Annotated in this window: 91 protein-coding genes and 1 CRISPR repeat array; of the genes, 69 read left to right on the top strand and 22 right to left on the bottom strand. The window is 56.0% G+C overall.

Features of this window, described 5'->3' with window-relative positions; genetic code table 11:
* Positions 1-258: 258 nt before the first annotated feature.
* The 4 genes from MWC30_RS22960 to MWC30_RS10915 all read left to right on the top strand — a co-directional run bounded on the left by MWC30_RS22960 (position 259) and on the right by MWC30_RS10915 (position 3965).
* Positions 259-462, top strand: coding sequence for an ATP-binding protein (locus tag MWC30_RS22960; protein ID WP_368860835.1), 204 nt, complete (start codon positions 259-261; stop codon positions 460-462).
* 376 nt (positions 463-838) lie between these two features.
* Positions 839-1201: a response regulator gene (locus MWC30_RS10925; RefSeq protein ID WP_244084211.1), complete on the top strand. Its 363-nt coding sequence runs from the start codon at positions 839-841 to the stop codon at positions 1199-1201.
* Positions 1202-1465: 264 nt separating this feature from the next.
* On the top strand, positions 1466-2647 hold the full coding sequence (locus tag MWC30_RS10920; RefSeq protein WP_244084210.1) for a sensor histidine kinase: 1182 nt from the start codon (positions 1466-1468) through the stop codon (positions 2645-2647).
* A 136-nt stretch (positions 2648-2783) separates the two neighbouring features.
* Positions 2784-3965, top strand: coding sequence for an exo-beta-N-acetylmuramidase NamZ domain-containing protein (locus tag MWC30_RS10915; protein WP_244084209.1), 1182 nt, complete (start codon positions 2784-2786; stop codon positions 3963-3965).
* Between the two features lie 240 nt (positions 3966-4205).
* On the opposite strand, the gene lepB is transcribed toward MWC30_RS10915, so the two are convergent.
* Entirely contained in the window at positions 4206-4823 is a 618-nt protein-coding gene (lepB, locus tag MWC30_RS10910) for a signal peptidase I (protein ID WP_368860838.1), read from the bottom strand.
* Between the two features lie 198 nt (positions 4824-5021).
* Here lepB and pilM point away from each other — a divergent pair, with 198 nt between their 5' ends.
* The 5 genes from pilM (at position 5022) to MWC30_RS10885 (ending at position 10152) form a co-directional block, all read left to right on the top strand.
* Complete coding sequence (gene pilM / locus MWC30_RS10905; protein WP_244084207.1) at positions 5022-6077, top strand: type IV pilus assembly protein PilM; 1056 nt, start codon at positions 5022-5024, stop codon at positions 6075-6077.
* A complete protein-coding gene (locus MWC30_RS10900; RefSeq protein WP_244084206.1) occupies positions 6074-6688 on the top strand; it encodes a PilN domain-containing protein in 615 nt (204 codons plus the stop codon). The genes pilM and MWC30_RS10900 overlap by 4 nt, the downstream gene beginning before the upstream one ends.
* Positions 6685-7308, top strand: a complete 624-nt coding sequence (locus MWC30_RS10895) for a type 4a pilus biogenesis protein PilO (RefSeq protein ID WP_244084205.1) — start codon at positions 6685-6687, stop codon at positions 7306-7308. The genes MWC30_RS10900 and MWC30_RS10895 overlap by 4 nt, the downstream gene beginning before the upstream one ends.
* Positions 7309-7569: 261 nt before the next feature.
* The gene (locus tag MWC30_RS10890; RefSeq protein WP_244084204.1) at positions 7570-9348 is read left to right on the top strand and encodes a type IV pilus secretin PilQ; all 1779 of its coding nucleotides are present in this window, start codon (positions 7570-7572) and stop codon (positions 9346-9348) included.
* A 123-nt stretch (positions 9349-9471) separates the two neighbouring features.
* The gene (locus MWC30_RS10885) at positions 9472-10152 is read left to right on the top strand and encodes a murein L,D-transpeptidase family protein (protein WP_244084203.1); all 681 of its coding nucleotides are present in this window, start codon (positions 9472-9474) and stop codon (positions 10150-10152) included.
* Between the two features lie 10 nt (positions 10153-10162).
* Here MWC30_RS10885 and MWC30_RS10880 read toward each other — a convergent pair whose 3' ends face one another.
* Complete coding sequence (locus MWC30_RS10880; protein WP_244084202.1) at positions 10163-10630, bottom strand: hypothetical protein; 468 nt, start codon at positions 10628-10630, stop codon at positions 10163-10165.
* 273 nt (positions 10631-10903) lie between these two features.
* Between MWC30_RS10880 and MWC30_RS10875 the strand changes: the two genes are divergently transcribed.
* Together MWC30_RS10875 and MWC30_RS10870 are read left to right on the top strand one after the other, a co-directional pair.
* Entirely contained in the window at positions 10904-11497 is a 594-nt protein-coding gene (locus MWC30_RS10875) for a 2-oxoacid:acceptor oxidoreductase family protein (RefSeq protein ID WP_244084201.1), read from the top strand.
* 44 nt (positions 11498-11541) lie between these two features.
* Entirely contained in the window at positions 11542-11838 is a 297-nt protein-coding gene (locus MWC30_RS10870; protein ID WP_244084200.1) for a 4Fe-4S binding protein, read from the top strand.
* Between the two features lie 109 nt (positions 11839-11947).
* On the opposite strand, the gene MWC30_RS10865 is transcribed toward MWC30_RS10870, so the two are convergent.
* The 9 genes from MWC30_RS10865 to MWC30_RS10825 all read right to left on the bottom strand — a co-directional run bounded on the left by MWC30_RS10865 (position 11948) and on the right by MWC30_RS10825 (position 22891).
* Complete coding sequence (locus MWC30_RS10865) at positions 11948-12484, bottom strand: epoxyqueuosine reductase QueH (protein WP_244084199.1); 537 nt, start codon at positions 12482-12484, stop codon at positions 11948-11950.
* Positions 12485-12489: 5 nt separating this feature from the next.
* Positions 12490-13914, bottom strand: a complete 1425-nt coding sequence (gene murC, locus MWC30_RS10860) for a UDP-N-acetylmuramate--L-alanine ligase (protein WP_244084198.1) — start codon at positions 13912-13914, stop codon at positions 12490-12492.
* Positions 13904-15172: a serine hydrolase gene (locus MWC30_RS10855; RefSeq protein ID WP_244084197.1), complete on the bottom strand. Its 1269-nt coding sequence runs from the start codon at positions 15170-15172 to the stop codon at positions 13904-13906. The genes murC and MWC30_RS10855 overlap by 11 nt, the downstream gene beginning before the upstream one ends.
* A gap of 13 nt (positions 15173-15185) precedes the next feature.
* Positions 15186-16112, bottom strand: coding sequence for an LD-carboxypeptidase (locus MWC30_RS10850; RefSeq protein WP_244084196.1), 927 nt, complete (start codon positions 16110-16112; stop codon positions 15186-15188).
* A complete protein-coding gene (locus MWC30_RS10845) occupies positions 16109-16885 on the bottom strand; it encodes a type III pantothenate kinase (RefSeq protein ID WP_244084195.1) in 777 nt (258 codons plus the stop codon). The genes MWC30_RS10850 and MWC30_RS10845 overlap by 4 nt, the downstream gene beginning before the upstream one ends.
* 49 nt (positions 16886-16934) lie before the next feature.
* Entirely contained in the window at positions 16935-18299 is a 1365-nt protein-coding gene (gene glmM, locus MWC30_RS10840) for a phosphoglucosamine mutase (RefSeq protein ID WP_244084194.1), read from the bottom strand.
* 134 nt (positions 18300-18433) lie between these two features.
* The gene (gene folP / locus MWC30_RS10835; RefSeq protein WP_244084193.1) at positions 18434-19294 is read right to left on the bottom strand and encodes a dihydropteroate synthase; all 861 of its coding nucleotides are present in this window, start codon (positions 19292-19294) and stop codon (positions 18434-18436) included.
* Between the two features lie 4 nt (positions 19295-19298).
* A complete protein-coding gene (ftsH, locus tag MWC30_RS10830; protein ID WP_256461244.1) occupies positions 19299-21269 on the bottom strand; it encodes an ATP-dependent zinc metalloprotease FtsH in 1971 nt (656 codons plus the stop codon).
* Between the two features lie 392 nt (positions 21270-21661).
* A complete protein-coding gene (locus tag MWC30_RS10825) occupies positions 21662-22891 on the bottom strand; it encodes an amidohydrolase family protein (protein ID WP_244084192.1) in 1230 nt (409 codons plus the stop codon).
* Positions 22892-23260: 369 nt separating this feature from the next.
* Here MWC30_RS10825 and MWC30_RS10820 point away from each other — a divergent pair, with 369 nt between their 5' ends.
* A complete protein-coding gene (locus MWC30_RS10820) occupies positions 23261-25117 on the top strand; it encodes a J domain-containing protein (protein WP_244084191.1) in 1857 nt (618 codons plus the stop codon).
* Positions 25118-25403: 286 nt separating this feature from the next.
* On the opposite strand, the gene MWC30_RS10815 is transcribed toward MWC30_RS10820, so the two are convergent.
* Positions 25404-25640 (bottom strand): YMGG-like glycine zipper-containing protein, encoded by a 237-nt coding sequence (locus MWC30_RS10815; protein ID WP_244084190.1) that lies wholly within the window; start codon positions 25638-25640, stop codon positions 25404-25406.
* Positions 25641-26255: 615 nt separating this feature from the next.
* On the opposite strand from MWC30_RS10815, the gene MWC30_RS10810 reads away from it, so the two are divergent.
* From MWC30_RS10810 to MWC30_RS10800, 3 genes are all read left to right on the top strand, one after another.
* Positions 26256-27926: an SUMF1/EgtB/PvdO family nonheme iron enzyme gene (locus tag MWC30_RS10810; protein WP_244084189.1), complete on the top strand. Its 1671-nt coding sequence runs from the start codon at positions 26256-26258 to the stop codon at positions 27924-27926.
* A gap of 85 nt (positions 27927-28011) precedes the next feature.
* Positions 28012-28743 (top strand): DUF4384 domain-containing protein, encoded by a 732-nt coding sequence (locus MWC30_RS10805; protein ID WP_244084188.1) that lies wholly within the window; start codon positions 28012-28014, stop codon positions 28741-28743.
* A complete protein-coding gene (locus MWC30_RS10800; RefSeq protein WP_244084187.1) occupies positions 28730-30694 on the top strand; it encodes an adenylate/guanylate cyclase domain-containing protein in 1965 nt (654 codons plus the stop codon). Before MWC30_RS10805 ends, MWC30_RS10800 begins: the two co-directional genes overlap by 14 nt.
* A 175-nt stretch (positions 30695-30869) precedes the next feature.
* Here the strand turns inward: MWC30_RS10800 and qrcD are convergent, their stop codons facing one another.
* From qrcD to qrcA, 4 genes are all read right to left on the bottom strand, one after another.
* A complete protein-coding gene (gene qrcD, locus MWC30_RS10795; RefSeq protein WP_368860837.1) occupies positions 30870-32117 on the bottom strand; it encodes a menaquinone reductase integral membrane subunit QrcD in 1248 nt (415 codons plus the stop codon).
* A 2-nt stretch (positions 32118-32119) separates the two neighbouring features.
* Positions 32120-32899, bottom strand: a complete 780-nt coding sequence (gene qrcC, locus MWC30_RS10790; RefSeq protein WP_244084185.1) for a menaquinone reductase iron-sulfur cluster-binding subunit QrcC — start codon at positions 32897-32899, stop codon at positions 32120-32122.
* Positions 32900-32929: 30 nt separating this feature from the next.
* Positions 32930-35344 (bottom strand): molybdopterin-dependent oxidoreductase, encoded by a 2415-nt coding sequence (locus MWC30_RS10785; RefSeq protein ID WP_244084184.1) that lies wholly within the window; start codon positions 35342-35344, stop codon positions 32930-32932.
* 69 nt (positions 35345-35413) lie between these two features.
* On the bottom strand, positions 35414-35971 hold the full coding sequence (gene qrcA, locus MWC30_RS10780) for a menaquinone reductase multiheme cytochrome c subunit QrcA (protein ID WP_244084183.1): 558 nt from the start codon (positions 35969-35971) through the stop codon (positions 35414-35416).
* Positions 35972-36404: 433 nt separating this feature from the next.
* Between qrcA and MWC30_RS10775 the strand changes: the two genes are divergently transcribed.
* The 30 genes from MWC30_RS10775 to MWC30_RS10630 all read left to right on the top strand — a co-directional run bounded on the left by MWC30_RS10775 (position 36405) and on the right by MWC30_RS10630 (position 68718).
* Positions 36405-37196, top strand: a complete 792-nt coding sequence (locus MWC30_RS10775) for an endonuclease/exonuclease/phosphatase family protein (RefSeq protein WP_244084182.1) — start codon at positions 36405-36407, stop codon at positions 37194-37196.
* 39 nt (positions 37197-37235) lie between these two features.
* A complete protein-coding gene (locus MWC30_RS10770; protein ID WP_244084181.1) occupies positions 37236-38051 on the top strand; it encodes a carbon-nitrogen hydrolase family protein in 816 nt (271 codons plus the stop codon).
* A gap of 138 nt (positions 38052-38189) precedes the next feature.
* Positions 38190-40160, top strand: coding sequence for a molybdopterin biosynthesis protein (locus MWC30_RS10765; protein ID WP_244084180.1), 1971 nt, complete (start codon positions 38190-38192; stop codon positions 40158-40160).
* Positions 40150-41100, top strand: a complete 951-nt coding sequence (locus tag MWC30_RS10760; protein WP_244084179.1) for a radical SAM protein — start codon at positions 40150-40152, stop codon at positions 41098-41100. The genes MWC30_RS10765 and MWC30_RS10760 overlap by 11 nt, the downstream gene beginning before the upstream one ends.
* Positions 41101-41130: 30 nt before the next feature.
* On the top strand, positions 41131-42537 hold the full coding sequence (locus tag MWC30_RS10755) for a sigma-54-dependent Fis family transcriptional regulator (RefSeq protein ID WP_244084178.1): 1407 nt from the start codon (positions 41131-41133) through the stop codon (positions 42535-42537).
* A 52-nt stretch (positions 42538-42589) separates the two neighbouring features.
* Positions 42590-42952, top strand: coding sequence for a NifB/NifX family molybdenum-iron cluster-binding protein (locus MWC30_RS10750; protein ID WP_244084177.1), 363 nt, complete (start codon positions 42590-42592; stop codon positions 42950-42952).
* The gene (locus tag MWC30_RS10745) at positions 42939-44660 is read left to right on the top strand and encodes a PAS domain-containing sensor histidine kinase (protein ID WP_244084176.1); all 1722 of its coding nucleotides are present in this window, start codon (positions 42939-42941) and stop codon (positions 44658-44660) included. Before MWC30_RS10750 ends, MWC30_RS10745 begins: the two co-directional genes overlap by 14 nt.
* Before the next feature lie 4 nt (positions 44661-44664).
* Complete coding sequence (locus MWC30_RS10740; RefSeq protein ID WP_244084175.1) at positions 44665-45042, top strand: response regulator; 378 nt, start codon at positions 44665-44667, stop codon at positions 45040-45042.
* A 150-nt stretch (positions 45043-45192) separates the two neighbouring features.
* Entirely contained in the window at positions 45193-47325 is a 2133-nt protein-coding gene (locus MWC30_RS10735; protein WP_244084174.1) for a SulP family inorganic anion transporter, read from the top strand.
* Between the two features lie 47 nt (positions 47326-47372).
* Complete coding sequence (locus MWC30_RS10730) at positions 47373-48608, top strand: response regulator (RefSeq protein ID WP_244084173.1); 1236 nt, start codon at positions 47373-47375, stop codon at positions 48606-48608.
* 34 nt (positions 48609-48642) lie between these two features.
* Positions 48643-49308, top strand: coding sequence for a hypothetical protein (locus MWC30_RS10725; protein ID WP_244084172.1), 666 nt, complete (start codon positions 48643-48645; stop codon positions 49306-49308).
* Between the two features lie 450 nt (positions 49309-49758).
* A complete protein-coding gene (locus MWC30_RS10720) occupies positions 49759-50268 on the top strand; it encodes a response regulator (RefSeq protein ID WP_244084171.1) in 510 nt (169 codons plus the stop codon).
* Positions 50269-50431: 163 nt separating this feature from the next.
* Positions 50432-50803, top strand: coding sequence for a response regulator (locus MWC30_RS10715; RefSeq protein ID WP_244084170.1), 372 nt, complete (start codon positions 50432-50434; stop codon positions 50801-50803).
* A gap of 116 nt (positions 50804-50919) precedes the next feature.
* Positions 50920-51351, top strand: coding sequence for a response regulator (locus MWC30_RS10710; protein WP_244084169.1), 432 nt, complete (start codon positions 50920-50922; stop codon positions 51349-51351).
* Between the two features lie 64 nt (positions 51352-51415).
* Positions 51416-51970, top strand: coding sequence for a CBS domain-containing protein (locus tag MWC30_RS10705; protein ID WP_244084168.1), 555 nt, complete (start codon positions 51416-51418; stop codon positions 51968-51970).
* 78 nt (positions 51971-52048) lie between these two features.
* Positions 52049-53530: an SLC13 family permease gene (locus tag MWC30_RS10700; RefSeq protein WP_244084167.1), complete on the top strand. Its 1482-nt coding sequence runs from the start codon at positions 52049-52051 to the stop codon at positions 53528-53530.
* A 162-nt stretch (positions 53531-53692) separates the two neighbouring features.
* Positions 53693-55426 carry an SLC13 family permease gene (locus MWC30_RS10695; protein WP_244084166.1) on the top strand — a complete coding sequence of 578 codons (1734 nt, stop codon included), beginning with the start codon at positions 53693-53695 and terminating at the stop codon, positions 55424-55426.
* A 26-nt stretch (positions 55427-55452) separates the two neighbouring features.
* Entirely contained in the window at positions 55453-55896 is a 444-nt protein-coding gene (locus MWC30_RS10690) for a universal stress protein (protein WP_244084165.1), read from the top strand.
* Between the two features lie 23 nt (positions 55897-55919).
* A complete protein-coding gene (locus MWC30_RS10685; RefSeq protein WP_244084164.1) occupies positions 55920-56354 on the top strand; it encodes a response regulator in 435 nt (144 codons plus the stop codon).
* 558 nt (positions 56355-56912) lie between these two features.
* Positions 56913-57374, top strand: a complete 462-nt coding sequence (locus tag MWC30_RS10680; RefSeq protein ID WP_244084163.1) for a response regulator — start codon at positions 56913-56915, stop codon at positions 57372-57374.
* A gap of 60 nt (positions 57375-57434) precedes the next feature.
* The gene (locus tag MWC30_RS10675; RefSeq protein WP_244084162.1) at positions 57435-57866 is read left to right on the top strand and encodes a response regulator; all 432 of its coding nucleotides are present in this window, start codon (positions 57435-57437) and stop codon (positions 57864-57866) included.
* Positions 57867-57930: 64 nt separating this feature from the next.
* Positions 57931-58485, top strand: a complete 555-nt coding sequence (locus tag MWC30_RS10670; RefSeq protein WP_244084161.1) for a CBS domain-containing protein — start codon at positions 57931-57933, stop codon at positions 58483-58485.
* Positions 58486-58568: 83 nt separating this feature from the next.
* Positions 58569-60047: an SLC13 family permease gene (locus MWC30_RS10665; protein ID WP_244084160.1), complete on the top strand. Its 1479-nt coding sequence runs from the start codon at positions 58569-58571 to the stop codon at positions 60045-60047.
* A gap of 176 nt (positions 60048-60223) precedes the next feature.
* Complete coding sequence (locus MWC30_RS10660) at positions 60224-61957, top strand: SLC13 family permease (protein ID WP_244084159.1); 1734 nt, start codon at positions 60224-60226, stop codon at positions 61955-61957.
* 56 nt (positions 61958-62013) lie between these two features.
* The gene (locus MWC30_RS10655; protein ID WP_244084158.1) at positions 62014-62448 is read left to right on the top strand and encodes a response regulator; all 435 of its coding nucleotides are present in this window, start codon (positions 62014-62016) and stop codon (positions 62446-62448) included.
* Positions 62449-63005: 557 nt separating this feature from the next.
* Positions 63006-64811 carry a chloride channel protein gene (locus tag MWC30_RS10650; protein ID WP_244084157.1) on the top strand — a complete coding sequence of 602 codons (1806 nt, stop codon included), beginning with the start codon at positions 63006-63008 and terminating at the stop codon, positions 64809-64811.
* A gap of 242 nt (positions 64812-65053) precedes the next feature.
* On the top strand, positions 65054-66718 hold the full coding sequence (locus tag MWC30_RS10645) for a PAS domain-containing sensor histidine kinase (RefSeq protein WP_244084156.1): 1665 nt from the start codon (positions 65054-65056) through the stop codon (positions 66716-66718).
* A gap of 178 nt (positions 66719-66896) precedes the next feature.
* Positions 66897-67307 (top strand): sigma-54 dependent transcriptional regulator, encoded by a 411-nt coding sequence (locus tag MWC30_RS10640; RefSeq protein ID WP_244084155.1) that lies wholly within the window; start codon positions 66897-66899, stop codon positions 67305-67307.
* Positions 67304-68287: a sensor histidine kinase gene (locus tag MWC30_RS10635; protein ID WP_244084154.1), complete on the top strand. Its 984-nt coding sequence runs from the start codon at positions 67304-67306 to the stop codon at positions 68285-68287. Before MWC30_RS10640 ends, MWC30_RS10635 begins: the two co-directional genes overlap by 4 nt.
* A 2-nt stretch (positions 68288-68289) precedes the next feature.
* Positions 68290-68718, top strand: a complete 429-nt coding sequence (locus MWC30_RS10630) for a response regulator (protein WP_244084153.1) — start codon at positions 68290-68292, stop codon at positions 68716-68718.
* Here MWC30_RS10630 and MWC30_RS10625 read toward each other — a convergent pair.
* Positions 68693-70111, bottom strand: a complete 1419-nt coding sequence (locus tag MWC30_RS10625; RefSeq protein WP_244084152.1) for a sigma-54 dependent transcriptional regulator — start codon at positions 70109-70111, stop codon at positions 68693-68695. The genes MWC30_RS10630 and MWC30_RS10625 overlap by 26 nt on opposite strands.
* 188 nt (positions 70112-70299) lie before the next feature.
* Here MWC30_RS10625 and MWC30_RS10620 point away from each other — a divergent pair, with 188 nt between their 5' ends.
* From MWC30_RS10620 to MWC30_RS10590, 7 genes are all read left to right on the top strand, one after another.
* Positions 70300-72570, top strand: a complete 2271-nt coding sequence (locus tag MWC30_RS10620) for a sensor histidine kinase (RefSeq protein WP_244084151.1) — start codon at positions 70300-70302, stop codon at positions 72568-72570.
* Between the two features lie 299 nt (positions 72571-72869).
* Entirely contained in the window at positions 72870-73256 is a 387-nt protein-coding gene (locus MWC30_RS10615) for a response regulator (protein ID WP_244084150.1), read from the top strand.
* Between the two features lie 289 nt (positions 73257-73545).
* Positions 73546-73845: a DVU0150 family protein gene (locus tag MWC30_RS10610; RefSeq protein ID WP_244084149.1), complete on the top strand. Its 300-nt coding sequence runs from the start codon at positions 73546-73548 to the stop codon at positions 73843-73845.
* Positions 73846-73893: 48 nt separating this feature from the next.
* A complete protein-coding gene (locus MWC30_RS10605; protein ID WP_244084148.1) occupies positions 73894-74964 on the top strand; it encodes a sulfite exporter TauE/SafE family protein in 1071 nt (356 codons plus the stop codon).
* Positions 74965-75134: 170 nt separating this feature from the next.
* On the top strand, positions 75135-75731 hold the full coding sequence (locus MWC30_RS10600; protein WP_244084147.1) for a DUF4881 domain-containing protein: 597 nt from the start codon (positions 75135-75137) through the stop codon (positions 75729-75731).
* A gap of 274 nt (positions 75732-76005) precedes the next feature.
* Entirely contained in the window at positions 76006-76215 is a 210-nt protein-coding gene (locus MWC30_RS10595; protein WP_244084146.1) for a hypothetical protein, read from the top strand.
* A complete protein-coding gene (locus MWC30_RS10590) occupies positions 76203-77000 on the top strand; it encodes a hypothetical protein (RefSeq protein WP_244084145.1) in 798 nt (265 codons plus the stop codon). The genes MWC30_RS10595 and MWC30_RS10590 overlap by 13 nt, the downstream gene beginning before the upstream one ends.
* A gap of 38 nt (positions 77001-77038) precedes the next feature.
* Here MWC30_RS10590 and MWC30_RS10585 read toward each other — a convergent pair whose 3' ends face one another.
* Positions 77039-78205 carry a TraB/GumN family protein gene (locus MWC30_RS10585; RefSeq protein WP_244084144.1) on the bottom strand — a complete coding sequence of 389 codons (1167 nt, stop codon included), beginning with the start codon at positions 78203-78205 and terminating at the stop codon, positions 77039-77041.
* A gap of 344 nt (positions 78206-78549) precedes the next feature.
* On the opposite strand from MWC30_RS10585, the gene MWC30_RS10580 reads away from it, so the two are divergent.
* Both MWC30_RS10580 and MWC30_RS10575 read left to right on the top strand, forming a co-directional pair.
* The gene (locus MWC30_RS10580; protein WP_244084143.1) at positions 78550-79563 is read left to right on the top strand and encodes a hypothetical protein; all 1014 of its coding nucleotides are present in this window, start codon (positions 78550-78552) and stop codon (positions 79561-79563) included.
* Positions 79564-79647: 84 nt separating this feature from the next.
* Positions 79648-80625, top strand: coding sequence for a pre-peptidase C-terminal domain-containing protein (locus MWC30_RS10575; RefSeq protein ID WP_244084142.1), 978 nt, complete (start codon positions 79648-79650; stop codon positions 80623-80625).
* 181 nt (positions 80626-80806) lie between these two features.
* On the opposite strand, the gene MWC30_RS10570 is transcribed toward MWC30_RS10575, so the two are convergent.
* Positions 80807-83176, bottom strand: a complete 2370-nt coding sequence (locus MWC30_RS10570) for a methyl-accepting chemotaxis protein (RefSeq protein WP_244084141.1) — start codon at positions 83174-83176, stop codon at positions 80807-80809.
* A 452-nt stretch (positions 83177-83628) separates the two neighbouring features.
* Positions 83629-84792: a hypothetical protein gene (locus MWC30_RS10565; protein WP_244084140.1), complete on the bottom strand. Its 1164-nt coding sequence runs from the start codon at positions 84790-84792 to the stop codon at positions 83629-83631.
* Positions 84793-85240: 448 nt separating this feature from the next.
* On the opposite strand from MWC30_RS10565, the gene MWC30_RS10560 reads away from it, so the two are divergent.
* Genes MWC30_RS10560 through MWC30_RS10550 form a run of 3 tightly spaced genes read left to right on the top strand, consistent with a single transcriptional unit; the run spans position 85241 to position 90952 of the window.
* A complete protein-coding gene (locus MWC30_RS10560) occupies positions 85241-86566 on the top strand; it encodes a hypothetical protein (protein WP_244084139.1) in 1326 nt (441 codons plus the stop codon).
* A gap of 43 nt (positions 86567-86609) precedes the next feature.
* Positions 86610-87335 (top strand): hypothetical protein, encoded by a 726-nt coding sequence (locus MWC30_RS10555; RefSeq protein ID WP_244084138.1) that lies wholly within the window; start codon positions 86610-86612, stop codon positions 87333-87335.
* Positions 87332-90952 (top strand): ATP-binding protein, encoded by a 3621-nt coding sequence (locus MWC30_RS10550; protein ID WP_244084137.1) that lies wholly within the window; start codon positions 87332-87334, stop codon positions 90950-90952. Before MWC30_RS10555 ends, MWC30_RS10550 begins: the two co-directional genes overlap by 4 nt.
* Before the next feature lie 780 nt (positions 90953-91732).
* Here the strand turns inward: MWC30_RS10550 and MWC30_RS10545 are convergent.
* Positions 91733-92452: a CAAX prenyl protease-related protein gene (locus tag MWC30_RS10545; RefSeq protein ID WP_244084136.1), complete on the bottom strand. Its 720-nt coding sequence runs from the start codon at positions 92450-92452 to the stop codon at positions 91733-91735.
* A gap of 109 nt (positions 92453-92561) precedes the next feature.
* Positions 92562-95195: a PEP/pyruvate-binding domain-containing protein gene (locus MWC30_RS10540; protein ID WP_244084135.1), complete on the bottom strand. Its 2634-nt coding sequence runs from the start codon at positions 95193-95195 to the stop codon at positions 92562-92564.
* A 524-nt stretch (positions 95196-95719) separates the two neighbouring features.
* Here MWC30_RS10540 and MWC30_RS10535 point away from each other — a divergent pair.
* The 12 genes from MWC30_RS10535 (at position 95720) to cas2 (ending at position 108286) form a co-directional block, all read left to right on the top strand.
* Complete coding sequence (locus MWC30_RS10535) at positions 95720-97204, top strand: ATP-binding protein (RefSeq protein WP_244084134.1); 1485 nt, start codon at positions 95720-95722, stop codon at positions 97202-97204.
* The gene (locus MWC30_RS10530; RefSeq protein WP_244084133.1) at positions 97189-98688 is read left to right on the top strand and encodes a sigma-54 dependent transcriptional regulator; all 1500 of its coding nucleotides are present in this window, start codon (positions 97189-97191) and stop codon (positions 98686-98688) included. The genes MWC30_RS10535 and MWC30_RS10530 overlap by 16 nt, the downstream gene beginning before the upstream one ends.
* A 296-nt stretch (positions 98689-98984) precedes the next feature.
* Positions 98985-99458 (top strand): HPP family protein, encoded by a 474-nt coding sequence (locus MWC30_RS10525; protein WP_244084132.1) that lies wholly within the window; start codon positions 98985-98987, stop codon positions 99456-99458.
* A gap of 511 nt (positions 99459-99969) precedes the next feature.
* Complete coding sequence (gene cas3 / locus MWC30_RS10520) at positions 99970-102171, top strand: CRISPR-associated helicase Cas3' (protein ID WP_244084131.1); 2202 nt, start codon at positions 99970-99972, stop codon at positions 102169-102171.
* 21 nt (positions 102172-102192) lie between these two features.
* Positions 102193-102843, top strand: a complete 651-nt coding sequence (gene cas5c, locus MWC30_RS10515) for a type I-C CRISPR-associated protein Cas5c (protein WP_244084130.1) — start codon at positions 102193-102195, stop codon at positions 102841-102843.
* Entirely contained in the window at positions 102840-104576 is a 1737-nt protein-coding gene (cas8c, locus tag MWC30_RS10510) for a type I-C CRISPR-associated protein Cas8c/Csd1 (protein ID WP_244084129.1), read from the top strand. Before cas5c ends, cas8c begins: the two co-directional genes overlap by 4 nt.
* Positions 104577-104596: 20 nt before the next feature.
* On the top strand, positions 104597-105463 hold the full coding sequence (gene cas7c, locus MWC30_RS10505) for a type I-C CRISPR-associated protein Cas7/Csd2 (RefSeq protein WP_244084128.1): 867 nt from the start codon (positions 104597-104599) through the stop codon (positions 105461-105463).
* A 2-nt stretch (positions 105464-105465) separates the two neighbouring features.
* On the top strand, positions 105466-106122 hold the full coding sequence (cas4, locus tag MWC30_RS10500; protein ID WP_244084127.1) for a CRISPR-associated protein Cas4: 657 nt from the start codon (positions 105466-105468) through the stop codon (positions 106120-106122).
* Between the two features lie 31 nt (positions 106123-106153).
* Positions 106154-106423, top strand: coding sequence for a DUF4160 domain-containing protein (locus tag MWC30_RS10495; protein WP_244084126.1), 270 nt, complete (start codon positions 106154-106156; stop codon positions 106421-106423).
* 172 nt (positions 106424-106595) lie between these two features.
* The gene (locus tag MWC30_RS22955) at positions 106596-106838 is read left to right on the top strand and encodes a DUF2442 domain-containing protein (RefSeq protein ID WP_368860836.1); all 243 of its coding nucleotides are present in this window, start codon (positions 106596-106598) and stop codon (positions 106836-106838) included.
* A 119-nt stretch (positions 106839-106957) separates the two neighbouring features.
* Complete coding sequence (gene cas1c, locus MWC30_RS10490; protein WP_244084125.1) at positions 106958-107989, top strand: type I-C CRISPR-associated endonuclease Cas1c; 1032 nt, start codon at positions 106958-106960, stop codon at positions 107987-107989.
* A gap of 6 nt (positions 107990-107995) precedes the next feature.
* Positions 107996-108286, top strand: coding sequence for a CRISPR-associated endonuclease Cas2 (gene cas2, locus MWC30_RS10485; protein ID WP_244084124.1), 291 nt, complete (start codon positions 107996-107998; stop codon positions 108284-108286).
* Between the two features lie 181 nt (positions 108287-108467).
* A CRISPR array of direct repeats spans positions 108468-113114; the repeat unit is 32 nt; unit sequence GTCGCCCCTCACGCGGGGGCGTGGATTGAAAC.
* Positions 113115-113540: the final 426 nt, after the last annotated feature.

Genomic DNA, 113540 nt, shown 5'->3' with positions numbered 1-113540 from the left:
CACCACTGTGGCCACCGCGATAGCCGATCGTCTCGTTTTTCGCTCGGAAATCCTCATCCTCGGGGGAAGTAGCTATAGAAGAAAAGTGAAGTAATCAAAAAAGAAGCTGTAAGCCATTGAGGGCTCTAGATCCCTCAGTGGCCTTTTTTTGTTCTCAAAAAGAGACAACGTCGCTGAGCTACGCCCTTTCATCGCGATGGACGACTTTCCAACCGGCCATTTTGGCAGGTTTGCTGACCGCCGGTAATACCAAAAGACGTGAAAAACATTTTCAATCCATTCTACACGACAAAAGATGCCGGCACGGGGCTTGGACTGGCCATCACGCACAAGGTGATCACGGAGCACGGCGGACATGTAGAGGTTTCCAGCCACCCGGGAGCGGGCACTTGCTTTTCTGTGTGTCTGCCCTGCAGCGAAGAAGTGCTTCTTCCTCCCTCTGGTGACCACGGATCCATGTAATTTGCCCTCAATCCTGTGCACAATCGTCCCGAGCTCTCCCTCCATAAATCCTAGGATCGGTTTTATCCTTCTTAATTCAAAAGCTTAGCCTTAAAGAGGTGTGTGGCACTCTTCTTGTTATGAGGTATTCCCAGCGCGCGACAAGAATCGCAGCATGTTCCAGCACGGTTTTCCCTGTCGAAGAATCAGTGCACTGCCATGTCATGCCGACCGATTTGTCACATTTGTGAAAGGTGCGGCATCCGCTCTGGAGCTTGACAGAGAGAGCCCTCCCTGCAGTGCATGGCTATGGACGACATCAATGGAGTGAAGCCAACTCACCCTATATTGTCTTTTTCGGGAAGGGTGTGGAAAAGGACCTTGAGGAGCATGGACCATGAAAAGCTTAGAAGAGATCTTTGTAGTGGATGACGATCAGGGGATACTCGATTCATTCGATGCCCTTCTGGGGGATGATTACCCCCTGCATATGTTCAGTGACAGCAGGAGAGCGATCCGCGTGCTCGACGAAAAGAACCCCGGCCTCCTCTTTCTGGACATCAAGATGCCCGGCATGAATGGAATCGAAGTTCTCAAGTGGATTCGGGACAGAAGCCTCCCCACGAAGGTGGTGATCGTTACCGCACTGCCCCAGGCTCAATATGAAGAAGATGCCAACAAGTACGGAGTGTATCGCTACTTGAGGAAACCATTGGATATCGATGAAGTGGAAGAAATTACGCGCGCTGTGCTTCACTGAACCCCTTGGATGAGTATGGCATAAAATCATTGAAAAAAATGTTTTGAAGGCATAGAGTATGTCCCTGCTCATCCATGCGACAAAGCGCCTTGAGAACAAAAGCCATGAGGGCCCATTGTGCGGAAAGAATTGAGAGCTCGGTTTCATGCAATGGGATTTGGCGTCTTGGCATTTCTGAGGGGTGCTTGCAGGGAAGGCTGATTTTCCGGCCAGTCTCTGAAAGCTCACTGGGACAGTCGTCTAGAAGAGAGAAGGATACTTGAAATGGCAGGTGGAGATACTCCTATTTTGATCGTAGACGATGAGCCATCCGTCATTGAAGGTCTTACAGAATTTCTGGACGACGAAGGTTATGACGTCCATCAGGCGATGGAAGGTCAAACGGGGCTTGATATTTTCCGAGCGGTTCAGCCGGAGCTCGTCATGACCGATTTGCGTATGCCGGGCATGTCGGGTATTGAACTGATTGGGGAAATACGAAAAATCAATGCGCGCACCCCCATCATTGTCGTCACCGGATACGGAACGCTCGAATCCGCAATCGATGGGATAAGGATGAACATATTTGATTTTATCACGAAACCCATAGACCTCATTTCCCTCAAGGCAACCCTGGACAGGGCGCGTGCGTCACTGCAATCGGCTCAGGAAGTTCAAAAGGAAATTCTCGATCTCAGGGAGCAGCTCCGTGTCTTTCAGGAACAGTGGAAAGAACAGGTGGGAAGGTTTTCCGAGGTCGAGCCCCTCATTCATACCGGACGACTCGTTGCGGGGATTCTCCACAACTTGAACAACCCTCTGACCTACATCATGGGGCAGGCGGAGCTGCTGCAGCTGGTTCACCCTGAGGTGGAGAATATCAACAGTATCAAGAACCAAGCCATCCGTATGCGAAAAATCATGGCAACCATTGTGAAACGTGTGAAGGAATCTCAGACACGCCAGACAGAATGGCTGCCCCTGAACGAGCTTCTGGAAGAAGAGATCTTTTTCCTGGAATCTCACCCCTATTTTCAATCGGACATCAAGAAGGTATGGGATCTTGCTTCCGATTTGCCCCTCTTCAGAGGGGTATCGGCCGACTTCAGCCAGGTTTTTGGAAATATTCTGCGGAATGCTGCCGAGGCGATGCAGGACGAGTCATCCACCAGAGAGATCAGGCTGAAAACCTGGCACGACAGTTCAGGAATCCATGTGTACATTCAGGACAGTGGACCGGGTATTCCCGACTCCTTGAAAGAGAAGGTGTTCCAGCCCTTTTTCAGCACCAAATCCTCCAGCAATGGCGTTACCGGCAGCATGGGGATGGGGATTGGCCTGTACCATTGCCAGGAGATTGTACGTCAATACGGGGGATGGATTGAATTGGAGAACAAGATCGGACAAGGCGCCAAATTCATCATTCACCTGCCGCTCAGTGCTGCCGAACCTTCCCCGCAAGCCTGACAGAGTCCTTCCCGCAGAACATTCGTTCTTCTCTGCTTTGCAATACAATCCATATCGTCAGACCACGCATGGATGATCCCCACATGGGCGATACGCCCTTTTTCTGTTCAAAATCCCAACAGCGAGGCATGTACAGATGAAATCCTCAGAGCTCCGTTTAGGCTGCGAAGTCCTTGCGCAAAAACCTCCCTCCTGGCTCCGCTCCGCTCGATTGGGCCTTCTGGCGAACCAGGCCTCGGTCAGCCAGTCTCTTCTGGGTGTGCCGGATCTCCTGATGGATGCAGGGGGGGCATTGAAGGTGCTCTTTTCTCCTCAACATGGATTTTATGGCGAAAAACAGGCCAACATGAAGGAATCGGATGATGGATGGGATGCCACTCACGGCATCCGTGTCTGGAGCCTGTACGGGAATGTCCGTCAGCCGACCTCTGAAATGCTGGAGGGGATTGATGTGCTGCTCATTGATTTGCAGGATGTGGGGACGAGAGTTTACACATATGGAGTCACCATGGGACTCTGCATGGAGGCTGCCGCACGCTCCGGAGTCAAGGTGGTGGTGCTCGACAGGCCAAACCCCATAGGGGGGATGCACCAGGAGGGCAACCTGTTGCGGGACGATCACCGTTCGTTTGTGGGGCGCTATCCCCTTCCCATGCGGCATGGCCTGACCCTGGGGGAGCTGGCGCGCTATATCGTCTCCCGGTGCGGGATCCCCTGTGACCTGGATGTCATTCCCCTCCAGGGATGGAACCGGAGAGATTTTTTCCCTGAAACGGGGATGCAGTGGGTCTATCCTTCCCCCAATATGCCATCCTGGGAGACAGCTCTGGTCTATCCCGGCATGGTGCTCCTGGAGGGTACCAATGTCAGCGAAGGCCGCGGAACGACACTTCCTTTTCATCTCTTCGGCGCTCCCTTCCTGGACCCCAAAAAAATCGGCCAGTGCTTGAAGAAAACCGAGCTGGAGGGTGTCGTTCTTCGTCCCGTTTGTTTTGAACCGGTTTTTGACAAATGGCAGGGAGAAATCTGTTACGGTTTTCAGATTCACGTGACAGATCGGGATCGGTTTCGGCCCTACCGCCTGGGATTGGCTCTGCTCCAGGCGTTCGTGCAGGTTCATGGCGAGCAATTTCTCTGGCTGCCTCCTCCTTATGAATACGAGTGGGAAAAACTGCCCATAGACATCCTTCTGGGTGACGGTATCCTGCGGCAGCAGCTGGAAGCCGGGAAGGCTATCCTGGAGCTGGAAGCAGACTGGAGCGACGAGCTCGATACCTACTGGACCGACTGCCAGGATTGTCTGCTTTACGCTCCATAACAATTCAACTCGCAAGCACACTCCATCCCCCTGGGCTGGAAGCGCAAAGGATTCCCTGGGGAAATGGCCGGCACTCTGTTGGGGATGGAAGCAGCGGCAATTGAATTCAGGCGGGCGAAAAAAACTTTCCGAAAGAGAAAATCAGGTGCAGCCCCGAGGGACCGCACCTGGTGAGAAAGATTGTGGGCGACGGGACAGCACCATGAAGGGGCAGGGATGGTGCTGCCGGCCTCAAAAGCTTCAATGCAGCAGGTTGCCGATGCGATTCCATCGAATAAAGCTCTCCGACGGCTTCCAGGTCAGTTTCCCCTCACCGTTCCAGGACCAGTAAATGATGAAGGCTTCGCCCTTCAGTTCATTCATGTCCACGAACTTCCAAAACCGACTGTCGTAGCTCTCATCCCGGTTGTCGCCCATAACAAAAAGGCTGTGGGGGGGAACTAAAATCGGTTCCATGTTGTCTCTTGGACTGACACTTGCAGGCAGTATTTTCGACTCACTGTGGACGACATAAGGTTCGACCAGGAGCTTGTCATTGACATACACCCTCTTGTCCTGAATGCGAACCGTGTCTCCCGGAAGGCCGATGACCCTTTTGATGAAATCCTTGGACGGATCGACAGGGTAGCGGAACACGACAATGTCTCCGCGTTTGGGGTCGCTGAAATGGATCAGCTCCTTTTCCAGGAGAGGCAGCTTGATTCCGTAGACGAACTTATTGACGAGGATATGGTCTCCGATGAGCAGGGTATCTTTCATGGAACCTGATGGAATCTTGAAGGCCTGTACAACGAAAGCGCGAATGAACAATGCGAGGAGTACGGCTATGAGGATCGCTTCCGTATATTCCCGCAGCATGCTTTTTGAACGTTTTTTCTCTATTCCATTCTCGTTTGTGCGTTGCAACTTAAAAACCCTCCTTTGGAAGTCTGAAGTCGATTCGGTCCATCCTGAATCTGGTCCATTCGTTGTGAGGCCGTAAGCCGTGATGATAAAGTAGAAAAGTGGTTAAAAGTCAATCAAAACCTTCGAGTGCTTTTGGAGCGAAACCTCTCTATGTTTGGGAAAAAACAGAATGTAATCGGTTTGGATATCGGCTCGCACACCATCAAAATCCTGCAGGTTGAGGAAAAGGATTCCAGGCTGAAGCTGCTGAACCTCGGTGTGATTCCCATCCCCAGGGAGGCGTTTGGCGAAGGCCGGATGACCCAGCCTGAACTGCTGTCCCATTGCATTCAAAGGCTTGTGTCCCATCTGAAGATTAAGGACAAGGATGTCTCCTGTGCCGTCTCGGGATACGAAGTCATGATCAAAAAGCTGGAGCTCCCGACCATGACGGACGAAGAACTGCGGGCGCGTATGCAATCCGAGCTCAGGCAGTACATTCCCTATAATGTCGAGGAAGTCGACGTGGATTACCAGATCCTGGGGCTGACCAAGGATCGTCTCAACTTCATGGATGTGTTGCTTGTGGCTTCCAAAAAGGATTCCATCAGGGATTATGTACGGCTGATACAATCCTCCCAGTTGCAGACGGCCGTGCTCGATGTCGACTTTTTTGCTCTGTGCAATGCCTTTGAAGTCACCCATGGATTTCCGGAGAAGGAGACCCTCGTGCTCCTCGACATTGGTGCGACGAAGGCGCTCATGAGCATCGTAGACCGGGGGGTGCCCGTCTTCACTCGAGGGTTATCCATCGGGGGCGCTCAAATCACGGAGAAGATCCGCCAGGCTTTTAGAAATTCCTATGATGAAGCAGAGCGGATCAAGCTGGGAGAAGTATCTGAAAATGTCTCCCGGAACGAGCTGAAGGATATTTTTACCTCCACGGTGCGAAACTGGGTGGGAGAGTGTAAACGGGCCATTGATTTTTATTACAGCAATTATCCCGAAACAAAAATCGAAAAGGTCTTTCTGAGCGGTGGATCTTGCAACATTCCAGGTCTGGATCAGGTGTTCCAGGAAAATATGGATATGATGGTGAAGATCTTCAATCCTCTTGCCGACATTACATACGATTCGAAAGTCTTTGATCCGGATTATCTCAACCATCTTGGCCCTCAGATGGCTATTGTGCTGGGCCTTGCCCTGAGAAAGGCCAATGAGAAATGATACAGGTCAATTTACTTCCGGCCCGAACGAAGCAGAAAAGGGAAACAGTCCGACAATTCGTTTCTTTCTATGTGCTCGGTATAATTGTTGCTTCAGCCGTCATGGGGTATCTCTGGCATACGGAGGCAAACAAGATTGAAAGTCTCACTCAGCGCCAGGCACAACTTCAGGGAGAAGTGAAGAAGTACGCCAAGTTTGAACAGATGCTGAAGGAACTGACCCAAAGGAAGGCACTGGTGGATAAGAAGCGCACTGTCATCGAGGGACTTCGGAAAGACAGGGATACGGCCGTGCGCATGCTGGCTCTCCTGAGTGTCGAACTGCCGGCGGACAAGATGTGGTTTGAAAAGTTGAGCCAGAACGGAGCGGGTATCACTCTGGACGGTGTGGCTTTGAGCAATGAGGCTATCGTGGAGTTCATGAGGAACATGCAGGCCTCACCCTATGTGGGAAAGGCCAGCGTAAATTTGACGCACTCACGTCAAACATTGATCAGCAATATGAAATTGAGAGAATTTCAGATCAGCTACCAGTTCATGCCTTACTCTCAAGTTTCGACGCCATCGGCGCAGTCAGCACCCCCAGCACAACCTGAGGCAAAGCAGCCATGATGATGCAATTCTTTGAAAATTCAGCACTGAACGAAAAAATTTCCTCCCTCACCCTCGTTCAGAGGCTCCTGCTGTTTGTCGGGACTTTTGCCGTGCTGGTGGGAGGGTTCTACTTCTTCGTCTACAAAGATCAGCTGGAGGCGGTGCAAGGACTTGAGAGCAGCATTTCCGGGCTCGAAAATCGATTGGCCTCCCTGAAGAGGGCGTCCGCACAGGTGGAAATTCTTCAAAAGCAGGTGGCTGAATCGGAGGAGGAGCTTTCACAGCTCCTGACACTCCTTCCCGATCAGAAGGAAATTCCCGGTCTCCTGGAAAGTGTATCGGAACTGGGGGCAAAAGTTGGCCTCGAGAATATTCTCTTTCAGCCACAAGCGGAGCAGCCTCATGAGTTTTACGCAACGATACCGGTACGCCTGGATCTTGTGGGAACGTACCATGAGGTAGGCAGCTTTTTTGACAAAGTCAGTAAATTGAATCGCATTCTCAAAGTGCAGAGTCTGGGTATGGTTCGACAGAAACCCTCCTCTCTCCTCAAGGTCGACTGTACGATAGAGACCTATCGCTTTTTGGAGATGCCCGCCCAGACGGAGGGTGTTGCAAAACAGGCAGCGAAAAAATAGTCCTTCAATCCCTATTTAAAGATACAAGGGGAGCCGGGGGCTGAGCTTTTGAGTGGAAGTCAGAGAGGGGAAAGAGGGGAGACCATGGGTAGATTCGCTCGCAGCACAAAAAGCTCAATGATTGTTGCCGTCTTTGTTTTGTTCATGGGAGGATGTGCGGCAACAGGCAATGTGGGGACCGGTCATAAAACTGACACTTTGTCCGAAAATACAACAGGGGATGACACCAGCTTCCAGGTGCCCCCGGCTCCGGAACCTTCCATGAGTCTCCTCCGGGTGGACGTGCTGGATGAAGCCGCTGCCACCGTGGTGCGTATGGGTGCCACGGGTCCTCTGCGTGACTATCACCTCGAAAAACTGGGAAGCGAGGGGTTCTCCCTCAATCTGGGAGACATCGACGACCGAGCCAATCTACCCGTTCTGCCGAGCAATTCCAGCCGATTGAGTCTCAGCTACCCGGAGGCCGGCTCGACCCGGGGACTCGAGATTGTGGGGAATTGCCGACAACCGCTGGAAAATTACATATTGGACAGCATCGGCGATGAGCTGATACTGACCTTACACTTCGTGAAAGATGAGCCGCTCCCGCCTCCAGTGAACGAATCCCCCAGGCAGCCCGTTCCCGAGGATGTCCCGAAGGAACAATACCAAGCGTCCATGGTGCCTTTGAAGAAAGCCTCATCATACCATGAGGTGGAGCCGGTGAGGCGGTCGGTCCGGCCGGCTGTTTCCACCGTGTCGGAAGAGGCTCCCGCTTTCCGTTTGGAAAATGTCTCCTTGACCGAGTCCCAACCTGCCCACCAAGCATTGGTGAAGCAGTATACCGGAAAGCCCATCAGCCTCGATCTGCTGGAAGCGGATGTGCGAAATGTTTTGAGGCTCCTTTCCGATATCACCGGCAAGAACATTGTCATCGAACCTGACGTGGCGGGTAAAGTGACCCTCAAAGTGGAGCAGGTTCCCTGGGACCAGATCCTGGATATGGTGCTGGCCATGAACGACCTGGGAAAAGAGCAGGTAGGGAATGTCATTCGCATCGCCAGGCAGGATAAGCTCAAAGGAGAATGGACCCAGAAAGCCGAAGAAATACGGGCAAGGCAGGACCTCCAGGAAGTGGCCAAAGACTTGGGAGAGATCAATACGGTCTATTTCACGGTCAATTATGCGCAGCCCCAGGATATCGCCGCTAAAATGACGGAAAATAAGAGTGAGCGGGGGAGGGTCGCCATTGACGAGCGCACGAGCCTCATCATTTACTCAGACTATCCCGCTCGCATAGAGAGTGCCCGTCAACTTCTGGCAAGACTTGACAAAGCGACCCCGCAGGTCCTCATAGAGGCAAGGATCGTGACATTGCGTTCTCAGGCATCCAGGAGTCTTGGGATCAACTGGAGTTTCTCCACCGATCACACCACCGTCGATCCCGGACTCACCCAGCAGTTTCAAATCAATGTTCCCCCACCGGGCCCGTCCACCTTTGGGTTCAACATGGGGCAGCTCATCGGAAAGACTTTTCTGCAGGTGGAGGCCACCATCTCCGCCCTGGAGACTTCTCAGGACCTGAAAATCATCGCATCTCCAAAGGTGCTTACCCTCAACAACGTCGAGGCTCAAATCAAGCAGGGAACTCAAATTCCCTATCAAAACATAGGACTGGGGAATGCAAACGCGACTTCTACCGAGTTCAAGGATGCGACGGTGGAGCTCAAGGTGACGCCCCATATCACTCCGGATCAGAAGGTGAGATTGAAGATCTTCGCCAAGCAGGATGAACCGGGAACTGAGTTCAACGGGCAGACGTCCATCGATAAACGGGAGATTACGACCGAGCTCCTGGTGGATGACGGTAATGTTATCGTCATCGGCGGCGTGATTCGGGACAGATCTGAAACCGGCGATTCGGGAACCCCCGGACTGAACAAGATCCCCCTGCTGGGAAGGCTGTTCCGCAGGGATACTTCCAGCCAGGAGCAGGCTGAATTGCTCATCTTCATCAGTCCGAAAATCGTTGAAGTGCAGAAGCGTGCTCTCGGCGCATGAATCGTGCGTATAGGAGCCCCCCTTTCCATGAAAAATATTTTGGATTGGGATAGATTCTATGATAGTAAACAACCTTATAGGAAGAGGATGGCAAAGGGTATGGACTGAGGGGGATGAATATCGATGGAAATTTCCAGGTGGGGTGGCACGTACCGTATTCCAGTCACAATGCTCGTCTTGACAGTGCTTTTTTCCGGCTGCTCCATGCAAAATTCCGGGACCAAGCTCGATGCTTCCGGAAAGGATCGGACCCGCAAGGCCGAGAGCAAGCTGTTGCAGCAGAATACGTCCCAGGAAAAGGGAACCCTCAAGGTAGACTACCTCACTCCTCTGGCCAGTATCCAGTCGCCTGAAATTTATATCTACAAGGAAAAGCGCCGCCTCTATGTCATTCAATCCAATGTGCTGGTGAGGGACTATCCCGTTGCCCTGGGCTCGACCCCCCAGGGCGATAAAGAGAAGGATGGAGACGGGCGGACGCCCGAGGGTGAGTTCAAGATCTGCACACGGGATTCGGCCGGTCGTTTTGGTAAATCTCTCGTTTTGAACTACCCCGACAAAAAGCATCTGGAGCGCGCTTTCTTCGCCGGTATTTTGAGTCCCTCGGAATTCAGGGAGACCCAGGTGGCCAACGGATCGAAAGATCCATCCCAGAAGAGCAATGCCCTGGGGGGACAGATTTCCATTCATGCAGGAGGGGCCCATCAAGACTGGACGAATGGATGTATCGCACTCTATGCCAGCGATATGGATGAGCTTTTCAACATCGCCGGCATCGGCACTCCTGTTACCATTCGCCCTTAGCTCCTGGGGATCAAAAGGCGGTTCCGCCTCGTTCGCCGGGTGCGACACCCTGATCTGAAGCCTGCAGTGCCAGTTCGCGAGCTTTGCGAATGGCCTCGCCTTCCTTCCATTCCATGAATTTTCTGAGCACGGACTTTTTTTCAAAGTCCGCCTTTGAAAGGTAACTCCGGCTGGCCCTCAGAAAATCGTCGCACATGGTCCCCAGGACATTTTCCACCTCGCTTTCTTCGGTGAAATTGCGCACCTTTTCCTGCCTGAAGCATAATCCTTCCGGGGGGCCGGCTTTCCGAAATGCCTCGATGGCGGTACCGTCGCTTTCACACCCCTGGAAGTAGCCTTCTTTGATCTCCAGGGGAATGGTAATAAGAAGGTGAAGTTGACAGCGCCCTCCCGGAAGATTCTTGGAAACGGAGTGAAAAAAAACAGTCAGGCCGTTTTCCAATGGAACAGATTTCACCAGTTGTCCAACCGCTTCCATGTCCTATCGTTCCTCCTCTCTCGCTTTTACTGCAATTTTAGAAGGAATTAGCCCAAAGAAGTTTTCAGATCAAGAATAAAGCATCCGGTCCTGTTGACTCCGAAAGAGCAACACGCTATTAAGCATGGGGAGCAGAATCTGTCCCCCATGTCATATCCGGCTGTCTTTTCGCGCCTGATTTTTGAATGCAGCGGGAGGATTTCCATCACGAAAAACGAGTGTATTGATATCAATATTCCAGAACTCCTGAAAATCAGATGAGGTCATTGCCAGATGGAGAGAAAGTGTATTGAAGTTAGGTGGCATGGGCGTGGAGGGCAGGGTGCTGTCACCGCGGCCATGATTTTGGCGCAGGCAGCATATTATGACGGGTATAAAGGGGTGACAGCCGCTCCTTTCTTTGGCGCTGAACGTCGGGGAGCGCCCGTCATCGCCACGAACCGGTTTGCTCGGGAGCCCATACGCACGTTCTCTTTGGTGGAGCACCCGGATGTCGTAGTGGTGCTTGATGAGACTCTCTTGCGCGTTGTGGACGTATCCTTCGGTGTCCGTCCGGATGGAATCGTGTTGATCAACTCCTCCAAGGCGCCCGAAGAGTTTGTCCTCAAGAATCCCGTCAATGTTGCCACCACCAATGCTGAAAAATGGGCAAGGGAATCCGGCCTCATCGTCGCAGGATCAGTCCTCTTCAATACAACCATTCTTGGAGGCTTTGCCAAGGCGACAGGGCTGATCTGTCAGGAGAGCATCGAGAAGGCGCTGCGAAATCATTTCTCCGGTGAAGCCGGAGAAAAAAATGTGCACGGAGCGCGCCAGGCCTATGCGGGAACGGCAGTCATACACGAATGCACCCTGGCCTGCGCTTGATCATTGCGGTGCGGGAGACCAGCGAACTTTGGAAGGAAGATTTGATGAGCAGCGAGAACATTGACAAGTTTACTTATGCCCATTCGACATTGTGCAAGGGGGAAGCCGGAAAGACCGGCGACTGGCGGTCGTCGCGGCCGGAAATCGATCACACGAAATGCACTCCCACCAAGAACCAACGCCCCTCATGTTTTATCTGCTGGTTGTATTGTCCCGAGGGAGTGGTCAAACGCTCCATTCCGGTGGAAATTGACCTGGATTACTGCAAAGGGTGCGGCATCTGCGCTGAAGAGTGCCCCACCAAAGCCATTCAGATGATCGAAGAGATAAAAGAAGTCTGAAGCTCCAGGAATAAGACGTTATATATTTTTTGGGTGCTCTGCGGAGGGATCGGGCGAGGTGTGAAGTCGGGATTGCTTCTTCAGGACTCGCCTGATTCAAACCCAAAAATCATTTCGCTTTACAAAAACGCTCCTTTTCGCTGTAGATACACCCACAGTATTGCTGCCGATAGATTCCAAGGGATTGAGCCCTTTCCTGTCCCTCTCGCCACCCCTCCCGAAAATCCTCATAGTAAAAGGGAATCCCGAATGTGCGTGATGCCTGCTCTGCGATGGAACGGATCAGATCGTGCTTTTGTCTGCGGCTGTAAAGAAGCGTTGTCGTGAAGGCATCGAAGCCGCTCTTTCTGGCCAGGCGGGCAGCCGCTTCCAAGCGAACCGAATAGCAGTAGATACAGCGCTGTTGCTCCCTGAAGACAACCGCACGCAGAAATCCTTCCAGGTCGTAATCCGGGCGGACAATGACCTGCAGTTGCACGCTCTGTGCGTAGGTTTCCAGGGTATTGAGCCTTCTCTCGAATTCCTGGTAGGGATGAATGTTGGGGTTGTAAAAAAACGCATGCACGGCCCAGTCCTGGCGGCGGAGCTGCTGCAACGGGTAAATGGAACAGGGTGCACAGCATGTGTGCAACAGTATGCGCGGCATGGCTTTTACTTTTCCTGCACGGTCAAACGTTCCAGCAGCTTTGTGGGCAGGCCGTCAAAACTTCCATTGCTCATGCACACCACCAAGTCCCCGGAGCGGCAGTAGCGGTTAAGAAACGCAACAAGCTCGTCGGTTGCTTCAAAGAAAATCGCTTCTTTCCCCCTCCGGAGAATATCCCCGGCCAATCCCCTGGCGTTGAGCCGTTCTTCCTGGGAAATCGCCTCCAGGCCGGGTGGCTGCTTGATGCAGATGCAATCGGCCGCATCGAATGCCTCCGTGTAGGCGTCGTGAAAAACCGATCGCCGACTCGTGTTGGTCCTGGGCTCGAAAGCGGCGATGAGGCGTCGGTCGGGATAAAAGAGCTTCAATGCCTCCAGGGTCTCTCTGACAGCTGTGGGATGATGGGCGAAATCATCCATGACCAGGATTCCCTTCACTTCTCCCAGAATGTCCTGGCGTCTCTTGACTCCCCGAAATGCCAGGAGCGCCTCCTGCACCTCCTCCATTCTCAGGCCTGCAAGGTCGGAGGCCGCCATAACAGCGAGGATATTGCTCAGATTGTGTCGTCCGGGCAGCTTGGAAATCATCCGGTGCGGGTGGTCGGAATGCGGAGACCGGCAGGTGAAAGCGACCTCTTGGGGGCCAAATTCGACCTGGAGGATGCGCCAATCGGCTGTGTCACTCATTCCATATGAAATGACCTTTCCCCGGCATTGGCGTGCCACCTTCATGCAGTGCGGATCATCCGCGTTGACGATGAGAAAATCTTCCGGCTGAATCAGCCCGGTAAAACGCTGAAATGCGTTTACTACCGAATCGAAAGTGGGAAAGATGTCTGCATGATCGTACTCGATGCTGGTGATGATTCCAATATGCGGTCGGTAATGGAGGAACTTGGATCCCTTGTCGAAGAAAGCGGTGTCATATTCATCCCCCTCCAACACCATGTAGCGACCTTTTCCGACTCTGTAGCTGCGCTCCCAGTTGTTGAGAAAGGCCCCGATGAAGGCAGACGGGTCCAGCCCTGCATGACTGAACACCCAGGCCAGGAGTGAAGAGGTGGTGCTTTTGCCATGCGTGCCGGCCACCACGACGCTTCGATGCTTGGAGAGAAAAAACTGCGCAATGGCCTCGGGCATGGAAAGGTAAGGAATATTGCCCTCGAGGACTTTCTGCGCTTCGGGGTTTTCCCGCCGGATGACATTGCCGATGATCACCAGATCCACTGGATACGCCGAGAGATTGGCGCCGTCATAGCCCTGAAAGACGGGAATTTTCAGGGCCTCCAGGTGATTGCTCATGGGAGGGTAGAGGTTCACATCCGATCCCACGACAAAATAGCCCTTTTCTTTCAGCATGGTGGCCAGTGTACCCATGGCGATGCCGCCGATACCCATCATATAAACCGTTGTGATTTTTTCATTTTCCATTGAAGGATTCCATGATCAGGTTGTGAAGCAACGGACGAAACACCCTCAGCTTGTCATTTTGCCGACTGGGGTAGACACGGTTGGTGAGAAGGATCACGACAATCTCCTTCTCGAGATCCAACCAGAAGGATGTCCCTGTGAAGCCCAGGTGGCCGACGCTGCCGGGTGAAAAGAGATCCCCTGCACTGGACTGTGCGGCGCTGGGGGTATCGAATCCCAGTGCCCACGTGCCGTGGGAAGGCGGGTCGGAACGAGTCCAAAAGGTTTGGACAGTCTCCCGGGAACAAGGACCGTCGGAGATCCTCCCGAGATAGATCCTCCAGAGGAGTGAGAGCTGGTGAAAAACCTGGCGGGCTGTTCCAAAAAGCCCCGCATGGCCTGTAATCCCCCCCAAGGTATAAGCATTTTCATCGTGGACCTCACCACGCAGGAGCCGCCTCCGCCAGGGGCAATATTCCGTCGCTGCAAAGGCCTTGAAATCCTGGCCCTTTGTGGGCTCTCCCTGGGAGGAGGGATAGAATGACGCTGCCTCTCTGCCGTCCTTCCAAGTCCCTGAGTGACAAGTGGTTTTTGGTCGGGACATGGGGTCGCCCGAAACTCTCAATGGCCGAAAATGAGGGAACCCCGACGGGGCGAAGCCGGGAAGAGGGTGGTGCGCGGAAGTCCGGACCATCGCCTGGATCCACCGGGAATACAGTTCCAGGAGGGGGGCGTCGAAAATTTCCTCCAGGACCATTCCCAGGAGGATAAAGCCCAGGTCACTGTAACAAGGTGTCTTTCCTGGCTCCGACTGGAGTGGGGTGCTCAGTATGCAGGCCCGGAGTGCCGCAGGCCTTTCGCGGGAGGGAAGGGTAATGAGGTCCTTGAAGAAGGGGATATAAGCTGGAAAGCCGGAAGAATGGCTCAGGAGGTGTCTCAGGGTGATCCGGCGCTTTTCGGGAGACAGTCCGGCCGAAGGAAGAAACCGGGTCAGTGTATCGTCCAACTCTGCCTTCTTCTCCTGTACTGCCGTCATGGAAAGAACCGTTGTGCAAAGGGGCTTTGTCAGGGAGGCCAGATCGAATTGGGTCTGAAAATCTATGAGAGAGCCTCCCCACTGTGTATAACCCCATGTTTTTTCATAAAGGATGGCGCTCGGTGCTCCAATGAGGAGGCTCGCTCCCGAGAAGACGCGCCGGCTCAGGGCCTCGTTGAAAAGACGGTCCAGGGCTGTGTGCCTGATCCACATGCTGTCCGGGGGAAGGAGCTGCTCTTTCATGGCCGACTTTCCCTCACTGCTCTCCCGCAGGGTTGTTTTTGGGCAATGCTCTGGAAAAGGGGAGCCGCAATGGATGGAAGGAGCCGGCGTGTGTGTCGAGGGTGAAAGCCAGACCGAAAGGAATCACCTGATTTTCCAGGGTGTGCCCGAACGGGAGATTGGCGATGACAGGAAACCCGAAGGGTTTCGTGGCTTCCATGACCATTTCCCAAATCTTGTCGGAATCGCCGCATCCCTGGAAACGTCCGAGAATCAATCCTCCCAGACGCTCCAGTATTCCGGCCAGTCTCAGGTGAAGCAGGAGACGGTCCAGGCGGTAGAGGGCTTCATTGCAGTCCTCCACGAGGAGCAAAGCTCCCGTCAGGTCGGGTAAATAGGGGGTGCCGATGAGATGGGTGAGGCACGTGAGGTTTCCTCCCGTGAGGGGACCACTGGCCCGACCGCATCGGAGGACCTGGAATTGGTTGATGTCCCATGAAAAATCATTTTCTCCTGTGAGGGACCGCAGGACATTCTCCCAGCGTTCCGGTACCGTGTCGAGATCCACGAGATTGGGGCCATGGAAGGTCACCCACTGCATCTGGGACTGAAAGGCCAGGTGAAGGAAAGTGATATCGCTGTGGCCCAGAAATATTTTGGGGCATTTCTTGAGGGTCGAAAAAGGCAGCCAGGGAAGCAGCCGACCACTCCCGTATCCTCCGCGGATGCCGATGATGGCGGCTACCGTCGGATCGGTGACGGCTCCTATGAGGTCCTCCGCACGGTCCGCCTCAGTCCCCACGAGGTAGCCGCGTTTGTGGTAAACATGCTTCCCAGGGATGACGTGAAAGCCTGATTCCTCGATCAAACGGCATGCCCGATGGAATTTGTCTGTGTCAAAGGGGCTCGAAGGCGCCACGAGGGCGATGCGATCACCGGGTTCGAGGGGGCGAAAAATCATTGGTCCTTGCGGTTCCGTTCGAAAATGATCCGGAGGCCCCTCAGAGTCAGATGATCATCCACTTCGTCAATGGCGGGGCATTCGCTGGCGATCAGCAGGGCCAATCCTCCCGTGGCCACCACTTTGATGTCGGCATTGACTTCGCGCTTCATCCTGTTGATGATGCCTTCCACGAGGCCTGCATATCCATACACAATTCCTGCGTTCATGGAGGTGATGGTGGTCTTCCCCAGTACGGAGCGGGGCCTGGCGAATATTTCCACGCGGGGCAGCTTGGAGGTTTTGAAGAAGAGGGCTTCGCAAGAGATCATGATCCCCGGACTGATGACTCCCCCCATATATTCCCCGCGATCCGAAACGTAATCAAAAGTTGTGGCCGTTCCGAAGTCTACGACAATGAGGGCTTTCTTGTAGAGCTCATAGGCCGCAATCGCATTGACGATGCGGTCGGCCCCCACTTCCTTGGGGTTGTCGTAAAATATGGGCATTCCCGTGCGAATTCCCGGCCCCACGATGATGGGGGCGATGTTGAAGTACTTGCTGCAAAACCGTTCCAGGGCATTGAGCACCGGGGGGACGACGCAGGAGATGATCACATGGCGAACCTCTTCGATGGGATGCGCATGGGCTGCGAAGAGACTGCGGATGGCGATGCCGTATTCATCCACCGTTGTGTTGACATCCGTCCGGATGCGCCACTCGTCGATGAGCTGATCATCCTTGAAGAGTCCCAAAACCGTGTTGGTGTTGCCGATGTCCATGGCCAGAAGCATGCGTTTTTCCTCACTGTGGATTTCAGGGGGGTGGATACTGCGTGCCGGCTTAAAGTGGATCGCCGCTCATGTGCTTTTTGATGCTCTCGGCCATCTCCTCGGCAATTTCCCGTATGAGCTTGGAATCGGACCCTTCCACCATGATGCGAATCACGGGCTCCGTACCTGAAGGGCGAATCACCAACCGTCCTTCCTCTCCCAGGCGCTGCTCCAAGCCTTCCTGCAGGCGCACCAGTTCGGGGATTTCCTCGATGGATCGTCTTCGGCTGACAGAGACATTGACAAGCGTTTGGGGATAACGCTGCATAATCCTTTTGAGCTCCGAAAGGGGGCGTCCTTCGCGGAGCATGACGGCCAGGATCTGAAGCGCCGAGAGAATGCCGTCACCTGTCGTACTGCAGTCGAGGAAAACCAGGTGTCCCGATTGCTCTCCACCCAGGTTGCAATCGAGCTGCCTCATGCGCTCTACAACATATCGATCGCCCACCGGCGTTCTGAGCAGGCATCCACCCTGGCGGCGCAGGGCGACCTCCAGCCCCAGATTGCTCATGACGGTGGCCACCAGGGTCTTTCCCTTGAGGGCATCCGTTTTCAGATAGTGGCTGGCGCAAATGGCCATGAGCTGATCCCCGTCCAGGATTTCGCCTTTTTCATCGGCTACGATGACCCGGTCTGCATCTCCATCGAAGGCCAGTCCGGCGTTGGCCCCATGCTCACGAACGAGAGCCGCCATGTACTCCGGATGCAGAGATCCCCTGTCCTGATTGATGTTCACGCCGTTGGGATTGCTTCCCACGACGATCACTTCCGCACCCAGCTCCTCGAACACCGTAGGGGCTACGCGGTAGGATGCTCCATGGGCGCAGTCGATGACCAGTTTCAACCCATCCATGGAGAGATCTCTGGGGAAGGTGGATTTGAGGTAAACGATGTAGCGTCCCTGTGCGTCATCGATCCTTCGGGCACGACCGATTTCCGATGCCGAGGGGCGGGGAAGCCGTTCTATTTCTCCACTCAGGATCAATTCCTCGATGTGGCTTTCCGTTTCGTCGGGGAGTTTAAAACCATCGGCGGCGAAAATCTTAATGCCGTTGTATTCGAATGGATTGTGCGATGCGGATATGACGATACCCGCATCCGCTCGCATACTGGTGGTGATGAAGGCGATTCCGGGTGTGGGGAGGGGTCCCACCAAAAGCACATCCACCCCCATGGAACAAATGCCTGCCGTTATGGCGTTTTCAATCATGTAGCCCGAAAGACGCGTGTCTTTGCCAATGATGATCTTGGGACGCTTTCGGGTGCTCTTGAATACATGAGCCGTGCTGAAACCGACCTTCATGGCGAGATCTGTCGTCATGGGCCATTCGTTTGCCACACCCCTGATGCCGTCCGTCCCAAAAAGCTTCCCCATCAATATGCTCCTCAAAAACGATAGATAAAAACCCGTCCCACAGATCCACAGCCTGAATCAGGGAATCTCTGACTTCCTGATTCTCCTCCTGACCGGAGCCGGGGCCATCACCTGTACAGCCGAAGAAAATGTCGTCAGACAGCCTCTCGAAGGGCGTCACTCATGACGGCTACCTGCTTGTGGATCTCCACGTCATGGGCACGAATGATGTGAGCCCCTGCGGCAATCCCAAAACTGTTGACGACAGCTGTGCCTACCTCCCGGTCCTCTTCCGAACGGTCCAGGATCGTTCCGATAAACCGTTTGCGGGATGCGGCCAGAAGAATGGGACGGTCAAGGCAGCGAAGCAGTTCCAAATCCCGGATGAGCAGAAGGTTGTGATGGATGTTTTTTCCGAAGCCGATCCCGGGGTCGACGATGATCTGGGTACGCTGAATGCCGTTGCGGGTGGCAAAGGCGATGCGCTCCTCGAGAAATGCAATGACTTCCGAGAAAAGAGAGGCATAAGTCGGAGAGACCTGCATGGTCTTGGGCTTGCCCTGCATATGCATGAGGATGAGGGGTACGCCGGAATCGGCCGCAACTCCGGCCATTTCCTCATCGAACTGCAGTGAGCTGACATCGTTGATGATGTTGGCCCCCGCGTCGAGGGCCTTCCGGGCCACCTCACCGGAGGTGGTGTCGATGGAGATGGGAATATCGCTGCTTTCGCGTACAGCCTCGATGACTGGAAGGACACGTTCCAACTGCTCATCCGGAGCGACAGGATCGGAATTGGGCCGCGTGGACTCCCCCCCGATGTCGAGGATGTCGGCCCCTGCCACGACCAGGTCGAGAGCCCGCTGGACGGCTGCCTGGCGGCTGAGGTACCTGCCTCCGTCGGAAAACGAATCCGGGGTCACATTGAGGATTCCCATGACCAGCGTGCGGCGCCCCAGTTCCAGACCTCCCGATTGCATTCGGAGTGTGTAATGCCTGCGCGGAAAGACGCTCATGGACTTATTTCTCCGAAGTCTGTGGCGGCTCGCCACCGGCATTGGAGGCATCCTCTTTTTCGGTGCTTTCTCCCGTCTCTGGAGACCTCCGCAATGCGGGCTCGGATGGAGCCACGGAATCGTCGGACGGGAGCTGGGGCTCGGAAGGCTCGGGTTTCGCCGGAAATTGCACCAGCAGTTCCGGTTTGGTTTCCTCGATGATCTTATCCATATCCCGAAGATCCAGCGTTTCCCTCTCCAGGAGCGCTTCAGCAATTGCTACCAGAACATCCATGTTGCCGTTGAGAATGTCCCTGGCCCGCTGGTAGTTTGTTTCGACGATGCCTCGGACTTCCTTGTCGATCTGGACTGCGGTGGTCTCACTGTAATCCCGGTGCTGGGCGATGTCCCGTCCCAGGAAAACCTGTTCCTCCCGCTTGCCGAAGCTCAAGGGGCCCAGGACTTCGCTCATACCCCATTCGCACACCATGCGCCGCGCCATCTGGGTCGCACGCTCGATATCGTTGGACGCCCCGGTGGTGCGCTGGTTCAAAACCACCTCTTCGGCCACGCGCCCTCCCATGAGAATGGCGATGGTATCCAGCAGGTAGTCTCGGGAGTAAGTGTGTCGATCGTCCTGGGGCAATTGCTGCGTCAACCCGAGCGCCCTTCCCCGGGGAATGATGGTGACCTTGTGCAGGGGATCGGCATTGGGCAGGAGCCTCGCCACCAAAGCATGACCCGCCTCATGAAATGCCGTTGTGCGCTTTTCTTCTTCACTCAGGATCATGCTCTTGCGCTCAAGTCCCATCATGACCTTGTCCTTGGCAGACTCGAAATCCGACATGTCGATCTGGTCCTTGTTCTTCCGAGCCGCAAGCAGCGCTGCCTCATTGACGAGATTCTCCAGGTCTGCACCGGAGAACCCGGGCGTCCCCTTGGCAAGGGTTTTGGTGTCGACGTCGGGAGCGAGAGGCTTCTTTTGCATGTGGACTTTCAAGATCCCAATTCGGCCGCGAATGTCCGGTACGGGAACCACGACCTGCCGGTCGAAGCGTCCCGGCCTCAAGAGGGCTGGGTCCAGAACGTCGGGGCGGTTCGTGGCAGCAATGAGAATAACTCCCTCGTTGGATTCGAAGCCGTCCATTTCCACCAGGAGCTGGTTGAGGGTCTGTTCCCGTTCGTCGTGACCTCCACCGAGTCCCGCACCGCGATGACGACCCACTGCGTCGATTTCATCGATGAAAATGATACAGGGAGCATTCTTCTTGCCCTGCATGAAAAGATCCCGCACGCGGGATGCTCCAACGCCCACAAACATCTCGACAAAATCCGAGCCGCTGATGGTGAAGAAAGGAACGCCCGCTTCACCCGCGATGGCCCGGGCCAGGAGAGTTTTTCCCGTTCCGGGCGCTCCCACCAGGAGGACTCCCTTGGGGATTCGACCTCCCAGGCGGGTGAACTTCTTGGGGTCTTTCAAAAACTCCACGATCTCCTGGAGCTCCTCCTTGGCCTCGTCCACGCCGGCCACATCGTCAAACATGATCTTCTTAGCGGTTTCATTGAGCAATCTTGCACGGCTTTTCCCGAAGCTCATGGCTTTCCCCCCGCCCATTTGCATTTGGCGCATGAAGAAAATCCACACTCCGATCAGAAGGAGCATGGGAAACCAGCTGATCAGGATCGTCATGTACCAGGGAGATTCTTCTTCCGGTTTGGCCTGGATATCGACGCCGTGCTCTCTCAAGGTGCGAATGAGGTCGGAATCACGGGGCATGAATGTTCTGAAAGTCTTCCCGTCTTTGTTGTATGTCCCAAGGATATGATCTCCCTGAATGATGACCTGAGAGACTTCGCCCTTTTGAACGGCCGCGAGAAACTGACTGTAGGTAGCTTCACTGCTTGCGTGCTGGGGTTGATGAAACAAGTTGAAGAGCAGAACCACCATGAGGCTGATGACCAACCAAAGGGCTAAATTCTTATAAAACGGACTCAAGAGACAAGCCTCCTTAAATAAAATGCGAATTCTCGAGAAACGTTGGTCTGCCATAAAAATACGAGGGGAATTTTCGCCAGCATGAGTCGCGTTCCCTGTCGGAAGCGCTCATGGATGCCGCCGGTACCTTATCCCCTCAAGGCATGAAACAATTTCCAGTTTCAGTCTTTGTGCCAGGGCTCCTGTGGGTGTGCGGGCGTTCGTGCCGTGAATACACAAACGCTGACAATAATCATGGGGATAGCAGTTGAAAAGCCCTGCACGTCTAAACTTAAGTTGAATCTATAGCAGATTCCCTCCCGATGGAAAAGGATCAATATGCAAAAACCGTGATGAGGACAGGGTTCACCCCTTTCCTTCCCGGCGCGCGACAGCGAAGTGCCGATCACCATTCAAACGGTACAATCGCATGGGTCCGGCAGGTTTTCAACCGAAGGCACACCGTCCACATAAACGCCGACAGGATGCTGCAATGTCGTCAGCAGGCTGGACGGGGCGCCTTTGACCACGAGGAAGGTGGCACCGAGCCCCGGGCGCAGGGTCCCGAGAGTCTTGTCGAGTCCCAGAAGCTGAGCTCCATTGGAGCTGGCACACTGAATCGCTCCCTCCAGCGAAAAGCCGGCAGACACGAACAACTTGAGCTCCTCGATGATGGAAGCTCCGTGATGCAGTCCCAACCCTCCACTGTCTGTTCCCACGGTGAGGGGAGCTCCTATCCTGAGAGCGTAAGAGATCTGTTCCATTTGGTGGTCCAGGTTTCGCCGGGAAATGTCGACTTCGACCCCATCTGACGGAAGCTGTTCCCAATAGGCTTTCATGGTGCAGGCCGTAGGCGTCCAGTAAACCCTCAAGTCGCGTATCCTCTCGAGATTGCTCCGTCCCATGAAAAAACCGTGCTCGATGGAATGACAACCCGCATCCAGGGCCTGTGCCACGGGAAGGTCACCGTTGGCGTGGACCATCGTTTTCCATCCGCGCCGGAGGCCGGCAGCGATGGCTGCCTTCAGCTCTGCGCTGCCGAACTGGGGGGGAGTCATCTTTCCAAACTGCTTCAGGCTGTTCAAACCTGAATTGACTATTTTGATGTGATCGGGACCGACAGGCTCCTGCGTGATGGATTCAGCCAATGTCCTTCCCTTTTCAGGGCTCCGCCCGATGAGGCGACCATAGCGCCCAGGGGCATGCCATGCCTTCCCTGCCACCCTGTATCGGACGGGGGCGGGCGAAGGAGATGTCCCCGCAAGCTTGTAGCGCAGGCTATATCCTGAGGCGTCCCCACCGTCTCTCACGGCTACCACTCCATGGGACAAATGCTGAAAAAGGTGTTTAGAAATCGCCTGTTCCGCTTCTTCATAGCTGAAATCGAGCTGGTGCTCCCGCAGCCGTGGATCTACTGTTCCCGACATGGTGAGGTGGACATGCGCATCCACCAGTCCGGGCAAAACGGTGCAGTCGGAAAAGTCGAGGAAAGGGATCTTTCCAAGACCTTCAATATCGCCCGGTCGCAGCTCTTCCAACGACAGAATGGATCCGTCGCGTACCGATAAAAGGACCTGTTTTTTGATGGAACATCCTGTTCCGTCAATGAAGTGACCAGCCAATAGGTGAAAGGTCTTTTCCATGTCTGCAAATTCCCTGCTGCTGTCTCGAGAATACTACCCGTCCTGCCCCGTGTCTTGCGTTGTATAAACGAGGGTATCAATACATGATCTTTCCGGCCCCTTCAACCCGCGAATGGGGAAGCCATGGAGATCCATGCCTGAGGCGGCCGTATCCGGTGAACCTGGACCGCTTGTCCGCCTCTCCTTTTCCTGTCTTCATTCCGCACTTGCCATGAAATGCTGAAACGGGCGGGACAGCGTTTTTACGAGTGGCGATGTTTTTGCATCATCAGGAGGTGGAGAGGAAGTCTATGAGAGATAGTCAAATAGTTGACCCGTCCAGGGGATCCTCCTGGACCGATCCGGGCCGGCAGGCCCCATGAGCACCTTATGAATAATGCCCCAGCACGGAGCACCTACAAACTCATCGAGAATGAACTGGATCATTACGAAGTCCTCCTGGTGGAGAGGAATGCCACGGGACAGGAGATTGAAAAGGCTTATCGGCACTTGAGTCGTTTGCTGGAGCCGCAACTGAAAGCCGGGGTGAAAAGCGCCGAAGAGCATTTCCAGCTCGTCCGCAGGGCTTATGAAGTGTTGAGCCAAGTGGAGTCACGGAGCACCTACGATCTGGAGTCGTTGGAAGGGAAGGGGAAGGCCCCGAAGATCTCCTCCGAGAAAAGAACGGCCTCAACCCTTGCCAACTGGTTTCATGGCGGCATCTGGAGACCTCGGTTGATTGCCGCTGCATTCATGGCGGTGGGTTTCGCTGTCGTTTCCTATTTTGGAGACTTGCTCTTCGAACCAGGGAAGGGGTCCTCATCCTTAAATGCCGTCGGAGCTCATTCTTCCGCCCCGATGCAGTTGGGGGCGGCAGCGCCGACCCCAACTGGAAACGAGAAGCCGCAATCCCTGCTGGCTTCAGCCGAAAAGATCCTCGCCTTCCCATCGCCACAGATGGAAGAGCTCCATCCTCCGACATCGAAAACTCCGGACAGGACGGCGACGGAGAAACCGCAGGGGGGAGCACGCGGGGATGCTCCTCTTGACCTTCTCGAATCGCACCCCAAAGTCGATAGGGAGCTCCTGCAGTCTTCAGCGCCTCAATCGCCGGAAAAGCCTGCCGAAAAACCCCTTCAGCCCACCATGGGCAGGGAAAAAGCAGCGGAAAAAGATCAGGGTCTCAAGGATGCTGGAATGAAAAAGGGTCTCATACAGTCAAAACCTTCTGGAAATGCCCGCATTGCGGAAGCCTGCGGTATAGCTGCTGCCTCCAAAAGTTCCGATCCTCCGGCAGCGGTCCTTCAAGCTCCTCCCGGCGCCCCGGCCTCCTCGGAGGCCGGCCAGCAGACCAAACCAGCTCTTCCCCCCGAGCCCCAAGAAAAAATCGCAGCATTCCTGGATCGCTACACGCGCGCGTACGAAAGTAAGGATCTCGATGCGCTGAAATCTTTCTTTACTGCGGACGCCGAGGAAAATGGTGAACCATTCCTTCAGCAACTGCCGTCCTACCGGGAGAGCTTCAAAAAAGCCAGGAAAATTAAATATGATATTCAAAACATCCAATCGCGGACAACGGATGAAGGGATAGAGGTGTCCGGAAGATTCTCTTTGGAAACAGGTGACTCGGGAAGAGGCAAGAAAGGATTTCAAGGTCCTATTCGGTTTTTTCTGACCCGTTACCATGACGACTATCGCGTGCGAAAGCTCGATTATCATACGGAAACGACTCAAGAGGCGAAGGCAGAGCCTCGCCCGCCTGTCAGTCGTGCAGCCAGGGCGGAGTCCTCCCAGGCTGCCCGAGAGGATACCACGGCCGAAGTGCAGAGCCACGTCGAGCCTGCCCAAAAGGATGTTCCCAATCTCCGGGAAGTCCAGGCATTTCTGAATCGCTACACGAGAGTTTACGAACAAAGAAACCTGAAGGCTTTGGAAGGCTTGTTTGAGGGAGATGCTCTGGAGAATGGTGAGTCCTTTGCCGCACTGCGTTCTGTCTATCAAAGCAATTTTCAGAAAGCTGAAAAATTGAGATACTCCGTCAAGGTTCTGAGTTTGACCCCTGCGGCGGGAGAGAGTGCGGACGTCAAAGGAAGATTTGTGCTGGAATCGGTGCAGGAGGACAAGACTCACACGGAATCCGCGGGAGCTCTCCATCTCGTATTGACCCGACACGGAGAGACCTACCGTATCCGATCACTGGATTACCACGTGGAATCTTCCCGGGAATGGACCGATACCGGCAGCTGACGGAGGGTCATATTTCGGCCGACCAGTTAGCGTTTCCGAAGCAAATTCCTAAAAGAGCCTGGGAGCCGCCATCGTTTTTTCACAAGGGCGACTCCCAGGTTTCATTTCCCCATGGCGGCAGCATCGATGGGTTGCAGATGATTTTCACGGTTGTGACCTCAAACTGTATACCACCTGCAACCAATCTTTTGTTCCTTGGCGCCGGCTCACGTTCCAGTGTGCTCAATGTGCTACCGCTTGAACGAAACGATGAGCCCACCACGTGTCTTGAGGGGGTCCGGATGCTCTATTTTTTGCTCTTATCGTAAAGGTAACCTCCGGCTACGCCTGCAGCGCCACCGATGGCGGCTCCTGTGGCGGCAGATCCCCCTGTAATGGCACCGACAGCCGCTCCTGTCCCTGCTCCAATCGCTCCGCCGCTCAGCATTCGCTGCTGGGTCGAGCTCATGCCCGAGCATGCGGAAAGAAGAAACAATGCGGCTGAAAATATAGCACCGGTTTTAATGGTCGTTATTCTATTCATGGAATACCTCCTTTCTCTTTTTCGATTCCTTTTTCATCTATTTTAACCATTCCCTCTCAAGACTGTCCACCCATGGTAGTTCTCTCAACCCAATGAAGCAAGGCATATCGTCACGGAGCAACTGAATGTCAGCGCATGCAGCCGGATGGGTGATGCTGTGCCGGCACGTGTTCGGATCATCCGAATTGCCTTTTTTTGTAAGGTGTGCAGGAATATAATCCTATTGTTTTCGGAGTTGCCTTTCTTATGGATATGGATCGGGGGTTCCGCAATCCTGGAGCTTACGGGCGCCCGTTCAAAATCTTTTGCCAAAGCCTGGCAAAAATGATATGACCGCTTCCGGCTTAGCAGGGGGAGGGTTTCGTCAGTGATGCTCTCTTGGACAGCATATTTGGAGTCGTTTTTGAAGCGACTTTGGATCTGGTTGCGTAATCCTGGTGTTCAAAGATTTCACATGGCCTCTCAAGAGGTTGGCGTGGGGAATTTTCTGTCTCTCAGGGTTCAGGAGCTGCACCCCCTGCCAACGGAAAATCAGAATGATCCGAGTGGGGGAGTTGAGCCTTTTGGGGGATACTCCCTTTTTTCATTGGATTCCGGAGGTTCACAAGGGAAAATATGCAGCACTCCATCATGAGAAATCTCCTGGTATGTTTCTTTATCATTCTGTGGGGATGGGGGCAGGTTCAGGCTCAAGACCGGGGTATCGTCGTGAAGCAGCGAAGCGTATCCCCTCCTATGAATTCGGAACAACGTGTCGCTCTTGTCATCGGGAACGGTGCTTATGAAACCGCTCCCCTGAGAAATCCCATCAATGATGCCCGTGCGATGGGAAAGGCGTTGAGCGAGCTCGGCTTCGAAGTCATCGAGCGCGAAAATATCAATCAGAAGGATATGAAGCGCGAAATTCAGGCCTTTGGTCAAAAGATTCTCAAAGGCGGGGTGGGGCTCTTCTATTTCGCCGGGCACGGGATGCAGGTGAACGGCCGCAACTACCTGATTCCCGTTGCCGCCAACATCGAGCACGAAAAACAGGTGGAATACGAGGCCGTGGACGTCGGGTCGGTCCTGACGGAAATGGACTACGCCCGCAACCGGCTGAATATCGTGATTCTGGATGCCTGCCGCGACAATCCCTTTTCCAGGAGCTTCCGTTCCCAGGCGCTGGGCCTGGCCTCTGTGAACGCTCCCACGGGGACGCTCATCGCCTATGCCACGGCTCCCGGTTCCGTGGCCAATGACGGTCCGCAGGAACATGGAGTGTATACCGGTGAGCTCATCAGGGTGATGCAGCAGCCCGGCCTCAAGATCGAAGACGTATTCAAGCAGGTGCGCTCTGCCGTTCGAGAATCCACGGAGGGGAAGCAGGTTCCCTGGGAATCGTCGTCCCTGGAGGGTGATTTTTACTTCAAGATGCCCGCCGGGGGAGAAACGCCTGTATACACTGCCGAACGCAATGCACCTGTGCCTCTGCCGCCGGCCCCCCGCAGCGAGACCCCCGTCCGCCCTGCTCTGAAAACCTGGAAGGAGCCGGTCACCGGAATGGAATTTGTCTGGGTGCCCGGTGGCTGCTACCTCATGGGGAGCCCTCAGACGGAGATCGGACGCGAAGCGGATGAAGGCCCGGTGCACGAGGTCTGTGTGGACGGTTTTTGGATGGGTAAGACCGAAGTCACCAACGGGGAATTCAAGAAATTTCAGCCGAAACATGACAGCCGGGATTACCAGGGACATTCCCTCAACGGGGATAAGCAGCCCGCCGTTTTTGTCAGTTGGAAAGACGGGACGGCGTTTGCGCAATGGCTTGCCGAGCAGAATGGCGGGCAGTACAAGTTTCGGCTTCCCACTGAAGCGGAATGGGAATTTGCCTGCAGGGCCGGAACTGACGGCGCCCGTTATTGGGGCAGCGAACCGGGTCGGGCCTGCACCTTTGAAAATGTCGGAGATCAGAGCACCACACGTCAATGGGCCATGGAGAACGCTCATGACTGCGACGACGGTTATGCCGTCGTGGCTCCCGTGGGCAGTTTTCAACCCAATGCGTTCGGATTGTACGACATGCTGGGCAATGTCGCCGAATGGTGCTCCGATGCCTACAGTGCCGACGCCTATACGAAGCACCAAAGGATGAATCCCGCGCTTACCGGGGACAAGCCCGGTGTGGAGCATGTCATTCGCGGCGGTTTCTGGCACGGAGAACCGGCGAGGACGCGATGCGCCCTTCGTGCGGCCGGTTTGCCCGGCGGAATGAACGACGATCTTGGTTTTCGCCTCGTGCGGGAGCCTTAGAAGCTTAACATCTAAGAAGGTCAATTCCATCAAAGTCTCGACTCCGTTTTTGGCGACACTGCCGAAAACCGAAAGGAGAGGGGTTATGTTTTCATCGGGTTGGCACATGATCGACACAAAGCGTAGAAGGCCCATGGCTCTGGGGCTGTCGTTTTTTCTGCTGGGGTTGTGTGCCTTGTTCGTGGAATCGGGAAGCTGCGCAGCTGCCGGCCCCAGCAAGGAAGGCGTAGGGTTCCGCTGGGCTTTTGGCGCTCTCCTTGCCAATGGCGACGACCGCAAGCTCGAGCGCATGGGCGAGGAGATGACATTGAAGACGGGGGATCAGTTCAAGATGATGGTCGAGCTTGAATCCAACTGCTTCGTTTATGTCATCTACCACAATGCCAAGGACGGGGTAAAAATGCTGTTTCCCTATGACCTGGACCAGTTGAACACGGATTATCAGATTGCCAAGCGCTACTACATCCCCCAGGGGGATGCGTGGTTCGAATTGGACCAGCATGTGGGAAGCGAGACCTTTCATGTCTTGGCATCGGCCAAACGCCTGGCCTCCATAGAAGATCTGTTCCGGCAGTATGAGTCTGCCAATGCGGCGCGGAGATCTGAGCTCATCAAGCAGATCCTCGAAGAAATCCAGGAGATCAAGAAAGAGCGCCATGAACTGGTAGCTCCCGCTGAACGGCCTGTGCCCATCGGAGGCGCCATTCGCGGTCTGGAAAAAGTCCAGGGAAACAACCAGCCTGATGTCGCTGCTCTTGCGGAAAGCGTCACCTGCAGCGGCTCCCTTGCCCGGACCTATACCATTGAGCATCAGTAGCCGACGCAATGCCGGGGTCACGATCATACTGATCGTGGCCTCTTTCTTTTCAGCACATCTCTGTTTCTCCATCCTGCCTTCGGTATTCGAGCCCTGGAATGCACAGGCTACCGACCAGCTTTTCGTACTGCGGTCGTCCATCCCTCTCTTTCGACCCCATTACGACAAAACGGTGGTCCATGTGGACCTCAACAATTCGACGATTCTGCGCCTGAACAATTTTTACCTCAATCGGTCCCACTACGCGCGCTTGATGGAGAATCTGGCGGCCATGGGTACGGCCGTGCAGGCTTACGATTTTATCTTCGCCGCGCGATCCAACGCTCAGGATGACGAGGCCTTGATACGTGCCACAAAGGAGGCCGGGAATGTATACTTCGGAGTTGCCTTTGGCCTCGTGACGGACGCTTCGACCCAGGTCCAATCTCTCCTCGACGACGCATCCCTTGATTATCTCCGAGCGACACGATGGCTTGTGCCGTCGGAACCCGCTGCATCAGAGTTCTTTACAGGCTCTCAGCCTCTTCCGACCTTCATCGACCTGGCTCGACACTCCCGGGGACTGGGCTTTATCAGCATTAAGAGCGATGTGGACGGGGTGTTCCGCCGTGTGCCTCTCCTGGTGAAATTTCAGGATGGTTACTACCCCAGCCTTCCTTTCCGTGTGGCCTGTGACTATCTCGGCGTATCTCCGGGAGGGATCCACATCACTCCCGGTCGCGCCATTGTCTTGAGGGACGCCCGCAAACCCGGCGCGGAACCCCATGACATCACCATTCCCATCGATGCCCAGGGCAACATGCGCATCAATATCCTCGGCCCGTGGGAGGCGATGGACCACTACAATTTTGCGGATGTCTATCGAGCCTCCCAGGACTCCTACGAAATGGGGCGATGGAAAAAGGAATTGGCTGGAAAGATCGTCGTGGTATCCGACGTCTCTACGGGCTCGACAGACATCGGCCCCGTTCCGGCTGATGTGAATTTCCCCTTGAGCGGCTTGCATGCCAATGTCATCCATACCCTCTTGACGGAATCCTTCCTGAAGGAGTTTTCCCTCACGGAAATGCTGCCCCTGGAGGCCGCCATTGGCGTCCTCCTGCTGACTCTCGCCCTCCGGTTCTCCTCCCTGTCTTTTCTCCTCTCGAGCTCGGGCCTGGCGCTGGCCTATGCTGCCGGTGTCGCGTTCGCATTCCTGTATGGGAACGTGCTGCTGCATTTGGTGCGGCCGCTCTTTTTCATAGGGTTCTCTCTCATCTCCATCACAGCCTATCGTTATTTCAAAGAGGAGCAGGAGAAGCTCGCTCTGCGTAAATCCTTTGAAGCCTACTTCGCTCCCTCGGTGGTGAAAAAGATCATGAACCACCCGGAAATGATATCCAATCGAGGTGAAAAGAAAGAATTGACGATTCTTTTCAGCGACATAAAGAGCTTCACGACTCATTCCGCACACCTGTCGCCGGACCAGATACGCAAATCCTTGAACGATTACTTCGAGGCGATGGTGGAAATTGTATTCAAGCATGGAGGCACGGTGGACAAGTACATCGGCGATGGACTGATGGTATTTTTCGGAGACCCCGAGCCTCAACCCGACCATGCGCTCCGCTGCGTGCGCGCGGCCATGGAGATGCAGCAAAAGGTCCGGCAGCAGGGGCGGGAATCCGAACAGGAGGGAAGTATCCCCATTCAAATACGGATCGGCATCAACACGGGGGAAGTGGTGGTGGGAAATATGGGATCCACCCGGCGCCTTTCCTATACGGTGCTCGGGGCGGCCGTCAATCTCGCTCAGCGCCTGGAATCCAATGCTCCCGTGGGCGGCATCCTCATCTCGCAGCGAACTTATGAATGGGTGAAAGACGAGATTGCCGTGGAAAATCCCCGGCAAATCCAGGTGAAGGGAATCGACGTTCCCGTCAGCGTTTACGAGGTGTCACCGCCGGCATGACGGGAAAAAGTATGGACATCCCTTTCTGTGAAGTTGCCTTTAGCCTTTAGCTTTTAGCTAACAGCTAAAGGCTAACAGCTGACAGCCCACAAAAAAGAATCCCCCTCTTTCGGGAGGAGGACTCTTTCTTGTTTCTGTCAAAGGTTTTCAAAGGGGGAGGCTGGAAATCCCAAAATCATGAAGTGGGGTTGAGCTCTTTTTCCCTGGGAAACAGCGGCAGATAGCGATACGAGAGGGAGAGTATCAACGCGCAATAGGCGATCATGGCGATGATGGGAGCCCATTCGTAGACGGTGGGTACATAGACCTCCCATTTGTCGAAAGGCATGACCGGTGCCGCAATGGCTTGGATCGTCATGACGAAGCGATTGATGGTAACCCCGACACAGGCCAGAAGGAAGCTCAAAAACATGACAATATTGCTTTGGCGAGTCCGGGGATAGAGCAGCGCAGCGGTGGGGAGCACTCCACAGACGATGATCTCCACAAAGAGCAGCCACATGCCGTAAGGAGCCCTGTAATAATCGCCGAGGTTGAACCCGAACTGCGGGGATTGAAAGAGCGCCCAGTAGACCGTGTCGACTATCTTCAGGACGATGTAGATGGAAAGCAGAGTGCCCACGATCTTGGCGATGAGCTCATAAACGCTTCGGTCAACGAGTTTTTTACGGGTGACGGCCTCCATGGACCGACACACGAGGGCCGTGAATGCGGGGCCCGATGCAATGGCCGAAAGGATGAAAAGGAAAAAGGTCCAGGGCCAGATGAAAAAACCCGTTCGATAGGCGAAAGGACGTGCAAAGAGGACTCCCGCAACCCCTCCGAGAGAGCCCTGGTGGAAGAAGCTCAGGAAGGTGCCTGTGAGGGCGAAGATGGCCATGAGGTCATGCAGGGTGTGGCCGAAGACTCTTGCGGAACGGATGGCCTCCAGCTTGCGGTTGCTGAGGATGATGGGGACATACTCGATCACCAGAACAATGGCATAGCAGGTGATACAAAAAATCACTTCCGTCAGCATGGAATGTACGTTGGCATGCCAGTAGCCGAACCAGGCCCGCAGCGGCTGCCCCACTTCCAGAAGGAGTACGGCCAGCGCACCCGTGTAGCAGACGAATCCCACGATGACGGCGAGATTGATGATCTTATGCAGCTCCTTGAGAGCGGGGAATAATCTGGAAAGTCCATAGTAGAGAAAGCCTGAAAAAAAGGCTCCAGCCCCCAGGGCGATGATGGCCAGGTCCGCGGTAATGTAGAGTCCAAAGCCGAAATAGTCGTTCAAGCCCGTCAGGTGCAATGCCTGTATCAGAACGGCGACTCCGGCGTATACTCCCCAACCGATGAAAGCCAGCAGCACCAGAAGCCAGATCCCAAACACAGGAAGCGGACACCGCTTCACTCCTTCGGGAATCAACGCCTTGTCCATCATCAACCCCTCTTATTCCCATTAGAATTTTGAAAGTGTTTATCGCCCTGCTTCCTCACCCATTCGTGCTTGCTGAGGTAATACACCTTCGGTTCCGTATTCAATTTGCTCAGCAGCCTGAAGGCCCGTGGATCTTTGGCAAGTTTCGCCACCTGGGATTCTGCGTCGTTCAGATTTCCGAAAGAGATGGCTTTGGTGGGACAGGCCTCTCCACAGGCCGGCATGTAAGTGACTTCGTAGAGGTCCTGTTCTTCCAGGAAGGCCTTGGCGCGTGCCTTGAGCAAACGGTGGTGACAGAACGTACACTTTTCGACAACGCCGCGCATGCGGGGGCTTACCTCAGGATTGAGCATGGCTTCCATGGGTTCCGGCCAGGCTGGATCCCACCAGTTGAAATCCCGTGCATGGTAGGGGCAAGCCACGATACAATATCGGCAACCGATGCACCGAGGATAGATGTGCCCGACAATGCCGTTCTCTTCATCCCGCGTTGTGGCATTCACGGGGCATACAAAGGTGCACGGTGCATGATGTGGTGCATCGCAGTGCATGCACGGACGCGGAAGATAGGTGTATTGATAATTGGCGTAGTCCTGATCATTGTCCAGATAGAACACTTCCATCCAGCTGATAGACCGTAGCTTGTTGCTTTCATCTTCTCGAAATGAAATGTTGTTTTCCGCCTGACACGCCACGCTGCATGCCATGCAGCCCGTACATTTGTCCAGGTCGATCACCATTCCAAAGCGTACGGCACCCTGTTTATGCCCTTGTTCACTCACGGTTTACCCCTTCATCACGTTACTCTGCGCCTATCCCAGACGTTTCAACTGAGCCCGGGCGCTCCATGCGATCCCTTGTCCGGACAACGGGTCCCCCTGTACATCCAGCAGGGAATTGACATTGGCTCCCTTGCCGCCGATATAGGCGTCATACCCTTTGCGCCCGAGGCCCAAAGGCATATACACGGCTTCCGGGCGTGCGCCCGGAAAGAGATGAACCCGCACGGTGGCTTCGCCCCCCGGAGTCTTGAGGATGATCCGATCCCCTTCCTTCAAGCCCATGGACTGGGCCGTCCCGGGATGCAGCTCTACGAAGGATTCTTTGCCTTTCAACACGAAATCCCAAACGGTCTTGGTCATGAAAGGGGGATTGGGGTGATATCCATAGGACAGGGAGCTCATTCGGTAGGGAAGGAGAAGCAACGGGTATTCCTTGGGATCTCCCGAAGGCGCCTGGAGGGCGAAGCGGGGCAGGTAAAGCTCGTCCTTTTCCACTGCCCAGCCTTTGGAATCGAGGGTTTGAAACGCCAGTTCGATTTTTCCCGAGGCACTCCGGATCTCCTGGAGCGGATCCCTGGGGGCGTCATACCAGCAGTGCCCCGCTGACAGCTTTTTCCAGAGACCCGCCCCGTCGGTGTAGTTCCGATGGGGAGTGCTCCCAACTTTTACTTTCCCCCAATCTGAGGGGGACTCTTCGAACACGGCACCGCCTTCAGCGGCCGCCAGCCCCTTCACCCGCTCCTGCAGGAATTCTTCATGGCTCTTCCAGGGGAGCGCCTCGCCGACGGAACCGCCCATGGACCTGGCCAGCTGCAAAAGCACATCGCCCGTGTGGCGGGTGTTCAACCGGGGCGGCAAAACGGGAGCAGCCACCGCATAATAGGCGAGAGGCGACCCCGGGAGGCCGATGACATCGTCGAGACGTTCCAGTGCGGCGTGGTTGGGAAGGATGATGTCCGCCAGGAGGGCTGTTTCATCCATGTAGGACGAAAAAGAGACCATCCATCCGACACGCTCCACCGCCTTTTCGAAAGTCTGTTTGCCGGCCAGACCATAGGCAGGGTTCGCTTCGTGGATCATCAGGATTTCAATGGGGTAGGGAGGGGCTTGGGCCACCAGGCTCAAAAATGCGTAAAGATTTCTGCCCGTAAGAGACGGCTTTTCATCGCCGATTTGGTCGGCGCTTTTCTGGGCGAGCCCCTTTCGAGCGGTTTCGTCTCCCCGGATCTGAGGCAGCTCACCCAGTGGGACTGTGGCGGCCAGGGAGAGCATGCCGCCGGGCTTCAGGTTTCCCTTGAGCACGTTGAGAGCGAAAAAGACCAGATCGTGATAGGTATTTTCCGGAAGATTGCCCCCGCTTCCCCCCCATACGGCCACCGCATGGTTTTGGGCGGCGAATTCCCTGGCCAGGTCGACAATGCGGGGGGCTTCGAGCCCCGTCTGTTGCGACGCGGCTTCCAGGGAGTTTTCCGCTGCCATGAGGAAGCTCTTGAAACCCTGGCGGGGCTTTCCCCTTGTATCCGTCCAGTCTTCGAATCCAAAAACGTGGTCCTGCATGAACGAGGCGTCGTACAACTTCTCCTTCACCATGACGTGAGCCATGCCCAAGGCCAGCGCGGCTTCACTGCCGGGACGGACAGGAATCCAGCGGTCCGCCTTGGCAGCTGTCATCGAGCATCGCGATGCCACCTGGACGAGCTTCACGGCAGCACCTTCAGCCTCACTGGCATTCCATTTTCCGAAAAGGGTCTGCATACGGCCCGGGCTTCCCCACCCCTCGACGAGGTCCGCCCCAAAGCTCAGGATAAACGAGGCGTGCTCCAGGTCGAACGCGAAGGGGGCTTCCCTCCCCAGTGCAAGCAGGCCCGCCCCTTGGAGGCTATCACGATGGCTGGGCATGGTAAAAAGGTTCTGTGAGCCGTAGGCCGTGAAAAATTGCTGCCAGAGATCCTGCATACTGTTATGGGCATGGCCGGTGATGGCTGCCACGGTGTGGGGAGTTTCCGCCTTTCGGAGGTTTGAAAGCTTTTTCTGGAGCTCTCCCACCGCTTCATCCCAGCTGATGGGCTTGAACCCGGTGGCGTCGCCCCTCTTCTTGCTCTGCTTCATTGGCTGGGAAATACGATAGGGAGCGTAGAGAAACTGCGCGCCGGCTGCCCCCAGCGGGCAAATCCCACCCTCGTTGACGGGGTGACGGGGATTTCCTTCCACTGAAATCGCCCGGTTTTTGTTGACCAACCGTACCTGAATGCCGCATCCCCCGTCACACAAGGTGCAGACGGAGGCTTTTCGGGTCACCGGACCCCGTTCGGGAGACGGCCGCCAGGACCAGTTCTGGCTCCAGATGGATGCGTCGTCAACCAACTTCCAGGGCAGCGGTGAGAGGAGGGTGCCACCCACCGCTCCAGCAGCAAACTGTAAAAAAGCTCTCCTACCGAATTTCATTCCATTGAACCTCTTGTCAATGCCGTGTTTTGAGCGCTTCCATCCTGTCAGCCGACGTGGAGGGTCGGGCTATTTGTGGCAGACTCCGCAATTGTTGTTGGCCCCCTGTTCAGCATGGCACTTCTCACAAACATCCATTTTCATTGTATTGATGCTGTAACCCGTCAGGCGATTTTCCTTGTAGGGAGGGAGCTTTTCCTCCTTGGAGACATCCCGGTGACAAACAACGCATTCCACTCCCTTGACCTTATGCGGAGCGTGTGAAAAATAGACATTGTCCGGCTGCCAGGAATAGATCCGCCAGGGAATCTCCCGGTCCTGCTGGATAAATTCCTCGACGAGTATCCGCTCGTCTTCCGTCTGCCCCATGGGGGATTCATGACATTCCTTGCACTTTTCAATTCTGGGAATCCCGGAATAGGTCCCGTCGTCCCGGAAGAAATGACAATCTTCACAGGTGCTGTCCTGATGCGCTGCATGGCTGAATTCCATCGGCTGGGGCCGCTGGGAATAGAGGAGGTTGGGAAAGACCACCCAGCCAAATATCAGGGCGATGATGAATCCCGCGACGAAAATGACGCCGCCTACAATGCGTTTACCGGAACCATTGTTTTTTTCGTCATTCATAGATAAGCCTCGGCTGCTCCGCTCCTCAAAATTGGATGTCCGGGTGTAAGGAATCTGCTCGATGTTTCGCGCTGCTCCGTCAATCTCAGGTGAAAGGGAAGCCCCTCACCCGGCAGCAGTGGGATTCTTAGTCCGATTTTTCACGATGATTGCATCTATTAATCTGACACCAATTCGCTTGTCAAGAAAAAAGGAACATATGGATATCATTAGCATATTTCTGAATATTATTGCACAAGAATTTTGAAACCATGTGCCAATCGTCACAGTGATACGCTCCCGGTGCATCGCTGTCCTCCTTGCCTGCCAGACCATGAAAATGAAGATGCGCTCGTTTCGTGTTCGCCATTTTGACCAAAAACGGGTAAAGAATTGAGCGTGCAGCTTGTCGTGATTGCCTGAGCCCTTACTCTGAAGAGGATGAAACGTGTCCATGAAAGTCATGACTTTTAACCTCCGTTTCGAAAACGATCGGGATGGAGAAAACAGCTGGGGGCAGCGCCGTCACATGGTCGTCGATGTCATCCGGAAATACGCTCCCGCCATCCTGGGAACCCAGGAAGGGACACCGCGCCAACTGGAATACCTTCAGGATCGGCTCCCCCAATACAGGATGTATACTCCTCAGCGCACGTGGGATGAGACATGCCAGTACCCGACGTTGTTCTACCGGACCGACAGGTTGAATGCCCTGGCGGGAGGCGAGTTTTGGCTTTCTCTCACCCCGCGGATCCACCGGAGCAAAGACTGGGACAGTGCTTTTCCCCGCATGATGAGTTACGCTTTGCTGCGTGAGGAGGAGACGAGCCGAACCTTTTGGGCCGTGGTCACCCATCTGGACCATTTGGGCAGCCAGGCCCGTCTGGAGCAGACCCGCATGCTCGTCGAGTGGTTGAAGGAACGTTCGGAGCCCCGCCTGCTCATGGGGGACTTCAACGACCGGCCCGGTTCACCCCTGCACGCTCTGCTGACGAACCCGGAGACGCAACTGGAAGACAGCTGGTATGCTCTCGGAAAAGAAGAAAACGAACAAAGCATGACGCACCATAATTTTGGAGGGACCCCGGGAAAGTTCCGCATGGATTGGATCCTCACGAGCCCTGAATTGGAGGTGCTGGAAGCTTTCATTGTCCGGGATCACGAGGCGGGCCGATACCCGTCGGATCATTTTCCTTACCTCGTGGAATTGCGGTGGAAAGACCGAAGCGCACCTCGAAAGCCATGAACTTTGCCAAGGGTCGGTCGTCATGAATCAGGAGGAAAAATGCTGGATACCATTCGCGTGGCATTGATTCAACCCAAACCCTATCCGACTTTCGACGATCCCAGAAACATCGGGCATGCGCTCCAATTGCTCGATCGTTGCAGAGGGGAAAAGGTGGACGTCATCTGCTTCCCGGAATATTTTCCCTACCAGGGGGAGCGGGAGCTTGCAGGAGCGGCCCGTCAGCACAATGCCTATATCATTGCCGGCATGGTGGAAGCGGAAGGGGACCACCTCTATAACACATCGACCCTCTTCGATCGGGCCGGGCGTCTGCTGGGAAGACAGCGCAAACGGAATGTGACGCAAGTGGAACGGGAGCACATGGGAATTACTTCAGGGGACGGCATCTACAGGGCCTTCGCCACCGACTTCGGAAAAATCGGGATCCCCGTCGGCGTCGATTTCTGGGGCCAGCCCGACAGCGCAAGGCAGCTGGCACAGCAAGGGGTGGAAATCGTTTTCAACAGCGGCTTTTTCCCCGTCTTGAAGGGGCATTGGCAAACCGGCGCGTTGGTGAGGGCTTTCGATAATTTCATGGATGTGGTGGGAGTCAACAGCGCAGACTACAACGCCCTTTTCCAGGAGAAGCGCATCCACCATCACGGGGGGGGCAGCTTTGTGATCCAGCCTCCCAAAATGCTCGACAAGCAGGATTTCCGTCGGTGGTTCAAGAGCCTGGATAGCATAGAAGACTGGATCCAGGTGAAGCTGGACGCTCTGGAGCAGGTGAGAATCGCGGAAGTCTATCTGGGCAGTGTCCGGCGCTTTCGAGAGGAATTTCGGAGGCAGTTCGGGCTCGGAGGGAATGCATAAGGCCGTCAACCAGCCTCGGAAGGCTGAAGTCTGTCACCTGCTGAAAAAACACAACAAATTGCAGCGGCAATCAGCGCTTCAGTCAGCGTCGTCAGCGTTCCCAAAAACCTCCAAGGAATAAGCAGCGAGAGGTTCGAAATGGAAAGAGCCCAGAGAAATATCTATCTGAAAATGCGAACCCTGGAGGAAGCCCGGCGCATTTGGGAAGAGAAGGTGGCATCCTGTCGAAGCCCCGTGGAGATCGTGCCGTCGCTGGACGCCCTGCACCGTGTCACGGCCGAGCCCGTCATCGCCCGCCTTTCGGTGCCGCATTATCATGGAGCCGCCATGGACGGTATCGCGGTCAAGGCCGGGAGCACTTTCGGTGCGAGCGACGTGAATCCCATTCGCCTCCTCAGGGGAAAAACGGCGTTTCCGGTGGATACGGGAGATCCGCTCCCCCCGGAAACAGATGCGGTGATCATGATTGAGTACGTGGAGGGCGTTGGGGAAGACGAGCTGGAAATCCGCTCCTCCGCCTTTCCCTGGCAGCATGTCCGAAAAGTCGGAGAGGACATTGTGGCCGGCGAGCTCCTGTTGCCCGTAAATCACAAGCTCCGTCCCGCCGACCTGGGAGTCCTTCTCGCCGCCGGCGTGCTCCATGTTTCCGTCCATGCTGCTCCCAAGGTCTGGATACAACCGACGGGTACCGAGCTGATTTCGGCCCATCGAGCCGCCGAGGCGGCTCCGGGAGAGATCATCGAATTCAATGGGACGGTCCTCTCGGCATTGGTGAAGGAATGCGGAGGAGAGCCCATCCTGAGGGACATCATCCCCGACGACTACGACAGCATCAAAGGGACTCTGGAGGAAGCCGCAGCTTCCCCCGTCGACGTCATCCTCGTCAACGCCGGGTCTTCGGCGGGCTCGGAAGATTATACCGCGTCCATCATCGGCGAGTTGGGCGAGGTATTCGTACACGGCGTGACGATGATGCCGGGCAAGCCCACCATCCTGGGGATGATCGGCGGCAAGCCTGTCGTCGGTGTGCCGGGCTATCCCGTTTCGGCGATCCTGGCCTTCGATCAGTTCGTCACGCCGCTCCTGCATGGTCTGCAGGGCCTGGCGAATCCTTCCCGGCCCCACGTGGAAGCGCAGCTGGGAAGAAAGACTCCGTCCAGGCTCGGGTTGGAAGAGTTCGTCCGCGTCATTCTGGGAAGAGTCCAGGGAGAGCTCATTGCCATGCCGCTGCAGCGGGGAGCGGGAGTCCTCACTTCTCTCACGCGCGCCGACGGGATGATACGCATTCCTCAGGACCTGGAAGGAATGGATGCGGGAGAAAGGGTGCGGGTGCGCCTCCTGCGTCCCGAGGAGCAGCTGGACCACACCCTCATCATGATCGGCAGCCACGACAATACCCTGGATGTGCTGGCCAACGCTCTCAAAGAACGCGACAGCCGGGTGCACCTCTCCTCCAGCAATGTGGGAAGCCTGGGGGGCCTCATGGCGGTGCGCCGGGGGCAGACACATCTGGCCGGGTCACACCTTCTGGACACGGAGACGGGAGAATACAACTTTTCCTACGTCGAGCGCTACCTGAAGGGAATCCCCCTGCGGCTGGTGCAGCTGGCCTACCGTCAGCAGGGATTTCTGCTGCAGCCGGGAAATCCCAGGAACATCCGGGGGATTGCGGACCTGGTGCGCCGGGATGTGACGTTCATCAATCGACAGGGGGGATCGGGGACCCGTATCCTCCTCGACTACACTCTGGCCCAGGCCGGGATGTCCGCTGATGCGGTTTCCGGCTACGATCAGGAAGAATTCACACACATGGCGGTGGCCGTCAGTGTCCTCAGCGGGCGAGCCGACGCGGGCATGGCCATCTATTCCTCCGCCAGGGCCCTGGGGCTGGATTTCATCCCTGTGGCCGAGGAGCGCTATGACCTGGTGATCCCTGAATCGAGCTGGGATGATCCGAAAATCCGCCTCCTCTTGGACATCATAGGGTCCGAATCCTTTCGCGGCACCGTTACGGGGCTCGGCGGCTACGATGTGCGAGCCTCGGGAACGGTCATGGGGCTCTGGGACGGTGAGCACTGGAGCCATACAGCGGGTCGCAATGCTGGGTGAAGACATCCGGAGGCCCGGGTACCTGGAGCTTTTTGAAACAGGGGTGCTGGCTGAACGCGCCCGCATCCTGGATGAATCCCTGCGCTGCTGCACCCTTTGCCCCCGCCGGTGCGGTGTGGACCGCAAAGCCGGGCAGACGGGATTTTGCGGTGTGGGTGCCGAACCCAGGGTGGCGGCCCTGAGCATCCATCCATGGGAAGAGCCTCCCCTCTCAGGCTCCCGGGGCTCCGGGACCGTCTTTTTTTCTGGCTGTACCCTGAAGTGCCGCTTCTGCCAGAACTATCCCATCAGCCAGTTGGGTGTCGGACGGGGCTTCAGTGTTGAAGAACTGGCGGCGGGTCTGATGAAACTGCAGAAAAAGGGCGCTCACAATATCAATCTCGTGACCCCCACCCACCAGGTGGCGGCTTTTGTGGGGGGGCTGCTGCATGCTGTCCCCCTGGGACTGAACATTCCCATCGTCTACAACAGCAGCGGCTATGAGCGTCTGGAAACCCTCGCCCTCCTGGAAGGGATCGTGGACATTTATCTTCCGGATATCAAGTATGCGGACCCACAGGTCGCCGCCTACCTTTCCGCCGCTCCGGACTATGTCTCCGTCAATCGGGCGGCCCTGGTGGAAATGTGGCGCCAGGTGGGGCATCTCAGGACCGACGCCGACGGATTGGCTCGCAGGGGCATGATCGTTCGGCACCTGGTCCTGCCTGAGGACCTCTCGGGAACCGCCGACAATCTGGACTTCTTGGTGCGTACCCTGGGTACCGAAGTGTGGGTGAGCCTCATGTGCCAGTATTTTCCCGCCCACGAGGCCTTCGGGAATCCCCCTCTACACCGCAGGGTGACGGAAGAGGAATACGACAGAGCCTTCCGCACCATGACGGAATTGGGCATTCTTCATGGCTTCACCCAGGAGCATCCCGATGAGGATGCCCTCTGCTGAACCTTCAACAAGAGGTTTCCAATCGGTAAAATGACACCTATATCCGCCGCAAACATTCTTGGCCTCTTCAATCTCCCCGTTCCCCTGCCGTTTCTTCTGGATGAGATTCCCCTCGGTCTGGCCGTTCTCGATGCAGAGCGGCGCATCGTTCTCGTCAACAGGGCCCTGGAAGGGCTGACTGGTTTCGTACAGCAGGAAGCCGAAGGCATTCCCTGTTCCTACATCCTCCGCAACAAGAATTGCTTTGACAACTGCCCGTTTCTACAAATGCGGGCTGCGTCCGAGCCCGTCGTCCAGGAAGGGGACATCATCAATCGGGATCGTCAGAAGATCCCCGTTCGAGTAACGTTTGCCCCCCTTCGAAACGCCGAGGGCAAAGTGGTCGGCTATCTGGAAGCCGTGGAAGACGTCCGCGCCCTGCGTGCCATGGACAGCAGCAATCGCAAGCCCTACAGCTTCGGGCATCTGGTGGGGAAAAGCCCCCAGATGGAGAGGCTCTTCCAGGTCCTGCCCATCATCGCCCAATCCGATTCCTCCGTCCTCATCACGGGGGAGACGGGAACCGGAAAGGACTTCGTGGCCGAGGCCATCCACCAGGCCTCTCCCCGTGCCAGGGATGCCTTCATCAAGGTCAACTGCGGGGCTCTGCCTGAAACCCTCCTGGAATCCGAGCTCTTCGGCCACCAGAAAGGCGCATTTACCGGCGCGGTGGAGAACAAGCCCGGACGATTCCGGCTGGCCCACAATGGGACGCTCTATCTCACGGAGATTGGAGACCTTCCCCTTTCCCTCCAGGTGAAGATCCTCACCTTCCTGGACGACAAAGTGGTCTACCCCCTGGGAAGCACCAAGGGGTTTCAGGTCAATGTGCGCGTCATCGCCGCCACCCATCGGAATCTGGAGCGGATGGTCCATGAAGGGCGGTTCCGGGAGGACCTGCTCTTCCGGTTGAACGTCGTGCGCCTGCAGCTTCCGGCATTGAGGGAAAGAGGGGATGACATCCGTCTCCTGCTGGATCATTTTCTCCATACCTATGTTTCCCAGTTCCAGAAGCCGGTGCAGGGCTTTTCACCCAAAGCCCTGCAGGTGCTCCTGGACTACAGCTACCCCGGAAACGTGCGGGAGCTCAAAAACATCGTGGAATACGCCCTGAACATTTGCCAGGAAGATCTCATCCTGCCCAAGCATTTGCCCGCCTACCTGACGGAATCCAGACCCCCATACGGAGAACCGGCCCGGGAGGAGCCGTCTCCCTCCGTTCTTGCCGTACCCGTGGGGGATCGTGAAGAATCTCTCGACTGGGCGGCCATGGAACGAAAAATGATTCTGGAAGCCATGGTCAAAGCCAAAGGGCGACGCAGCAAGGCCGCCGAGCTGCTGGGATGGGGCAGAAGCACCCTCTGGAGGAAAATGAAACAATATGGAATGGATTCATGAAAATGCTGTACTTGGTTAAGACAATTTGGTACTTCAAGGCAGGGCTGGCATCGTGAAAAAAATCTTGATCTCGCTCTACGGCAATGATGTGGCTCCACGGTTTGATCTGGCAACGGAAGTCCTCATCGCTTCCATGGGAGAGGACGGCCAGGTGGTGGACGAAAAAATCCTGGTGCTCCCCCAGGCTTCGGCGGAGAAGCTATGCCACATGGTTCTCACCGAGGATGTACAGACCGTCATCTGCGGCGGCATCGAGGAGGAGTACTACCAGTATCTGGTTTGGAAGCGCGTCGAGGTTCTGGATTCCGTCATAGGCCCCGCCAACGTGGTGATGGACCACTACCGGCAGGGAACGCTTCAGTCAGGAGACATCCTGCTCAAACGGAGGCAGAGGGAAGGGGATGAAAATTCATGAGTGGTTCAAAAGTTTTCACCTGTTAGAGTTTCCTGAAGAGGGGGAATCCCCCGTCCGCTACCGCTTGCTCCGCCGGAACATGCTCATTTTGATGCTCCTCACAACCATAGTGCCGCTCTTTTTCATGGCAGTCGTCAACTATTATCAGTACCAGAACGCCCTCAAGGACGAAATCGTCAACCCCCTGCGGGTCCTGGTGAACAAAACGAAACATTCCTTTGAGTTATTCCTCGCACAGCGCCTCTCCACCGTCAGCTTCATTGCCTCGGCCTATCCCCTGGAGGAACTGGCCGATGAAAACGCTCTCAATCGCATTTTTCGGGTGATGCGCCAGGAGTTCGGCGGGTTCATCGACATCGGCCTCATCGACGAAAGGGGCATCCAGATCAGCTACGTCGGGCCCTATGACCTCAAGGGAAAGGATTACACGGAACAGAGCTGGTACCACGAAGTGGTGATCCGGGGCACCTATGTCAGCGACGTCTTCATGGGATACCGAAAATTTCCCCACCTGGTCCTCGCCGTGCAGCGGCGGACAGATGCGGGAAAGACCTGGATCCTTCGAGCCACCATCGATACGGAAAAATTCAACGATCTCATTGCTTCCATGCAACTGGACCCCAGGAGCGACGCCTTTTTGCTCAACAAGAGCGGCATCCTCCAAACCCCTTCCCGATGGTATGGGGGCATCCTCGACCAATTTCCCATGCCTCTGCCCCCCTTCAGCACGGAAGCCAATGTCGTGCAGATGAGGGACTCACATGGGCAAGACGTTCTTGTGACCTATACCTATTTTGTGAATTCACCTTACATCCTGGCCGTGGTGAAACACGAGGGGGAAGTATTGAGGGCCTGGTACACCCTCAAAACCGAGATATTTTTTATCTTCGTTTTCAGCGTGGTTGTCATTGTTCTGGTCATCCTCAAGCTCACCGAAGTCATGGTTAGGCGGATGCAGGAAAGCGACGAGAAGCGGGAAGCCGCTTTCCGCCAGATGGAGCACACCCACAAGCTCTCTTCCATCGGGCGACTCGCCGCCGGCGTGGCCCATGAAATCAACAATCCCCTGGCCATCATCAACGAAAAAGCCGGATTGATGATGGATCTCCTGGAATACAGCAAGGATTTTCCGGAGAAGCAAAAATTCACCTCTCTCACCGACGTCATTCTGCAGTCCATCAACCGATGCCGCTCCATCACCCATCGGCTCCTGGGATTCGCCCGCCGCATGGAGGTGCAGATCGAGGTGCTGGACCTCAACGAGGTCCTGCAGGAAACCTTCACTTTCCTGGAAAAAGAGGCTCTCTACCGGAACCTGGACGTGCGGCTTCAACTTGCCCCGGATCTTCCCCGCATCGCTTCCGATCGGGGACAGTTGCAGCAGGTCTTTTTGAATCTTTTGAACAACTCCTATGCTGCCGTGGAAGACGGTGGGGCCGTCACTGTCACTTCCTACGAGAAGGACCTGGATACCGTGGCGGTGTCCATTCAGGACAATGGCTGCGGTATGTCCGAGGAGACCATCAAGCACATCTTCGAACCCTTTTTCACCACAAAAAAGGGGACCGGAACGGGACTTGGGCTTCCCATCACTTACGGCATCATCAAGAAGCTTGGAGGAGAAATCGAGGTGCAGAGTAAAGAAGGCAAAGGGACCACCATGACGGTCTATCTGCCCAAGAAACCCAAGAACGGAGTGGGAGCTTAACACCATGAACGAATGGAAAGTGCTTCTGGTGGACGACGAGAAGGAATTTGTCACGACGCTCTCCGAGCGACTGCATTTGCGGGGCGTGCAAGCCCAAACGGCTTTCGATGGACAAGAGGCTTTGCGCCTGATCGAGGAGGATCCCCCCCAGGTGGTGGTGCTGGACATGATGATGCCGGGCATGGGCGGCCTGGAGGTCCTGGAGCGCATCAGACGGTGGCATCCCGACATCCCGGTCATTTTGCTCACGGGACACAGCTCCACAAAGGACGGGATGAAAGGCATGCGTTTGGGGGCCTTCGATTACCTGGTGAAGCCTCTGAACATTGGGGAGCTCATAGAAAAAATCCGCAAGGCAATGGAGTCGGTGCAAGAAAAATGAAGGGCATTGCTTCCGATTCAGAGAAAGGTGGGATTCCGGGGGGCAGTTGTGAGCGGGCGGTTTTAGGGGCGACTCCGTGCTGACGGATGAGCGCACACTTCGGGAAAAAGTGATTCGGCACAAGCATGAGGGTGGGAGGACATTGGATTTATGATACGGCGAATCTTTCCGTTTATCGACTGGTTCAAGGACGTGAACCTCATGACCCTGCGACTGGACTTCGTGTCCGGCCTCACAGTGGCGTTGATTTTGATTCCCCAGTCCATGGCGTATGCACAGCTTGCTGGAATGCCCGTGCACTACGGCCTTTATGCGTCCCTGCTTCCGCCCTTTCTGGCGGCCCTGTTCGGCTCCAGTCGGCAACTGGCCACGGGTCCCGTGGCCATCGTTTCCCTCATGACCTCGGCAGCCCTGGGTCCCATGGCCACTACCGGAAGCGAGGCCTTCATCGCTTACGCCATTCTCCTGGCCCTGATCGTGGGAATTTTTCAGCTGACTCTCGGGGTCCTGCGCCTGGGCCTGGTGGTGAATTTCCTTTCCCACCCCGTTGTGAACGGCTTCACCAATGCGGGCGCCATCATCATCGCAACATCCCAGCTGGACAAAATGTTCAATGTGTCCGTAGACAGTGCAGAGCATCATTACGAAACCATCTACCGGGTCCTTCGCGCGGCGATGGATTACACCCACTGGCCCACCCTGGGACTGGGAGTCCTGGCGTTTGCCATCATGTACGGCTTGAAACGCCTGGATAAACGGATTCCCTATGTTCTGGCGGCTGTCGTCGTCACCACTGTCATCTCCTGGGCCACCGGCTACGAGCACAATGCCAACGCCCCCGCCCAGGCCATCGTTTCGGAGGATGCGCAGAAGCTGATCGCCGATTTCAATGCGGCGGTGAAGGAAAATGAAAAGCTCGGCGCGGACCGGGCAACCCTTACCGGCAAAATTGCCGAGGCCGAGCACTCCTATGGGCCCCGTTCGACCCCCTACCTGGATCTGCAGCACCAGGCTTTGGTCGTCTCCACCCGCATGGAACAGCTCAAGGAAGACGCCCACGTTTTGAGAACGAAGCTGCGGGAATTTCTCTTTGTAGGTGTGCAGGATCCGGACGGGAAGCTCACGTTCCACATCCGGGGGCAGGAGCCGACGGGAGCTCAGACCGACGGGCGGGTCTGGAGGCTGCGCGTGGGGAATAAGGCCCTGGATCTCAATGCCTTGCCCATGAAGGGCGGAGGAAGCGTCATTGGGGCCATTCCGGCAGGTTTGCCGTCTCTCAGCCTTCCCAAGATTGATTTCAAGGTCGCCCTGCACCTGCTGCCCATCGCGGCCATCATCTCTCTGCTGGGATTTATGGAAGCCATCTCCATCGCCAAGGCCATGGCCGCCAAAACAGGACAGCGCCTCGACCCCAACCAGGAGCTCATCGGGCAGGGACTGGCCAATATTTTGGGGGCTTTTGGAAAAAGCTTCCCGGTGTCCGGCTCCTTTTCACGGTCGGCGGTGAACATCCAGACGGGAGCCGTTACCGGCCTCGCCAGTGTCTTTACGAGCCTTACCGTGGGGATCGTGCTCCTCTTCTTCACCCCTCTTCTTTATCACTTGCCTCAATCTGTTCTGGCGGCGGTCATCATGATGGCGGTCACAGGTCTGCTCAACGTGAGCGGCTTCATCCATGCCTGGAAGGCTCAATGGTATGACGGCCTCTTTTCCATCATCACCTTCATCTGCACCCTCATTTCAGCGCCCCACCTGGACAAGGGAATCATGGTGGGTGTGCTGCTCTCCCTGGGCATGTTCCTCTACAAGAGCATGCGCCCCAAAGTCACCACCCTTTCCATGTCCCCGGATCGATCGTACCGGAGCGCCAAGGAATTCGGCCTCAAGGAATGCAGGCATATCGCCATGATTCGCTTTGAAGGCTCCCTGTTCTACGCCAATGCCGGGTATCTGGAAGACCAGATTTCCGATTTGATGCTGAAAAAAAGGGAGCTCAAGCACATTCTCATCGTGAGCAACGCCATCAACGATCTGGATGCGTCCGGGGAAGAAATGCTCTCCCTCATCGTCGACCGCATTCGGAGCGCCGGCTACGACATCTCTTTTACGGGGGTCAACGAAAAAGTCCTTGCAGTGATGAAACGCACCCACTTATATGAAAAAATAGGTGAGGGAAATATCTTTCCCACCATGCAGCAGGCGGTCGAGATCGTGCACAAGCGGGCGCATACTCAGTGCAACGAGGAGGCATGTCCCCTGCTGTCGGTTTGTTTCATTCGTTGATATCATAATAAAGGCCGTTCCGCCCTTTTTCTGGAGGATAAGATACCATGTCTGTCATCACTCTTTTTAGCGGCTCCTATTGTAACGGCGACGAAGTGGCCCGAAAAGTCGTTGAAATGTCGGGCTATACATTGATGAACGAGGAGGCGCTGATCGCTGAAGCAAGTACTCAGTTCGGGATGGACGAGGGTAAATTGACGAAGGCCCTCATGGGTAAGACCTCAGTCTTCAATAAGTTCACTCATGAAAGAGAACGCTCCCTGGCCTGCATGAAGATGACCCTGGCTCAGATCCTGAAATCCAGGGACAATCTGCTGTTCAGGGGATTTTCAGGCCTCATGATCCCTGCCGACATTTCCCACGTCCTCAAGGTTTGCGTCATCGCGGACCTCAAATATCGAGTCTCCGTGGCTGCAGAAAGGGAATCCCTGTCTGAAAAGGACGCCCTGAAAACAATCCACAAGGAGGATGAAAGCAGGGTCCTCTGGGTGGAACACCTCTTCAATCAGAAGGATCCCTGGAACCCGGCGCTTTACGATATGCTCATTCCCATGGACAAGACCAGTGTGGAAGAAGCGGCCGCTCTCATATTCACCAACGTGAAGAAGGATGTCCTGAAGGTTTCGGATAAGTCCCGCCTGGCGGTGGAGGATTTCAATCTGGCAGCTGAGGTGGAGATGAAGCTCGTCAAGGAGGGGCATTATGTCTCCGTTTCCGCCAAAGAGGGGGAGGTGACGCTGGTCATCAACAAGCACGTGCTCATGCTCTCCTCCCTGGAAGAGGAGTTGAAGCGCATTGTTCAGGGAGTGCCCGGGGTGAAGGGTGTCCAGACCAAGGTGGGCTCCGGCTATTATCAGACGGATATCTACCGGAAGTTCGATTTTGATGTTCCCCTGCCCTCGAAGGTCCTGGTGGTGGACGATGAACGGGAATTCGCTCAGACCCTTTCCGAGAGACTGCAGATGCGCTCCATGGGGGCGGCTGCCGTCTACGACGGTGCCGAGGCCCTTTCGATGGTGGACGAGGAAGAGCCCGAGGTCATGGTTCTCGACCTTAAAATGCCTGGTGTGGACGGTCTGGAAGTCCTGCGCCGGGTCAAGACGGAGCATCCCAACGTGGAGGTCATCGTTCTGACAGGTCATGGCTCCAAAGAAATCGAGAAGGAGTGTCTGGCCATGGGGGCCTGTGCGTACCTGGAAAAACCTGTGGACATGGATACCCTGACCCGGACCATGAAGGAAGCCTATGCCAAGATCCAGGAGCGGGAGAACCGTAAGGATTGATGCCGAGAGACAATCGACCGGTGGGAGGTGGGAAATGGGCGAGAGAGAAGCAGTTTTCCTGGGGAGGGTGACAGCGGGTTTTACTCATGAGCTGAAAAACGTCCTGGCCATCATCAAGGAATCCACTGGCCTCATGGAAGATCTCCTGTCCATGACTCCCGAAGGATCCTTTCCCCACCGGGAGCGTTTCAACCGGGCGCTTTCCACCGTGCTGGAGCAGGTAGGGCGTGGAGTGGAGCTGTCGACCCGCCTCAACCGCCTGGCCCACACTCCCGATGTCGCTCTCGGGTCCGTGGAACTGGATGAAGCCTGCAGACAGATGGTGCTCCTCTGTGAACGGTTTGCCCGCCTGAAGGGAGTGACGCTCAAGGCCCTGCCGCCCGTCGAAGGGCAATCCACCGCCGTGACATCCCCCCTGCAGTTCCACCTGGCCATGTTTTATGCTCTTGAGGCCCTGTGGAGCCAGTTGACCCAGGGAGGCGAAGTGACGCTTCAGGTGAAAACCAGTGGAAATGAAGTTCTGGTGGAAATGACCTGCTCCGGTACCGAGGAGGGGACCGAAATGTTTGCCGGCCGTGTGACCACCTGCGAGCCTTGGTGCCTCAGTGGAGCTGTCATGGAAATTCTCGGAGGCAGGCTCATATGCGGCCCGGCGCAGTACGGGTTTACCCTTGCCCTGCCCGTGGAATCCTCTGCATGAGCGTCTGAGCTCCGGTCATGATCCAGCTTTCCGTGCAGCCTCCTGACCGCCACCCGGGCACGAGCAAAGGCGACGGTCAGGAGGCTGCCGTCGGCCTGCCGGAAGGGAGCTGCACGGCGAAAGCACGTAGCCTCTAACGTCAAAGGGATGCCCTTCCTTTGAAACCCCTACGGCAAATCACCTCGACTGCCTCTTGATGCTGCTCCCTCTCTCGATGCATTACAGTTCATGAATTGTATCTTTATGTTTCATATTGATTTTAATCAAATGTAACAATATGTTTCATTTTAGATCATTCTGCGTGCATCTTTCTCTTGTTCAGCGTTAAGTATTTGTAATAATTATTTTGTTATTAATGGCACAATCCTTGCCATGAGAAGGGAGCCAGTGGGCTGTCAAGAACCACGGTTCCCTTTTTTCTTCATTTAGAAGAATGTTGGGGGACTCTGGATGGATGATCAAGGGCTTCTAGAGGCGTGCGTGCGCTCCCCGACGCATGGGGAGCAGGGTGGAGAGACCGGGTTGCCTGAAAGCAAGGGAGCTAGACTTCTCATCATCGAAATGGATGATCTCTTTCGCCGCAACATCTCCGAGCGCTTGCGCATGGAAAACCATCAGGTGTTCGATGTGAGTGGAGAGAATGAGGCGAAGCGGATCATTCAGCGCATGGATTTGGATGTCGTCCTGCTGGGGTTGGGGGGGCTCAAGAAACGTGGTTTGGCTCTGCTGCGTGAAATCAAACGTTTACGTCCCCACACGGAAGTCATCCTCCTGACTCCGTCGGAAGATCTCTCCCTGTCGCTCTCCATCGAGGGCATGAAGGCAGGGGCCTTCGATGACCTGCTGGTCCCTTTCGACATGGAAACGCTTCTGGAGCGTGTCAGGGAGGCATATGCCGGGAGGATGCGGAAAAAAGAGGAGCGCAAGCCGCTCCATCGCAGACCCGACGGGAAGCGGTAGCATGGAAGGATCGGAGCTTGAGTCGGAGGTCCTCCTCATGGAGGCGACCGGTAAAAATTTGAATCTCCGGGTGTGCGCGAACCTTGGGCGCGCACCCAGGGCCAATGAAGCTCCGTTGCAAAGGTGGAGTGGAGTCTAATGACGAAAAGAAGAGGGATGGACAGTGGCCAGATATAAAGTGTTGCTGGTGGACGATGAAGAAGAACTGGTGCGGGCGCTGGCCGAGCGCCTGGAAATCCGTCAACTGGAATGTGAAGTGGCCTTGAACGGCGAAGAGGCCCTGCGGATGGTGGAAGACAATCCTCCCCACGTGATCCTGCTGGATCTGAAAATGCCCGGTATGGACGGAATGGAAGTCTTGCGGAGGGTCAAAAAGAGCCATCCTGAAATCCAGGTGGTCGTTCTGACTGGGCACGGGTCCGAAAGCGACGAGCAGATCGTGCGCCGTTTGGGCGCCATCGATTACCTTCAAAAACCGGTGGATATCCGGGAGCTGGTGAAGGCCCTGGATTATGCGTATGCCGCGAGGGATTGAAATGGAAGGATGCGCGGGGGAGATGACATGGCCGATGGAAGCCTTGGGAAGTCCCTCGGATGAGGTCGTGATCAACTGGAAAAGACGGATGGTATGGCAGACGAAGGAGGGAAGGGATGAAGATCAGGGTGCTTTTGGTGGATGATGAAAAACAATTTGTGGACGTGCTGGCGGAGCGTCTCGAAACGCGGGATTTCGATGTCACCATCGCCTACAGCGGGGATGAGGCCCTGGAGGCCGTCAAGTCAAAACCTTTGGATGTGGTGGTCCTGGATGTGCTCATGCCCGGGAGGGACGGCATTGAGACGCTGGTGGAAATCAAGAGAATCAAGCCGATCCTGGAAATTATCATGCTGACGGGCAACGCGACGGTGGAATCCGCCGTGGAGGGCATGAAGATCGGCGCCTTCGATTACCTCATGAAGCCAACGGAAACCAAGGACCTGGTGGGAAAGATCGTCACGGCCTACAAACGGAAGGCGGAACACGAAGAGCGGATTCGCAAAGCGGAGATCGACCGCATCATGACAACGAGAGGGTGGGGATGATGGGCAAGAGCCCCCGCTCCAGCGCCCTGACTGCTTTTCCATTTTTATTTTCAAGGAGTTTTGTATGAAGTCCATTCTAGTCAAGCAATTGATGGTTCCCCTGGAGGATTATGCGACGGTCTCGGAGGAGGCCACGCTGTACGAGGCGGTGATGGCGCTGGAAGAGGCCCAGAAGAGCCTCGATCCCAGGCGCCAGAAGCACCGGGCCATTCTCGTCTACAACGCCCAAAAGCAGATTGTCGGCAAGCTCAGCCAGATCGATGTTCTGCGAAGCCTCGAACCCAAGTACGAAGATATCGGGGACATGAAGGCCATTTCCCGGTTTGGGTTCAGCCGGGAATTCGTGACCTCCATGCTGCGCAACTACGGGCTGTGGGAAAAGCCCCTCCAGGACATTTGCAGGAAGGCTGCCCATAAAAAGGTGAAGGACATCATGTACACCCCCGGCAAAGGGGAAATCGTGGCGGAGGATGCCACCCTCAATACGGCCATCCATCAGCTCATCATGGGCCAGCACCAGTCACTCCTGGTGACCCGCGGGGAGGCCATCGTGGGGATCCTGCGGTTGAGCGACGTCTTCGAGGAAGTGTGCAACGCCATGAAGGAATGCGCTTTGTAGAGTCGGCACGGGGAACGTGTGGCGGGGAAGAACCGGGTGGGAAGAAACATCGAGGATGTGAAAGATTAAGGAGTACATATGAGTGCTGCAGTGAATGCTGAGCGTGAGGCGAGCAACATCAACTGGACCCGCATCATCTGCCTGTTGGCGGGTCTCATTCTGTTCTTTGTCGTTTATTATTCCCCTCCCTGGCCGGATGCCGTCGATCCCATGGGCAAGCATTTTGTGTTGTCCAAACAGGGGAAGGGAGCATTGGCGGTCTTTCTGCTGGCCGGCACCTGGTGGGTGTTTGAAGTCTTGCCCATCGGGGTGACGAGCCTTGCCATCGGGGTGTTGCAGGTCCTTTTCATGATCCGCAAGCCCGAGGACGCATTTCGGGATTTCATGGACCCTTCGGTCCTCTTCATCTTCGGCTCTATCGTCATCGGCATGGTCTTCACCAAGACGGGGCTCACCAAGCGCCTGGCGTACAAGATGCTCATCATCGTGGGGGAAAAGACCAGCATGATCCTGCTGGGGGCCTTCGTGGTGACGGCGGCTCTCACGCACATCATGGCGCACACCGCCGTGGCGGCAACGGTCTATCCCCTGTTTCTGGTGATCTACGCCCTCTACGGGGAGGATGACAAGCCATCCAATTTCGGCAAGGCCCTCTTCATCGGCATGGCCTACGTGGCAGGGGCCGCCAGCATCATCACCCTCCTGGGTGCTGCCCGCGGTGCCGTTGCTGTCAGTTTTTTCAAGGAAATCACCGGGAAAGAAGTCTCCTTTTTCAACCTTACTTATTACATGGCACCCATCGGCTGGTCCATGGTGTTTCTGCTCTGGGGATTCTTCATGATCTTCCTGAAGCCCGAGAAAAAAACCATTCCAGGACTCCGTGAGCGTGCCAGGGAACTGTATGCTGATCTGGGCTCGGTCAGCCAGAGAGAAATTCTTGCCGGCCTGATCATTTTCAGCGTCATTCTTATCATGTCTTTGCAATCTTTCGTTCCCGCCCTGAAGCCACTCAACAAATCTGCAATCCTTCTCGTTTCAACACTGCTTTTCTTCATTGTGGGAATCCTTGACATCGAGGACCTGGAAGCCATTCCCTGGAACATCATCCTGCTTTTCAGCGGGGCCATGAGCATCGGCTTCTGCCTGTGGCAGACGGAAGCGGCCAAGTGGCTGGCCGTCAACTGGCTGGTACTCTTCAAAAAGGCCAACTGGTTCATTTTCGTCATGGGTATCGCGTTCTTCGTCATGGTCATGACCAACTTCATCATGAACGTGGCGGCCATCGCCATCTCCCTTCCCGTGGCCCTCGTTCTTGCTCCCTACCTGGGTGTGGCGCCGGAAGTCATCCTGTTTGCCTCCCTCGTGACGGCGGGCATGCCCTTTATGCTCCTGGTGGGGGCGGCGCCCAATGCCATCGCCTATGACTCCAAGCAGTTCACCAGCGGGGAGTTTTTCAAATACGGTGCCCTGGCGAGCCTGATATTGATGGTTGTCGTGGCTGTGGCGGCTCTGGTCATTTGGCCCATCATGGGAATGCCCGTCACCGTAGCCGCCGGTTAGCAGTTGCCATGACGACCGCTTTTGGGAGGTAGACTGAAGGCTGCGACCTTTGGTGCTTTACACGGTTGGGACCTGGCGGGACGAAAAGCCTTATTCTCCAGCCACGTCCGAAGGGCCGGTCTACAGTCCCGCTTTTTACCGAGAGAGGAGAGGAACCCCTAAATGAAACGATTCGCGCTCTTTTGCTTTTTTCTGTCATTATTTTTCATTGCAGCGGCTCCGGTGACGGCAGCCGAAGAAGGCCGGGAGGCCTCAGGGCCACAGGACACCCTCATTGTGGCGGGCACCATCGTCAATTCCCAGGGCAAGCCCATCAAGGAAGTGGCAGTTCATTTTTACGTGAACGGCGTAAAGGTCGAACTGGAGGAAGAGGTCAGCACCTCCAAGGCCGGGCGCTATGAGGCGGAGCTCTTCCTGCCGAGGGGGACGCTCCCGGGTGCGCGGGTGGAGATCGAAGCAGGGAAGCCTGCCTACAAAACAACGGAGCGTGTGGCCCTGGCAAACGTTTTGAAGGAAAAGACCGATGACGCCGGCAATGTCAGCTACCTGGCCCATCACGGTTTTACCCTCCAGCGGGCCATCACCCCGGCCTTCTGGATTGCCACCCTGGTGCTGCTCGTTGTTTACGCCCTCATCGCCTTCGAGCTCATGCACCGGACGCTGGCGGCTTTCCTGGGGGCTTCCGTCCTCCTCTTCATCACCTACCTGGTGGGGACCTTCAATTCGGATTATGTCATCCTCACCTTTGAAGATGCCATGCACGCCATCGACATGAACGTCATCTTCCTCCTCATGGCCATGATGATGATCGTGGGCATCCTCAAGAAAACCGGTGTATTTCAATGGATGGCCTACAAAGCTTACCAGCTGGCCAAAGGCAATGTATACGCTCTTGCAAGCATCCTGATGGTGATCACCGCTGTGGCTTCCGCGTTCCTCGACAATGTCACCACCATGCTGCTCATCATTCCCGTGACCATCGAGATCGCTCTCACCCTCAAAATCGATCCCGTCGCCTTCCTCATGCCCGAAGTGTTCGCCTCCAATGTCGGCGGAACGGCGACCCTCATCGGCGACCCGCCCAATATCATGATCGGCTCCTACGCCAAGCTCTCCTTCGTGGACTTCGTGCAGAACCTGTCCGTCATCTGCGCCATCGGCCTGGTCTTCAGCCTGGTATATTTCATCTTTCTTTATAAAAAGGACTACTTGAAAGCTCAGGTGGGAGATGTGCAAACGATGATCGCTCACCTGCGGGAAGAATACAAGATCACCAACAAGACCCTGCTGATCCAGGGGGGGATCACCATGGGGATTGTCATCGCTCTGTTCATCGCCCACGGTGCCCTTCACATGGAGCCCAGCATCGCGGCCATGGTGGGGGCTGCCGTCCTCATGGCCATCAGCCGTGTGGACATCGTGGAAATGATCGAGCATGAAATCGAATGGCCGACCCTCATCTTCTTCATCATGCTCTTCATCGTGGTGGCCGGGGCTGAAGAATCGGGCCTCATCCAGGTCATCGCCGAATGGGTGAAGGACATGTCCCAGGGCTCCCTCGTGGCGGCCATCCTCATGATCCTCTGGGTTTCAGCCATTGCCTCGGCCTTCATCGACAACATCCCCTTCACGGCCACCATGCTTCCCATCGTGGCCTACCTCAACACGGTCATTCCGGGAGCGGAGCACGGTATCCTGTGGTGGGCATTGGCCCTGGGGGCCTGCCTTGGGGGCAACGGGACCATGATCGGGGCGAGCGCCAATGTCGTGACGGTGGGCATGGCCGAGCGGGCCGGCTATCATATTTCGTTTATGAAATACATCAAGATAGCCGCGATTCCCACCCTCATCACCATCATTCTCTGTACCTTCTGGCTTTTGGTGGTGGAAATCTGAAGATGCAGATCATCCAGGAGCAGCGTATGTCCTATAAAAGTATCGTGTGCGGCGTGACGGGATCCGCTCACGCCCAAAAGGCGGCATTGAAGGCTGCCGTCATGGCCAGGGAGAATGATGCTCAACTGATCTACGTCTACGTCGTGGATACGGATTTTTTCAGAAAAGGCATTGCGGTGGAGCTGTCTTCGCACTCCATCACCGAGAGCCTGCAGCACCTGGGGACGCATATCCTGGGGGTTGCCGAGCAGCTGGCCCTGACCCAGGGGGTCACGCCCAAAAAGATCGTCAAGACCGGGCGTATTTTGGAGGCCCTGCAGGAAGTCGTGAAAGAGGAAAAGGCCGATCTGCTGGTTTTAGGCCATGAAGAGCGAACCTTTTTTGAAAAAGTCCTGTTCAAAGGGGACGTGGAATCCCACGTGGAAGAGCTCAAAAAGAAGACCGGGATCGATGTCTCGGTGGTGAGATAGAAAATGAGAAAGGGGAATAAACGATGGTACAGGTCACAGTGATGTTGGTCGACGATGAAGTTCCTTTTGTGGACGCCATGACCAAGCGCCTCAGCAAGCGGAATCTGCGTATTCTGAGTGCGCACAGTGGTCAGGAAGCCCTGGAGAAGCTGGGGTCCGAAGGGAGTGTGGATGTCGTCATTCTGGATGTCAAGATGCCCGGCATGGATGGAATCGAGACTCTTCGGGAAATCAAAAAGGCCTATCCCCTCGTGGAAGTCATCATGCTCACGGGTCATGCAACGGTGGAAACGGGCATTGAAGGAATGAAGCTGGGGGCCTTCGACTACCTCATGAAGCCCTGCGACATCGATCAGCTCATGATGAAGGTCCAGGAAGCCAAGAGCCGGAAGGACCAGCACCAGCAGAAGATCATCCAGGCGCGGGTCAACAAAATCGCACTGACGCGCGGCGATTGATGGAAAAGAGCTCCATTTCCTCCGCAAAGCCGGTGGATCACTCATTACACTCATTGAGAATGTTGCATTATGTATCGTTTTAAGCTGACTAAATGTACTAAAATGTTTTATATTGTTTCGAACTCTGTTTCGTACGCCACTTTCCTTATGCTAAGTGTTTGGAATCACTGTTAGGTGAAAAATGGAACACTCTTTGCTATCTAAGCGAGGAGGTGAAGGAAAATGGCACGGTGAGGGGCTTTGTGGAGAGGGTGTGGACCTGTACTCGGTATCAGCAGGTTGCCGGTCCCTTTAAGACAGTCCGGTATGACCCATAAGAAACGAAGGAATGGAGCATTGCTGCCGGCGTTTGGCGTTCCTTGATGCCGGCTCAGCCAAATTTTAAATAGGTTACAGGGTTCGGAAGCACCGAGCAGGATTCTTCCGAAGGGTACCAATCTGATAGTCGGGCCGCTATTGCCGCCACAGGTGCGGATAGCGGCCTTTTGTATGAGGGCTGCTGTTCTCACGTACGTGTGGGGAGCGGCCCTTTTTTTATGCCCGATAGACAGGGATAAGATGTTGATTTTTCAGGATGCAGGGGGCTTCGGCTTGCTGGAAGCGGTACAAGTCAAGATTCTCATTGTCGAAGCGGACGAAGTGTTTCGCCGCAACATCTCTCAGCGTTTGAGACTGGAAGGCCATCAGATCCATGAGGCTGGTGGCGAGAACGAGGCGAAGCTGATCATTCAGCGCATCGATGTGGATGTCGTCCTGCTGGGGCTGGGGAAACTCAAAAAACGCGGCATGGTTCTGCTCCGTGAAATCAAACGCATTCGTCCTCTCACCGAAGTCATGCTCCTGACTCCTTCCGAGGAGCATTCCCTCTCCCTTTCCATCGAAGGTATGAAGGCGGGGGCTTTCGATGAACTGCTCGTGCCCTTCGACATGGAAACCCTGTTGGGGCGTTTGGGAGAGGCTTATAGGAAGAGACTGCAGAAAAAAAGAGAGGGAAAGCCGCGTATGCGCGTACGTTCATAATAAGGGGCAGGTGATCCAACTGAAAAAGAGGGAAGGGGTGAAGATGAAGGAGCGAAGACAATGAAGATCAGGGTGCTTTTGGTGGATGATGAAAAACAATTTGTGGACGTGCTGGCGGAGCGTCTCGAAACGCGGGATTTCGACGTCACCATCGCCTACAGCGGGGATGAGGCCCTGGAGGCCGTCAAGTCAAAACCTTTGGATGTGGTGGTTCTGGATGTGCTCATGCCCGGCAGGGACGGCATCGAGACGCTGGTGGAAATCAAGAGAATCAAGCCGATCCTGGAAGTCATTATGCTGACGGGCAACGCGACGGTGGAATCCGCCGTGGAGGGCATGAAGATCGGCGCCTTCGATTACCTCATGAAGCCGACGGAAACCAAGGACCTGGTGGGAAAGATCGTCACGGCCTACAAGCGGAAGGCGGAGCAGGAAGAACGGATTCGCAAGGCCGAGATCGACCGCATCCTGTCGACGAAAGGGTGGGGTTGATGGGCAAGAGCCCCCGCTCCAGCGCCCTGACTGCTTTTCCATATTCTGTTCAAGGAGTGTTTTTATGAAGTCCATTCTGGTCAAGCAATTGATGGTTCCCCTGGAGGATTATGCCACGGTCTCGGAGGAGGCCACGCTGTACGAGGCCGTGGTGGCCCTGGAAGAGGCCCAGAAGAGCCTCGATCCCAAACGCCAGAAGCACCGGGCCATTCTCGTCTACAACGCCCAAAAGCAGATTGTCGGCAAGCTCAGCCAGATCGATGTTCTGCGAAGCCTCGAACCCAAGTACGAAGATATCGGGGACATGAAGGCCATTTCCCGGTTTGGGTTCAGCCGGGAATTCGTGACCTCCATGCTGCGCAACTACGGGCTCTGGGAAAAGCCCCTCCAGGACATTTGCAGGAAGGCGGCGCATAAAAAGGTGAAGGACATCATGAATACCCCCGGCAAGGGGGAATTCGTGGCGGAGGATGCCACCCTCAATACGGCCATCCACCAGCTCATCATGGGGCAGCACCAGTCGCTCCTGGTGACCCGCGGGGAGGCCATCGTGGGGATCCTGCGGTTGAGCGACGTCTTCGAGGAAGTGTGCAACGCCATGAAAGCCTGTGCGCTTTAGAGCCTTGATCTCGGAAATCAACCCGCTGTGACGTATTTGAAACGACGAACCGCACTGAAGGATGCGGAGCATAAGGAGTTTGTATGAGTGCTGAGGTGGGTGCGACACGTGAAGCGAGCAACATCAACTGGACCCGCATCATCTGCCTGTTGGCGGGTCTCATTCTGTTCTTTGTCGTCTATTATTCCCCCCCCTGGCCGGATGCCGTCGATCCCATGGGCAAGCATTTTGTGTTGTCCAAACAGGGGAAGGGAGCATTGGCGGTTTTTCTGCTGGCGGGCACCTGGTGGGTGTTTGAGGTCCTGCCCATCGGGGTGACGAGCCTCGCCATCGGTGTGCTCCAGGTCCTTTTCATGATCCGCAAGCCCGAGGACGCATTTCGGGATTTCATGGACCCTTCGGTCCTCTTCATCTTCGGCTCTATCGTCATCGGCATGGTCTTCACCAAGACGGGGCTCACCAAGCGCCTGGCGTACAAGATGCTCATCATCGTGGGGGAAAAGACCAGCATGATCCTGCTGGGGGCCTTCGTGGTGACGGCGGCTCTCACGCACATCATGGCGCACACCGCCGTGGCGGCAACGGTCTATCCCCTGTTTCTGGTGATCTACGCCCTCTACGGGGAGGATGACAAGCCATCCAATTTCGGCAAGGCCCTCTTCATCGGCATGGCCTACGTGGCAGGGGCCGGCAGCATCATCACCCTTCTCGGCGCCGCCCGCGGCGCTGTCGCTGTCAGCTTCTTTTCGGGAATTACGGGCAAGGAAGTCAGCTTCTTCAACCTCACCTACTACATGGCTCCTATCGGGTGGACCATGGTGTTTCTGCTCTGGGGATTTTTCATGGTTTTTCTGAAGCCGGAAAAGAAAACCATTCCGGGCTTGAGGGCCCGTGCCAAGGAGCTCTACACGGATCTTGGTTCCGTCAGCCGAAGAGAGATTCTGGCCGCTGTCATCATTTTCGGGGTCATCCTCATCATGTCCCTGCAATCTTTCGTCCCGGCCTTGAAGCCACTCAACAAGTCAGCCATCCTACTCATTTCCACCATTCTCTTTTTCATTGTGGGGATACTCGAAATCGAGGATCTGGAAGCCATTCCCTGGAACATCATCCTGCTTTTCAGCGGTGCCATGAGCATCGGCTTCTGCCTCTGGCAGACGGAAGCGGCCAAGTGGCTGGCCGTCAACTGGCTGGTGCTTTTCAAGAAGGCCAACTGGTTCGTTTTTGTCATGGGCATCGCCTTTTTCGTCATGATCATGACCAACTTCATCATGAACGTGGCGGCCATCGCCATTTCCCTTCCCGTGGCCCTCGTGATTGCCCCCTACCTGGGCGTGGCTCCGGAAGTCATTTTGTACGCCTCCCTCGTGACGGCGGGCATGCCCTTCCTGCTCCTGGTGGGAGCGGCGCCCAATGCCATCGCGTACGATTCCAAGCAATTCACGAGCGGCGAATTCTTCATGTACGGACTCCCGGCAAGCCTCATGCTCATGGTAGTTGTCGCTTTGGCAGCTCTCGTCATCTGGCCTGTGATGGGAATGCCCGTTACGGTGGCCGGGTAGACCCGGAGGACAATGCTGCTGCCTGAACCAACTTTCGTCATCCTGGCAAAAGCCGGAATCCAGGAAAATAAAGGCTTTCCGGCCCCCGGTTTTCAGCGGGGCGACCTTGAGTCAACAACGTCGGAGCCGGAGAAAGCCTTCCAGGATCTTCAACCCTTGAAGAAAGGAAACTTTTGATGAAACGATTCCATCGCTGCTATTATTTTCTCCTGTGCTTCATGCTCTTTGCGGCTCCTGCCATTGCTGCCGAAGAAGGCCGGCCGGTCCCAGGCCCTCATGACAGCCTCATCGTGGCGGGCACCATTCTCAACTCTCAGGGCAAGCCCATCAAAGAGGTCACCGTAAATTTTTACGTCAATGGCTCCAAAGTCGAGCTGGAAGAGGAGGTCAGCACCTCCAAGGCCGGCCGCTACGAAGCGGAGCTCTCCCTGCCGTCGGGCACCCTTCCCGGAGCCAGGATCGAGATCGAAGCGGGAAAGCCGTCATTCAAGACGACGGAGCGCGTTGCCCTGACGAATATTTTGAAGGAAAAAACCGATGAGGCCGGCAATGTCAGCTACCTGGCTCACCACGGTTTTACCCTCCAGCGGTCCATCACTCCGGCCTTCTGGATTGCCACCCTGGTATTGCTCGCAGTTTACGCCCTCATCGCCTTCGAGCTCATGCACCGGACGCTGGCGGCTTTCCTGGGGGCTTCCATGCTGCTCTTCATCACCTACCTCGTGGGGACGTTCAATTCGGATTATGTCATCCTCACCTTTGAAGATGCCATGCATGCCATCGACATGAATGTCATTTTTCTCCTCATGGCCATGATGATGATCGTGGGAATCCTCAAGAAAACCGGAGTGTTTCAATGGACGGCCTACAAGGCTTACCAGATGGCCAGGGGGAATGTGTATGCTCTTGCCTCCATTTTGATGGTCATCACGGCCGTGTCATCCGCGTTCCTCGACAATGTCACCACCATGCTGCTCATCATCCCCGTGACCATCGAAATCGCACTGACCCTCAAGATTGATCCCATCGCCTTCCTCATGCCGGAAGTGTTTGCTTCCAACGTGGGGGGAACGGCGACCCTCATCGGCGATCCGCCCAATATCATGATCGGTTCCTACGCCAAGCTCTCCTTCATGGACTTTGTGCAGAATCTGTCCGTCGTGTGTGCCATAGGACTGGTCTTCACCCTGGTTTACTTCATCTTCCTGTACAAAAAGGATTATTTGAAAGCTCAGGTGGGGGATGTCCAAAAGATGATCGAGCAGTTGAAAGAAGAATACAAGATCACCAACAAGACGCTCCTCATCCAGGGCAGTATCACCATGGCGATTGTCATCGCCCTTTTCATAGCCCACGGTGCCCTCCACATGGAACCCAGCATCGCCGCCATGGTGGGGGCTGCCGTCCTCATGGCCATCAGCCGGGTGGACATCGTGGAAATGATCGAGCATGAAATCGAATGGCCGACCCTCATTTTCTTCATCATGCTCTTCATGGTGGTGGCCGGGGCTGAAGAGTCCGGCCTCATCCAGGTCATCGCCGAATGGGTGAAGGACATGTCCCAGGGGTCTCTCGTGCTGGCCATTCTCATGATCCTGTGGGTTTCCGCCATCGCCTCGGCCCTTGTGGACAACATCCCCTTCACCGCCACCATGCTTCCCATCGTAGCCTATCTGACCACGGTGATTCCGGGAGCCGAGCAGGGAATTCTCTGGTGGGCACTGGCTCTCGGAGCGTGCCTCGGAGGCAACGGGACCATGATCGGGGCGAGCGCCAATGTGGTGACGGTGGGCATGGCCGAACGGGCCGGCTATCACATCTCCTTCATGAAATACATCCAGATAGCGGCAATTCCCACCCTCATCACCATCGTCCTCTGTACTTTCTGGCTCCTGGTGGTGGAAGTCTAATAGAGGGGACCCGTGTCTCATCAGTCATACAAATATAGAAAAAGGGGAATAAACCTATGGTACAGCCCACCGTGATGCTAGTCGACGATGAAGCTCCCTTTGTGGACGCTATGACCAAGCGTCTGAGCAAGCGAAATCTGCGCATTCTGAGTGCGCACAGCGGTCATGAGGCCATGGAGAAGCTGCGGTCGGAGGGGAGCGTGGATGTCGTCATTTTGGATGTCAAGATGCCCGGCATGGATGGAATTGAGACCCTCCGGGAAATAAAAAAGACGTATCCCCTCGTGGAAGTTATCATGCTCACGGGGCATGCAACGGTTGAGACGGGCATTGAAGGGATGAAGCTGGGGGCCTTCGACTACCTCATGAAACCCTGCGACATCGATCAGCTCATGATGAAGGTCCAGGAGGCCAAGAACAAGAAGGACCAGCACCAGCAGAAGATCATCCAGGCCCGGGTCAACAAGATCGCATTGACGCGCGGCGACTGATGGAGGGGAATGTAGTGCCATCGTCCGGATCCTGGCACTTGGAGTGACACTTTTTCTCCACACCCCGCATTGACCGCCTGCAAAGGGACTCACCCTGCACAGGAAAATCTCCCTTTGCAGCGTATTTTCCCGGCGCTCCCCCTTGTCTGGGGAGCCCGGGAATTCTCCCCTCCATCATAATCTGCGTGACACCCATCTCAAGGAAGTTTAAAGATAACTGAGGCTTCGCGGATGAACGTGAAAATGCCACAAGAAGGATTCCCCCCTGATGGGGATTGGGGGGTGGTTAGGATTTGCTTCCAACCACTTACACACCCCTGCACCCCTAAAGGGGGAATCGGATCAGCTGCGTCATGTTGGAAAATACAAGTTATCGAAGTTATACTGCGAACGGGTAAAATCTTGACTTTTGTAGGAGCGGCTTCCAGCCGCGATTCTGATGGAGCCAGCTATTTCCATCGCGGCTGGAAGCCGCTCCTACAGGATCATCAATAAGTCACGATCTTATCCGTTTGGAGTATATAAGCTGTGGGGGAGCCGTGAAGGATTTGTTGGATTTGACCTGGCTCAGGAAGCAGTTTCTTGCGCTTCTTCGGCGGCTGCAGGTCAGTGATCAAACTTTTCTCATCATTGTAGCCGTCATCGTGGGAGGAGTCGTTGGGGGAGGAGCTTTCCTCTTTGAACAGATGCTGGAGGCCGCCACCTTCCTGTTCTGGGAAGTGCTCCCTTCAAGACTTGGCTCCAGCACAATGTGGGTGATCCTCACCCCGGCTCTTGGCGCATTGCTGCTGTTCCCTTTCATCTTGCTCTTTCCCAACGACGCCACCCGGGACGGGGTTCCGGCCACCATGGAAGCCGTAGCGTTGAAGAATGGGTTCATGCGCTGGACCAACTCCTTCCTGCGCATGATCATGTCGTCCATCACCCTGGGCTCGGGAGGGTCTGCAGGAAGCGAGGGGCCCATCATTCAGATCGGATCGGCTCTCGCGTCGGGGGTGGGGCAATTCCTCCGTGTTTCCGGGAATCGCCTGCGCGTGATCGTCGCCTGCGGCGCGGCCGCCGGACTGGCCGCCATTTTCAATGCCCCCATCGCGGGAGTCCTGTTTGCCCTGGAGGTGGTGCTGGGTGAATTCAATGTACACTCCTTCAGCCCCATCGTCATCGCCTCGGTGGTGGCCACAGCCTTCTCCCGGGCATTCATGAAGACGGGGAACGTTCTCACGGTGCTTCCCTACACCCTCAACAGCCCCTGGGAAATTCTCTTTTATGCCGTTCTAGGAGGGATGGCGGGGCTTTTTTCCGTCGGATTCATCCGCATCATGCAGGGAACGGAGCGCTTCTTCCACGGACTCCGCATGCCCAGAGCCCTGAAGCCGGCCCTGGGCGGGCTGTTCGTGGGCGTGCTGGGCGTATTCTATCCGCAGATTTTCGGATATTCGTACCTTCCCATCACCCAGGCCATCTATGGGCAGTTCTCATTGACCCTACTGACGGCTCTTCTTGTCCTCAAAATGGTGGCCACGGGATTCACCATCGGGTCGGGAGGCTCCGGGGGAATCCTCTGCCCGTCTCTATTCCTGGGAGCCATGCTGGGAAGCGCCTGCGGAGAGCTTTTTCATCTTTGGCTACCGGGTATTGCCGCAGCCCCCGGTGCCTATGGTGTGGTGGGGATGGGGGCCATGCTGGGCGCGGTGGTCCAGGCGCCTATGACGGCCATCATCATGGTCTTTGAAATGACCAATGCCTACGAGGTCATTCTGCCCATGATGACCTCCTGCATTCTGGCGACCCTCGTACAGAAGAGCATTCTCAAGGGGTCCATCTACACCCTGAGCCTGGCCCGCAAGGGAATCGACATCGAAGCGGGGCGGGAAGTCGGTATTCTCTCGAGCCTGCAGGTGAAGGACGTCATGGAATGGAATGCCGTCACCGTTCCTGCCGCTGCGACCTATGACACCGTCTTGAAGCGGTGCCTCACCCATGCGGGCAATTACCTGTACGTGGTGGATGAGGCCAGCCACCTGGAGGGGGTGATTTCTTTTACGGATCTGAAGGAGTTTCTTTTCGAGGAGGACTTCAAGGGGCTGGTGCTGGCGAGAGATCTGGCAAATTCCAACGTGGTCTATGTGACTCCGGAAGAATCCCTGGCGTCGGCCCTCAACAAGTTCAGTTTCATCGATATGGAGCAACTCCCCGTCGTGGAGTCTCAGGGAGAGTCCCGTCGACTCGTGGCTGTCGTCACCCGGAGCCATCTCATGCGGGCATACCGGCAGGAAATGCTGAAGCGCGCCATGCTTCAGGACCGGAATTCCCCGGCGGGAGGGCCGACGGAGGACAGGGCGGCGCCACCTCATCCCTCATGAAGGAGGACTCCATCGCATTTTTTTGCTGAATTTTGGCATATGCATCGTTATTATGTTGCTTGTCCAATTCTTCTCAAGCAGCGGGGACTCCTCCCTCAATGTCGTTGACTTGACGTCACCCCGGGAAAACCGGGGTCCCAAAAGCATGGATTCCCTTGCATTCCGGCTTTGGTCGGGATGAGGGTTGGAACTTGAGTCAACCACATTGGGCTACTCCCTCACAACCCTTTAAGGTGGCGCAGATGGAAGATAAAGGTTATCGCAAATTACAGTGGAAAATCGTCGGGACTACGCTCGGTTTCTCGTTGATTCCACTCGTGGCTTTGGGCCTGAGCATGTATTACCTTTTCAGCTTCTCCTACACGAGCAAAATCATGGATACTCTCAGGAGTAAGGCTGAAAACCGACGCGTCGCCATGGATCTTTTTTTCGATGAGCGGGTCTCTCAGCTCACGACACTCGCCTATACGCACAGCCTCGATCAACTGAAGGACGAGAACTATTTGAATTCCGTCTTCACCCTCATGCAGGCGCGCAGCAAGTCCTATGTCGATCTGGGGGTCATCGATCGAAGCGGCAACCATGTCGCCTATGTCGGACCTTACGAATTGAAGGGGTTGAACTATCATGATGAAGAATGGTTTCACGAGGTGATGCTGCGGGGGATTTATATCAGCGACGTCTACACGGGTTTCAGAAAACTGCCCCATTTCATCATTGCCGTCATGCGCCGGGAAGGGGATAACACCTGGATCCTGCGTGCCACCATCGATACAGACCTTTTCGATTCCATGGTGAAGGCCGCTCAGTCGGGCAAGAAAGGGGACGCCTATGTCCTCAACGACGACAACGTGCTCCAGACAAAGCCCCGGTATGGTGGAGAATTACTGAGTAAAATTGATGACTTCCAGATGGCGAGGTTTGTGGGGACCCATGTGGAAGACATGATAATCGGGGGCGAGAGAGGGATTTTTGCCACGACCTGGCTCAGGAACAAGGACTGGATGCTGGTCATCAAGGAAGACCCAAGGGAGCAGCTCCTGCCCTTGGAGCACGCCCGGTTTCTGGTGGTGGGCCTGGGACTCCTGGGACTCATCCTCATCATCGTGGGGACGCTGTTTGTCGCCCGTGCCATGGTCGCTCAGCTCATGGAGAGCGAGCGTGAGAAGGCCATCCTGGATTCGAACCTCATGCAGTCCAGCAAAATGGCCGCCCTGGGTAAGCTGGCTGCAGGAATTGCCCACGAAGTCAACAATCCCCTGGCGGTCATCAAGGAGAAGGTGGGATGGATGAAAGACCTGCTGGGGGAGGAGGACATCTCCAAGAGCGAGAATTTTGAGGAATTCGAAGATGCCGTCAAGAAGATCGATCACCACGTGGATCGCGCAAAAAAAGTGACCCATCGCCTGCTGGGCTTTGCGCGGAGAATGGAGCCGGTTCAGGAAAAGGTGGACGTCAACAAGCTCCTGGACGGGACTCTGGATTTTCTCAGGAACGAAGCCCATTACAGGAACATCGAAATCCAGACCAATTACTTCGAAGGGCTTCCCGAAACGGTCAGCGATTCGGCGCAGCTGCAGCAGGTCTTTCTCAACATTTTCAACAATGCCATCGATGCCATCGGGAAGGACGGCGTCATCTCCGTCACCACCAGCTACAATTCCCGCGATAAGGACATGGTCGTCATCGTTGCCGACAACGGTCCGGGCATTCCCAATGATGTTTTGAACCGAATATTCGACCCGTTTTTTACCACCAAGGAGGTGGGAACGGGAACCGGCCTCGGACTCTCCATCAGCTACAGCATCATGGAAAAACTGGGAGGAAGAATCCTGGTGGCCAGCGAAGTGGGCAAAGGAACGACGTTCTCTCTTTATATCCCCATCGTTCACCATGAAAAGGCATAATGGACGTCGATGAGGGGCCAGTGGTCAATGTTGTTGACGTAATGAACTTTCGTCATTCCGGCGAAAGCCGGAATCCAGAAAAACAGAGACTTTCTGGACCCCGGTTTTCACCGGGGTGACGTCAAGCCAACAGCATTGGGGCGAGTGGTGGGCTAAAACTTGGCAGTGAGGGGAAGACATGGATGTTTTTCGAGTGTTGGTGGTCGATGATGAGCTCGATTTCCTTGAGACCATTGTAAAGCGTCTCAAACGACGAAAAGTCGACGCAACTGGGGTCGACAGCGGCAAGAAGGCACTGGAGATTCTGGAGAAGCAGCACTTCGATGTGGTCATACTGGATGTGCGGATGCCTGGAATGGACGGCATAGAGACCTTAAAGGAAATCAAGCGGGTCAGGCCCCTCATGGAAGTCATCATGCTCACGGGGCATGCCTCCGTGGAATCCGGAATGCAGGGAATGCAGCTGGGGGCTTTCGATTACGTCCTGAAGCCCGCGGATATCGACGAATTGCTCGAAAAAGTGCAGCAGGCTTACGAAAGGAAGTCACTACACGAGGAAAAAATCCGCCAGAGCAAGGACATCATTTGAGCCCTTTCCGTACGATCTTGGATGAAATGGGTGCGGTCATGAAGTCTCTGCCCAGCCTGGGGGAATGGGGGCATTCCATTTATCTCCATTTCATTCCGGGAGTTTTTATGGCGATCCTGGCCTTTCCCCTTTGGATGCAAGGTGGCCGGGTGCTTCCCGGACTGTCGGTCCTTGTCGGCTGCCTCTCGATGCTTTCCACTCTGCGCTTGGCGAGCCAGGTGGCCAAAGCCCAGGCTCAAAAGTGCTTCCTCGACGAACAGCTGATTCAATCCCAGAAGCTGGCCTCCATCGGTGAGCTTTCTTCGGGCATCGCCCACGAAATCAACAATCCCCTCGCCATCATCGGTCAGGAAGTGGAATGGATACGCCAGCTCCTGAAGGAAAACGAGAGCGCCGGTGTCAAAGGCATGGAAGACATTGTGGAATCCGTGCAGGAGATTGCAAAGCAGGTGGGGCGATGCAGCGAAATCACCCACAAGCTCCTGGATTTTGCCCGCAAAAAGGACCCTTTGATCCAGGGCACCGAAATCAGCAAGCTCATTGAAGACATGGTGAAGCTGGTGGAAAAGGATGCCTCTCACAAGGATATCCGCATCGTTCGAGCCTACCAGCCAGGCCTGCCTCTCGCTTACACCGATCCCCCTCTGCTCCGCCAGGTCATCTTGAACCTTCTGAACAACGCCGCCTACGCCATCGGGAAAAACGGCGCCATTACCGTCTCTACCGCCCTGTCACCCACCGGAACCCTCGACATCGTCATCAAGGACACCGGCTGCGGCATTCCCAAAGAACATCTCAACAAGATTTTCGACCCTTTTTTCACCACTAAGCCCCCAGGCAAGGGAACGGGGCTGGGGCTTTCCATCTGTCACGGAATCATTGTACGTTTGGGGGGGAAGTTCTCCGTGGAGAGCAATGTCGGTGAAGGAACGACCTTCACGGTGCATCTGCCCCTGCAGCAAAAAAAAGGAGAAAAGTGAACATGTCTTCGAAGCCGAAGCTCTTGATTGTAGACGATGAAGAAAGGTTCAGGATCACCTTGAGCAAGCTGCTCAAGTCCAGGGGATTGGAGGTGACGCACGTGGGCAGCGCCCAGGCGGCCCTGGAAGAACTGAACAACAACAATTACGATGTTGTGCTGCTGGATGTCAAAATGCCTGGAATGAGCGGCATCGAAGCACTGGCCCAAATCAAGAAAACAATGCCCGGCCTGGAAGTCATCATGCTCACGGGGCACGCCTCGGTGGATGTGGCTGTGGAAATCATGAGGTTGGGAGGCTACGAGTATCTTCTCAAACCCTGCCCCACCGAAGAGCTCATGGAAAAGATCGATGCCGCCTACGAAAGAAAGGTGGCCCGCGACGAGCGTCTTCAGAAAGGTTCCGTCAATCCGCCGGCTCAGGCTTCCTGAAGGTTTTCGATTCCACCTTGATGTCCCGGATGAGCCGGTGGAGGTATTGCCTTTTCAACCCCGACTCCCTGGCGGCCTGAGAAACATTGCCGGAATGCCGGGCGAGTACCTTGGTGATGTATTGGGTTTGAAAGTCCTCCATGAGCCTGTCCTTGGCTTCCTTGAAAGGCAGTGAAAAGATATCCTCCCCTGGTCCCGTGAGGCTGGGGGAGGGAGGGGGATTTTCTTCGAGTCCCCAGAGGTCCCCCACCTCCAGCTCATCTCCCAGGGCCATGATGACCCCCCGCTCCATGACATTTTCCAGCTCCCGCACGTTCCCCGGCCATTCCCGCTGCGTGAGGTAATCCAGCGCCTCCCGCCCGATGCCCTTGATGTTCTTGTTGTAAAGAATCGAGTATTTTTCCAGGAAATAGAGAGCCAGGGCAGGGATGTCCTCCATCCTCCGGCGCACGGGAGGAATCTGGAGATTGATGACATTCAGGCGATAGAAGAGGTCTTCACGAAATTCGCCGTTCTTGATTTTTTCCTGCAGGTTCTGATGCGTTGCCGCGATAAAGCGAATATCGACCTTTCGGATGGCGGTGGAGCCGATGACCTTGTATTCGCCTTCCTGGAGGAGCCTCAGGAGCTTCACCTGCATGGTGGGGTTCAGGTCCCCGATTTCATCCAGGAAGAGTGTGCCCTCGTGGGCTTCCTCCACCAGCCCTTTCTTGTCCCTGTGGGCTCCGGTGAAAGAGCCTTTCAAATGGCCGAACAATTCGCTCTCGATGATGGATTCGGGGATGGTGCTGCAGTCGATGGGGATGAAGGGCTTGTCCTTCCGAAGGCTGTGGGAATGGAGGGCTCGGGCCACAAGTTCCTTCCCCGTGCCGCTTTCTCCCGTGATGAGCACGGTGGCGGATGTCTTGGCCACCCGGTCGATCTGGTCCTTCAGCCTCTCCATGGCCGGACTGTTCCCGATGAGGGCGGGAAAGCGGGGCTTCCCTTCCAGTTTTTCCCGGAGGTACAGGTTCTCCATCTGCATGCGCCGCCATTTGACGGCCTGCTCCACCACATGGAGAATCCTTTCTTTGCGAAAGGGCTTGGTGATATAATCAAAAGCTCCCTTGCGGGTGGCCTCGATGGCCGATTCGATAGTGCCGTAAGCCGTCATGACGATAACGGCCGTATTCACATCCCGTTCTTTGGCCATTTCCAGCACCTGGATGCCGTCGCAGTGAGGCATTTTCAGGTCCGTCACAATGACGTCGTAGTCTTTTTGCTTCAGGAGCTCCGGGATGTGGAGGGGACTGTCCGTTGTATCGATTTCAAGGGAAGTTTTACCAGACAGAATGCGCGCGATGAGGAGCAGCATGTCTTTTTCGTCGTCGATGATCAGGATTTTTGCCGGCACGGAACGTCTCCTCACTGCTTTGGAAGTTTTTTTTATTCTCACTCCTGGGCAAAGTCCGAGTCAACAGGAATGTCACCTGAAAGTTTCACCCAGCTGCTTTTGTCCGCCAATGCCGGCCCAGTGAAGGCCGGCGAGGGCATTCCATCTCTTCTTTTCCACTCCGCCTGCCAGAGGGGGCGCTGAACCCAATGCAATCCAGAGAACGTATCAAATTGCACAACGTGTTGAAAATATTTGGGGGAATCACTTTTTTGCTCATGTGTGGGGCCTTGTACCTGGGAATTTCCACGGCACGCTACATGAAAGAGACCATCCGCGATCAGTTCAATGAGCAGCAACTGGTGCTGGCCCGGGCGACGGCCCAGAAGGTGGAGGCCACCATTCAGATGGCCATTGCGGATCTGGCCCTCTTGAACTCTCTGCCCACCATTCAATACTGTGACTCGGATGCCTATGAAATCCTCCTCCTCTCCACGCTTCCCGTCTTGAACCGCGACAACATCATCGAAATCCGGCGCGTGGACCGTCAGGGGAGCACGCTTTTTGTGGCCAATGATCAGGGAATCGGCATGAGGCATTTCGGCCTCGTTCACCAGGAGGCCGGGGTGTACCTCTCCTGGGCGGCCGATCTGAGCAATCGCGGCAAAACCATGGGAACGGGAATCCATCCCAGGGACCCTTCCAAGGACAAAAAGAGCCTGGTCTTTGAGCTCATCACCCCCACCTATGAGGATTCCACCGACAGCGCTCATCCGCGGGCTTCCCACCGCTTCTCGGGCTACCTCAAAGCCACTCTGGATGTCAACCGGCTCCTGCAGCAGATCATCCCTTCCATCCGGTCCGGAAAAACAGGGTATGCATGGGTGCTGGATTCGTCCGGGACATTTCTCTACCATCCCGAGCGTGCTTTTGTGGGGGAGAACGCCTTCGAAGTGCGAAGCAACAGGAACCCGGCCATTTCCTTTTCCAAGATCAATCAAATCCAGCGGGAGGAGATGCTGAAGGGCAAGGAGGGCAAATCCGTCTACATCTCCGGGTGGCATCGGGACGTGGTGGAGCCTATGGAAAAGCTCATCGCCTATGCACCCGTCACCATCAAAGGCCCCTACATCGATTATGTCTGGTCGGTGGCTGTGGCAGCCCCCCTCCATGAAATCGAAGGCACCATCGGCACGGTTTACGATCGGCAGGTTCAGCTCCAGGGGATCGTTCTCCTGGTGATCCTCATCGGAAGCTTCACCGTCGTCATTTACGAATTGCGATGGGCCACGCTTCTGGAGCATGAAGTGACCGTCAAGACGGATGACATACGCCACTATGCCGAGGAGTTGGAGCGTTCGGAAGCCAAGTACCGTTCCCTCATCGAGAGCGCCGAGGACCTCATTTTTACGCTGGACGGGGATGGAATCATCAAGACCGCCAACCAGCACATGTCGAGGCTCTTTGGGGAGGACACCAGCGTTCTGGTGGGCCAGAGCCTCTACCGGTTTCTCCCAAGAGAGCAGGCCGATGAGCAGTTGAAGCTGATTCGAGGGGTGCTGGACGGGGGAAGGGCGCGGCGCACGGAAACGCTCTTCAACATCCAGAATGAGGAATTCTGGTTCAACATCCAATACATACCCGTCAAGGGGCAGGGGCAGGACGAGCAGGACATCCTGGGCATCGGGCGGGACATCACGGACCGCAAGAGCCTGGAAAAGCAGCTCATCAATACGGAAAAGCTGGCTTCCCTGGGGACTCTGGCTGCTGGCGTCGCCCATGAAATCAACAATCCCCTGGGTATTATCCTGGGTTTTTGTGACCTCCTGCTGGAAAGAATCGAGCCCGGTACCATGGAATACAACGATCTCAAGACCATCGAACGGCACGGCCTCCACTGCAAGAGCATCGTGGAGCGCCTGCTCAGCTTCGCCCGCATCAGCGAAGAATCCGAAGAGCACTGTGATATCAACGAAAATGTGGACGCGATCCTTTCCGTGGTGAAACACACCCTCGACATGAACAATATCAGGCTCCTGACGGATCTCAGTGAAAACCTTCCCCAAGTCAGGGGGGACTCGCGGGGCCTGCAGCAGGTCCTGTTGAATCTCATCAGCAATGCCGTTCATGCCATGCATGGCGACGGCACCCTGAGCGTCACCACGCGGCCGGCTGCGAAACCGGGATGGGTGGAGACCATCGTGGCCGATACGGGGGACGGCATCAAGAAGGAATTTCTTCAAAAGATCTTCGACCCCTTCTTCACCACCAAGAAGGTGGGGGAGGGGACGGGCCTCGGGCTTTCCGTGAGCTACGGCATCATTTCCAAGTACGGCGGCACGATCGAGTGCGAGAGCGATGTCCGGGAGAGCCGGTCCGGCCGCCACGGCACAGCGTTTCGCATCGTACTGCCCGTGCATGAGGCATCCTCTCGAGAGCTTCCTCCGGAGGATTCCGAACCGCTCTACTCTACGGTCTAAGAGGCTGTCTGAAAAATGAGTCCGTCACTCTGAGCATGCACATTGTTTCGTCATTCCGGCGGTCTTTAAGCCGGAATCCAGGTTTTTCGCTGGGGTGGATTCCGGCTTAAAGACCGCCGGAATGACGAGCAAACGAATTTTCAGACAGCCTCTAATCTCTGGTATGATTTTTGTAATAGAAGCCTTCTGAAATCCAGGGCCGTTTTCCAAAGCTCCTACCTTCAGCGTTCGGCTTTTGCCCGCTTTTCGGGCCGCAGCCTGGAAATCTCAACGGGTGCTCACCAGGAAGCTTGAAGACCGTGAATGAAATCCATCGAAAGAACATTCTGATACTGGATCCCGAACGAGACATCGGAGAGCTCTTTGCGAGGGCCCTGGAATCCCGGCGGGACTGCAAGTGCTACCTCACGTCGCGGCAGGAAGAGGTCGTGGATCTTCTGAAGGATATTTCTTTCGACCTGCTCCTGCTGGACCTGGGAACCGCGGGCGCCGAGGACTTCAAGCTGTTGAGGAAAATCAAATCCCTCTACCCCAGACTCATCCTGGTGATCGACGCATATCTCCACCAGAAGGAGCTGGTGACGCGCGCTTTGAGCCTGGGGGCTCACGGCTACATCATCAAACCCATTAAAATCGATGCCTTCCGAAAGAAAATCGACGAATTCGCCCTGCAGGTCCACGCCTGAGTCTTGTGAATTTGTACGCTTTCAGATGACACCCCTGTCACCCAAAAGTTTCACTTCTTCAGCAACATCCCATCCAAGTTTTCCCCTTTCTTTGATTTAAACGCACAATATTTATAGATTATTTATGTTGTACATCCTGTGGCACAGCCATTGCTTAATGCTTCACGTGGGAATTGGACGCCTCGGATTCAATCCTCCAGTTTTAGCGGCTGGTGTTTTGGTAACAGGCAGGTATGGGAAAAAGGTTGGTGGTGTAAGTTGGGTAGACTCGAAGCGGAGGTCGAAGACAATGAAGAAACTATGGGTAAAATTCCTGGGATTGATCACCATGGCATTCGTGCTGGCGCCGAAGCTCGTGCTGGCGGCAGGGGGCGGCGATGTGGCACCCCTGGTCATCGTGGCCGACACGCGCAAGCTGAGCGGCATCATGGCCTGGTGGGCCAACATGTACAACGAGAGTCATGTGGAGTTCACCATCCTGACGGTTATACTCATCCCTGCCATCGGACTGCTGTTTGGAGTCTTGGCAGATCTCGTCATGAGCCACATCGGGATCGATCTCAAACATCGTGAGCTTTCGGAGCATTAATAGACCGCTCGACAGAGCATTCTTCTCATGGAAACAGGAGGTAATCTCATGGATTGGTTGTATATCCTTATGCCCATCGCGGGAGTGAAAATATTCTGGCCCGGTTTGATCATCCTGGGAATCGGCGTCGGCATTATCGGTGGCTTCTTTGGAATGGGCGGCGCCTGGATGGTGACCCCCGGCCTCAACATCCTGGGCTTCCCCATGGCCTTCGCCATCGGGACGGACATCGCCCACATGGCTGGAAAGTCCCTCATTTCCACCATGCGGCATGGGAAGTTCGGAAACGTGGACTACAAGCTGGGCATGATCATGCTGGTGGGCACCATCGTCGGCTTCGAAGTCGGCGCCCAGATGGTCATGTGGCTCGAACGCCTGGGGAGCGTTGAAAAGGTCGTTCGTCTCCTTTACCTGGTCCTCCTGGCCTTCATCGCCTGGATGGTTTTCAACGACGTTGCCAAAAAGAAGAGGAAAGACAGGGAAGCCAAAGCCGCAGGCCGTGAAGTGGATCCCCTCTCCACCGGTGTGGAATGGCACAAGACCTTCCATAAGATCAAAATCCCTCCCATGATCCATCTCAATGTTGCAGGCATTTACTGCTCCGCATGGCTCCCCATCGGCGTTAGCTTCCTCACGGGCTGGCTGGCAGGCATCCTGGGAATCGGCGGCGGCTTGATCCGTATGCCGGCCCTCATCTACATCCTCGGCTGCCCCACCCACGTCGCCGTTGGAACCGACCTCTTCGAGGTGATGATCTCCGGTCTTTACGGTGCAGCCACCTATACCTACAAGGGTCGTACGGAATTGGTCGCGGCCATCATCATGCTGGTGGGCGCCTCCATCGGAGCCCAGGTGGGTACGGTTGCCACAAAGTACATCAAGGGCTACGGTATCCGCGTCGCTTTCGGTATCGCCGTCATCGGCTGCGCTCTGTCCATCATTCTGAAGCTGCTTCCCCAATACACCAGTGCGAACAAGGTGGTTTGCGACAACATCTCCACCGTCCTGGTCCTGGGTGTGGTCACCGCTCTTTCCGCCTATATCTTCGTGAAAATGATCCAGGGCGCCAAGGCGGAGGTTGCGGCCAAGAAATCGGCCATGGCCAAACAGCCTGCCTGATGGAGATGTCCGGATCGATCTGACAGCTCTTCTGAAACGAAGCGACGTGCTTTCGAAATCCCCGGGGGGCAGGCGGTCCTCCAGAGAGGCCCCGGCAAAAACCGCCGACCCCGCCGGGGACAAAGCACTCTCAGTGAATCTCTTGTACTCATATGGACAGGGAGATGGATATGTTCAATAAACGGAATCTGATTTTTTGCCTGCTCTTGGTATTCCCTCTGGTGCTCGGTGTCGGTTGCAGCGATTACGGAAAGGTGGAACAGGGCAGGGTGATTAAGTTCGACAAGGATAAAAAGGTGGTGACCCTGATCCACGATAATACGGCTGATCCTCAGAACCCGGATTACAGCCAACTGCCCCCGGTGACCTACACCCTGCCCACCGACCCCATGGACACGGGAGCGGAGCCCAAGGCCGGGCAGCGCATGAAGCTCGACACCAAGAACCGGCAGATCGTGATCTTCGATCCGAGCACGGGAAATTTCAAGAACATCAATTACACCCTCATCGAAGAAAAAGATGGTGTGGATAAGTCGGATCCGCTGGTCAAGGACAAGAAGTTTCCTGCCGTCGACCGGGACAAGAAAACCATCAGCATTTACTCCGGCAGGCAGAAAATCCTCGTGACGTTCTCGCTGCCCGAGGAATATTTCAACCTGCCCGATTCCACCTGGGATGCCGGGGATGAAGTCCGCATCTACTACAAGGAAGCGGGTAAGGCCAAAAGGTTTATGAACATCTCCAAGACGGACATCTTCAAAAAGTAGTTGAAACCGCCGGCTTTAAAGAAGAGAATCGTTTCCGGGGAGTGTCCGGACCTCCTGACCTGACCGGAAGGGATTCTCTTCTTTTCGTCCAGGAGTTCGGCGGGTAGAGATCTGTACACATCAAAGATTGAAAAGCTCTTTTTTGTAGGAGCGGCATCCTGCCGCGACAGCGATCCGGTCGCGGCAGGATGCCGCTCCTACAAAAGCACGGAGCTATCAAATCAAAAATTTGTCCCTCATCGAGTATAATTGAACATAGGGATTGGACGCCGCCATGAATTTTTCGCAGAAAATAGTCATCGCCCTGGTGGATATAGCACTCATCGTGGAGCTTTGTGTCAGCATGTATTTTGCCAATCAGAACCCTGACCGCTTCACTCCCCTGTTCATGAAGTATTTCTTCTCCATGCTCATCCCCACCCTGATCCTCGCCAAGGTCGGCGTCAATCGCCTGCGCTTCAAGAAGCTCGAATGGGAAGCATGAGCCTGGATCAAATCAATCGGCTGAGAGATGGACTGGGGAAATGCGGCGCTCTGTGCTGCATTGTCTTTCTCCTGGCTGTCGTGGACGGACTTGTCGTCGGCTTCAGAGAGCCCGCCAACCTGTTCAAGCTTCTGGGCGGGGAGTCCGTGGCGGTCAATGGGTACCTGAAGGAAGACGTCACAGATCTCGGTCAACTGACCTACAAAAGCCCTACGGACGGCATCGGTGTCACCTTCGAAGTCATTCACTCCGGCTTCTGGCTGGGCGGAAAGATGTGGCGGGGTCTGCTCACGGTGAGTCCCGAGCAGGAAAAGGGAGAATACCTCGTTGCGGTGCATCCGCGCAACGATCCATCCCCCAAGGCTTCCACGCTCCTGCTCGTGCGGGTATACCCCGATGCGGAAAGCATGCGCCGGGATGCCAAGTCCTTCATCCAGCGCACCCTGAACGTTTCTCCCTGGCTGGTCTTCGCCATCTTTTTCCCCTTGGCGCTGCTCTCCTTTTTCCTTGTCTTTCTTCTCTCCCAGCGTCGGGAACGCCTCATGAGGGAAATAGGGATGGCGGACATCTACTACGTGGCGCGGGGAGCCTCGGCATGGGAGATTTCCTTCTCCCTTGGAACACAGCACGGCGTGGAGCCGGGATCCCACCTGAGCGTTCTGGACAGGGACGGGCTAAGGGTGGGGGAAGCCGTCGTCATCGAATCGACGACAACAGACTCGACCGCGACGGTGGATCTACAATGTCCCGTGACCCCCCGCCACATGGTTTCCCGCTTGAATTGATGGCCTCCAGCCTGACACTCCGGAGGGAGATTGAGCGCTCAGCCGACGAGCTTCAATATGACGGGAATGGCGATAAAATTGCCCGTAACGGCTCCGAGGTTGGTCAGAACCACCACCAGCAGGATCCTCGTGATCTTGTTTCTCCAGAATCCCTTCCAGGACGAGATGTCCTGAGCCAGATCCTCGAAATCCTTGACTTTGGGCTCCCTTACAAACGCCTCCACCAGCCCGGATATCCAGCCCGCAGCGATGAGGGGATTGAGGGTGGCGAAGGGCGCCGCAACGACTGCCGAGAGGATGGTCATGGGATGCCCCAGTGCCATGGCGGCTCCGAGTCCTGCGAAGCCTGAATTGGCCAGAACCCACCACATGACGACATCCTTTCCCGTGGCTGCTCCCGCCGTAAAAAACGCTGAAGTGATGAGCCCCACAATGAGCAGGGGGAAGCTCCATTGCAGCACGCCGGCAAGTTTGCCCGGAGGAGGCACCTCTTCCAGGGCGGCAAGGTCGACAGGAATTTGCCAGTATTTTTGAATGCCCGGGACATGGCCGGCCCCCACGACGGCCACGATTTTCTCACCCGGAGCCGTGCGAATCTTGTGGGCGAGATATTGATCTCTTTCGTCGATGAGGATGTTCCTGATCTCGGGAAGCTTTTCCCCCACCTCCGACAGGAGGGATTCAAGGACATCCTTGTTTTTCATGCTCTCGATGTCTTCTTCCTTGATGTCCTCCAGTTCGCCGAGAGAGGTCAGGAGCTCGGCGAGCACCTTCACCTTGGACTTGAACTTCATGAGGCGCCAGGTGCGGGACAGGGTTGTCCGCACGTCGCGGTCCGCCAGGTGAATGCCGGCGCCCACGGACTCGGCCGACTGCAGCGCCTGCACCATTTCCGCCCCTGGCTTCACGCCGAATTTCTCCCCAATCCTTCTCTGGAAGGAAGCAAGCATGAGGTTCGCCAGGAGCAGAAAAGCCTTCTTTTCTTTGATGACTTTCAGAATGTTCGTGTTTTTCCACTGGTTGGCGTCAATGATGGACTGGTAGCGGGAGGGGCAGAGCTCGACGCATACCGTGTCCGGTTTTTCCGCTTCGATCACGTCCTTGACGAGGTCGACGCTCTCACGGGAGACATGAGCCGTTCCCACCAGGATGATTTCCTTGTCGTCGAAAGTCAGATGAAATACATTTCCAGATTCCTGTGTCATAAATCGATTGTCGCACTCCTTCCTTGCAGTTTTGATGCTTCGAAATGTTAACATCAAAACAATGGATGGCAACGAGAAAAGCACTGTACAGGGAATTTCAAGGCAGGGGACGAAGGCAATGTTGTTGACTTAACGTCACTCCGGTGAGAACCGTGGTCCAGCAAGTCTTAACTCTTCTGGATTCCGCCTTTCGCAGAAATGACGAAAATTGCTTGAATCAACAGCGTTGACCACCGGCCCCCTCCATTGCATTTTTGTAATTAAGGATTAGGTTAGCTGCAGGTTTATCAGGCGAAAGTTTTCATGGAAGCATTCAGGATACTTCCCATTGGGGAGGATGCGCCATGCTTGAGGTCGTCATCGAAAAAGATATCATACGCATCGGAGAGCGTTTTGCCGTGACTTTCCAACGCACCCTCCGCATTCCGGACGACGGTCTCACTTATCCTCTGCCCCCGGGGTTGGGCAGATTCCCGATTTTCAGCGTAGAAGACTACCGTGACAGTATGCCTGCCTCTTGGGTTGAGGAGGGTGGAGCATTCATTCCCATGTTTCAACGGGAGGCGTTGTGGCTTGGATTCCATGGGGCACTCTGGAAACCGAATGCGGTGAAGATCGGGGTGGGCCGGGTCAACGCGGTTTCCGGAGGGGCCTGGGACTTCAAGCTTCGCGCCGATCCCCAGGATTATGTCGTCTGTCCCGAGCAACCGTGGCTCGACGGGATTCACTCCGGCCACGGTACCATTCGCCAGTTTGTTGCCATGCCTCTGGGACTGGGCTACACGATAGAGGCCTCGATGACCGGCCTGGAAACGTTCGGAGGCGTGCAAATCCTGGTTTTCGAGCCCAAGCCGGGCAGGTTCCCGGATGCACCACCGTTGAAGCGTGAGGGCGGTGCTGTTCCCAGTGCCATGCCGAAGCTCGGGGGAAGCCCCTCGATGGGCCTTGGCGCAGGGGGTGTGATGAAGCAAAAAATATATCCAGACCCTTACGGCATCGACGTTTGGGACGAAGGCAATTACGGTCGGATCTCCGTCCATATCCTCAACAGCGCCCAGTTCACGGAAATCACGGGGTTCAATCCTCCCGCCACACCCATCGACGCACAAACATACACCCGTTACGGGCTTCCCTGGTTCGGCCTCTATGACGAGTCCAGGGGGGATCTCCCGCCTTCCGAAATGCTGGCGCGGGTCAAGACAATCTCCGCAAGGGACGCCGAGCGAGGAGTGGCGACTCAAGGGGATGCTTCATTTCAGGTACCGGAAGGGCAGGTAAGGAAATTGGGGAAGAAGAATTCCCGGGCGAAGGAATCGCCTTCGCCCGTTGTCAGGGAGCATTCACCCGAAGATGAATAGGCTTACCATCTTCCAAAGTGAAGGGAAATTGACTCTTCGAGATAATGATGGAAGGAGATTCTAAAAATATGTAACGACAGGCTCTTGCCGCGCGATATGCTCCGCCCGCACCATACCCTGCAGATCGGCGAAGGACGTGCGAGAGCGATCATTGTCGTCAGAAACCTGTGGATCAATGGGTCGAAACTCCATGTGCGCTTCATGGGCGGAACGCCTGCGGAACAGGCAACCGCCCGGGAGCAGGCGAACTGGTGGACCCCGTACGCAAATCTCACGTTCGAGTTCGATAACGCCCCGGATGCAGAGATTCGCATCACATTCGATCCCAATGACGGGGCCTGGTCTTATATCGGCACCGACTGCAAGTCGATTCCCCGTGACCAGCCCACCATGAACCTGGGTTTCCTGGATGGCGGCACGGCGGCGCACGAATTCGGCCACGCCATCGGTCTTGCTCACGAGCATCAGAACCCGGCGGGAGGCATCGAGTGGAATGAAGAGGTCGTGCTCCGTGACCTGGCCGGCCCGCCGAACTTCTGGACCCCGGACCAGATCAGACACAACGTGCTTGAAAAATACAGCGCGGATCAAATACGGGGAACACAGTTCGACCCCGATTCAATCATGCTCTACTTCTTTCCGGGCAGCTGGGTGAAGAGTGGCATGGGCACCAAGGCCAACGATGTACTGTCGGCGTTGGACAAGGCTTTTATCGCCAGTGAAAAGGCCTATCCTCGCACGACCGTTCAGGCCGTCGAATTGCAGGTCAATGGAGGGGCCAAGCAGGCTGCCATCGGCGTTGCGGGTGAGGAAGACCTCTACAAATTCACTGTCTCTTCCAGCGGCCGCTACATTGTTGAAACGGGTGGTCAGACCGATGTTGTCATGAAGCTGTTCGGTCCGAATAGCCCGACCAGCCTGATCGACGAGGATGACGACGGCGGAGCAGGCCTTAATTCGCGGATCGTTTCCAACCTGGTTCCGGGTCAATATTATGCGCAGATCCGGCATTACAACAAGGCCGGCGGCACCGGTACTTACAGCATCAGGGTGAAGCGGTAAAGGGTAGGATGTTTGAGCTTTCAAAGACTTGGAAATGGGGGAGCCACCCTGGACCGACGGGTTGGCCCATCGGGTGCCTCGATAAAATTGTTTTGAAAGGACCCGGCCGTAGGGTGTGGCAGCAAGCCATAACCCGCCCTACAGCCGATGAGGGTCCCTCTACAAGGGAGGTGACAGGGCGCTAGAAATCTGAAAAATCGTCCTTATCGAAGGGAATCAACTGCTCCGCCCGCATGTCCCGGCTGCGGAGGGGCGTGTGCCCGTGGCCGTTGCCATTCCCTTTTTCCGAATGCTTGACACTGCCTGAACGGCCTGAAGCTGTCCTGGCGCCACAGGGGGCCTCCATGCCCGACGCCTGTTTGTCCTGCCGTGGTTCGGACGGGGCCTTCTGGCCGGCTCTGACTTTCTTGCTGTTTCCCCCCACCAGGTTGGCCAGCTCCACCACGAATTCCTTCATCTGTTCCGCCTGAGCGTTCATTTCCTCCGATGCCGAGGCAGACTCTTCCGCAGTGGCTGCATTCTGTTGAACGACCTTGTCCATTTGAGAAACCGCCTGGTTTACCTGGCCGATCCCCTGGGCCTGCTCATGGGAGGCGGCGGCGATTTCCTCGATGAGCTTCCCGGACTTGGTCACGCCATGGGTGACTTCCGTGAACTCGTCATTGGTCCTGGCCACGATTTGCGCCCCTTCCTTGATCTTTTTGACGGTGCCTTCGATGAGGTCTGCCGTGTTCCGCGCCGCTTCGGCTGCCCTCAGGGCCAGGTTTCGGACTTCGTCGGCGACGACGGCAAAGCCCGCCCCGGCCTCACCCGCCCGGGCGGCTTCCACGGCGGCGTTCAAAGCCAGCAGATTGGTCTGGAAGGCAATTTCGTCGATGGTTTTGATGATCTTCTGCGTCTCTTCACTGGCCGTCGTGATTTCCTTCATGGACATGGTGAGGTGCTGCATGGTGGCATTGGCCTTGGAAATGATAGTGTTGGCTTCGCCCATGAGGATATTGGCCTGGCCGGCGTTCTCCGCATTCTGCCGGGTCATGGAGGCCATTTCTTCCAGGGAGGAGGAAGTTTCCTCGATGGCTGCCGCCTGCTCCGAAGATCCTTCTGCCAGGTTCTGGCTGGAGGAAGCCACCTGACCTGCCGCCGACGCCACCTGGCCGGAAGCCTCCATGAGTCCGTCGATGGCCCGGCTCACGGGCTTGGTGATGCCGCGCGTCAGGAGGAATGCCAGGGCCAGGCCGCCTGCCGCGCCCAGGACGATGAAGACGAGCATCAGGGTCTTGCCCGTTGCCGTGCTGCTGTCAAAAAGATCGTTGGCCGTTTTTTCGATGCCCTCTGCAGCTCCCATTGCCTGGCGTGCGATCCGGACGATTTCATCGACAGTGGACGTCCGCTTGTCACTATTGCCGACACGCTGGTTGAACTGCGCCTGGTAGTCGTCGGCCAGCTTTTTAATATCGTCCGTAACGGTCGGGAGCATCTTCAACCGGGCGAGGCTCTCCGCCACCTTTTCGCTGTCCCGATTGAACACGAAGTAGTAGAGCGCGTTCAGCCGCGCTTCGAAAGTCAACGATTTGATGGCTTCCGTCTCCTGCAATCTACTCAAACCTTCATTGAGCATATTGTTGGTGATTTGTATCTCCATTTCGACGTCGTCCATATAAACGCCGGCGGAGACAACCAACCCCATCGGCTCATAATATTTCGAATAAGTCACTTTCGGAAAGACCGCATCCCCCATCCCCGGTTTCGTGAAAAAATACTCCGTGTAAGAATCCCCCTTTTTGACGGCCGATTCCACCATTTCCTTCGCGAAAAACTTGCCTGACTTTTTGTCCTGCACACCTCCGAAGTCTTTCCCCTCGATGTTGCGGTCTCCTCCGTGGACCACCACCATCATGTCCGTCTGGATCACGATGAGGTAATTGTCCCCTTGAAAGTGAATACTGCGCAGGATATCGAAGATGTCCTCGCGCGGCATTCCCTGCTCGTTGCAAAATTTCAGTATGTTGTAGGCAACGGTAATGACATCCTTGATGCTTTCGCGGGCCTTGTCCTTCAAGGTCATCCCATTGGAGGCGAGCATGCTTTCCTGGATGCTGCGTGCTGCTGCGGTCGATTCATCGACGGCCAGCTTGGAGATGCTGCCCGCCGTCTGCTGGAGCCGTTCGAAAACGGCGGCATCTTCATTTTCCAACCGCTTCAGGGTATCCGCCGCATTCTTGTAGATTTTTTCCGCCTCCGCAATTTGTTCCGCATCCTTGCTTGAATCCATCATGGACTTCAGTTGGGTGGAAAGTTGATTCAATTCCTCGAGGGCCTGCATGAGGTCCTTGAAGGATGCTTCATCTTTCCGCATGATGTAGTTCTTTTCATAGCGGCGGGCGTCGAGGACTTTGATTTTGGCTTCCAGCGCCTTCTGTGAAAGGGCTGAAGCCTGGATGACCCGATTGAGGCTGAAGTATCCCGAGTATCCTATGGCGACGCCAATCAAAATCAAAATGATGAAGCCTCCAAAGATCTTGAATCCAATTCCCATTTTAGGTTTGTTCATTGCAGCCCTTCTCCTTTTTTTGTCACGACCCGGTTTCTCACGACCCGGCAACACCCAATGACCACGGGGGATCCTGTTCAGCCCGACCCTGCTGTCGTCCCATGCCCACGAACGGCCGTTCTTCCGCCGGCATGGAATGCGTCTGTATCCGCCTGGATCAGGCTGTTAGCTCTATCGGTCTCTTGGTTTGAGGACTTGAAGGAAAGGGAAATATTTATGGGACAAAGGCAATGGCTATGGGTATTTATCGGCTGGCTGTGAATCGAGTTAGGCAGCCTTGGAATACGATCAACTACATGAGCAAGAGAAATTTACCGTGAAAATCCCCCCTGCCCCCGTTTATCAAACGGGGATTGAGGGGGATTTTCACGGCGAATGATGACTTTCACTGCAATGTGCTTGTAAAAGTAACAGGTCGCACCTGTATACTCATCCTTTCGAGCTGAAAAAACCTATCGCAGGTAAGCACCGATCTGACCGACGCCCGCCAGCATGGAAATGGCTTCAGCGCTTCGGATTTCTTCAATTTTCCCTCCCATATCCAAAGCGCGCTCCGAGGCCGGCCAGACGATGTCCTCCAGCTCCAGGAGTGTATTGGAGCAGTACGGACACCGGCCGTCTGAGGGGGAGTGGTCCAGCAGAACGTCACAACTGGTGCAGTGGTAGCCGTTCATGCTCAACCCGGTAGGGTAGACGAGGCGGTACACCCGACCCTGGTTGATGGCGTCGAGAGTCGCATCGAATCCGAGGACGGCCTTCACGCTGGTGGCCTTGCTCTTGTGCGCCGTGGTGATGAGGTCCTGCACCAGGGTGCTTTGCTGCTCCCTTTCGATCTTTTCGATGATGGGAAACGCCACCTCAAAGACTTCCGACGTCTTGGCGGAGGCAGGCATCCGCAGCCGGTCCACAACGCGCGCGACCACGGCCTTGGGCAGGAGGCGCTGCAATTCGGCCGTCACTTCCTCGGGGCCGCCCAGGATGACGCGGTCGATATCATATTCCACCATGATGTCGTGAAGCGTGTCCGACACATTCTTCAGGAATTCCTCACTCCATTTGGCGGCTCTCCGCTGAAAGACCATTTGCGACCGCATGTGGTCGCTGCCTGCGGCACTGCGGTGCTTGACGGGAGGCTCCTGAAAGATGTCTGAAATCTCATCGATCTCACCCATGGAAATCAGGAAAAAGCGGGCCTTCTCACGGTCTGCCAGGACGACGCCGTAGCGTTCATATTCGTTTCTCGCTTCCAGGAGGGGGCGAAGGTAGGGAGATTCCCCGAACCAGACTTGATTCGCCAGGCGAATCGGCAGGTCTTCTTCAAAGAAGAAAGACTCCGAAACGTCGGAAAAAAGAACCAGGCTTCTGCCCTTGGCGATATGGAATTCAGCCTTCCTGCGCGCCCATTCCGCGTCTTCCTGAAAATGGCGGAGCTCATTTTCATCCTTGATCTGGGACTCTAGATCCTTCAACATGGCGTCCAGGGAAACCTTGTAGCCCCCCCGAAGATTGACCGGATTTGCGGGATCGAGGTTTAAATATAAACTCAGTACGGGAGAACCGGGTCGGCCCTTTCTTTCCTTCAGTTCCTGGATGACTTGCGGTTGAAGCGCTTTCATATGAATGCCTCCATCTTTTTAGGTTTACAAGATCTATCGCATGCTTTAACTCTACTAACCTCCATGGCCCGAAATGTCACCTGCAAAGCTTTATTTCATGAGTCGTTCCGGCACACGGAGGGAATCGGGTGCCCCCCTGCAATGCCATGGGGTGTCGGGAGCTGGAATCGAAGTTGTGATGAAGAGCGCATACACTTTTTATAATCACCAGGATCCCTTGTGCAATAGCACGGGCGGGCAGCGTTGTGGATTCAACCAACGTTCGTCATTTCGGCGAAAGCCGGAATCCAGGCTCACACAACATTCCATGGATTCCGGCTCGAAGCATGTCGGAATGACGGGTTGTGAAAGTTGGGAGACACCTGCGCAGTTGCTTAGGTCAACAGCATTCCACCCCGGCCTCGGCAGGAGTCGGGGTGGAATGCTTTCTTTCCACTGAAGGATGAGCATGTCTTCAGAAGCACAAGGTCTGGATCGACAAAACCTCGTGGTCCGATCCCGTATGCTCATGGCGCGGTTTCCCAGGGGGATGGATCTCAGCCGGGAAGATCTCGTCCTGACGAGCTGGCTCCACTTCTATGAACTGGAAACCCAGAGCGGGGCCCTCGCCGAAGCGGACCTGCGCTGGCTCATCGAGCAGGTGGGCCGCCACCTGGAGCTCGACCTCCCGGTGCTCCAGCTGCCTCAGATCATTCAAAGACTCATGCGCTTCGGGGTCCTGCGGGTGGCCATCACCGACAGCCGCAGGCAGGGGTACTGCCTCACCCGGTTGGGCCGAAGCCTGGCCCGGAGCCTCATGGAAGAGACGGACTACAGCTCGGAGCAGCTCAATGTCCTTTTGAGCTATGCCTTCCGCGAAGTCACGGCGGCCCTTCGAGAGGGGAATGACGCCCTCCTGCAGTACCTCGATCACGTGCTGCTGGGAACCATCCGCGAAAAGGTGGAGCTCAAGCTGCTGGCCATCGAGGAGGACCTGGCCGAGCGCAAGCGGGAGGTTCGCCGCACCTATTCAGGAGGGGATGAGACGGATTTCGAAGGCGCCCTCCAAAACATCCAGTATTGCCGCAGGGCACTGACGGAGCTGGTGGATGCCGTGCAGGAATCTTCCGCCTGTGTGAAGCTCGAAGAGCTCCTGCACCGCAGCCTCGTGAGGCGGCACAGCCCCCGGCTCGATGACGCCCTGGAGCAGTCGACCCAGTTCCTCTATGTCCTGCGGAGCCGGGTGGATGTCATGCTGAAGGACGTCGTTCTTTTCATTCACGATTGTGTCGCCTTCCGATCCCTGGCTTTCACCGTCGATTCCAGGGATCGCCTGCGTCGCATCCAGGAAAGGATCCTCACCCACGCCCTCGAGCATGTCGTGCGCATGCCTGTCCTGGAAATGCCGCACCTGCCGCGCCTGGATTTACGATGGAGCCCCCAGGTGCGGGAGCGACAGGTGGTGCTTGATCTACAGAGTCTCAAAACCCTTGACGATTATGCCCCACCCGAGTTACCTCCGGTGGAGCCCGCATGGAAGGAGCCTTTCCTGCAGCTGGCCCGGGAAGAGTGGAGTGTCCTCGCTCGGCGTGGAGGACGCGATCTGGGGGAGTGGCTGAACGCTCTCGCTCAGAAGCTGCCGCAGTTTCGCGAAAATCCCCCCCTGGCCTTGTGGTACCTCAGCCAGGATTGGCCCCAATGGACGCCTCCCGTCATTTTGAAACAGCGGGAAGGCGAATGGACGCCCCTGGGAGACCGGTGGATGATGGAGGCCGTTTCTCTGGTGCCGGTGTGAAGAGATCACTAGCTAACAGCTAAAAACCCAGGAGCGGCATATTTTGTCAGGTCAAGAGCGAGAAGACATCCGGGTGCAGGACGACGATTTCCCGGTCCTTTGGAAGAGCCCCGATGCGGCCCGGAAGGTCATCCATGCCCTGCTGGGCGGGCGCCACATCGATCCTTACCTGGCGGAGGAATTCCGCTTTCTGGAAAACCACCCTCAGGCCTGGGAGCAATTTTTCCAGTGGATGGGGTACCGGCTGAAGCGCAGCGAGCTGGGGGGAAGCCCCTTCTTCTACCTGGACCCCGTGACGGAGCTGGCGGCCCAGTCCCGCCTCAGCAGGGGAGCCACCTTTCTCGGGCTTTACCTCGCCTGGCATTTCTTCATGCAGGGCCCCGGGGAGTCCGACGGTGTTTCGGCGACGGACATCTTTCGAAAGCTCGTCAGCAGCTATAAATTCCATTTCCTCCGCGCTGTCTTTGTGCGTAAAACGGGCCACCTCAGCCAGATGGAGCTGAGCGAAGACCAGGCCGAAAAGCTGCGGGGCTATATGCGCCGGGAGCTCCAGGAGCTCGCCAGGTATCGCTTCCTGGATCTCAGGCCCAGTCCCCGCGCCGACTGGGAAGACCTCACCCTTCACCGGCTGCCAGCGCTCTACCGCTTCTGGGAAGTGGCTCTCCATGCGCGCGGTGGCGGGGGAGCCGACCAGGACCTGGATATCGACGAGGTGGTGGCCCAGGTGTGGGGCAACGTGGACGCCGATCTGGAAGAGGAGGATGCGTGAATCTTCCCTTCTTCCGCCCGCAGGATATTCATGCCCAGGCGCTGATCCTGGTGGGATACCGGCTCTATCCCTACACCCGCGTGGAGCTGCACCCTCGCTTGACCCTCCTGGCCGGGGGCAACGGTGTGGGAAAGACGACACTCCTCGATGCCATGCAAACGGTCATCCTCGCCGACCAGAGGTATCTTCACCTCAACGTGGCCTCGGGCCAGAACGACCGCGATCTGGGCGGACAGCTCCAGGACCGCATCGGGTGGACGGTCATCCACCTCGCGGGCCATCCCTCGATCCAGGCCGTCGGGGTCCTCATCTCCCGGCGGGCCGCCGGGGAATACGTCGACCTGAAGCCTTTCGCCCTCCTGGGAATTCCTCCCCTTGAACAGCTCTTCCTGGACCGCGACCATGCCCGCGTCACTTCCGATCTCAAAGCCCTCCACCAGGCTGCCAAACTCGCTTCCGCCAACGCCAGGGTGCGGGATTTTGCCAGTATCAACGAGTACCACCGTTTTCTCTATGAAGAAGGTCTCCTTCCCCTGGATCTCTCGCGGGGCGGAAAACGGCAGTTTTCACTCCTCTGGCGCCAGGCCACCCAGCCGCATCTCGGCGAGCTCAACAGTTTCCTCCAGCGCACCCTCTGCCATGAGCCCGAAAAGCGTCTGACCTTCCAGGACGTGGAAAAGCTCATGCAGGAGCGCCTGCAGACGGAGCGCCGCCTCAATCACCTCTGGGAGCTGAAGGAGCTGAGCGGCGAGCTGCAGGGAAGCGCTCGGGACCTGGACCATCACCGCCGCCGTACCCTGGGGGCACAGCTCGGCCTGTCGCAGCGGCGCGAGGAGCATCTCCTTCACGAAATCGAAGAGGGGGAAAAACGATTTCAGCAGCTGGACGTGCGCATTGCGGCCCTGAAAGATGAATTGGAGGCAATCCGCGGCCGCCTCGACACCCTGGGAAAAGAACGGGACCGCTACCTGCGGGAACAGGGGGAGTGGAGCCGCAAATACAAGCATCACCAGGAATACGTGAAGCATTCCCAGGCGCGGGACGCCGTGGCCCGGCAGCTTTCCGCCCTGAAAGACGCCGTTTCCCCTTTCGAGGAGAATATTGCGGAGCTGCGCGAGAAGGCCGAAAAAGTCCGGGGGGAGATGGGCCTGCTGTCCAATGATCTGGCCCGCCTGAAGAGCAGGGAAAGCGAGCTGCGGGAGCAGGCCCGCAAGTGGGAGGAGCTTCAAAAGGACCTGGAGCGGGCCGGTGCGGCCTTGGGCAGAGCCATCGGATCTCGGGGCGAGCTGGAGGACGCGTGGGCCGAAATCACCGAGGCGCGGCGGCGCGTCCAGGAGCTCAAACCGCTTCGGCAGCTCCTGGGGCAGTGGCAGGGCAGGGCGCGGGCGCACCACGCCGCCCGGGAGCTGGCTCATAAGATGGTGGAGCTCTGGCCGGATTTTTTCGGACAGAGGGAGCCGGATCGGGAGCTTCTGGACGCCGCCCAGGCGGAGCTGCGGTCCCTGGAACAGGACATTGCCCTGCACCGGCAGGAGTTTCAGAGGGCCAAAGGGCCCCTGCGCGCCCTCATTGACGAGCTTTCCCGCGGCTGGCCACCTCTGCCCGCAGCCGCCGGGGCGCTGGTGGAAAAGGGCCTGGCCCGGGCCTTCACCCGCCATTTCGATGACCTCGGGCTGGAGGAGGCGCGGCGACGGCAGGAAGTCATCGGCCCCCTGGCGCGGGCGGTGGAGCCGACAACCCCCGCGGGCGGGGTCCAGGACAATGCCGGTTCCATGCCGGTTTCCCTCGCCCGGGGGAAGGAGCCCTTCTGGCTGGTCCTTTCCCACGATGTCTGGAAGGAGCTCCGTGTCCTGGAGCGCACCGACGAGGGGACGCTGGCCGGCTTCGGAGGCATCGGGTGGTATACGCCCCATGGCCCCGTCTGGATCGGAGCCGAAGCCAGGCGGGAACAGATTCAGCGGGCCCAGGAAGAGATCCTGGCCCTCGACGCCCGCCTGGAGGATTTGACCCTCCAGGAAGATCTCATTGCCCGGCGCCGCCGGGCCATCCAGGACTTCCTGCCCAAGCTGGACGCCCTGGCCGACGTGGAAGCTCCCTCCAGGGTGGAGGAGCTGAGCCGGGCATTGGTCCGCCTGGAGGAGGACGCTCCCCGGGTGGAGCGGATCTACCCCCTCCTGCAGAAGATCCTTCAGCGGAGTGAGCTTTTCGACTTCGTCCAGGCCCCGGAACAGGCTGCGGACATCCAGGCGCGCATGGAGGAGACCGCCGCCCGACACCTCACCCTGGACGAACAATGGAAAGCCCTGCGAAACGAAGAAGCCCGGGACGTTCGGGAGCTGGCCTTTCTCCGGGAGCGCCTGCAGACCCTCGATCGAGATCTCGATCGGGCCCAGACCCTCTGTTCCCGGCTGGAAGAGGAGGAGCCCCGGGAAATCCTGGAAGGCCGCGTGGACTTCGGGCGCGCCGAGGAGCTTGTCCAGCGCGTGAAAGAGCTGGACGCAGCCCGTGCGGAGGCTCAAAACGAGTTGTTCCTCGGGGAGCGGAAAAACGGCGAGCTGAGAAACCGCTACCGAACCCAGAGTGAGGCCCTCGCCCGGCTCCGGCACGACATCCGGTACGCCCAAAAAGACCATGAGCGCGCCCTGGAGCTGTGGAAGAGATACTACCCGAAGGAAGAGATCGAAACCGTCCCCGGCGCGAAGCCCGACGAGAAGGAGCGGCACAAAGCCGTGTGGGACAACATGGTGCAGGTCCTCAGAACCAGGATTGCCGAAGTCGCCCGCAAATATGAATTTCACCTGCCCGAGGAAGACCAGCCCGATCGCCTGGTTCCCCAATTGCTCCAGCTCCTGCTGCCTTCGGGCATCTCCCTGGATCAGCTGGAAAGCCAGTACGGGCGATTGCAGCACGAGCTGCAGCAGATCGAATATAAAATCAAGAGCCGCGTGGAGGAGGTGCGATCCAATGTGGAAATGGAAATCCGGCATCTCAAGACCCAGCTGGTGAAGGTGAACCGGATCCTCTCGGCCCTGCATTTCGGTCAAATCAAGAAGATCTTCCTGGAGCTGGAGGAGCTTCCCGCCTATCACGCCCTCCAGAAGCTGGAGAGCCTCCTGCGCATCATCAGCCGGGGGGAAGCCGTCACCTTGAAGGATTTTGTGGAAAAGCTGCGGGCCTTCATCCGGAAGGAATCCAACACGAGCCTGACGGAAGAGCAGATCGCCGACTATCGCTCCTACATCCGCATTCGACGCACCATCGTCGATGCCCACGACCGGACGCGGGACACGGGCCTTTCCAGCGGGGAGACCCTCGGGGTGAACCTGGCCCTGTGCCTGGCGGTGCTTTTCTTCATGGGAAGAGAGCAGGGGAACAGCAGCCGGCGCGGCATGCTCCTCCTGGCCCTGGATGAAGCCGAGCGCCTGGATGCCAAAGCCCTGGAAACCATCCGGGACCTCCTGGACGAAGTCCACTGCCAACTGACGGTGGCCATGCCCCGCCCCGTGGACATCTCCGATTCCATCTGCCACCTCCTCACTCCCCTCTCCCAGGGAGTCACCCACGTGCACCTCTACCGTAAGGGTGAGGAAGCCCCCGCATCGGCCCGCACCTCCTGAAGTGAGCTCCCAGGCCAATGCTGTTTTAGCCGATGGTCGTCATTCCGGCGAAAGCCGGAATCCAGGGAAATAAAGACTTTCTGGACCCCGGTTTTCACCGGGGTGACGTTAGGCCAACAACATTGACCCCCGGCGCCGGAGTTTGCAATCAGCAAACATGATGATTATTAATAAGGGCAAGTTCAAGCACAAGCAAAGGAAGGAAAGGAGGTGTTGTCAGTGTTTACTACGGAGCCGTTGATTTGGGCTAAGGATGATGAAGGTCACCGGCATCTCTGTCCTTACGGGGCACTCGGCGATGTCAATCATGTTGCCGCGGATGAAAAAATGGATTGCCTTTCGGACGACAGCAGCCTGAGCTCCTGGAGAACCGTACCTTCCAACGATCCGATGGGACGTATCAAATTCCCTGATTCCGTCAGTCTCAACTGAGACTGTGCCGATGAAGGCAGAGACCGGTGAAGAGGGAGTTTCTCATAGTCAGTGAAGTACATCGAATTGTAAAAATGTAAGCAGACCGGACCTTTCGAGGTCCGGTTTTTTTATTATACTCATTAAGGATTCAAAGCTTTGTTTTTGTAGGAGCGGCTTCCAGCCGCGACTAGTCTCATCGTCGCGGCTGGAAGCCGCTCCTACAAAGAACAGAGGGCCATCAAATCATAAGATCCGGACCTCAATGAGTATAGGCTGCCCATTTGTCCCCGTCATTCCGGCATGCTTCAAGCCGGAATCCAGCCTCACGACACCGTCACGGTTCCGGGCCAACCCCGGAAACCCCTCCTACCAGAAATCCCAGCGGCCTGTCTGCAGCACGTAAATTCCCAGGGCAAGGTTCGTGATGCCGTGGGCCAGGATGCACTGAGCGATGCTCCTGGTGCGGTAAAGGAGCAGGTTGTAAATGACTCCCGCCACGATGCCCGCCACGATGAGGTGGTGCTCCAGGCCAAAAAGGACGGAGCTCACGGCGAAGGACATCCAGGTGAAGTGCCCGATGGGCAGGCGGTCGAAATCCTTGTCGACGATATAGCGGATGAGGAACGACCGCCAGAAGATCTCTTCCATGACGGGAACGATGACGGCGGCTCCCAGAAGCCGCATGGCAATACTCGCGGTTCGAGGGATACCCTCCGGAAGGAGGGTCGGGTCAAACCCCTTTGCCCCTTCGCCCATGGCATAGTCCAGGTTGATCCACAGGGCGAAAACAAAAACACCCACCCCTGCACTGAGGAGGGTATGGGGAAGGTGGGACAGGTCCCGCCACTTCAATTCCGTGTAGGAGGAAAGAAAGTAGAGGAGTGCCGCACCGGTGGAGAGTGCTTTAATGGGGTAGAGATAAAAGGTGATGCCCTCGATGGATGGGATGATCCCCTGTCCCTCCAGGAACCTCCACAATTCTTCCACCCCGATGAAAGCCATGAAAAGCGCGAAGGGCAGGATGCGGGGAAAGGCGGGGCCCTTCAGCCAGGAGGACTCTGTACCTCCACCGGGGGGCGTTGTCATGGATGTCTTCTCCTTCCTCTGTTCCTCTTTCTGTCCTTGTCAGCGTGCGTCAGCGCCTGTCAGCGTCCTCAGCGTCCCACTTCTTTTGAGGCCGGGATTGCCGACGCATCTAATTCTCAGCGGCGCTTTCCCCGCTCGGAACCGTCGGATCGAAATGGTAATCCCCGTTTAAAAAGGCCGTGGCGATGGCGTTGACACTCCCTTCGGAATTCATGAGCATGTCCATCTGCCGGGTGAAGATGAGCAGGCGCCCCAGGATATCGAGCTTTTCCTGGATGACGGATAAATCGTACTTCTGCAGGCGGGCGTCCACGCGGTCCCCCATGACGTCCACGGAAAAATCCAGCTCCCGCAGGATGATGGAAATGGAGCGCACCCGACGGATCCTCCGCAGGTCGTCGGCGGCTCCCCCCTTGAAGGAGAAGGTGATGTAGTTCTTGTTCATCGTCTGGCCGCAATAGGAATCCAGAATGCTGTAGTGGTACCCGACGCGGGAGCTGAAGTTGAGATACTTGTCCGATATGATGGCGTAGCTGCGGTCCCCGAACCGGTCGGCGGCATGAGGGTTGGACAGCATCTGTTCGCTCATGACGGAAAAGAACCCCTGGAGCTGCACGGGGCGCGGGATATGGTGCTTCAGGTCCTCGTGGAGCATGCCCGTGAGGAGCGCCTTGAAGGGACTGGAGACCACCTGTTCCACTTCCACCTTCCGCACCCGCTCTCCCACGTCCTCCAGCCCTCCCCCCAGGTCGATGACATAGAGGTCCAGGGGAATGCGCGCATTGAGCTTCAGGGCATAGCCTCCGCCGCTGGAAACCAGGTCGCTGATCTGAAACATCTCCGTGTAGGAAAATTCGTGAACCAGGCGCATGATATCGTGCAGGGAGGTACAGTGCTTGGGCGCGAAGGTGGGGGATTTGGGGTCGTAAAGATGCAGGGGCACGATGGACTCGGCCACCTTCTTCAGGGCCTCGTAGACGGGCGTATTCTCCATGTGGGCTTCCCGCGCGGCCTGGAAGTTCAGGAGCTCGGGCACTCTTCCGGCGTAGATCCTGCCCGAATAGGCGTCCACGGTGATTTCCATTCCATTGGTGAGGGTCGCCGTGGCCTTCTTCAGGTTCATGAGGGTGGGGACTTGAAACTCCCGGGAGAGAGATGCCATGTGGCCGCTGACACTGCCGGAATCGGCGACGATGGCCTGGGCCTTGTTCATGACCACGACGAACTTGGGGGAGGAATGCTTGGCCACGAGGATCCCGCCTTCGGGGAATCCGGCGAGATCGTCTTCGGAATGGACCTGGTAGACCTTGCCGCTCCCCACGCCGGGATAGGCGGCTTCGCCGCCCTGAAGCAGGAGCTCGTAGCACGTCAGCTGTTCATCGATTTGGCATAAGTTCTCAATGGGCGGGCTTTCCAGGCGGAGAGGGCGCGTCTGCAAGATGAGCAGCTTCCCCTTTCCGTCCACCGCCCATTCCGTATCCTGGGGACAGCCGTAGTGCTTTTCGAGCTTCACGACGTAGTCGGCCAGGAGTCGGATCTGGTCGGGAGTCAGGCAGGGGCTGTCCTGCAGCTCCGGCTCCACGGGAAGCTCCATCAGCCCGCCGTCGGGGTTGCTCACCAGCTGAACGGGCTTGTGGGAAATATCCGTCGCCAGGATGCTGAGGGCGTCGTTCTTGGCCACCTTGTAGGAATCGGGCGTGATGACGCCGTCCACCGCGTAGGGGCCCAGGCCCCACACGGCGCTGATGAGCACATCGTCCTCGAGGATATTGAAAGGGTGGCGGGAATAGGCCACTCCACTCGCCACCGATTCCACCATCTGGAGGCAGGCCACGCTCATGGCGATGTCTTCGTCCCGGATGCCCTTGCTCACGCGGTAGGCGATGGCCCGGGGCGTGTAGAGGCTCGCGATGATGAAGTTGTAGGTCTGGATGAGCCGCTCCCGCGACACATTGAGCATGGACAGGTACTGCCCGGCATAGGAGAGCTCGCTGTCTTCCCCGATGGCGCTGCTCCGCAGGGAAACGCTCGTGGAAAAATCCCCATCGGTCTTCCGCTGCAGGTTCTCCATCATGTGATCATAGGCGTAGAGAATCGCCTTGCTCAGCTCATGGGGGACGGGCGAGGAGATGATGAGCCGCTGGATGCTTTCGCTCACCTCGTTGACGCTGTCGGGATCGTTGGGATTCAGCTCCATCCGGATACGGTTGATTTCATCCACCAGGTCGTTGGCGGCGAGGAAGTAGTTGTAGGCCTGGGTCGTGATGGCGAATCCCTCGGGGATGGGCAGGTGCGCCAGGTTCAGGACCTCGCCGAGATTGGCGTTCTTTCCCCCCACCCAGTCCACCATTTCCTTCGTGATGCGGGAATAGGGGAGGATCCATTCGGTCATGGGACTTTCCTTGCGCTTTCCCAGGTCATCCTTGATCTTCTGGTTGATTTCCTCGAGGATGGTGAAAAGGGCAGGGTACTTCTGACCCGAGAGGGCGTCCAGGCTCCTCACCATGCGGAGGGTGTGGAAGACGGCCCGCGCCGATTGGGACCTCAGGTAGGCCATGCCGAACAGCTGGTGCCCCTGCAGCTTCTCTTCCATGTCCGTGATGATCTTGGAAAGCTCGGCATTGGAATCCAGCAGCTCCTTGAACCGTTCGTACTTGACCTTGAAGACATCCGAAAGAGTGTCTCTGGACGGCGCGGGTTTCGAAGGCTTGAACCATTTGAATATGTTCAGTTTATTCAGCATGTTTGGTGGACTCCCTGCATGGATCGTGGCTGTCGTGCTGCAGCGGATAACTCCCAGGGGCATGGTCAAGAGGTGAACGGGCGTTTTATACTCGGTGAAGTATAAAACCTTCGATTTGATGGTTTCCTGTCTTTGTAGGAGCGGCATCCTGCCGCGACTGGTTCATTGTCGCGGCAGGATGCCGCTCCTACAAAAAAGAAGTTTTCAATTCCCTAATGCGCATACCTGTCCAGTGCCTCTGAGCGATCCATCCTATCCGCATCGACCGTTTTCTTCAATATGTTCTTGCCCTCTGATAGTAGAATGGGTAAAGGATGACAGCATAGGGTGAAAATGCTTCTAACGTAAGGGTTCAGGGGTTGCTCATCCATGATGTTGACTCAACCAGCTATCGTCATTCCGGCGAAAGCCGGAATCCAGGAAAATAAAGACTTTCTGGACCCCGGTTTTCACCGGGGTGACGTTACGTCAACAACAGTGAGGTTGCTCATCCGCCGTTGGACCGCTTGACGGAAAGTCGATCCATGTTCAAAAATATCAGCCTGCGCACCCGGATCTGTATGCTCCTGGGAGGATTGGTGCTCATCACGGTCATCGGGAGCACCATGACTCTCTCCCTGATCACCCGCATCGGGTCCAGCCTCTCCTCCGTGCTGGACACGCACGTGGTGGGGCTCAGCGAGGCCCAGGGGCTGGAAAACTCCCTCGTCATGCAGAAAGGGTTCCTGACCTACTTCTTCCTGGATAACGACCCGGAATGGCTGAAGCAGCTCGATCAGCACCGCCAGTCCTTCGAAGAATGGCTGCGCAGGGCCAGGAGCTCGGCCTATACCCTCGATCAACGCCAGATCCTCAACGACATCGAATCCAGGTACATCCGCTACAGCTACGGGCGTGACGCGGTCATCGACCTGTACAAGCGGGGAGAGCGGGAGGAGGGGTTCAAGCTGCACCGGCAGGTGCGGGGCGAATTCCATGCCATCTGTGACCTTTGCGAGAAATACCGGGCGGAGCACGAGAAGAGCATCGTCCTGGCCCGGGGCGAGATCCGCTCGGCTTTCCGCTCCATCCACGTCATGGCTCTCGTGGCCCTGCCGGGCGCCCTGGTGATGGGCACTCTGCTCCTTTACATCCTCTTCCACCAGGTCCTGGAGCCCATACGCCTCCTGGCGTTCGGTTCGGAAAAGGGGGCCAAGGGCGGGCGTGTCGTCAACGAAGTGAAGGCCCTCAGCAACCGGGTCACGAGCCTCATGGAAGATGTGGACCAAACCCAGACCCAGCTGCAGCAGAGCCGGGAGCACCTGCTGCAGGCGGAAAAGCTGGCCATGGTGGGGAAGCTTGCGGCGGGTGTGGCCCACAGCATCCGCAATCCCCTCACCTCCGTGAAAATGCGCCTCTTTTCCATGGAGCGCTCCCTGGAGCTTTCTCCCACCCAGCGGGAGGACTTCGAAGTCATTTCCGACGAAATCCGCCACATCGACACCATCGTGCGGAACTTCCTCGAATTTTCCAGGCCCCCGAAGCTCAAGATCCAGAGCATCAGCGGATCGGATGTGGTGGACAGCGCCATCCAGCTGCTGCGGCATCGCCTGGAATCCTACGGCGTGGAGGTGGAGCTCTACCGGCAGCGGCGGCTTCCCGAAGTCCAGGGGGACCCCGAGCAGCTGAAGGAAGTCCTGGTGAACCTCATGGTCAATGCCTGTGAAGCCATGCCCGAGGGCGGCAAGATCGCCATTCGCGAGGAGGAGGGGGTGACGGGGCCGCTCGGCCACGTGGCCGTCATCCGCCTCAGCGACAACGGCCCCGGCATCCCGGAAGCGCTCCAGGACAAGGTGTTTCAGCCGTTTTTCAGCACGAAGGAAGAGGGCACGGGCCTGGGGCTGAGCATTGCCGCGCGGATCATCGAAGACCACAAAGGGTGGTTGAATGTCCGGTCGCGCGAGGGGAAGGGCACGACCTTCACCATTACGATCCCCTGCAAGGAGGATGGGATTTGGCTTCGATCCTGATCGTTGACGACGATGCGCATCTGAGGCAGAGCTTCGAGAAGCTCCTGAGCCAGGAAGGCCACGCCGTTCGAACGGCCGGCAGCGGGGAGGCCGGCCTGGCCATGGTGGAATCCCAGCGGTTCGACCTCGTCATCATGGACGTGCGGATGCCGGGCATGAACGGCCTCGAAACCTTTCAAGCCATGCGCGCCATCGAGCCCAAGCTGCCCGTCATCATCATGACCGCCTTCGGAACGACGGAAACCGCCATCGAGGCCACCAAGATGGGCGCCTTCGACTACGTCCTCAAGCCCTTCGAAATCCCCGAGATCCTGGTCCTCATCAACCATGCCCTGGAAGCGGGGCGCTTCATGCGCTCGCGGGTGGAACTGGACGTCGTTCCCGAATCCCCGTCCCTGGAAGCCATCATCGGGCGCAGCAAGGCCATGCAGGAGGTCTACAAGGCGGTGGGCCGGGTGGCTCCGACAGACGCGACGGTCCTCATCCGGGGAGAATCGGGCACGGGGAAGGAACTGGCGGCGCGGGCCATTTACCAGCACAGCCTGCGCTCGGACAAGCCCTTCCTGGTGATCAACTGCGTCGCCATTCCCGAGACGCTCCTGGAAAGCGAGCTTTTCGGGTACGAAAAAGGGGCCTTCACGGGGGCCGTGAACCGTCGTGTGGGGCGCATCGAACAGGCCAACGGGGGTACGGTCTTCCTGGATGAAATCGGCGACATGCCCTTCGGCATCCAGGCCAAGATCCTGCGGCTCCTCCAGGAAAAGAGCATCGAGCGCCTGGGCGGGCGGGAGCCCATCCCCGTGGACGTGCGCATCATCGGGGCCACCAACCGCGACCTGGAAGCCGCCCTGGCCGAAGGCCGCTTCCGCGAGGACCTCTATTATCGCCTGAAGGTGGTGACGCTGTGGCTTCCGCCCCTGAGGGAGCGCGCCGGAGACATTCCCCTCCTCTCGGAATATTTCCTCGCCCGGTTCGCCCGGGAGATGGGCATCAGCAATCCCGGCATCACGGAGGCCGCCAACGTTCTGCTGAGCAGCCGGGCCTGGCCCGGGAATGTGCGTGAGCTCGCCAATGCCCTTCAAAAGGCCCTCATCTTCAGCCGCGGCTGCCCCATCGGGCCGGAGGATGTCGTGCAGGCCATCGGGTCGGACCAGCCGTCCAAAGGGCTTGCCGAGGACACTCCCGAGGAGGCCATCCGCCAGTGGATTCGCAAGTCCCTCGTGTCGGAAGAGAGTGAGAACCTCTTTGAAACCTTCATGGACACCTTTGCCGGCCTGCTCATTTCCGAAGCCCTGAAGCTCGCCGGAAACAACCGCAGCCGCACCGCCAAGATGCTCGGCCTGTCGAGGCCGACGCTGCTTTCCAAGATCGAAAAATACCGCCTCAAGGTGGAAACCTCCGTGCTGAGCGACCCCGGCGGGACGCCGGCCGGCGGCGGAGGCCGCGGTTTGCACGGTGCAGCCGGGGACGCTGAAGAACGCTGAGGGGCGCTGACGGACCCTGATAAGAGGCTGTCCAAAAATTCGTTTCCTCGTCATTCCGGCGGTCTTTTAGCCGGAATCCACCCCAGCGAAAAACCTGGATTCCGGCTAAAAGACCGCCGGAATGACGAAACAAGGTGCATTCTCAGAGTGATTGACTCATTTTTTAGACAGCCCTTAAGAAATTTATCTGATGGGAGGTGCCGGGAGGGTCCATTGCCGCCCCGGTGCCGATAGGCTTGCTGACGAAGATGACCGCAGGGAAGAACGAGGTCTGTAAAAGAATAAAGGACAGAGCGATGATTGCAAAAGCCGGCGATATCATGACCCCCATGTTCAATACCCTTCGCCCCGACATGACCCTTGCCGAGGCGGTCCGGAAATTCCTGTCGGCTGGTGAGGAAGAGCCGCACAAGGTGTTCGGAATGATGGTGACCAACGAGAAAAAGGAGCTCCTCGGCATGCTTTCCATGTACGACATCCTCCTGTACGTGCGTCCCAAGAAAAGCCGCAACTGGGAAGGCATGGACGATCTCGAAATCAGCAAGCTCCTGGCCGAAATCGGGCGCAATTTCCACACCACCCTCGTGAGGGACCTCATGACGAGGGAAGTCATCACCGTTTCCGTGGACACCCACGTCATCCGGATCCTGGATATAATGATCCGGCGCCACATCCGCCGCATGCCCGTCATGCAGGGGGAGAAGATCGTGGGAATGCTTTACATTTCCAACGTTTTTGAATACCTGTGCCACAAGGCCCTTTCGCTGTAGCCGCAAGGCTCGAGATTGGGACGCAGGGCGTGCTTTGCTCCTTCCCACCTGTCATCCGAGGCCCTGAGGACCGCAGACGCAGGCATGGCGTGTTGGTTCGCCGCCCTCCACCCGCGTAGGGTGCATTTGATGCACCACCTCGAGCGCAAACGACGAATGAGCCGGCAGGTCGGCTAGCTTTCTCCCGCCTGCCGCTGCGGCCATTGCCGGGGATCATCTCTCCGTCCGTTCATTCACGTGCATGCTTCGGCATTTCTGTCAACCTGCTTTCTGCGCCGAGTGCTACCGCAGCAATAGCATTGGCGCATCACCGTTCTGTGGGGGGATGCGATGACCTGCCGTTTCACGGCCCCGGGCCATTGGAAAACCTGTGGGTATCACCAATAATATCTTTTACTATTAACCTGTTATGGGGTGTCGGTGCGCCGATATGGCTTGATCCACTCCATGAAAATCCACTCCACGAATCTGCGCCATGATTTGCACCTCAAAAAATAGAAAGACTAATCTTATGTCGCCGGAACCTCTTGCGCACATCTCTCAGGATGGCAGAACCCATACACTTCGAGAACATCTTTACAGAACCGCTGAACGAGCAGCGGATTTTGCAGCCGTTTTCGGCTTCCGTCAGTGGGGCTATCTGAACGGCTTGTGGCATGACGTTGGTAAGTATGCTCTTGCTTTTCAGAAGAAGCTGAAGGCGGCTGCCAGCGAGGATGGGCATCTGGAGGGCAAGGCTCGAGTGGATCATTCCACTGCGGGTGCCATTTTTGCTGTGGAGCACTTCAAAATGGCAGGTCGCTTATTTGCTTACATTTCTGCCGGTCATCACGCAGGGCTACCCGATTGGACAGCCGATCGCACAGGGCAGGCAGCCCTTTCCCATCGTCTATTGAATAAGGACCTGCTCAATGCCGCTCTGGAGGGTGGAATCCCTGATGAAATCCTTGAACAGAGCTTTCCAGAGGAAAAACCTACTGGATTCGATCCTGCTTTTTGGATTCGGATACTTTTCTCTTGTGTTGTCGATGCCGATTTTCTCGACACAGAAGAGTTTTTCGAACCGGAAAAGACATCTCTGCGCAGCGGCTATCCTGCCTTATCGCAATTGATGGATTCATTCGGCAGGTACATGATCCACAAACAGGCCACTGCCCCGGATACCCCCGTCAACCGGATACGCGCCCAAGTTTTTGCTCGCTGCATTGAAAAGGCAAAAGACTCACCGGGGATTTTTAGCCTGACCGTTCCAACCGGTGGGGGCAAAACCCTTTCTTCCATGGCGTTCGCACTGAATCACGCAGCCATGCACGGGCAGCGACGGATCATCTATGTAATTCCGTATACCAGCATCATCGAACAAACCGCCAACCAGTTTCGAGAGATATTCGGCGAGGCAGTGGTGGAGCACCACAGCAATATTGACGTAAGCGATGCTGAGGGGCAAACATCGAAGGCCAGGCTTGCTTGTGAAAACTGGGATGCCCCCCTCATTGTCACAACCAACGTCCAGTTTTTCGAGTCTCTCTTTGCCAGTCGAACCAGTCGATGCCGCAAGCTGCACAATATTGCCGGGAGTGTGGTGGTGTTGGACGAGGCACAGCTTTTTCCTCCGGAGTTCCTTAGGCCCATCCTCAAGGCCTTGGATGAACTGCGTAAACATTATGGAGTGACTGTCTTGATTTGCACCGCGACTCAGCCGGCTCTCGGACCGCACAAATCTTCGAGTTTCACCTTTGAGGGATTGGAAAACATACGTGAAATCATGGAGGATCCCACCGCACTTTATGACCACCTGAGGCGTGTTGAAGTGCAGTTGCCGGAAAATATTTACGAAGCCGGAACATGGGAAGGACTGGCCGAAGAACTGGCCAAGCTTCCTTCTGTGCTGTGTATCGTCAACCGGAGGGACGACTGCCGCCTGCTCTGGTCCCTGATGCCCGAAGGTACTTTCCATCTTTCAGCCCTAATGTGTGGCGCTCATCGTTCCGATACTATTGCCAGGATCAAGATGCGGCTGTATAGCGGTCTGCCCACTTGCGTCATCAGTACTCAATTGGTCGAGGCAGGGGTCGATCTGGATTTCCCGGCCGTCTATCGGGCCATCGCGGGATTGGATTCCATTGCACAAGCCGCCGGCCGTTGCAATCGAGAAGGCTTACTGGAAAAAGGCAAGTTGACTGTTTTTATCCCACCCACCCGTCCACCGGCCGGTATCCTTCGGCAGGCGGCTGAGATTGGAGCGCGTCTGCTTGGGGAGAAGGTGCCGGATCATTTGGCGCCAACCCGTTTGACGGCATTTTTCCGGGAGCTCTACTGGCTGCAAGGTGAGGAACGATTGGATGCCAAAAATATCTTGCGTGACTTGAAGCCCGACGGCAAGCTCCGTTTCAGCTTTCGTAGTGCCGCAGCTAATTTTAAGCTCATCAATGATGCTGCATCGTCGCCGGTTCTCGTTTCCTATGGTGAGGCCGGTGTGAAGTTGCTCGAACTTCTGAAATATATGGGGCCTGAACGCTGGCTGCTGCGTAAACTCCAGCGCTACGTGGTCAATCTGCCGAAACCATTGCACCAGCGATTGCTTGCAGAAGGCGCTATTCGAGAAATCCACCCTGGAATTTATGTTCAAGGGCACGGGACGCTCTACAACGGTGATCTGGGATTTTGCCCGGAGAAGTCTATCATCTATGATCCCGACGAGCTGATCGGGTAAGTTCAGAAGAAGGGAGGACCAATGTCCGCAGAAAAACTGAAGAGCCGAACTTTTCGCCTCAAGGTCTGGGGTGAAAACGCATGCTTTACCCGACCTGAGATGAAAGTGGAGCGAGTTTCATACGATGTAATAACCCCATCAGCCGCCCGCGGCATTCTGGAAGCAATTTTATGGAAACCGGCCATCCGCTGGCAGATTACCCGGATCGATGTACTCAAGCCTATCCGTTGGACATCGGTACGGCGCAATGAAGTTGGTGCAGTGATGTCTCCTCGTGCGAATGGCCTGTTCGTAGAGGAACAGCGCCAACAGAGGGCTGGATTATTTTTGCGGGATGTTGCCTACATCATTCATGCTTTTTTCGAAATGACAGCCCAAGCTGGTGATGATGACAATCTCAGGAAGTTCGAGGAAATGTTTCTTCGTCGTTCAGAAAAAGGCCAATGCTTTCATCGACCTTACTTCGGCTGCCGTGAGTTTGCGGCAAATTTTGAGCCACTATCGGGACGAATCGAAGACCTTAAGCCCATTGATGAAAGTCGTGATCTTGGATTCATGCTCTACGACATGGATCATTCCGGTGAGGAACCAATGCCTTTATGGTTTCGTGCCAAGATTCAGAATGGAAGCGTCAATGTGCCCTTGTTTAACAGCACGGAGGTTCGGCGATGATCCTCCATTCACTGAACGACTACTATCGTCGTCTTCAAACAGAAGGTCTTGCCGATGTTGCCACTGAAGGTTTTCAAAAACAGCCGATTCCCTTTGTGGTTGTACTGAATCGAGACGGCTCTTTTCTTGGGCTTGTGGACACTCGGAGCGGTGAAGGTAAGGAAAAGTCGGCAAGACAGTTTACCGTTCCCAAAGGCGTCAAGAAAACCAGTGGAATTGCGGCGAACCTGCTTTGGGATACTCCGGCGTATGTCTTCGGTCGCCCCAAATCCGATCCAAAAAAAGACTTATCCAAGCTCATGCAAAGAGCTGTGGAACAACAGCTTTGCTTTCTGAACACCATACGCGAGCGCCTTGTTCCTGCTCTGGAAGACGAAGGAATCCATGCTCTCCTGCAATTTTTGGGGAATGATAATTTTCAAGCCGTGTTCGACCACCCGGCCTGGCCAGAGATTGAGGAAAGTGGTGCAATACTGAGTTTCCAGTTGGAGGGGGACATCTGCCTGATCTGTGAACGGCCTGCGGTTGTTGCTGCTTTGATGACGGCCCAGTTGGCTGAGGGTAGTATGCAGCAGACCTGCCTGATTACCGGGGAGCCTGATGAACCTGCACGACTGCATACAGCGATCAAAGGCGTTTACGGGGCTCAAAGATCGGGGGCAAACATAGTTTCCTTCAATTTGTCGGCGTTTACTTCGTACAAAAAAGAGCAGAGTTTTAACGCACCCGTCGGCAAACGTGCAGAGTTCGCCTATACGACTGCGCTGAATCATCTGCTCTCTAAGGGCTCAATGCAGCGACTGCAGGTAGGTGATGCTACAACGGTTTTCTGGGCTGAAAAGAAGCATGAGATTGAAAATGTTTTTGGTGGGTTGTTTGGCGAGCAACCTAGAGAACCCGAGCAGGACTACAAGCAACTCATCGCGGCATTTCGTGCTCCTCAAACAGGAGCACCGCCACAGCTTGACCCTAATACCGCCTTTTTTGTGTTAGGTCTGGCCCCTAACGCAGCACGCATCGCTGTGCGTTTCTGGTATGCCGGAACTGTTGGGGATATTGCTGCCAACATCGAACAACATTTCGACGATATAGAAATAGTCCGACCACCAAAACAATCCCGCTATCTTTCCCTTTTTCGATTGTTGGTTGCCACCGCTGCCTTGGGTAAAGCAGAGAATATTCTGCCCAATCTGGCAGGCGAATTCATGAAATCCATTCTTATTGGTACACCCTATCCTCAAGCCTTGCTCGGCGCAGTAATCCGCCGATGTCGATCAGAGCGTGAAATTACCTACCCCCGGGCATCACTCGTCAAAGCAGTGCTGTCGCGGGAAGCAAGATACTACAAAAAAACCGTGAAGGAGGTCGGCATGTCTTTAGATACAGGCAACAACAATGTCGGTTACAGATTGGGGCGACTTTTCGCAACGCTGGAGAAGATTCAAGAGGAGGCCAGCCCAGGAATCAACGCGACCATTCGCGATCGCTTCTATGGGGCAGCCTCATCCACGCCTGTCTCTGCCTTTCCCCACTTAATGAAGCTCAAGAACCACCATTTGGGCAAGCTGGAAAGTCGAGGGAGGGCAGTCAATTTGGAAAAGCTGATCGGGGAAATCATGGATGGGCTCAACGAATTTCCCGCACATTTAAGTATGGCCGATCAAGGTCGTTTCGCCGTTGGCTATTATCATCAGCGCCAAACTTTTTTCACGAGCACCAGGAAAGATCAATAACCTACAAGGAGTGATACATTATGAGCAACCCTGTTCAGAACCGCTACGACTTCGTGCTTTTGTTTGATGTGAAAGACGGTAACCCCAACGGTGATCCTGATGCCGGTAACTTGCCCCGTATTGACCCGGAAACTGGCCATGGATTGGTGACCGACGTGTGCCTGAAACGAAAAGTGCGCAACTATGTTCTGCTCGCTAACGGTTCCAAAGGCGGTTACGACATTTTCATAAAAGAGAAAGCCATATTAAACAACCTGATAGATCAGGCTCATGAAGTAGAAGAAGTCAAAGAGAAGGAGAAAGGTGAAAAGACCGAGGCCGCCCGGCAGCATATGTGCAAAACCTATTTTGATGTGCGGACCTTCGGTGCAGTCATGTCCACAGGCAAGAATGCCGGCCAGGTTCGTGGGCCCGTACAGCTCACTTTTTCTCGCAGTATAGACCAGATTGTACCGCTGGAACACAGTATCACCCGCATGGCTGTGGCCACCGAAGCGGAGGCGGAAAAGCAGCAGGGTGATAACCGCACCATGGGACGAAAATTCACCGTGCCCTATGCCCTCTACCGATGCCATGGCTTCATTTCAGCGCCTCTGGCCGAACAGACCGGCTTTTCCGAGGATGATTTGAAATTGTTTTGGGAAGCCCTGGCCGACATGTTCGATCACGACCGTTCAGCCGCTCGTGGAGAGATGGCGACCCGCAAGCTGATCGTTTTCAAGCACGATTCAAAGATGGGAAAGGCACCTGCGCATAAGCTGTTTGATCTGGTGAAGGTAGAGCGCAGCAAGGGTGCTGATGGGCCGGCAAGATCCTTTGCAGATTATACTGTCAGCTTGGACAATGCCGCTGTGCCCTCCGGTGTAAGCATCGAGGAAAAGGTGTAGCGATGTATTCCGAAGACGAGCTTCTCCCCATATCCGCCCTGCAGCACCTGCTCTTCTGTGAGAGGCAGTGCGCCCTCATCCACATCGAACAGCTTTGGGTGGAAAACCTTTATACGGCCGAGGGCCGTGTCATGCATGAACGTGTGGATTCCGGCCGCAGCGAATCCAGGGGGGATGTGCGGTTGGCGTTCAGTTTGCCTTTGTGCTCGCTGCGGCTCGGGTTGACGGGAAAGGCCGATGCGGTAGAGTTTCATCGGGAGGAAGGCGGGAAAGTAGAGAACCGGTTTGGCTCGATTCGTTGGCGGCCTTTCCCCGTAGAGTATAAGCGTGGGCGGCCCAAGAAGGAGCTTTGGGACAAAGTTCAACTTTGCGCTCAGGCCATGTGCTTGGAAGAGATGTTGAGCATCGAGGTACCCAGGGGTGCGCTCTTCTATGGCAAGACCCGTCGTCGGGTGGATGTCCTTTTCGATGCAGACCTCCGCAGGAAGACCGAAGAGACTGCCGGCCGCCTGCACGACTTGTTCGATTCACGCATGACACCGCCCGCGAAGTATGATGAAAAATGTGAATCCTGTTCGTTTATTTCTTTGTGCCTCCCCAAGGCCACCGGCGGTAAGCACACTGTCACCCGGTATCTCGCTGACATCATGGGAGAGTGAAGGGGGTTGCTCATGAGATAAAGGAGGATGAATGAGTGTTATCGCCATGTTTTATGGTATCATTATTTCAATGTACTTCTTTGATAATCGACAACATAGCTTACCTCACATCCATGTGAGGTATCAGGAAAACGATGCTGTATTTTCGATTCCTGACGGTGAACTCATCGATGGCACCATACCTGCCAATAAAACAAAATTGGTTCAGGCATGGATTGAAATTCACAGGGATGAGCTCATAGCTGATTGGGAATTGGCCAGTCAGGGGCAGCCCATTTTCAAAATCGAGCCATTACGTTAGGAGTAGGGCGTCCAAATCGGCTTTGGGTCGTTGCCCGGTTTTTGGACCCGGCAAAAGCCTCCCAAGTCAAGATGTGGCGGCCATTTTCCCGGAAAATCCGGGAGACCAAAAACCAGGTACAGAATCTGGGCGATTCAGTCCCTTTTTAGACGCCCTACGTTAGGAGGACATGGTGAATCCACGTGTTGTCGAAGTCAAGCCTAACCCGGATTATTCTCTCACCCTTAAATTCACTAATGGGGAAGTCCGCAGATTTGATGTACGGCCCTACCTCGAGAAAGGAATTTTCGGGGAATTGAGAGATATGCAACTGTTCAATTCCGTTAGACCCATTCTGGGAAGCATCCAATGGTTAAATGGGCAGGATCTCTGTCCGGATACACTCTATCTGGACAGTCGGCCCATTTCCAATTAACCCCCTTTGAGCGATAGTATTTTTTGCGGATTGGCAAGTTATCGCTCGAAAGATGCGACGATAGAACAATAATCCATAATCCATCGAACGGAGGTATTTGGGTTGTGTAAAGGAGGGACATGAAAAAGCTCCTCAATACTTTATATGTTACCACTCAGGGAGCGTACCTGTCCAAAGAGGGCGAAACCGTACTGGTTTCTGTGGATGGAGAAAAGCGTCTCCAGATCCCAGTACATACTCTGGGTGGCGTTGTCTGCTTCGGGAGAGTCAGTTGCAGCCCTTTTCTCATGGGCTTTTGCGCTGAAAACAACGTGGGCCTCAGCTTTCTCACGGAAAACGGCCGATTCTTGGCGCGAGTACAGGGGCCTGTGGCGGGGAATGTTTTGCTTCGGCGGGAGCAATATCGCCGTGCGGATTCACCAAACTTTTCCGCAGCAATGGCAAGGTTTTTTCTGACGGGCAAGATCGCCAATGCACGCACCGTTTTGCAGCGGGCACTGCGAGACCATGGGGATAAAATAACCCAAACCGAGATGGAGCAATCCATAGCACTGCTGGGCAAGGCGTTGAAACGACTTGAGGCCACTGAAGATTTGGATGCTCTGAGAGGGATCGAGGGAGAAATAGCCCGAACTTATTTCAGTGTTTTCGATGACCTCATCACTCACCAGAAGGATGGCTTCATCTTTAAAGGCCGGAATCGCCGCCCGCCATTGGACAACGTCAATTGCCTGTTGTCTTTTCTATACACTCTTCTGCTCCATGACATACGTTCAGCCCTCGAGGGGGTCGGACTTGATCCTGCAGTGGGCTTTCTCCACCGCGACCGACCTGGACGGCCCGGTCTAGCACTGGACTTAATGGAAGAATTCCGACCGTTCCTGGCGGATCGCCTCGTGTTATCTCTGATCAATCTCGGCCAGGTGAATCCCAAAGGTTTTATTCAAACCGAAACGGGGGCTGTCACCATGACGGATGATACTCGGAAGGCTGTCATCGTGGCTTACCAAAAACGCAAACAGGATGAAATTCAACATCCTTTTCTGGGAGAAAAGGTTGCCGTCGGGGTTCTTTTCCATGTGCAGGCGCTTTTGCTTGCACGCCATCTGAGAGGAGATTTGGATGGCTATCCGCCGTTTGTTTGGAGGTGATGAGTCATGATGGTATTGGTCAGCTATGATGTTGCCACCTCCGACACGAGCGGGCAGCGTCGCCTCCGGAGAGTGGCAAGAATCTGTAAAAACCACGGACAGCGAGTCCAATATTCTGTTTTTGAATGTATAGTGGACCCAGCGCAATGGACCTTATTGCGGAAAAAATTGGAAGAAGTCATTGACCTCTCCGAGGATAGCCTCCGTTTTTATTTTCTGGGTGCCAACTGGCAAAAACGGATAGAGCATGTCGGCGCAAAACCCTCCTTTGACCAGGAAGGGCCGTTGATTGCCTGAGACATCGCGAACCTCAAGCACACATATCATCCCCGGTAGGTTCGCAGTGCTGTAATCATTTGGAAACAATGGATTATCGGTTCGCGCTCGATCAGTTGATCTCCTCGGGAGTCGAGATTTGAAAGAGTTCGCGAATTGATGGTTAAACAAGCGGCACTTTCAGATAGTTAGAGATGCCGCAGTCGCCCCTCACGCGGGGGCGTGGATTGAAACACAGTTGCACATAGGTGTGCTGCGTCGAAGCTGTGTCGCCCCTCACGCGGGGGCGTGGATTGAAACATCGGCAAAGCTCAGGCTACACCCATGCACACCTGTCGCCCCTCACGCGGGGGCGTGGATTGAAACGATACCACGACAAACTGTCCTAAGCGAGTCGCTGTCGCCCCTCACGCGGGGGCGTGGATTGAAACCTGGACGATTGCCAAGCTGTCGGACTGTCGGTCGTCGCCCCTCACGCGGGGGCGTGGATTGAAACTGAAGCCCATTGCATGATCCGTCCATAGCTATTGGTCGCCCCTCACGCGGGGGCGTGGATTGAAACGGCAACAGCCTTGAAGAACATCTTGCACTCATTGGTCGCCCCTCACGCGGGGGCGTGGATTGAAACCCGTCCCCGGCGATAGAAGCCGAGAGCGGAATACGTCGCCCCTCACGCGGGGGCGTGGATTGAAACAGCACCCCGACCCTGACGAGGACGCCATGCGTTGTCGCCCCTCACGCGGGGGCGTGGATTGAAACTGGACCGCATCGCAAATGCTCTGGAAAGTATCGGTCGCCCCTCACGCGGGGGCGTGGATTGAAACAGGGCGAGTCCCTGGAGGAGAACGCCAGGGTGCGTCGCCCCTCACGCGGGGGCGTGGATTGAAACCTCTCCTATGACCTCATCGCCTCGTGCGAATACGTCGCCCCTCACGCGGGGGCGTGGATTGAAACTCTCGGAGAAATCGAGAGCCGCCGCACCTGCGGAGTCGCCCCTCACGCGGGGGCGTGGATTGAAACTAAAACGGGAGCCCCCCCCTGGAGCTCCCCTGCCAGTCGCCCCTCACGCGGGGGCGTGGATTGAAACGATGCCGATACGGACTATATCTTGACGGGTAACGTCGCCCCTCACGCGGGGGCGTGGATTGAAACAACATTACTGTTAGGAGTTCTATCGTCAGCTGTGTCGCCCCTCACGCGGGGGCGTGGATTGAAACACGCCCAAGACCGGTAATGAATCGGCCATGCTGGGTCGCCCCTCACGCGGGGGCGTGGATTGAAACGACGCGGAGGATGCCCCCAATGATGTCATCTACCAGGTCGCCCCTCACGCGGGGGCGTGGATTGAAACATAGAAATGCAATTAATTGAATAACAACCTTGAAAGTCGCCCCTCACGCGGGGGCGTGGATTGAAACCTTTTGGAGAGCTGACCAGGTGGACCCGTTGGCGTCGCCCCTCACGCGGGGGCGTGGATTGAAACAGGCGATGCCGCCCAGCCTGGGACCAGAAGCCGCGTCGCCCCTCACGCGGGGGCGTGGATTGAAACTTTGCTGCGGCTACTGCTTGGGACTTCCGATGGGTCGCCCCTCACGCGGGGGCGTGGATTGAAACTTGTCGATCTTCTCGAAGGCACTACAGTTTGCTCCGTCGCCCCTCACGCGGGGGCGTGGATTGAAACATCGGCAAAACCAAGGCCACACCTATGAACAAATGTCGCCCCTCACGCGGGGGCGTGGATTGAAACTGGTACATAGACGCCCAGGGAAACCGGAAGCGGGGTCGCCCCTCACGCGGGGGCGTGGATTGAAACGACTATGCCGGTTATATGCCTTGGTTGTGCTGAGTCGCCCCTCACGCGGGGGCGTGGATTGAAACTGCTAGATCGTAAACTCGATGGACGTTTGTGCGCGGTCGCCCCTCACGCGGGGGCGTGGATTGAAACCATGGACAAAATAGTGATTCGAGTGCTGATCTACGTCGCCCCTCACGCGGGGGCGTGGATTGAAACGTGTCACGCCATTTCAACTTATGAATCATTCTTCGTCGCCCCTCACGCGGGGGCGTGGATTGAAACGCGGTTACACGACAGAATCTGTAACGATGGAAGAGTCGCCCCTCACGCGGGGGCGTGGATTGAAACCACCAGGCTTAAAGTATAGTCAAGGCAAGCGCTCGTCGCCCCTCACGCGGGGGCGTGGATTGAAACAACACGATTGTTAAGAACTTGGAAAAAGCCCGAGGTCGCCCCTCACGCGGGGGCGTGGATTGAAACCTGGTGTGACCATCACACGAGGAAACTGCTTTCGTCGCCCCTCACGCGGGGGCGTGGATTGAAACATGTACCTCCCGTGGATCACGTGTACACTCGCAGTCGCCCCTCACGCGGGGGCGTGGATTGAAACCTCATTTTGAGTGTGCCTCTCTTCACGTGAAACATGTCGCCCCTCACGCGGGGGCGTGGATTGAAACAGTCCCTCGAAGACCAGAGAGGTGCCCGAGGTGAGTCGCCCCTCACGCGGGGGCGTGGATTGAAACAAGGCAGATGCCCTGGTGAGTGTCTGAGCTGTGGTCGCCCCTCACGCGGGGGCGTGGATTGAAACTGGAGGTCGTTGCCTTGAGGTGTGAGGTACAGCTGTCGCCCCTCACGCGGGGGCGTGGATTGAAACAAGCCTACCTTTAAGCAATCCTCTAGAAAACTTTCGTCGCCCCTCACGCGGGGGCGTGGATTGAAACACGGTCCTTTCCATCCTTTAAAACATCCTTCAAGTCGCCCCTCACGCGGGGGCGTGGATTGAAACGTTGTAGACATCCTGGAACTTAGCCTCCACGGCGGGTCGCCCCTCACGCGGGGGCGTGGATTGAAACATGAATACGGATGGTAGATGTGTTTATAGAGTTTTGTCGCCCCTCACGCGGGGGCGTGGATTGAAACTTGCTACATACGTCAGTACGTCATCGGCATACAGGTCGCCCCTCACGCGGGGGCGTGGATTGAAACCGTCCTTACTCTTCCCAGTCCGTAACTTTAACTCGGTCGCCCCTCACGCGGGGGCGTGGATTGAAACAGCACAGCACACTTTACCACCAAGGCGAACGCTGTCGCCCCTCACGCGGGGGCGTGGATTGAAACATGTCTCCATCGACAACGTGGGCGATGGTGTGCCGTCGCCCCTCACGCGGGGGCGTGGATTGAAACAAGGCTCAGTTGCTATCGTCCGAAGACCAAGCACGTCGCCCCTCACGCGGGGGCGTGGATTGAAACATGCTCGATGGTGGTTTTGCATGAGCTGTACTCCCGGTCGCCCCTCACGCGGGGGCGTGGATTGAAACTGATCCCTCAAGGAATCCCTGGTACCGTACCAGGGTCGCCCCTCACGCGGGGGCGTGGATTGAAACTCGATCTGAGGGTTACACTTCCTGAACTCAAGATGTCGCCCCTCACGCGGGGGCGTGGATTGAAACTCAGCTGTAAGCTCGAAGTGAGGCACCCGGATGGCGTCGCCCCTCACGCGGGGGCGTGGATTGAAACCGATGGAAGCCGACAATACACTCCTGGACCGTGAGTCGCCCCTCACGCGGGGGCGTGGATTGAAACGCCCTGGTGAGGGTCCGGGCAACAGACAGGGCTGTCGCCCCTCACGCGGGGGCGTGGATTGAAACGCCCTGGTGAGGGTCCGGGCAACAGACAGGGCTGTCGCCCCTCACGCGGGGGCGTGGATTGAAACCAGTGACTCTCGACTTTGTCCACATTGAGACCCGTCGCCCCTCACGCGGGGGCGTGGATTGAAACTAAGGGATTCAACACACGGTTTATCTTGATCGCTGTCGCCCCTCACGCGGGGGCGTGGATTGAAACAAGTTTGGTTTAATGGTGGAAGTTTCAGTACTACGTCGCCCCTCACGCGGGGGCGTGGATTGAAACCGTTTTATCAACTATATGCTAGCCAAATACTTCCCGTCGCCCCTCACGCGGGGGCGTGGATTGAAACTTGCTCAGATTGCTGGGAAAAGTGTTACGCAAGGGTCGCCCCTCACGCGGGGGCGTGGATTGAAACATCTGCTCGGCCTTGTCCAGCTTGTCCGTGTCCGTCGCCCCTCACGCGGGGGCGTGGATTGAAACTGCGTGATTGTTGGAGGGTAAAATGGGACTTTACGTCGCCCCTCACGCGGGGGCGTGGATTGAAACTCTAACTGAGGCCGCTGAACGCCTCTACCTGGAGTCGCCCCTCACGCGGGGGCGTGGATTGAAACAATCGACGACGGGCTAAAACGTAATTCAGAATTTGTCGCCCCTCACGCGGGGGCGTGGATTGAAACAGGTTACATAGAGTTTTGGAAGGGCATCATGTCGTCGCCCCTCACGCGGGGGCGTGGATTGAAACCAACTGGATGACCTATATTCCCAGGGAAGGAGCGGTCGCCCCTCACGCGGGGGCGTGGATTGAAACAGATAATAACCCCCACCCTCGAGGTCTTTCCATTGTCGCCCCTCACGCGGGGGCGTGGATTGAAACCTGGACAGCGAAAAATCTCTGCGTGGGGAATCTCGTCGCCCCTCACGCGGGGGCGTGGATTGAAACAGCACCTGAGTGCCCTCCTCAAGGATGAGAGAGGGTCGCCCCTCACGCGGGGGCGTGGATTGAAACAGGTAGAGGCAAGAGTTCCCAGCTTTGGAAGCCCCGTCGCCCCTCACGCGGGGGCGTGGATTGAAACCCAGCCGCCTTGATGGCCTGGGCTTTAGTCCTGAAGTCGCCCCTCACGCGGGGGCGTGGATTGAAACATTCGCTACAGCGAAGCAGAGTCCTACCTGACCCGTCGCCCCTCACGCGGGGGCGTGGATTGAAACTATGGAAACTTTCATCTCAACCTCTTTTCTAGAGGTCTCTCGGAAATATAAGTCCTTATTTTAGATTGAGAAAAGTATAGAGTCAGGCATTTCTCAATCATTTTTTCTATAGGCAGATAAAACTCTCGGAAATTCATGGATCATTGACGGATAATCTGCCAAATTTCTTTTTATTCCAATTCTATGGACAAAGCCCGCCACATGATTTAGCTTAAGTTTGGTGTAATGGACAGGTCGCCACCATTCTCTACGGAAGGGAGGTGAATTCCATATGTGCCATTCTGAATACCTGAAACACCTCGAGAACTATTTCCTCACATCCGTTGATGACCCTCAATTCTGGAAATGCGTGGCGGCTCATACCCGGGAGCTCGTTATTTTTACTCACCTCAATTTCGACCCTGTGATGGAGCTCCTCGATTCCCT

This window comes from Desulforhabdus sp. TSK (genome assembly GCF_022836495.1).
Classification (GTDB): domain Bacteria; phylum Desulfobacterota; class Syntrophobacteria; order Syntrophobacterales; family Syntrophobacteraceae; genus Desulforhabdus.
Note: the sequence above shows the minus strand (reverse complement) of the source record. Positions and strands in the feature narration are given on the sequence as shown.

Excerpts from the sequence above, each read along its gene's own strand:
- MWC30_RS10810 (WP_244084189.1), top strand. The coding sequence starts at position 26,256 with ATGCAGCACTCCATCATGAGAAATCTCCTGGTATGTTTCTTTATCATT.
- MWC30_RS10870 (WP_244084200.1), top strand. The coding sequence starts at position 11,542 with ATGAGCAGCGAGAACATTGACAAGTTTACTTATGCCCATTCGACATTG.
- MWC30_RS10825 (WP_244084192.1), bottom strand. The coding sequence starts at position 22,891 with ATGGAAAAGACCTTTCACCTATTGGCTGGTCACTTCATTGACGGAACA.
- MWC30_RS10620 (WP_244084151.1), top strand. The coding sequence starts at position 70,300 with ATGCAATCCAGAGAACGTATCAAATTGCACAACGTGTTGAAAATATTT.
- MWC30_RS10815 (WP_244084190.1), bottom strand. The coding sequence starts at position 25,640 with ATGAATAGAATAACGACCATTAAAACCGGTGCTATATTTTCAGCCGCA.
- MWC30_RS10720 (WP_244084171.1), top strand. The coding sequence starts at position 49,759 with ATGGATGATCAAGGGCTTCTAGAGGCGTGCGTGCGCTCCCCGACGCAT.
- MWC30_RS10565 (WP_244084140.1), bottom strand. The coding sequence starts at position 84,792 with ATGAAAGCGCTTCAACCGCAAGTCATCCAGGAACTGAAGGAAAGAAAG.
- MWC30_RS10855 (WP_244084197.1), bottom strand. The coding sequence starts at position 15,172 with ATGAAAGAGCAGCTCCTTCCCCCGGACAGCATGTGGATCAGGCACACA.
- MWC30_RS10665 (WP_244084160.1), top strand. The coding sequence starts at position 58,569 with ATGAGTGCTGAGGTGGGTGCGACACGTGAAGCGAGCAACATCAACTGG.
- MWC30_RS10610 (WP_244084149.1), top strand. The coding sequence starts at position 73,546 with ATGAAGAAACTATGGGTAAAATTCCTGGGATTGATCACCATGGCATTC.
- cas7c (WP_244084128.1), top strand. The coding sequence starts at position 104,597 with ATGAGCAACCCTGTTCAGAACCGCTACGACTTCGTGCTTTTGTTTGAT.
- MWC30_RS10605 (WP_244084148.1), top strand. The coding sequence starts at position 73,894 with ATGGATTGGTTGTATATCCTTATGCCCATCGCGGGAGTGAAAATATTC.
- cas3 (WP_244084131.1), top strand. The coding sequence starts at position 99,970 with ATGTCGCCGGAACCTCTTGCGCACATCTCTCAGGATGGCAGAACCCAT.
- MWC30_RS10705 (WP_244084168.1), top strand. The coding sequence starts at position 51,416 with ATGAAGTCCATTCTAGTCAAGCAATTGATGGTTCCCCTGGAGGATTAT.
- MWC30_RS10535 (WP_244084134.1), top strand. The coding sequence starts at position 95,720 with ATGTTCAAAAATATCAGCCTGCGCACCCGGATCTGTATGCTCCTGGGA.
- cas4 (WP_244084127.1), top strand. The coding sequence starts at position 105,466 with ATGTATTCCGAAGACGAGCTTCTCCCCATATCCGCCCTGCAGCACCTG.
- cas5c (WP_244084130.1), top strand. The coding sequence starts at position 102,193 with ATGTCCGCAGAAAAACTGAAGAGCCGAACTTTTCGCCTCAAGGTCTGG.
- MWC30_RS10700 (WP_244084167.1), top strand. The coding sequence starts at position 52,049 with ATGAGTGCTGCAGTGAATGCTGAGCGTGAGGCGAGCAACATCAACTGG.
- MWC30_RS10885 (WP_244084203.1), top strand. The coding sequence starts at position 9,472 with ATGGAAATTTCCAGGTGGGGTGGCACGTACCGTATTCCAGTCACAATG.
- MWC30_RS10545 (WP_244084136.1), bottom strand. The coding sequence starts at position 92,452 with ATGACAACGCCCCCCGGTGGAGGTACAGAGTCCTCCTGGCTGAAGGGC.
- MWC30_RS10570 (WP_244084141.1), bottom strand. The coding sequence starts at position 83,176 with ATGAACAAACCTAAAATGGGAATTGGATTCAAGATCTTTGGAGGCTTC.
- MWC30_RS10630 (WP_244084153.1), top strand. The coding sequence starts at position 68,290 with ATGTCTTCGAAGCCGAAGCTCTTGATTGTAGACGATGAAGAAAGGTTC.
- MWC30_RS10580 (WP_244084143.1), top strand. The coding sequence starts at position 78,550 with ATGCTTGAGGTCGTCATCGAAAAAGATATCATACGCATCGGAGAGCGT.
- MWC30_RS10865 (WP_244084199.1), bottom strand. The coding sequence starts at position 12,484 with ATGCCGCGCATACTGTTGCACACATGCTGTGCACCCTGTTCCATTTAC.
- cas8c (WP_244084129.1), top strand. The coding sequence starts at position 102,840 with ATGATCCTCCATTCACTGAACGACTACTATCGTCGTCTTCAAACAGAA.
- MWC30_RS10920 (WP_244084210.1), top strand. The coding sequence starts at position 1,466 with ATGGCAGGTGGAGATACTCCTATTTTGATCGTAGACGATGAGCCATCC.
- cas1c (WP_244084125.1), top strand. The coding sequence starts at position 106,958 with ATGAAAAAGCTCCTCAATACTTTATATGTTACCACTCAGGGAGCGTAC.
- folP (WP_244084193.1), bottom strand. The coding sequence starts at position 19,294 with ATGAGCGTCTTTCCGCGCAGGCATTACACACTCCGAATGCAATCGGGA.
- MWC30_RS10600 (WP_244084147.1), top strand. The coding sequence starts at position 75,135 with ATGTTCAATAAACGGAATCTGATTTTTTGCCTGCTCTTGGTATTCCCT.
- MWC30_RS10755 (WP_244084178.1), top strand. The coding sequence starts at position 41,131 with ATGACACCTATATCCGCCGCAAACATTCTTGGCCTCTTCAATCTCCCC.
- MWC30_RS10890 (WP_244084204.1), top strand. The coding sequence starts at position 7,570 with ATGAGTCTCCTCCGGGTGGACGTGCTGGATGAAGCCGCTGCCACCGTG.
- MWC30_RS10495 (WP_244084126.1), top strand. The coding sequence starts at position 106,154 with ATGAGTGTTATCGCCATGTTTTATGGTATCATTATTTCAATGTACTTC.
- MWC30_RS10765 (WP_244084180.1), top strand. The coding sequence starts at position 38,190 with ATGGAAAGAGCCCAGAGAAATATCTATCTGAAAATGCGAACCCTGGAG.
- MWC30_RS10845 (WP_244084195.1), bottom strand. The coding sequence starts at position 16,885 with ATGCTTCTGGCCATGGACATCGGCAACACCAACACGGTTTTGGGACTC.
- MWC30_RS10710 (WP_244084169.1), top strand. The coding sequence starts at position 50,920 with ATGAAGATCAGGGTGCTTTTGGTGGATGATGAAAAACAATTTGTGGAC.
- MWC30_RS10925 (WP_244084211.1), top strand. The coding sequence starts at position 839 with ATGAAAAGCTTAGAAGAGATCTTTGTAGTGGATGACGATCAGGGGATA.
- MWC30_RS10915 (WP_244084209.1), top strand. The coding sequence starts at position 2,784 with ATGAAATCCTCAGAGCTCCGTTTAGGCTGCGAAGTCCTTGCGCAAAAA.
- MWC30_RS10645 (WP_244084156.1), top strand. The coding sequence starts at position 65,054 with ATGGAAGATAAAGGTTATCGCAAATTACAGTGGAAAATCGTCGGGACT.
- MWC30_RS10640 (WP_244084155.1), top strand. The coding sequence starts at position 66,897 with ATGGATGTTTTTCGAGTGTTGGTGGTCGATGATGAGCTCGATTTCCTT.
- MWC30_RS10670 (WP_244084161.1), top strand. The coding sequence starts at position 57,931 with ATGAAGTCCATTCTGGTCAAGCAATTGATGGTTCCCCTGGAGGATTAT.
- MWC30_RS10560 (WP_244084139.1), top strand. The coding sequence starts at position 85,241 with ATGTCTTCAGAAGCACAAGGTCTGGATCGACAAAACCTCGTGGTCCGA.
- MWC30_RS10760 (WP_244084179.1), top strand. The coding sequence starts at position 40,150 with ATGCTGGGTGAAGACATCCGGAGGCCCGGGTACCTGGAGCTTTTTGAA.
- murC (WP_244084198.1), bottom strand. The coding sequence starts at position 13,914 with ATGGAAAATGAAAAAATCACAACGGTTTATATGATGGGTATCGGCGGC.
- qrcD (WP_368860837.1), bottom strand. The coding sequence starts at position 32,117 with ATGGACAAGGCGTTGATTCCCGAAGGAGTGAAGCGGTGTCCGCTTCCT.
- MWC30_RS10895 (WP_244084205.1), top strand. The coding sequence starts at position 6,685 with ATGATGATGCAATTCTTTGAAAATTCAGCACTGAACGAAAAAATTTCC.
- MWC30_RS10685 (WP_244084164.1), top strand. The coding sequence starts at position 55,920 with ATGGTACAGGTCACAGTGATGTTGGTCGACGATGAAGTTCCTTTTGTG.
- MWC30_RS10525 (WP_244084132.1), top strand. The coding sequence starts at position 98,985 with ATGATTGCAAAAGCCGGCGATATCATGACCCCCATGTTCAATACCCTT.
- MWC30_RS10585 (WP_244084144.1), bottom strand. The coding sequence starts at position 78,205 with ATGACACAGGAATCTGGAAATGTATTTCATCTGACTTTCGACGACAAG.
- MWC30_RS10775 (WP_244084182.1), top strand. The coding sequence starts at position 36,405 with ATGAAAGTCATGACTTTTAACCTCCGTTTCGAAAACGATCGGGATGGA.
- MWC30_RS10745 (WP_244084176.1), top strand. The coding sequence starts at position 42,939 with ATGAAAATTCATGAGTGGTTCAAAAGTTTTCACCTGTTAGAGTTTCCT.
- pilM (WP_244084207.1), top strand. The coding sequence starts at position 5,022 with ATGTTTGGGAAAAAACAGAATGTAATCGGTTTGGATATCGGCTCGCAC.
- MWC30_RS10725 (WP_244084172.1), top strand. The coding sequence starts at position 48,643 with ATGGGCGAGAGAGAAGCAGTTTTCCTGGGGAGGGTGACAGCGGGTTTT.
- MWC30_RS10540 (WP_244084135.1), bottom strand. The coding sequence starts at position 95,195 with ATGCTGAATAAACTGAACATATTCAAATGGTTCAAGCCTTCGAAACCC.
- MWC30_RS10900 (WP_244084206.1), top strand. The coding sequence starts at position 6,074 with ATGATACAGGTCAATTTACTTCCGGCCCGAACGAAGCAGAAAAGGGAA.
- MWC30_RS10805 (WP_244084188.1), top strand. The coding sequence starts at position 28,012 with ATGTTTTCATCGGGTTGGCACATGATCGACACAAAGCGTAGAAGGCCC.
- MWC30_RS10660 (WP_244084159.1), top strand. The coding sequence starts at position 60,224 with ATGAAACGATTCCATCGCTGCTATTATTTTCTCCTGTGCTTCATGCTC.
- MWC30_RS10820 (WP_244084191.1), top strand. The coding sequence starts at position 23,261 with ATGAATAATGCCCCAGCACGGAGCACCTACAAACTCATCGAGAATGAA.
- MWC30_RS10880 (WP_244084202.1), bottom strand. The coding sequence starts at position 10,630 with ATGGAAGCGGTTGGACAACTGGTGAAATCTGTTCCATTGGAAAACGGC.
- MWC30_RS10595 (WP_244084146.1), top strand. The coding sequence starts at position 76,006 with ATGAATTTTTCGCAGAAAATAGTCATCGCCCTGGTGGATATAGCACTC.
- MWC30_RS10730 (WP_244084173.1), top strand. The coding sequence starts at position 47,373 with ATGTCTGTCATCACTCTTTTTAGCGGCTCCTATTGTAACGGCGACGAA.
- MWC30_RS10695 (WP_244084166.1), top strand. The coding sequence starts at position 53,693 with ATGAAACGATTCGCGCTCTTTTGCTTTTTTCTGTCATTATTTTTCATT.
- lepB (WP_368860838.1), bottom strand. The coding sequence starts at position 4,823 with ATGCTGCGGGAATATACGGAAGCGATCCTCATAGCCGTACTCCTCGCA.
- MWC30_RS10690 (WP_244084165.1), top strand. The coding sequence starts at position 55,453 with ATGTCCTATAAAAGTATCGTGTGCGGCGTGACGGGATCCGCTCACGCC.
- MWC30_RS10785 (WP_244084184.1), bottom strand. The coding sequence starts at position 35,344 with ATGAAATTCGGTAGGAGAGCTTTTTTACAGTTTGCTGCTGGAGCGGTG.
- MWC30_RS10770 (WP_244084181.1), top strand. The coding sequence starts at position 37,236 with ATGCTGGATACCATTCGCGTGGCATTGATTCAACCCAAACCCTATCCG.
- MWC30_RS10875 (WP_244084201.1), top strand. The coding sequence starts at position 10,904 with ATGGAGAGAAAGTGTATTGAAGTTAGGTGGCATGGGCGTGGAGGGCAG.
- MWC30_RS10740 (WP_244084175.1), top strand. The coding sequence starts at position 44,665 with ATGAACGAATGGAAAGTGCTTCTGGTGGACGACGAGAAGGAATTTGTC.
- glmM (WP_244084194.1), bottom strand. The coding sequence starts at position 18,299 with ATGGGGAAGCTTTTTGGGACGGACGGCATCAGGGGTGTGGCAAACGAA.
- MWC30_RS10680 (WP_244084163.1), top strand. The coding sequence starts at position 56,913 with ATGTTGATTTTTCAGGATGCAGGGGGCTTCGGCTTGCTGGAAGCGGTA.
- qrcA (WP_244084183.1), bottom strand. The coding sequence starts at position 35,971 with ATGAATGACGAAAAAAACAATGGTTCCGGTAAACGCATTGTAGGCGGC.
- MWC30_RS10655 (WP_244084158.1), top strand. The coding sequence starts at position 62,014 with ATGGTACAGCCCACCGTGATGCTAGTCGACGATGAAGCTCCCTTTGTG.
- MWC30_RS10850 (WP_244084196.1), bottom strand. The coding sequence starts at position 16,112 with ATGATTTTTCGCCCCCTCGAACCCGGTGATCGCATCGCCCTCGTGGCG.
- MWC30_RS10675 (WP_244084162.1), top strand. The coding sequence starts at position 57,435 with ATGAAGATCAGGGTGCTTTTGGTGGATGATGAAAAACAATTTGTGGAC.
- MWC30_RS10735 (WP_244084174.1), top strand. The coding sequence starts at position 45,193 with ATGATACGGCGAATCTTTCCGTTTATCGACTGGTTCAAGGACGTGAAC.
- MWC30_RS10590 (WP_244084145.1), top strand. The coding sequence starts at position 76,203 with ATGGGAAGCATGAGCCTGGATCAAATCAATCGGCTGAGAGATGGACTG.
- cas2 (WP_244084124.1), top strand. The coding sequence starts at position 107,996 with ATGATGGTATTGGTCAGCTATGATGTTGCCACCTCCGACACGAGCGGG.